93 protein-coding genes and 5 pseudogenes (2 of these 98 cut by a window edge) are annotated in these 115,343 nt (G+C 65.6%); 68 read left to right on the top strand and 30 right to left on the bottom strand.

Annotated elements, in window-relative coordinates:
* The 4 genes from EZH22_RS10785 to EZH22_RS10770 form a co-directional block, all read left to right on the top strand.
* On the top strand, window positions 1-6,988 hold the 3' portion of the coding sequence (locus tag EZH22_RS10785; RefSeq protein ID WP_203195626.1) for a hypothetical protein. Its footprint begins 134 nt before the window's first position; only the last 6,988 of its 7,122 coding nucleotides appear in the window; its start codon lies off the left edge, out of view; it ends in the stop codon at window positions 6,986-6,988.
* Between the two features lie 95 nt (window positions 6,989-7,083).
* Window positions 7,084-8,889, top strand: a complete 1,806-nt coding sequence (locus EZH22_RS10780) for a calcium-binding protein (RefSeq protein ID WP_203195625.1) — start codon at window positions 7,084-7,086, stop codon at window positions 8,887-8,889.
* An 81-nt stretch (window positions 8,890-8,970) separates the two neighbouring features.
* Window positions 8,971-9,414 (top strand): hypothetical protein, encoded by a 444-nt coding sequence (locus EZH22_RS10775; RefSeq protein ID WP_203195624.1) that lies wholly within the window; start codon window positions 8,971-8,973, stop codon window positions 9,412-9,414.
* A gap of 112 nt (window positions 9,415-9,526) precedes the next feature.
* Entirely contained in the window at window positions 9,527-10,078 is a 552-nt protein-coding gene (locus EZH22_RS10770; RefSeq protein ID WP_203195623.1) for a recombinase family protein, read from the top strand.
* Window positions 10,079-10,171: 93 nt separating this feature from the next.
* Here EZH22_RS10770 and EZH22_RS10765 read toward each other — a convergent pair whose 3' ends face one another.
* Both EZH22_RS10765 and EZH22_RS10760 read right to left on the bottom strand, forming a co-directional pair.
* Window positions 10,172-12,250 carry an ATP-dependent helicase gene (locus EZH22_RS10765; protein ID WP_203195622.1) on the bottom strand — a complete coding sequence of 693 codons (2,079 nt, stop codon included), beginning with the start codon at window positions 12,248-12,250 and terminating at the stop codon, window positions 10,172-10,174.
* A gap of 493 nt (window positions 12,251-12,743) precedes the next feature.
* Window positions 12,744-13,736 (bottom strand): hypothetical protein, encoded by a 993-nt coding sequence (locus EZH22_RS10760; protein ID WP_203195621.1) that lies wholly within the window; start codon window positions 13,734-13,736, stop codon window positions 12,744-12,746.
* Between the two features lie 102 nt (window positions 13,737-13,838).
* On the opposite strand from EZH22_RS10760, the gene tnpA reads away from it, so the two are divergent.
* The 3 genes from tnpA (at window position 13,839) to tnpC (ending at window position 16,292) form a co-directional block, all read left to right on the top strand.
* Window positions 13,839-14,222, top strand: coding sequence for an IS66-like element accessory protein TnpA (gene tnpA / locus EZH22_RS10755; protein ID WP_132036247.1), 384 nt, complete (start codon window positions 13,839-13,841; stop codon window positions 14,220-14,222).
* Between the two features lie 56 nt (window positions 14,223-14,278).
* Window positions 14,279-14,560 carry an IS66 family insertion sequence element accessory protein TnpB gene (gene tnpB, locus EZH22_RS10750; RefSeq protein ID WP_408647643.1) on the top strand — a complete coding sequence of 94 codons (282 nt, stop codon included), beginning with the start codon at window positions 14,279-14,281 and terminating at the stop codon, window positions 14,558-14,560.
* A gap of 76 nt (window positions 14,561-14,636) precedes the next feature.
* Complete coding sequence (gene tnpC, locus EZH22_RS10745; RefSeq protein ID WP_203192850.1) at window positions 14,637-16,292, top strand: IS66 family transposase; 1,656 nt, start codon at window positions 14,637-14,639, stop codon at window positions 16,290-16,292.
* Between the two features lie 3,707 nt (window positions 16,293-19,999).
* On the opposite strand, the gene EZH22_RS10740 is transcribed toward tnpC, so the two are convergent.
* The 3 genes from EZH22_RS10740 to EZH22_RS10730 form a co-directional block, all read right to left on the bottom strand.
* Window positions 20,000-20,800, bottom strand: a complete 801-nt coding sequence (locus tag EZH22_RS10740) for a hypothetical protein (RefSeq protein ID WP_203195620.1) — start codon at window positions 20,798-20,800, stop codon at window positions 20,000-20,002.
* A gap of 341 nt (window positions 20,801-21,141) precedes the next feature.
* Complete coding sequence (locus tag EZH22_RS10735; protein ID WP_203195619.1) at window positions 21,142-21,846, bottom strand: hypothetical protein; 705 nt, start codon at window positions 21,844-21,846, stop codon at window positions 21,142-21,144.
* Window positions 21,847-22,137: 291 nt separating this feature from the next.
* Window positions 22,138-22,770: a tyrosine-type recombinase/integrase gene (locus EZH22_RS10730; protein WP_203195618.1), complete on the bottom strand. Its 633-nt coding sequence runs from the start codon at window positions 22,768-22,770 to the stop codon at window positions 22,138-22,140.
* A gap of 232 nt (window positions 22,771-23,002) precedes the next feature.
* Here EZH22_RS10730 and EZH22_RS10725 point away from each other — a divergent pair, with 232 nt between their 5' ends.
* The 5 genes from EZH22_RS10725 to EZH22_RS10705 all read left to right on the top strand — a co-directional run bounded on the left by EZH22_RS10725 (window position 23,003) and on the right by EZH22_RS10705 (window position 31,308).
* Window positions 23,003-23,527, top strand: coding sequence for a hypothetical protein (locus tag EZH22_RS10725; protein WP_203195617.1), 525 nt, complete (start codon window positions 23,003-23,005; stop codon window positions 23,525-23,527).
* A 3-nt stretch (window positions 23,528-23,530) separates the two neighbouring features.
* On the top strand, window positions 23,531-24,400 hold the full coding sequence (locus EZH22_RS10720) for a hypothetical protein (protein WP_203195616.1): 870 nt from the start codon (window positions 23,531-23,533) through the stop codon (window positions 24,398-24,400).
* Between the two features lie 520 nt (window positions 24,401-24,920).
* Entirely contained in the window at window positions 24,921-27,503 is a 2,583-nt protein-coding gene (locus EZH22_RS10715; protein ID WP_203195615.1) for an ABC-three component system protein, read from the top strand.
* Between the two features lie 2 nt (window positions 27,504-27,505).
* A complete protein-coding gene (locus EZH22_RS10710) occupies window positions 27,506-28,210 on the top strand; it encodes an ABC-three component system middle component 1 (protein WP_203195614.1) in 705 nt (234 codons plus the stop codon).
* Complete coding sequence (locus EZH22_RS10705; RefSeq protein WP_203195613.1) at window positions 28,207-31,308, top strand: AAA family ATPase; 3,102 nt, start codon at window positions 28,207-28,209, stop codon at window positions 31,306-31,308. The genes EZH22_RS10710 and EZH22_RS10705 overlap by 4 nt, the downstream gene beginning before the upstream one ends.
* Window positions 31,309-32,125: 817 nt before the next feature.
* On the opposite strand, the gene EZH22_RS10700 is transcribed toward EZH22_RS10705, so the two are convergent.
* Window positions 32,126-33,853, bottom strand: coding sequence for an O-linked N-acetylglucosamine transferase, SPINDLY family protein (locus EZH22_RS10700; RefSeq protein WP_203195612.1), 1,728 nt, complete (start codon window positions 33,851-33,853; stop codon window positions 32,126-32,128).
* A 172-nt stretch (window positions 33,854-34,025) separates the two neighbouring features.
* On the opposite strand from EZH22_RS10700, the gene EZH22_RS10695 reads away from it, so the two are divergent.
* A complete protein-coding gene (locus tag EZH22_RS10695; RefSeq protein WP_203195611.1) occupies window positions 34,026-34,397 on the top strand; it encodes a helix-turn-helix domain-containing protein in 372 nt (123 codons plus the stop codon).
* 583 nt (window positions 34,398-34,980) lie between these two features.
* Here EZH22_RS10695 and EZH22_RS10690 read toward each other — a convergent pair.
* A complete protein-coding gene (locus tag EZH22_RS10690) occupies window positions 34,981-35,307 on the bottom strand; it encodes a cupin domain-containing protein (protein WP_203195610.1) in 327 nt (108 codons plus the stop codon).
* The gene (locus EZH22_RS10685) at window positions 35,289-35,672 is read right to left on the bottom strand and encodes a helix-turn-helix domain-containing protein (protein WP_203195609.1); all 384 of its coding nucleotides are present in this window, start codon (window positions 35,670-35,672) and stop codon (window positions 35,289-35,291) included. The genes EZH22_RS10690 and EZH22_RS10685 overlap by 19 nt, the downstream gene beginning before the upstream one ends.
* 186 nt (window positions 35,673-35,858) lie before the next feature.
* Here EZH22_RS10685 and EZH22_RS10680 point away from each other — a divergent pair, with 186 nt between their 5' ends.
* The 9 genes from EZH22_RS10680 to EZH22_RS10640 all read left to right on the top strand — a co-directional run bounded on the left by EZH22_RS10680 (window position 35,859) and on the right by EZH22_RS10640 (window position 46,632).
* Complete coding sequence (locus EZH22_RS10680; protein ID WP_203195608.1) at window positions 35,859-36,977, top strand: mandelate racemase/muconate lactonizing enzyme family protein; 1,119 nt, start codon at window positions 35,859-35,861, stop codon at window positions 36,975-36,977.
* Window positions 36,978-37,045: 68 nt separating this feature from the next.
* Window positions 37,046-38,068, top strand: a complete 1,023-nt coding sequence (locus EZH22_RS10675; protein WP_203195607.1) for a TRAP transporter substrate-binding protein — start codon at window positions 37,046-37,048, stop codon at window positions 38,066-38,068.
* The gene (locus EZH22_RS10670) at window positions 38,065-38,595 is read left to right on the top strand and encodes a TRAP transporter small permease subunit (RefSeq protein WP_203195606.1); all 531 of its coding nucleotides are present in this window, start codon (window positions 38,065-38,067) and stop codon (window positions 38,593-38,595) included. Before EZH22_RS10675 ends, EZH22_RS10670 begins: the two co-directional genes overlap by 4 nt.
* A 30-nt stretch (window positions 38,596-38,625) precedes the next feature.
* Window positions 38,626-39,936: a TRAP transporter large permease gene (locus tag EZH22_RS10665; protein ID WP_203195605.1), complete on the top strand. Its 1,311-nt coding sequence runs from the start codon at window positions 38,626-38,628 to the stop codon at window positions 39,934-39,936.
* Between the two features lie 31 nt (window positions 39,937-39,967).
* Complete coding sequence (locus EZH22_RS10660; RefSeq protein WP_203195604.1) at window positions 39,968-40,954, top strand: hydantoinase/oxoprolinase N-terminal domain-containing protein; 987 nt, start codon at window positions 39,968-39,970, stop codon at window positions 40,952-40,954.
* A gap of 8 nt (window positions 40,955-40,962) precedes the next feature.
* Window positions 40,963-42,036, top strand: coding sequence for a hydantoinase/oxoprolinase family protein (locus tag EZH22_RS10655; RefSeq protein WP_203195603.1), 1,074 nt, complete (start codon window positions 40,963-40,965; stop codon window positions 42,034-42,036).
* A gap of 7 nt (window positions 42,037-42,043) precedes the next feature.
* Window positions 42,044-43,774: a hydantoinase B/oxoprolinase family protein gene (locus EZH22_RS10650; RefSeq protein ID WP_203195602.1), complete on the top strand. Its 1,731-nt coding sequence runs from the start codon at window positions 42,044-42,046 to the stop codon at window positions 43,772-43,774.
* A gap of 17 nt (window positions 43,775-43,791) precedes the next feature.
* Window positions 43,792-45,270 carry a gamma-glutamyltransferase gene (locus tag EZH22_RS10645; protein ID WP_203195601.1) on the top strand — a complete coding sequence of 493 codons (1,479 nt, stop codon included), beginning with the start codon at window positions 43,792-43,794 and terminating at the stop codon, window positions 45,268-45,270.
* A gap of 492 nt (window positions 45,271-45,762) precedes the next feature.
* Entirely contained in the window at window positions 45,763-46,632 is an 870-nt protein-coding gene (locus tag EZH22_RS10640; RefSeq protein WP_203195600.1) for a MurR/RpiR family transcriptional regulator, read from the top strand.
* Between the two features lie 20 nt (window positions 46,633-46,652).
* On the opposite strand, the gene EZH22_RS10635 is transcribed toward EZH22_RS10640, so the two are convergent.
* On the bottom strand, window positions 46,653-47,426 hold the full coding sequence (locus EZH22_RS10635) for an HAD-IIA family hydrolase (protein ID WP_203195599.1): 774 nt from the start codon (window positions 47,424-47,426) through the stop codon (window positions 46,653-46,655).
* A 202-nt stretch (window positions 47,427-47,628) separates the two neighbouring features.
* Here EZH22_RS10635 and EZH22_RS10630 point away from each other — a divergent pair, with 202 nt between their 5' ends.
* From EZH22_RS10630 to EZH22_RS10610, 5 genes are all read left to right on the top strand, one after another.
* On the top strand, window positions 47,629-48,489 hold the full coding sequence (locus EZH22_RS10630; RefSeq protein ID WP_203195598.1) for a phosphate/phosphite/phosphonate ABC transporter substrate-binding protein: 861 nt from the start codon (window positions 47,629-47,631) through the stop codon (window positions 48,487-48,489).
* 146 nt (window positions 48,490-48,635) lie between these two features.
* Window positions 48,636-49,388: a phosphonate ABC transporter, permease protein PhnE gene (phnE, locus tag EZH22_RS10625; RefSeq protein ID WP_203195597.1), complete on the top strand. Its 753-nt coding sequence runs from the start codon at window positions 48,636-48,638 to the stop codon at window positions 49,386-49,388.
* Window positions 49,385-50,182 carry a phosphonate ABC transporter ATP-binding protein gene (phnC, locus tag EZH22_RS10620; RefSeq protein WP_231711420.1) on the top strand — a complete coding sequence of 266 codons (798 nt, stop codon included), beginning with the start codon at window positions 49,385-49,387 and terminating at the stop codon, window positions 50,180-50,182. The genes phnE and phnC overlap by 4 nt, the downstream gene beginning before the upstream one ends.
* Before the next feature lie 18 nt (window positions 50,183-50,200).
* On the top strand, window positions 50,201-50,986 hold the full coding sequence (locus tag EZH22_RS10615) for a phosphodiesterase (RefSeq protein ID WP_203195596.1): 786 nt from the start codon (window positions 50,201-50,203) through the stop codon (window positions 50,984-50,986).
* Between the two features lie 138 nt (window positions 50,987-51,124).
* Complete coding sequence (locus EZH22_RS10610) at window positions 51,125-52,759, top strand: Na/Pi cotransporter family protein (RefSeq protein WP_203195595.1); 1,635 nt, start codon at window positions 51,125-51,127, stop codon at window positions 52,757-52,759.
* Between the two features lie 113 nt (window positions 52,760-52,872).
* Here EZH22_RS10610 and EZH22_RS10605 read toward each other — a convergent pair whose 3' ends face one another.
* The 3 genes and pseudogenes from EZH22_RS10605 to EZH22_RS10595 form a co-directional block, all read right to left on the bottom strand.
* Window positions 52,873-54,285 (bottom strand): MBL fold metallo-hydrolase, encoded by a 1,413-nt coding sequence (locus tag EZH22_RS10605; protein WP_203195594.1) that lies wholly within the window; start codon window positions 54,283-54,285, stop codon window positions 52,873-52,875.
* On the bottom strand, window positions 54,282-57,719 hold the full coding sequence (locus tag EZH22_RS10600) for a S8 family serine peptidase (protein ID WP_203195593.1): 3,438 nt from the start codon (window positions 57,717-57,719) through the stop codon (window positions 54,282-54,284). Before EZH22_RS10600 ends, EZH22_RS10605 begins: the two co-directional genes overlap by 4 nt.
* Before the next feature lie 458 nt (window positions 57,720-58,177).
* Window positions 58,178-58,722, bottom strand: a pseudogene (locus EZH22_RS10595) (glutathione peroxidase).
* Window positions 58,723-58,920: 198 nt separating this feature from the next.
* Here EZH22_RS10595 and EZH22_RS10590 point away from each other — a divergent pair.
* From EZH22_RS10590 to EZH22_RS10575, 4 genes are all read left to right on the top strand, one after another.
* Entirely contained in the window at window positions 58,921-60,108 is a 1,188-nt protein-coding gene (locus EZH22_RS10590; RefSeq protein WP_203195591.1) for an efflux RND transporter periplasmic adaptor subunit, read from the top strand.
* Between the two features lie 9 nt (window positions 60,109-60,117).
* Window positions 60,118-63,306 carry an efflux RND transporter permease subunit gene (locus EZH22_RS10585; protein ID WP_203195590.1) on the top strand — a complete coding sequence of 1,063 codons (3,189 nt, stop codon included), beginning with the start codon at window positions 60,118-60,120 and terminating at the stop codon, window positions 63,304-63,306.
* A 185-nt stretch (window positions 63,307-63,491) separates the two neighbouring features.
* Entirely contained in the window at window positions 63,492-63,671 is a 180-nt protein-coding gene (locus EZH22_RS10580; protein ID WP_203195589.1) for a TetR family transcriptional regulator, read from the top strand.
* Window positions 63,671-64,093 carry a hypothetical protein gene (locus EZH22_RS10575; protein WP_203195588.1) on the top strand — a complete coding sequence of 141 codons (423 nt, stop codon included), beginning with the start codon at window positions 63,671-63,673 and terminating at the stop codon, window positions 64,091-64,093. The genes EZH22_RS10580 and EZH22_RS10575 overlap by 1 nt, the downstream gene beginning before the upstream one ends.
* Window positions 64,094-64,145: 52 nt before the next feature.
* Here the strand turns inward: EZH22_RS10575 and EZH22_RS10570 are convergent, their stop codons facing one another.
* Window positions 64,146-64,661: an acyl-CoA dehydrogenase family protein gene (locus EZH22_RS10570; protein ID WP_203195587.1), complete on the bottom strand. Its 516-nt coding sequence runs from the start codon at window positions 64,659-64,661 to the stop codon at window positions 64,146-64,148.
* A 35-nt stretch (window positions 64,662-64,696) separates the two neighbouring features.
* Between EZH22_RS10570 and EZH22_RS32855 the strand changes: the two are divergent.
* Window positions 64,697-64,855: pseudogene (locus tag EZH22_RS32855) on the top strand (hypothetical protein); the annotation flags it as partial.
* Window positions 64,856-64,999: 144 nt separating this feature from the next.
* Here the strand turns inward: EZH22_RS32855 and EZH22_RS10560 are convergent.
* Window positions 65,000-65,164, bottom strand: a pseudogene (locus tag EZH22_RS10560) (transposase); the annotation flags it as partial.
* A 451-nt stretch (window positions 65,165-65,615) separates the two neighbouring features.
* Between EZH22_RS10560 and EZH22_RS10555 the strand changes: the two are divergent.
* The 6 genes and pseudogenes from EZH22_RS10555 to EZH22_RS32845 all read left to right on the top strand — a co-directional run.
* Window positions 65,616-66,284: a Crp/Fnr family transcriptional regulator gene (locus tag EZH22_RS10555; RefSeq protein WP_203195585.1), complete on the top strand. Its 669-nt coding sequence runs from the start codon at window positions 65,616-65,618 to the stop codon at window positions 66,282-66,284.
* Between the two features lie 412 nt (window positions 66,285-66,696).
* The gene (locus tag EZH22_RS10550) at window positions 66,697-67,866 is read left to right on the top strand and encodes a thiolase domain-containing protein (protein ID WP_203195584.1); all 1,170 of its coding nucleotides are present in this window, start codon (window positions 66,697-66,699) and stop codon (window positions 67,864-67,866) included.
* A 25-nt stretch (window positions 67,867-67,891) separates the two neighbouring features.
* Window positions 67,892-68,299: a Zn-ribbon domain-containing OB-fold protein gene (locus tag EZH22_RS32850; protein WP_203195583.1), complete on the top strand. Its 408-nt coding sequence runs from the start codon at window positions 67,892-67,894 to the stop codon at window positions 68,297-68,299.
* Between the two features lie 68 nt (window positions 68,300-68,367).
* On the top strand, window positions 68,368-69,336 hold the full coding sequence (locus EZH22_RS10540; RefSeq protein ID WP_203195582.1) for a Bug family tripartite tricarboxylate transporter substrate binding protein: 969 nt from the start codon (window positions 68,368-68,370) through the stop codon (window positions 69,334-69,336).
* A gap of 149 nt (window positions 69,337-69,485) precedes the next feature.
* Complete coding sequence (locus tag EZH22_RS10535; protein WP_203195581.1) at window positions 69,486-71,024, top strand: AMP-binding protein; 1,539 nt, start codon at window positions 69,486-69,488, stop codon at window positions 71,022-71,024.
* A gap of 513 nt (window positions 71,025-71,537) precedes the next feature.
* Window positions 71,538-71,648 (top strand): annotated as a pseudogene (locus EZH22_RS32845) (thiol reductase thioredoxin); the annotation flags it as partial.
* A gap of 149 nt (window positions 71,649-71,797) precedes the next feature.
* Here the strand turns inward: EZH22_RS32845 and EZH22_RS10530 are convergent.
* Window positions 71,798-72,745, bottom strand: coding sequence for an aldo/keto reductase (locus EZH22_RS10530; protein WP_203195580.1), 948 nt, complete (start codon window positions 72,743-72,745; stop codon window positions 71,798-71,800).
* Window positions 72,746-72,970: 225 nt separating this feature from the next.
* Here EZH22_RS10530 and EZH22_RS10525 point away from each other — a divergent pair, with 225 nt between their 5' ends.
* From EZH22_RS10525 to EZH22_RS10460, 15 genes are all read left to right on the top strand, one after another.
* On the top strand, window positions 72,971-73,816 hold the full coding sequence (locus EZH22_RS10525; RefSeq protein WP_203195579.1) for a helix-turn-helix domain-containing protein: 846 nt from the start codon (window positions 72,971-72,973) through the stop codon (window positions 73,814-73,816).
* A gap of 125 nt (window positions 73,817-73,941) precedes the next feature.
* Complete coding sequence (locus tag EZH22_RS10520) at window positions 73,942-76,890, top strand: xanthine dehydrogenase family protein molybdopterin-binding subunit (protein WP_203195578.1); 2,949 nt, start codon at window positions 73,942-73,944, stop codon at window positions 76,888-76,890.
* Window positions 76,887-77,714, top strand: coding sequence for an FAD binding domain-containing protein (locus EZH22_RS10515; RefSeq protein ID WP_203195577.1), 828 nt, complete (start codon window positions 76,887-76,889; stop codon window positions 77,712-77,714). The genes EZH22_RS10520 and EZH22_RS10515 overlap by 4 nt, the downstream gene beginning before the upstream one ends.
* Window positions 77,702-78,211: a (2Fe-2S)-binding protein gene (locus EZH22_RS10510; RefSeq protein WP_203195576.1), complete on the top strand. Its 510-nt coding sequence runs from the start codon at window positions 77,702-77,704 to the stop codon at window positions 78,209-78,211. The genes EZH22_RS10515 and EZH22_RS10510 overlap by 13 nt, the downstream gene beginning before the upstream one ends.
* Window positions 78,204-79,766, top strand: a complete 1,563-nt coding sequence (locus tag EZH22_RS10505) for an AMP-binding protein (protein WP_203195575.1) — start codon at window positions 78,204-78,206, stop codon at window positions 79,764-79,766. The genes EZH22_RS10510 and EZH22_RS10505 overlap by 8 nt, the downstream gene beginning before the upstream one ends.
* Window positions 79,763-80,566 carry an enoyl-CoA hydratase/isomerase family protein gene (locus tag EZH22_RS10500; protein WP_203195574.1) on the top strand — a complete coding sequence of 268 codons (804 nt, stop codon included), beginning with the start codon at window positions 79,763-79,765 and terminating at the stop codon, window positions 80,564-80,566. Before EZH22_RS10505 ends, EZH22_RS10500 begins: the two co-directional genes overlap by 4 nt.
* A gap of 91 nt (window positions 80,567-80,657) precedes the next feature.
* On the top strand, window positions 80,658-81,842 hold the full coding sequence (locus tag EZH22_RS10495) for an ABC transporter substrate-binding protein (RefSeq protein ID WP_231711419.1): 1,185 nt from the start codon (window positions 80,658-80,660) through the stop codon (window positions 81,840-81,842).
* A gap of 65 nt (window positions 81,843-81,907) precedes the next feature.
* Window positions 81,908-82,798: a branched-chain amino acid ABC transporter permease gene (locus EZH22_RS10490; protein ID WP_203195573.1), complete on the top strand. Its 891-nt coding sequence runs from the start codon at window positions 81,908-81,910 to the stop codon at window positions 82,796-82,798.
* Complete coding sequence (locus EZH22_RS10485) at window positions 82,791-83,531, top strand: branched-chain amino acid ABC transporter permease (RefSeq protein WP_231711418.1); 741 nt, start codon at window positions 82,791-82,793, stop codon at window positions 83,529-83,531. The genes EZH22_RS10490 and EZH22_RS10485 overlap by 8 nt, the downstream gene beginning before the upstream one ends.
* Window positions 83,501-83,839 (top strand): ABC transporter permease, encoded by a 339-nt coding sequence (locus tag EZH22_RS31725; protein ID WP_231711417.1) that lies wholly within the window; start codon window positions 83,501-83,503, stop codon window positions 83,837-83,839. Before EZH22_RS10485 ends, EZH22_RS31725 begins: the two co-directional genes overlap by 31 nt.
* Complete coding sequence (locus EZH22_RS10480) at window positions 83,836-84,579, top strand: ABC transporter ATP-binding protein (protein ID WP_203195572.1); 744 nt, start codon at window positions 83,836-83,838, stop codon at window positions 84,577-84,579. Before EZH22_RS31725 ends, EZH22_RS10480 begins: the two co-directional genes overlap by 4 nt.
* Before the next feature lies 1 nt (window position 84,580).
* Window positions 84,581-85,288: an ABC transporter ATP-binding protein gene (locus EZH22_RS10475; protein WP_203195571.1), complete on the top strand. Its 708-nt coding sequence runs from the start codon at window positions 84,581-84,583 to the stop codon at window positions 85,286-85,288.
* 66 nt (window positions 85,289-85,354) lie between these two features.
* On the top strand, window positions 85,355-85,801 hold the full coding sequence (locus EZH22_RS10470) for a PadR family transcriptional regulator (protein ID WP_203195570.1): 447 nt from the start codon (window positions 85,355-85,357) through the stop codon (window positions 85,799-85,801).
* A gap of 62 nt (window positions 85,802-85,863) precedes the next feature.
* Complete coding sequence (locus EZH22_RS10465; RefSeq protein ID WP_203195569.1) at window positions 85,864-86,154, top strand: hypothetical protein; 291 nt, start codon at window positions 85,864-85,866, stop codon at window positions 86,152-86,154.
* Entirely contained in the window at window positions 86,151-87,434 is a 1,284-nt protein-coding gene (locus EZH22_RS10460) for an MFS transporter (RefSeq protein WP_203195568.1), read from the top strand. The genes EZH22_RS10465 and EZH22_RS10460 overlap by 4 nt, the downstream gene beginning before the upstream one ends.
* A gap of 560 nt (window positions 87,435-87,994) precedes the next feature.
* Here EZH22_RS10460 and pcaQ read toward each other — a convergent pair.
* Window positions 87,995-88,918: a pca operon transcription factor PcaQ gene (gene pcaQ, locus EZH22_RS10455; RefSeq protein ID WP_231711416.1), complete on the bottom strand. Its 924-nt coding sequence runs from the start codon at window positions 88,916-88,918 to the stop codon at window positions 87,995-87,997.
* A gap of 219 nt (window positions 88,919-89,137) precedes the next feature.
* On the opposite strand from pcaQ, the gene pcaC reads away from it, so the two are divergent.
* From pcaC to EZH22_RS10415, 8 genes are all read left to right on the top strand, one after another.
* On the top strand, window positions 89,138-89,518 hold the full coding sequence (gene pcaC, locus EZH22_RS10450) for a 4-carboxymuconolactone decarboxylase (protein WP_203196490.1): 381 nt from the start codon (window positions 89,138-89,140) through the stop codon (window positions 89,516-89,518).
* Entirely contained in the window at window positions 89,511-90,236 is a 726-nt protein-coding gene (pcaH, locus tag EZH22_RS10445; RefSeq protein ID WP_231711415.1) for a protocatechuate 3,4-dioxygenase subunit beta, read from the top strand. Before pcaC ends, pcaH begins: the two co-directional genes overlap by 8 nt.
* Window positions 90,236-90,826 carry a protocatechuate 3,4-dioxygenase subunit alpha gene (gene pcaG / locus EZH22_RS10440; RefSeq protein WP_203195566.1) on the top strand — a complete coding sequence of 197 codons (591 nt, stop codon included), beginning with the start codon at window positions 90,236-90,238 and terminating at the stop codon, window positions 90,824-90,826. The genes pcaH and pcaG overlap by 1 nt, the downstream gene beginning before the upstream one ends.
* A gap of 245 nt (window positions 90,827-91,071) precedes the next feature.
* Window positions 91,072-91,947: a branched-chain amino acid ABC transporter permease gene (locus tag EZH22_RS10435; protein ID WP_203195565.1), complete on the top strand. Its 876-nt coding sequence runs from the start codon at window positions 91,072-91,074 to the stop codon at window positions 91,945-91,947.
* Complete coding sequence (locus EZH22_RS10430) at window positions 91,944-92,894, top strand: branched-chain amino acid ABC transporter permease (protein WP_203195564.1); 951 nt, start codon at window positions 91,944-91,946, stop codon at window positions 92,892-92,894. The genes EZH22_RS10435 and EZH22_RS10430 overlap by 4 nt, the downstream gene beginning before the upstream one ends.
* On the top strand, window positions 92,891-93,628 hold the full coding sequence (locus EZH22_RS10425; protein WP_203195563.1) for an ABC transporter ATP-binding protein: 738 nt from the start codon (window positions 92,891-92,893) through the stop codon (window positions 93,626-93,628). The genes EZH22_RS10430 and EZH22_RS10425 overlap by 4 nt, the downstream gene beginning before the upstream one ends.
* The gene (locus EZH22_RS10420) at window positions 93,621-94,325 is read left to right on the top strand and encodes an ABC transporter ATP-binding protein (RefSeq protein ID WP_203196489.1); all 705 of its coding nucleotides are present in this window, start codon (window positions 93,621-93,623) and stop codon (window positions 94,323-94,325) included. The genes EZH22_RS10425 and EZH22_RS10420 overlap by 8 nt, the downstream gene beginning before the upstream one ends.
* 26 nt (window positions 94,326-94,351) lie before the next feature.
* Window positions 94,352-95,548, top strand: coding sequence for an ABC transporter substrate-binding protein (locus EZH22_RS10415; RefSeq protein WP_203195562.1), 1,197 nt, complete (start codon window positions 94,352-94,354; stop codon window positions 95,546-95,548).
* 98 nt (window positions 95,549-95,646) lie between these two features.
* Here EZH22_RS10415 and EZH22_RS10410 read toward each other — a convergent pair whose 3' ends face one another.
* The 9 genes and pseudogenes from EZH22_RS10410 to EZH22_RS32385 form a co-directional block, all read right to left on the bottom strand.
* The gene (locus EZH22_RS10410; RefSeq protein ID WP_203195561.1) at window positions 95,647-96,600 is read right to left on the bottom strand and encodes a PDR/VanB family oxidoreductase; all 954 of its coding nucleotides are present in this window, start codon (window positions 96,598-96,600) and stop codon (window positions 95,647-95,649) included.
* 49 nt (window positions 96,601-96,649) lie between these two features.
* Entirely contained in the window at window positions 96,650-97,867 is a 1,218-nt protein-coding gene (locus tag EZH22_RS10405; protein ID WP_203195560.1) for a CaiB/BaiF CoA transferase family protein, read from the bottom strand.
* A gap of 2 nt (window positions 97,868-97,869) precedes the next feature.
* Window positions 97,870-99,111, bottom strand: a complete 1,242-nt coding sequence (locus EZH22_RS10400; protein WP_203195559.1) for a CaiB/BaiF CoA transferase family protein — start codon at window positions 99,109-99,111, stop codon at window positions 97,870-97,872.
* Window positions 99,108-100,430: a Rieske 2Fe-2S domain-containing protein gene (locus EZH22_RS10395; RefSeq protein WP_203195558.1), complete on the bottom strand. Its 1,323-nt coding sequence runs from the start codon at window positions 100,428-100,430 to the stop codon at window positions 99,108-99,110. Before EZH22_RS10395 ends, EZH22_RS10400 begins: the two co-directional genes overlap by 4 nt.
* A gap of 45 nt (window positions 100,431-100,475) precedes the next feature.
* Window positions 100,476-100,805, bottom strand: a complete 330-nt coding sequence (locus tag EZH22_RS10390) for a hypothetical protein (protein WP_203195557.1) — start codon at window positions 100,803-100,805, stop codon at window positions 100,476-100,478.
* Window positions 100,802-101,941, bottom strand: coding sequence for a thiolase family protein (locus tag EZH22_RS10385; protein ID WP_203195556.1), 1,140 nt, complete (start codon window positions 101,939-101,941; stop codon window positions 100,802-100,804). The genes EZH22_RS10390 and EZH22_RS10385 overlap by 4 nt, the downstream gene beginning before the upstream one ends.
* Window positions 101,931-102,233 (bottom strand): hypothetical protein, encoded by a 303-nt coding sequence (locus EZH22_RS31720; protein ID WP_231711414.1) that lies wholly within the window; start codon window positions 102,231-102,233, stop codon window positions 101,931-101,933. Before EZH22_RS31720 ends, EZH22_RS10385 begins: the two co-directional genes overlap by 11 nt.
* A gap of 53 nt (window positions 102,234-102,286) precedes the next feature.
* A pseudogene (locus tag EZH22_RS32840) lies at window positions 102,287-102,397 on the bottom strand (Zn-ribbon domain-containing OB-fold protein); the annotation flags it as partial.
* A 210-nt stretch (window positions 102,398-102,607) separates the two neighbouring features.
* Window positions 102,608-103,510 (bottom strand): FadR/GntR family transcriptional regulator, encoded by a 903-nt coding sequence (locus EZH22_RS32385; RefSeq protein ID WP_203195553.1) that lies wholly within the window; start codon window positions 103,508-103,510, stop codon window positions 102,608-102,610.
* 58 nt (window positions 103,511-103,568) lie between these two features.
* Here EZH22_RS32385 and EZH22_RS10365 point away from each other — a divergent pair, with 58 nt between their 5' ends.
* Window positions 103,569-104,309 carry a FadR/GntR family transcriptional regulator gene (locus tag EZH22_RS10365; protein ID WP_203195552.1) on the top strand — a complete coding sequence of 247 codons (741 nt, stop codon included), beginning with the start codon at window positions 103,569-103,571 and terminating at the stop codon, window positions 104,307-104,309.
* 9 nt (window positions 104,310-104,318) lie between these two features.
* Here EZH22_RS10365 and EZH22_RS10360 read toward each other — a convergent pair whose 3' ends face one another.
* Window positions 104,319-105,464: a CaiB/BaiF CoA transferase family protein gene (locus tag EZH22_RS10360; protein WP_231711413.1), complete on the bottom strand. Its 1,146-nt coding sequence runs from the start codon at window positions 105,462-105,464 to the stop codon at window positions 104,319-104,321.
* Between the two features lie 252 nt (window positions 105,465-105,716).
* Between EZH22_RS10360 and EZH22_RS10355 the strand changes: the two genes are divergently transcribed.
* Together EZH22_RS10355 and EZH22_RS10350 are read left to right on the top strand one after the other, a co-directional pair.
* Complete coding sequence (locus EZH22_RS10355) at window positions 105,717-106,832, top strand: acyl-CoA dehydrogenase family protein (protein WP_231711412.1); 1,116 nt, start codon at window positions 105,717-105,719, stop codon at window positions 106,830-106,832.
* 117 nt (window positions 106,833-106,949) lie between these two features.
* Entirely contained in the window at window positions 106,950-107,981 is a 1,032-nt protein-coding gene (locus EZH22_RS10350; protein ID WP_203195549.1) for a CaiB/BaiF CoA transferase family protein, read from the top strand.
* A 233-nt stretch (window positions 107,982-108,214) separates the two neighbouring features.
* On the opposite strand, the gene EZH22_RS10345 is transcribed toward EZH22_RS10350, so the two are convergent.
* The 4 genes from EZH22_RS10345 to EZH22_RS10330 form a co-directional block, all read right to left on the bottom strand.
* The gene (locus tag EZH22_RS10345; protein WP_203195548.1) at window positions 108,215-109,105 is read right to left on the bottom strand and encodes a FadR/GntR family transcriptional regulator; all 891 of its coding nucleotides are present in this window, start codon (window positions 109,103-109,105) and stop codon (window positions 108,215-108,217) included.
* Between the two features lie 99 nt (window positions 109,106-109,204).
* Window positions 109,205-109,969, bottom strand: coding sequence for an SDR family NAD(P)-dependent oxidoreductase (locus EZH22_RS10340; protein WP_203195547.1), 765 nt, complete (start codon window positions 109,967-109,969; stop codon window positions 109,205-109,207).
* 20 nt (window positions 109,970-109,989) lie between these two features.
* A complete protein-coding gene (locus tag EZH22_RS10335) occupies window positions 109,990-110,400 on the bottom strand; it encodes a Zn-ribbon domain-containing OB-fold protein (protein WP_203195546.1) in 411 nt (136 codons plus the stop codon).
* Between the two features lie 2 nt (window positions 110,401-110,402).
* Complete coding sequence (locus EZH22_RS10330; RefSeq protein WP_203195545.1) at window positions 110,403-111,563, bottom strand: thiolase domain-containing protein; 1,161 nt, start codon at window positions 111,561-111,563, stop codon at window positions 110,403-110,405.
* Between the two features lie 105 nt (window positions 111,564-111,668).
* Here EZH22_RS10330 and EZH22_RS10325 point away from each other — a divergent pair, with 105 nt between their 5' ends.
* The 4 genes in view from EZH22_RS10325 to EZH22_RS10310 are tightly spaced (at most 31 nt apart) and all read left to right on the top strand, a layout consistent with a single transcriptional unit that may run on beyond the window.
* On the top strand, window positions 111,669-113,207 hold the full coding sequence (locus EZH22_RS10325; protein WP_203195544.1) for an acyl-CoA synthetase: 1,539 nt from the start codon (window positions 111,669-111,671) through the stop codon (window positions 113,205-113,207).
* A gap of 31 nt (window positions 113,208-113,238) precedes the next feature.
* On the top strand, window positions 113,239-114,105 hold the full coding sequence (locus EZH22_RS10320; protein WP_203195543.1) for a MaoC family dehydratase: 867 nt from the start codon (window positions 113,239-113,241) through the stop codon (window positions 114,103-114,105).
* Window positions 114,102-115,292: an acyl-CoA dehydrogenase family protein gene (locus EZH22_RS10315; protein ID WP_203195542.1), complete on the top strand. Its 1,191-nt coding sequence runs from the start codon at window positions 114,102-114,104 to the stop codon at window positions 115,290-115,292. Before EZH22_RS10320 ends, EZH22_RS10315 begins: the two co-directional genes overlap by 4 nt.
* A gap of 18 nt (window positions 115,293-115,310) precedes the next feature.
* Window positions 115,311-115,343, top strand: the 5' portion of a protein-coding gene (locus EZH22_RS10310) for an acyl-CoA dehydrogenase family protein (protein WP_203195541.1). 1,071 nt of this gene lie beyond the right edge of the window; only the first 33 of its 1,104 coding nucleotides appear in the window; it begins with the start codon at window positions 115,311-115,313; its stop codon lies off the right edge, out of view.

Below are 115,343 nucleotides of genomic sequence, written 5' to 3'. Positions count from 1 at the left end.
AAGTAATTTCTTTTCTGGAAATGGCATTTTACTTCCGAGCGACCGAACTGTTGCGGATGGCCTCAATCTCGCATTGCATTTAGGCAGCCACTATCAGAATCGCCAAACTCAAATTGAACTGGCGAACCGAATAGATATTAATGAAATTTTTACACACCAAACAAATTTGTACATGTCAATGGGAATGGATCTTTTCGAGGCAAAAACGCTTGCCGGAAATGACGTAAAGGGTTTGGCTCAGTCATATCAGGATTTTCTGCGATACGGTGTTTCTCCAAATTTTGATTCATTTGGACGTATAATGGATAAAAGCGGAAATCCAATATCTATACTTCAAGCTCAAGCTGGGGGGAGATTCACTCCTCTGTCGCCTCAAGATGCCATTCTTTCTCGTTGGGGCTTTTCTGGCAGCTTGGCCGACTACCATTCAGCTATCGATTTTGACGCGGCAGCCTCTGAGATTCGAGATAACGCGAAAAATGATTATAATTCAAATTTTATGACACAAATTGACAGTTCATTATCTGGATGGGCTGAACAATACCATGGTATTGATGGGGCGTTTTCGTATTCTGGCGCGATTGGCGGTGGATACTCCTCGGAAGTCCTTCCTACGAGCATTCTGATCACCCTACCTACGGGATTAGATTTTCCGCAGGAAAGCCTCCCGATCCAGGCCTTGGGAGGGTTTCGCGAAACGTACGACGAAGCACCGTCTCAGCCAACAATACTTAGCTCTGATTCTGCCGCAGATAGCTGGTCGATCAGCGCCGTATTGTCGAGTGTCTCTTGGCAGCAATGGGCCTTGATCGGTGTTGGCGCGGTCGCCGCTGTTGCGTTTGCACCTGAATTAGCTGTCGGAGCGGCTGCAATGGGCAGCGCAGCTCTGGAGTCCGGGGCGGTGACTGCTGTATTGGGAATGATCGGCGGCGCTGTGATTGGCGCAGAAGCTGCTAGCGCGCAAGATTCCACATACTCTGACGCCGATCAGTCCACCTCCTATATTTCGTCAGACAACATGAATTTCGGGATAAATGATATATATTATTATAATAACATAGATTATTCATCTGAATTATATTCATTTGAGTCATATTCTTCAAGTATATATATAAATTCAGACTATGTTTTCAGCTCAAATTCATATTATACATCGAATTATTATTATTCACAGAATAGTTATTCTGGATATAGTTACAACGGCTACTTTGATTCGTCTGTCGGCTACTATAGCGCCGGCGTTAGTTTCTCGTTCCCCGTCCTTCTCGACCTGAACGGCGACGGCATCAGCATCACCGAGCGCACCTCGTCCAACACCTACATGGACGCCAATGGCGACGGGACCGAGCACCGCACCGCCTGGGCGGGGGCCGGTGATGGCGTCCTCGTCTACGACTATACCGGCACCGGGGATGTCGATTCCCCGCGGGCGTTCCAGTTCACCTCCTGGGACCCGACCGCCACCAGCGACATGCAGGCGCTGGCGGACGTGTTCGACACCAACCACAACGGCAAGCTGGACTCGGGCGATGCCCAATGGGCGAGCTTCAAGGTGCTGGTCACCAACACCGACGGTACCACCACGCTCAAGACCCTCGCCCAGCTCGGCATCACCTCCATAAACTTGAAGCCCGACAACACCCAGGCTGTTCTTGCCGACGGATCCCAGATCCTCGGCTCCACCACCTTCACCAAGTCCGATGGGTCGACCGGCACCGCCGCCGACGTTATGCTGGCCTATGACAACGATGGCTACCTCGTCCAGCGCACCACCACCGTCAACGGCGACGGCTCCACTTCCATCGACGTGAAGGCCTACGATGCCGACGGAAGCCTCGCCAAGGAGACGGTGAGCACCACCAGCGCCAACGGCCTGACCCGCACCCTGAAGCAGGACCTGGACGGCGACGGCATCATCGACACGACCCAGACCCAGGCCATCGTCGTCAATGCCGACGGCAGCCGCACCACCACCGTTTCCGACACCAATGTGGTCGGCGCCCTGGTCGATCGCACGAGCACGGTCCGCAGCGCCGACGGCAAGACGATCACCATCACCTATGACCTCGACGGCAACGGCATCGCCGACCAGACCGAAAGCCGAGTGACCAACGCCAGCGGCACCACCGTCACCCTGACCGATCTCGCCCCCAACGGGACAGCCATTGACTCGGGCGTGGTGACGACTACGGCGGACGGACTGTCGAAAACGGTGAAGCAATACTTGGGCAGCAGCAGCGGCACGCTGGTCGCGACCCAGACCGATACTACAATCGTTCAGGCGAACGGCAGCCGGGTTGAGACGGTCCTCAATTATGCGGGACAAGACGCCGTCGCGGGGCAAGCCGCACCGCACACGCTTGTCAGTCGAGACATCGTCACGACCAGCGCCGACGGGCGCACCAAGACCACCGAGAGCGACCTCGACGGCAACGGATCCATTGACGTTACCCGTGCCACATACATGGTCGTCAACGCCAATGGCAGCTCCGCGACTTTCGACAACCTGACGGTCGGCGATGCCGCCCACACCGCCACCAATCCGGTCATCAGCTCCACTATCACCGACCTTAGTGCGGATGGTCTCGCGAAGATCGTCCAGACGGATACGGACGGCGATGGCATCTATGAGCTCTACAACACAGATACTACGACCTTGAATGCAGATGGTTCGACCGCGCGAACCGTCGTCATCAACGGAACGCAGATGTATTGGGCCCAAGAAATCTGGAGCGCGGACGGGCGCACGCGCACCATCTACACCGATGCAAACGGCGACGGCCATGTTGACAGCACCGAGACCATTGTCGTCAACGGCGGCGGCAGCAAGGTCGACACCCTCTCGGTGACCAACGCTGACGGGACGCTCGCGGGGCGTACGGTCACCACCACGAGCGCTGACGGCAAGACCTCGACCGTCACCACTTCGCTGCACGCCAACGGCGCCGTCGACCTCACCCAGACGACGGGCACCGTCACCAATGGCGACGGCAGCGTAACCACCACCTTCACAGAGACAAACGCCAACGGCTCGCTGCGGGACAAGACCGTGGTGACCACTCTCGCCGGCGGCCTGTCCACCACCACCCAATGGGACATCGACGGCAACGGCTCCTTCGATCGCAGCGAAACGGACGTTGCGGTGCTCGGAGGCGACGGCAGCCAGACGGAGACGGTGAGCGACTTCAATACCGACGGCACGCTCCGGGCCAAGGCGACGACGACGGTGAGCGCCAACCACCTCGTGACTACCGAGACCGACGACCTTAACGGCGATGGCCATGACGACCGGATTTCCAAGGTCGAGGTCCAGGCCGATGGCAAGACGGTGACCACTGTATCGAACTACAACTTCGATCAGCCGGCAGGTGTCCTTGGGTCCCTGAAGGACCAAACGGTCGTCAGCACTACCGCCGATGGACTCTCGACGACGACGAAATGGAACATCAACGGCGATGCACTTTTCGATGCCCAGAAAACCGACATCACGACGCTGAACGCAGACGGCAGCACAACGCGGACCATCACTGTCCTCGCCGGCGACGGCAACACGATCAAGGACCAGACCGTTGTCACCACCTCGGGCAACGGACGGACGACGAAGACGCAAGTGAACCGCGACGGCAATGGCTCCTTCGATGCGGTGGTCATGGATGTCACAGTCGTCAACTCTGACGGGTCAACGACCAAGACGGTTTCGAACTTCAACGGAGCCGGCACCATCCTGAAGGGCAAGAGTGCGCTCACCACCAGCGGCAACGGCCTTTCCATCACCACCCAGGTGGATGTGAACGGCGACGGGAACTATGACGCCAAGCGCTTTGATGTCACTGTCCACAACGCCGACGGCTCGACCAGCCGCACCATCAGCGATCTCAGCAGCAACGGGGCGCTCATCGCACAGGAGCTCACGACGACGAGCAACCATGGCAATGTCTCCATTCTCCGAGATATTGACGGCGATGGCCATACTGACCAAAGCATAGCGTCTCAGATCGCGCAGGACGGCAGCGCCGTCACGACGAGCGTCGACTACACCGTGAACGGCACCGTGAACGGCGTGCTGAAGGACAAGGACAAGGCGGTGACGACCACCTCCGCCAACGGACTCTCAAAGACCACGCAGTGGGACGCCAATGGCGACGGAACATTCGACGCCCAGCAGACCGACGTCACCGTGCTGGCCACAGACGGGAGCACGACGCGGACCGTCACCAACCTGGCCGGCGACGGAATCACGGTGAAAGACAGGACCGCGGTCACCACATCCGCCAGCGGTTTGTCGACCACCACGACGTGGGACACGAACGGGGACGGTACGACCGATCTCACCGAGACCGACGTCAAGGTGCTCGCGGCGGACGGCAGCCAGAGCGAGACCCTCAGCGACTTTACGGGCACCATCAGCGGCCCGCTGAAATCGAAGCGGACCACGACGGTGAGCGCAGACCAGCTCACCACCACGGTCACGGAGGACATCAACGGCGACGGTCATAATGACAAGAGCACGGTGATTGCCATCCAGGCCAACGGCAATGTCGTAACCACCTCCACGGATCTCAACGCCGACGGTTCGACGAAGGACAAGGCCGTGCTTACGAAGAGCGCGAGCGGCCTCTCCACCACCATCCAGTGGTACGCCGGCAGCAGCAGCACCGCCTACCAGACGCGATCGGACGTCACGGTCCTGAACACAAACGGCACGACGGTCGAGACCATTCAGAACACCAATGCAACACACACTGACACCACAACCATCACCACGACCGCGAACGGCCTCTCGAAGACGACGGCTTGGACCCTAGACGGCGCGAACAAGGGCTCGCAGACCGACGTGACGACGCTCAACGCCAACGGCTCGACGACCGAGGTCGTTTCCTATCTCGGCTCGGCCGGCGGCCTGAAGACGCGATACACCGAGACGGCAAGCGCCAACGGGCTCTCCGTGACCAAGTGGTGGGACACGGACGGCGACGGGACCAATGATCAGTCGGTCAGCGACGTCACAGTCGTCAATGCCGATGGCAGCCGCACCAAGACCATCAAGGCGAAGACCTTGAACGCCGCGCAAACGGCGTTCGTGGCCCTGTCCTCCTCGACCACCGTCACGAGCGCCTCGGGGCTCACCTCCACCACGTCGACGGACACCGATGGCGATGGCAAGACCGACCGCATACGGACGGTCTCGACGCTTCAGAATGCGGACGGCAGCAGCCAAGAGACGATGAGCAACACGACAGCGGCCGGCGGCCTCATCGATCGCCAGATCACCACCATCAGCGCCGACGGGCGCACGCAGTCCATCTCCCGCGATGCCGACGGCGACGGCCATGACGACCAGACCGTCGTTAACGTGAAGGGAATCGACGGCAGCTCCGTCTCCACCACTTCCGACTACAGCCGGACCGGCCTCTTGCTCGACCGGGCGACGCGGGCGGTGAGTGCCGACGGCCTCACCGTGACGGTGACCTGGGACCTCGACGGCAACGGCACCACGGATCGGACGCGTTCCGACGTGACCGTTGAGAACATCGACGGCAGCCGGACCGAGACCATCATCGACACCAATGTCGACGGTTCGGTACACCAGCAGGGTATCATGACCCTCAGCGCCGATGGGCGCACGACCACGCTGCAAAAAGACACCGACGGCGACAACTACTACGACCACGTCGAGGCGACGACAGTTTCCGCTGACGGCGGTTCCACGACGGTCGTCAGCAACAAGACGGCCACGGGGACGCCCATCGACTCCTCCACCATTACAACGAGCACCGACGGTCGCAGCCGGTCTACGGTCTCCGATACGGACGGCAACGGCACCAACGACTACACGGAAACGACACAGATTAATATTGACGGCAGCCAGGCGACCACGGGGCATCACCTCAACAGCAATGGAAGCAACAAGGACAAGATCGTCACCACGATCAGCGCCGACGGTCTGACCAAGACCGTTCAGCAGGATAGCGACCTCAACGGGAAGTATGAGGCCGTTGAAACGACAGTGATACATATCGACGGCAGCTCGACGACGACCCACACCGACTACAACGGCAACACGGTGACCGGCAGCTTCGTCATCGAGGTGAGCGCGAACGGCGAGTCCAAGACGACCACGGTCGACATCAATAATTCCGAGCGGACCTTTATCAATGGCGACGGTAACTCGGTCGCCCTGGATGACGGTGAAACCAACGCCTATGTCTTGGGCGAAACGAATCGGGTCTGGCTCGAAAACGGCAGCCTTACTGTTGCCTCAGGCGCCTCCGTCACGGTCTACGGATCCAACGACACCATTATAGCTGCGACCGATGCCAACGTGACCACGGTCGGAAGCAACGATCAGATCATCCGCACGCAGGCGAATGTATCCTATACGCGCGGACTGCTCGTACAAAATACTTATTCTGTAAAGATTTCGCAACCAGATCCTTACGGTTTTTCTTACATCACGTCGAGTGGGCAGCAGAATGTCTATTACGAAGCAGACAGTATACCTGCGAAAGCGCAAACCGTGGTGACCCTGCTTGGCAATAACGGAAATACCCGGACACCAGTACTCGCAGCGACCCACATTCTTCTTAATGGCTCCCAGAGCCAATACACGATCGGCGGCGCCAACCGCAATCATGTTGCAGTTGCAGTCAACAGCCCGGCAACGACCCAAATGCCATGGCTGCCGAGCCTCCAGCTCCTCAGCCAACCAAAAACCGATAGCCAGCCCGGCTACACCGTAACCGGATACATCGGCACCGATAGTGCTGTCGGAAATTGGGTAACCGCATTCGGAAGCACACCGGTGTATATCTCGGGCTCGCAGTCTGGACACGGCGTCGATTACCTTCAGGGCGGAGATGGAGCCGACGTGATCGATGGCGGCTTGGGCAACACGGATACCCTGTTGGGTGGCCTCGGTGACGACACGATCTTCTTTGACCAGAGCAGCTACGGCAGGGCCGGCGGCTTTACCGGGGGGATTATCTAGGGTTAGGGACCGTAGGCGGGGTACCCCAGGCCATCGATGGGGGCGCCGGCTACGACACCGGCATTCTTACCAACACGACAAACGCCACCATCAACATGGCAACCGGCAATCTGGAAGCTCTTATCGCCAACGCCGGCAACGACACCATCACCGGCAACTCGGCCGCCAACGGCTATATCGACGGCGGCGCAGGCAACGACACCATCACCGGGGGGGCGCTCGACGACATCCTCATCGGGGGCGACGGCGCCGACACCATCCACGGCGGCACCGGCGCTGACTACATCCAAGGCGGCAACGACGCCGACACACTGTACGGCGACGATGCGGCCGACACCCTCAAGGGCAATGACGGGGACGACATCCTCGTGGGTGGCACCGGCGCCGATATCCTCGATGGCGGCGCTGGGAGCGATACGGCCTCCTACACCACCGACAGCGCCGGCGTGACGGTCAACCTCCTGACCGGCGTTGCAACGGGAGGAGAAGCCGCCGGCGACCAGCTCAGCAACATCGAGGTGGTCGTCGGTGGGTCCGGGAACGACACCCTGACCGGCAATGCCAGCGCGAATACCCTCAACGGCGCCGCAGGCGCAGACACCCTCAACGGCGGCGACGGTGACGATGTGATCATCGGCGGCGCGGGTGCCGACACCATGGATGGCGGGGCCGGCATCGACACCCTGAGCTACGATGGCTCGACCACTGCCATAAAGGTGGCTCTGGGTGAGGCCGGCATCCAGGCAACGTCCACCGACACAGTCACCACCGCCGACGATTATGGGGACAAGTTCACGAACTTCGAGAACATCATCGGCGGCACCAAGGCCGACACCTTCACCGGCAACAGCCTCGACAACGTGCTGAGCGGCGGCGCCGGGGCAGACACCCTCAACGGCGGTGGCGGGAACGACACGATCATCGGTGGCGCGGGAGCCGACACCATGGATGGCGGCGCGGGCATCGACACCCTCAGCTACGAAGGCTCCACCACTGCGATCAAGGTGGCGCTGGGTGAAGCCGGGGTGCAGGCTACGTCCTCCAGCATCCTCTCCACGACCGACGACTATGGGGACAAGTTCGTCAACTTCGAGAACGTCATCGGGGGCACCAAGGCCGACACCATCACCGGCAATAGCCTCAATAACGTCCTCACCGGAGGTGCCGGCGCCGACACGATCTCGGGCGGGGTCGGCGATGATCTTATCATTGGCGGGGCCGATGGAGACACCATGGATGGCGGCGCCGGCATCGACACTCTCAGCTACGCGGCGTCGACACTAGCGGTCAGCATCACCCTCGGAGCCGCCGGTGCGCAAACCACAGCTTCAGGTGCCACCGGCAGCGATTCCGTCGGAGACAAGGTGAAGAACTTCGAGAATCTCGTCGGCAGCCAGGCTGATGATACACTGACGGGAAACACCTCAAACAACGTGCTCACCGGCGGCGGCGGCACCGACACGCTCACCGGAGGGGGCGGAACCGATACCTATATCTTCTCCGCTGCACAGCAGAGCGAAATCATCATCAACGGCCTGTCGTCGAACACGGGGCCTTCAGGCGAGCTCGACATCGCCGTCGACCATGACGACCTCTGGTTCATCCAGCAGGGCAACGACCTCGTCATCGACGTGCTCGGAACCTCGGAGCAAGTAACCATCAAGGACTGGTACAAAGACACGTCCACCACGAGCTGGGAGCAACTGTCGAAGATTGCTGCGCAGGACGGGCTACAGCTGACCTCGGCCCAGCAAGTGAACAGCCTGGTCCAGGCCATGGCCACGTTCTCGGACAACTACAACTCGGCCTACGGCTCTGCCTTCGATCCGACCGCGCCCGAAAGTGCCACCATCACCGACGCCGCAGTCATCGCCGCCCAGGGAAGCGCCTGGCACGCATAACCCTCGCCAAGCCCGGCGGCTCAACGGAGCCGCCGGGCTTGATCGGGACGATCCACGGCAGATCAAAGATTGAGACATAAAATGAGCACTACCGATACCTCATCCGCCCACGTGAAGACGCTCGAAGCCATCGTCAACGCAGAAGAGAAGCGCATCGCTAAGCTACTCGATGCGCTTCCCGAAAAGACTGAGGCGGCCTTGACCAGCGCCTGGGACAAGTTCCTTAGCACTATCGACGCGCACCTGCCGTCAGGCAATGCGTCGGAATTCGTCGATGGGGTAAAAGCGGTTGTCGGAGATCTCGTCACGCGGAAGTTCGACGACGCCCAAACTTCGCTCGACAGCCTGATCAAAACCGAGGCCGATCACGTCTCGGCACATCTTGGAAACCTGATACAGGCCATGGCGGAGTTCACGAGCACGAGCAATGGCGTTCTATCTTCGCTGCTTCAGACCGCGGAAGCGAGTGGATTGCTCAGCGCGCCTGCGCACCTTGCGGCGTCCATCGGGAATCGACACGATTAATCGCCTCGATCCAAAGACACTGCGACTCAAAAATCAAAACATTTGAGACGCGCGACGGCCTGCACAAAATCAATGACTTGCATGTCTCGAATTATAGTCTCATAATGCACGCATGATCATCGGCTATGCGCGCGTATCTACTGACGGACAGACGCTAGACAGCCAGATCGAGCACCTCAAGACCTCAGGCTGCAAGAAAGTCTTTGCTGAGACGGCCAGCGGCGCCAAGACCGACAGGCGCGAGTTGCGCCGCTGCATCGCCTCGCTCTCAGCCGGCGATGTGCTCGTTGTCGCGCGGCTCGATCGCCTCGCACGGTCCACGCGAGATCTGCTCAACGTGCTTGCCGAAGTCAGCGAACGGAAGGCGGCGTTTCGCTCCCTCTCGGATGCTTGGGCGGATACGACCACGCCGCACGGCCGTCTCATGCTGACGGTGCTCGGCGGCCTGGCTGAGTTCGAGCGCGAACTGATCAAGACCCGCACAGGCGAAGGACGCATTCGCGCCAAGGCGCGAGGAGTCAAGTTCGGCCGCAAGAGCGTGCTGACGGCCGATCAGCGAGCTTATGTTGCCAAACTTCGTGCCGAAGGCGAAAGCGTGCGGCACATCGCCAGGGTCATGGGTGTCAGCACGGCCACCATCGGGCGCATTGCGCCCACTCCCTAGGATTGGCTTGGGCGCACCAGGAGGACACTTCAGCGGTTCACCCGATGCGAAATACATCCCATGCCCTGCACAGGAATGCGGGGTCTTCCGCCGCTACTGCCACATGCTTCGCAGACGCGCGCCCACATCGATCCTGACATTCCGGACGGCGCCGGTCCTGACATCCTCGGGACCGGCCTTTGGCCACGACACATGATCAAAGTGCGGAAGAACGGACTTCGGGATGAAGCGCGTTCGCGCGGCATAGACGTGCCGGTCCCCTTTGACAGGCTGGCCGTGGACGAAAAAGCGCTGCGGTGTGACGAGATGCAGGGCATCCCTCGCCCGGGTCATGGCCACATAGAGCAGGCGTCGCTCTTCCTCCAGTTCCTCGGTCTGGCCTGCACCGAGATCGCTTGGAATGCAGCCATCGACCACGTTCATGACGAAGACGGACTTCCACTCCTGCCCCTTCGCCGAATGGATGGTGGAGAGGATGAGATAGTCCTCATCCAACAGCGGCACACCCGCCTGATCGCTTGTGGCATCCGGCGGATCGAGCGTCAGCTCCGTCAGAAACCTCTCGCGTGAGCCATATCCCGCCGCGATCTGCTCCAGTTGCGTCAGATCCGCCGCCCGCAGGCCGGCATCCTCGTGGATGCGCTCAAGATGCGGCTCGTACCAGAGCCGCGCCAGTTCGATCTGCGCGGGCCAGGTCGCCTGGGAAATCCCCTGAAGCATCGCGACCAGCTGGCTCCACGCATCGCCCACCTTTGCGGGGGCCTGCACGTCCGACAGCGCGGCAATAGGATCCGGCAGATCAGCAACCCGATCCAGTATCTTCTGCGCAGAGGCCGGGCCGAGGCCGGGCAGCAGTTGCAGGAGGCGGAAGCCGGCGATGCGGTCGCGGCCGTTCTGGGCAAAGCGCAGGACCGCCAGCAGATCCTTCACATGAGCCGCATCGAGGAACTTCAGCCCGCCGAATTTCACGAACGGAATGTTGCGACGGGTGAGCTCCACCTCCAGCGGCCCGGCGTGACTGGAGGTCCGGAACAGCACCGCCTGCTGCTTCAGGGCAGTGCCCACTTCCCGGTTTTCCAGAACGCGGTCGGCGATGAAGCGTGCCTGCTCCATCTCGTCGCGCACGCTCACCAGTTCCGGCTTCTCGGCGGAAGCGCGATCTGTCCAGAGGTTCTTGGTGAAACGCTCGCTGGCAAGACCGATGACGGCATTTGCGGCTTCGAGAATCGGCTGGCAGGAGCGATAGTTTCGCTCCAGCGTGACCACCTCTGCGCGCGGGCGGAAATGGTCCGGAAAGTCCAGGATGTTGCGCACCGTCGCCGCACGGAAGGCATAGATGGACTGGGCGTCGTCGCCGACCACCGTAAGCCCGTAGCCATCCGGCTTGAGGCCGAGCAAGACGGACGCCTGCAGGCTGTTCGTGTCCTGATACTCGTCCACCATCACATGGTCGAAGCGTGCGCCCATGTCCCGTGCGATCGCTGGCTCGGTGACGAGCTGCGCCCAATAAAGCAGAAGATCATCGTAATCGAGCACGTTCTGCGCCTGCTTGGCCTCGACATAGGCGCCGAAGAGCTGCTTCAGCTCGTCATGCCAGCCGACGCACCACGGAAAGGCCCGGGCCAGAACTTCCGCCAGAGGCCGGGTGGAATTCACAGCGCGGGAATAAATGGCAAGGCAGGTGCCCTTGGCGGGAAAACGGGACTGGGTCTTGGAAAATCCGAGCTCGTGCCGGACCAGGCTCATGAGATCGGCGGCATCCACCCGATCGTGGATCGTGAAGGCGGGATCGATCCCCATCTGCTCGGCATAATCGCGCAGCAACCGGGCGCCGATGCCGTGGAACGTGCCCGCCCAGGTCAGGGCATTCGTCAGACCCCGGTCAGCCAGCACCTTGTTGCAGATGCGCTCCACGCGCTTCGTCATCTCGGTGGCGGCGCGCCGGGAGAATGTCATCAGCAGGATGCGGCCCGGATCGGCGCCGCCCACGATCAAGTGGGCAACCCGGTGGGCAAGGGTGTTGGTCTTGCCCGACCCCGCACCGGCGATGATAAGAAGGGGCGGTCCGGGCCGCCCCGCGCCCTCGGCCACGCCGTGTTCGACCGCGCGCCTCTGCTCGGCATTGAGACCGTCGAGATACGCCGCCGCTGCCCCCACCGATCCCAATCCCATGGCTCAAGGTAGGCGATCAGATTCGCAGATTCTCGATTTGTTCGCAATGCGGGCGTGCCCATCGGCCGTAGTGCGAACCTGAACAGTGCGGCCTACCAGCGCCAGGAGCCGAAGTTCGCTGCTGCGACTACGAACGACCGTTTTGGGGCCGGGAGCGGACTGGCCGGTTTTGGCTGCCGCTATGCAGATAGCCGCCGTTCTGCATGCGACCCCTTTGCGGACGTTGGCCAGGTCTCCTCTCGGGGAAAGAAGTGTGCGATCAGCGCCACAAGTTAGGTGCCGTAGCGCTCAGGCGCTGCCCTCCAAAAACGCACTGTGACACTGGCGGCTCCTAAGGGGCTTCGATAGGCATTACCCAAAATCTAGGGAAGAAGGCGTCCAGGAATCTAGGGGCGGTTCACGCCAACATCTTCGTAGGCCATAACTGGCCACCCTGCTACGTCGCGCTCGGTTACGTTACGGGAATCGAATTCGTGCAGCAGCAGGAAGCAGATCAAGAGCCGCTGACCTTGCCCCACGGACCAACACCCTCAACGATGTCATGATCAAGGAACTTCTTGTCGCGCTTCTCAAGGCGCTTTTCCATCGCGCGTTTCAGATTTTGCCAATTCAGCTGCACGTGCGCGCGCTTGAGCTCCGAGAATTCGTCTCGGTCATTCTGCGTATCCATGTCGTCGTTCATCCAGGCCGAGGCCCTTGCATCCGCAGATCGCAAAAACAAAACCCACGCCGCATAAGCCGTCGCTGGGTCCTGCGCGGCCAGATAGGCTCGCCACCAGTGACGCGCACAGGCTTCACGCCAGCGCAGGCGAGCGGACTTTCGCCGAAGGTCGGCGGTGTCTGAGGGGATTTGGCCATCGGGCCATGCTTCGACGATCGGAAGCGCATCCGTGGCGCTGAGCCCGTGCAACAGGACACCGCGTCTTTGCCGCCATATCAACGGGGACGCGCTGTCTTCTGCAGCCACGGCCGAGACCCATGTTGCTTGGCCGTTACACAAAGCGGCTGTCACCACATCGAACAGATGCCGATCTGTGTGACAGAGCGGTAGGCTGATGAGTTCCTGACGCAGCAGAAGCAGAGGTTCTGAATCAGGAACGCGAAACACCATATGCAGCAGTTCGTCGATGCCGGCCGCGCCAATGTAGCGTGTCGACACCGCTACGCGAAGAGATCGCCATAGTGCGGCGCCTCGCGCAGCGTCGTGATTGAGCAGAGCTTCACACAGCGCAAGGAAGGCGGTCTCGGCGAGACGAACCCGCCGCTTAAAATCGGCAGTGATCTCCTCCGATCCCTCAAGCCAACGATCCAGTATGTCCGGGGCATGGCGGACCACCGACATCATATCAGGGGCATCAATATTCGTTAGATAGAGGCTTGCTCCGGAGCGGCGCGCTTCCTCGATACGAGCCTTTGCTGTCTCGATTGCACGTTCCTGGGCTTTCGCCCTCGCATCCGCATCGAGCGCTCCGCGCAACGAGGCCACGGAATCGCTCCGTTCTTCAGCACTGGGCTTTGGCCGGAAGGAAAGTACGCCTACGGTCTAAACCGCCTTTCGAACTGACCGGCGCGGTAAGAGACTGCGCGTATGGACGTCCATAAGCACAGTGCCTTCGAGCGTTTGGAGATCGTGGAGACGGGTCGTCGTCGCCGTTGGAGCGAAGACGAGAAGCTCCGGATCGTGATGGAGAGCCAGTCGGCACCGCGTCTGGTGTCGGCGACGGCGCGGCGTCACGGGATTTCGCGCTCCCAGTTGGGGACGTGGCTGCGCAGCTTTCGCACCGAGCAGCCTGCCACAAAGCCGGAGCCGGCCTTCGTTCCGGTTCTGATGGCCCCTGGGGCTATGTCCGACCCCTTTGCGGCCGCCGATGACACGGCGATCGTAGTGGACCTGCCGGGTGGCAGTCGGCTGCGGATTGCCGCCTCGACGCCGCCGGCGCTGGCGGCTGCGGTCCTGAGGGCGCTGCGATGATCCCGTCGCGGGCGCGGGTCTGGATCGCGATGGGTCACACCGACATGAGGCGGGGCATGCAGGGTCTGTCGCTCCTCGTCCAGGAGGGGTTGAAGCGCGATCCGAACGGTGGCGATCTCTTCGTCTTTCGGGGCCGCAGCGGATCGCTGGTGAAGATCCTCTGGCATGACGGGGTTGGGCTGTCGCTTTACGCCAAGAGGCTGGAGCGCGGACGCTTCGTCTGGCCCTCGGCCAAGGACGGCGTCGTGGCTCTGACCCACACGGATCTCGCCTGCCTGCTCGACGGGATCGACTGGAGGAACCCGCAGAGGACGTGGCGTCCGGAAGCGGTGGGATAGCGCACAAAAGTCTTTGCATTGCAGGGCTTGCGTGACAGAATCTGTCTGTCGCGAACGAGACTTTCGAGCGCTGTGCATGGCCGATCTGCCGGAAGACATCACCGCCCTGAAGGCCGCGCTGGCGGCATCGGAACGGCGTGCCGACTTGGCCGAGATCGAGCGGGACGAGGCTCTCGCGGATGCGGCCAATGCGAAGGCGAAGGCCTCCGGCATCGAAGCCCTCGTCGCCCATCTGACGCTGCGGATCGAGAAGCTGAAGCGCGAGCTCTACGGCACGCGCTCCGAGCGCACGGCCCGACTTCTCGATCAGTTGGAGATGCAGCTTGAGGACGCCGAGGCGGCTCTGAGCGAAGACGAACTCGCCGCAGAGCATGCCGCGGTGAAGACGACGACGGTGGCCTCCTTCGAGCGCCGTCGCCGCGGCGGCCGCAAGCCGTTCCCCGAGCATCTGCCGCGCGAGCGCGTCGTGGTACCCGGTCCCTCCGCATGCTCCTGCTGCGGCTCGGATCGCCTGCGCAAGCTTGGCGAGGACGTCACTGAGACGCTGGAGGCGATCCCCCGCCGGTGGAAGGTGATCCAGACGGTACGCGAGAAGTTCACCTGCCGGGACTGCGAACGGATCAGCCAGGCGCCGGCACCGTTCCACCCGACCCCGCGAGGGTTCCTCGGCCCCAACCTCCTGGCGATGATCCTGTTCGACAAGTTCGGACAACACCAGCCGCTGAACCGGCAGTCGGAGCGCTATGCCCGTGAGGGGATCGAGCTGTCGCTGTCGACGCTGGCCGACCAGGTAGGCGCCTGCGCTCATGTCCTTCAGCCGCTGCACGACCTCATTGCCGCCCACGTCCTCGCCGCCGAGCGCCTGCATGGCGACGATACGACGGTGCCGATCCTGGCCAAGGGGAAGACCGTGACGGGCCGGATCTGGACCTATGTGCGCGACGATCGTCCCTTCGACGGCCAGGGCCCGCCGGCGGCCCTATACTATGCCTCCCCGGACCGCACGGCCGAGCAACCCCAAGAGCATCTGGCGGGATGGACTGGCATTCTCCAGGCCGATGCCTACTCGGGCTATGGTCGCCTCTATGCTGAGGATCGAAGTCCCAGACCGCTCATCCAGGCGCTTTGCTGGAGCCATGCCAAACGGAAGTTCTTCGAGCTCGCCGACATCGCGAAGAATGCCCGGCGCGGAAAGAACGCGGCGTCGATCTCGCCGATGGCGCTGGAGGCGGTCAAGCGCATCGATGCACTGTTCGCAATCGAGCGCGAGGCGAACGGTCTGCATGCCGCCGAGCGTCTGGCGATCCGCCGCGAACGCTCCCTGCCGCTCCTCGCCGACTTCGAGAACTGGATGCGCACCGAACGGGCGCGCCTGTCGCGCCACGCCGACGTCGCCAAGGCGATGGACTACATGCTGACCAAGTGGGACGCCTTTGCCCGCTTCACGACCGACGGGCGCATCTGCCTGTCGAACAACGCTGCGGAGCGAGCCCTGCGCGGCATCGCCCTTGGCCGCCGCTCGTGGACCTTCGCCGGTTCGAAGCGCGGCGCCGATCGCTGTGCCTTCATGCTGACGATGATCGCCACCGCCAAGCTCAATGATGTCGATCCGCAGGCCTGGCTCGCCGACGTCCTCGCCCGCATTGCCGACATGCCCCAAAGCCGGCTGCCTGAACTCCTGCCATGGAATTGGGCCGCGGCACCCCATCAGGATCAAGCCGTAGCTGCCTGACTGCGGCCTACGCCGGATGCGTACGAAGGAAATCACGAAAGGCGTGAACCGCTTTTCTGCGCGGTCCACTGTGAGGGCCGACCCAGGGTCCGGTTCGGTGATTTTTTCGCCAGCCAGGATTTGGCCAAGGAGTTCGGCAGCAAGGCGCACCTCGCTTGGGTCCTCGCCGCGAACACGCGCCGCTTCGAGCAATAGCCAAGGCGCCAGTCGCGGCGCCAGCTGATCGAACGGCAAAGCCGTTTCAGATCGGATGAGCGCTTCGCTGCCGTAATGATTGACCCACATGTGGGCCGATGGCTTCCACTCCCAGGCCTGTGCGGCGAGCATCTGCCCGAAACGCACTGCGTCGGTCAATGTCAGCATGCGGAACAGAACGCCGTGTAGATCATGATCGTCTTGGCCAACCAGATCCAAGAGCCATGACCAGGCGCTCTCGTTAAAATCAATCGGATGGACCGACAGAAGAACGACGAGGTCGCGTCTCTGCTTCACGGTCCCGCCGCCGTGGCGATCGATGAGAGCGTCAACGTCCTCTTTCGACGGCGGTCGCATGACTGCTGCAAGATCGGCGGGGATGAATGTCAGATCAGCGGCGATCAAGGTCTCGAGCTGACTTCGAGCGTCGGCTAAAGACTGCAACTCGATCTTGAGCAACTGGTTTGCGGCAAACGCTTCCTGATTTTTGTCCGGATCATGCGTGCTAACGCGCAGAGTTTGCGCCGACGATGCTTCTGCCGCGCCGGCCAGAATGAAGGCGTCGGTTGCATGAATAGCGCTCCAATAACGCGATTCAGATGGGCATGACGCCAGGCTTTCGAATTTGCGACGGTGCAGCTCGGCCAGAGCATCAGGTGCGCACCGAGCGAGCGCCGGCTCAAGCTCCTCAAACTGGTATTCTTGGTGCGTATACCCCATCTGCCGATGAAGCGTCGTGATATCGAAGTTGGCCGCCGCGGCGCGCAGTTCCTCAACGAACTCCGGTGGCGGCTCAAAGGTCGGATCAAGCCACAATTCGCTGGTTCGCTGCAGGCGACTGTGCAGGTTTCGCTCCTGGTCTATAAGAGACATCGTGGCGTGACGGCGTTCGAGCGCGAAGATGCTGCGGCTTGGATTCGCGAGATAGTCCGTTTCATAGGAAACGTGCCGATCGATGCCGGGATCGATGGCTGTGGCCCTCGCCTCATCTACTTCGTGCCCGCTCAACCAGAGGAGGAGCGCCGCTGCGCGCGCCGGAAGTTCCGGATGAATTCCGGGCTCTGCGGTCCGCGCACCTATCTCGGCGGACAATGATCGCAGTCCCGAGGCGGTCGGTTCAGGATCAACCTCATTCAGATAGCATAGCCATTTCAAGCCTCGCCAGGCATCTGCGTGCCCGCGAACGGCACAGCAAACCGCGATTGCCTCAAAGCAAGGTAACGTCGCGGCGAGCGGGAAACCTTCAAGTATTGAAGGCGCTGCCGCCTGCAATCGACCATCGTCGTGATCCACCAACTGGAGCGGGACGCCGAGCACGGTGCATGGCCCGGACGTGTCGACTCCGATCCGCCGGATGTAACGCTCCGCGCGCCGGCTTTCGAACTCCGCGTTCGCATCCGGCCTGCTGTCAACCTCGCGAGACACGGTCGAGAACCAGGAACGAACCCGTGCCACGATTGTCGATAATGTCGGGCCTTCGAGGCGCGGGATGGCGCGCAGGGCATTGACGGCCCAAAGCCGGGCGGAGTTTTGCGCATACGCGCTCGACTGCTCGACGGCATCGAGCAGCGCATCGGGGATAGAGGGCGCTAGACTGGCGAGCTCCAGCCGATGGCTGTCGGTGACATTCTGGGTCTGCAACCATGCCGTGACCAGCACGCCTCCAACAGGCGTTGCCGATGGCGCTCCCCGTTCAACAAGGATCGACACGGCCGCGCGAAGAATCTCTGCGCGCTGATCGAGACCGGAAATCGGGTCCAGCCACTGTGCGACATTCGACTCAAGCTCGGCAAACGTCGCGTCGCTGATGGCATCGAGATGCGCCAATAATCCTGCCCCAAGCGCGTGCGCAACCACGGTTGGGCTCAGCTGCACGCGCCCCGCTGGTCCGGATAACGCGAACCGTCCGTCGATGATGTCGCTGAGACGTGCATAGACCTCACGCTCGGAGAGGTCGGGCCGGCTGGTTGTTTCGCCAAGGCTCTTGAGCGAGAACTCCTGAATTCCGCTTCGATAGCGATTAGCGATTTCAGCGAGCCATGCCCGCCATTCGTCTTCGCTGAAGGATTTACCGGCGCGCTCGCCGAAACTATCCCGGCCATATTCCCACAGCAGGCGATGTATTGTGACCTGCCCTGCCTCCACCATACGATCGCGAAAGCGGATCACGAGTTTGAACAGGCGCGGCGTGCGTGCAAGCTCCACAAGGTCGGGATGCAGATCGGCCTGCGTGAGGCCTTCGAAGGCGAGCATTTGGTCGAGCTCGCCGCCGGCAGAGGCATCATAGACATCGACGATGGCCGTCACTGCGGGAACGACGAGCCCACGAAGACCGGACAGCCTATCGTTGAAGTGATATTGGCGGGTGCTCACCATGACGCGCACCCGCCCCTCGAAGGTCGAGCTTTGCATGACCTTGAGGAGCTGCAGCCAGGGGATCGAAGGTTCCTGATTCAGACCATCGAGCAGGATCGTGAGAACCGGCCCCTCCTCCTTGGGCCGCCTGAGCAGATAATCGAGCCGACAAAGCCAGTGCTCGGGATCACGAATGCCGGTCAGATCACAGATGCGCTCAGACAAGAACCGCTTGAGGGCTGCTTCCGAGACCCCAGTCAAACCGGCAAGCGCGGAAGATGGAACTATCAGCACGATCGGCTGCTCGGCCATGCTTGCTATCAGCCAGCCGAGTGCAGCCCAGGTTTTGCCGACACCGTCCCAACCGATGATGGCGACGGGAGCATCATTGCGCGCAGCGCCGCGCCACCAATCATCCAGCGCGCTATGGACGGCGTGCCGCCGTACTTTCTTCGGTTGTGCTCCTCCTGCCGCATCCTGGCCCAATGCCGCATTTGATGTTCGCTGTGACGTCCAGATCTCCTCAAGTTTGCGATGCGATTGCGATCGCAAACTCTCGAAGCCGAGGCACCAGACCTGTAAATTTCGACGCAGCGCACCTATCGCGTCTCCCGCCGCGGGTTGGAGCGCACGCGCCTCATCCGCTGCCGCCTTCGAGAATTCGGCCTCGACGCGATCGGGATCCGACGCGCACAGCGCGGCGAGTGGCGCCAGCTCGTGATCCTTCCAGTCGATGATGAGGACGGGAACACCGAGCCGTTCGCCTTTCTGGACGAGATCTTGCACGAGTTGTTCCGGCACGCTGCGGGTCGCGATCAATATCCACGCCTCCAGCGCCTCGTCCCGTGCCAGCGCATGATCGATTTCGCCAAGCAGCTCTCGGTCGCTCAGCCGGGTATCGTCGCTGTATTTCTTGCACTCCAACCGGAGCCGGCGCCCCTGCTGCCCGGCACTCCCCGCATCACCTCCATGTTGAAATCCCGACTTCGCCACGGCTATCGAAATGCCCAGTAGCCGTCCCAAAAGCGCGGCTGCGAGGTCTTCAAGCTTGCGCGCGCTCGTTTCCGCCTGCAGCGCGGACTTCAACCTCACCTGATAGGACAGCTCCATGGAGGTCAGCGGCATTCCGGCGTATCTCTCTCGCTTGCTATGCCGCGCTATGCAGCAGCTTTGGACTCGCGATCGTCTTGCACCCGATCAAAGGCGTTGCGGATTGCAAGCGAGAGATTGACCCGCACCAGGGTCACAGCGTCCATGCGTCCACTGATATATTCCTGTTCGAGGCGCCGCATTTTTCCTGCCGACTTCGGATCGATCTTAAAATCGAGGCTGTCGACCTCCTGGTGGATCGGGACAATCTGCGCGGAGGCGCCCCGGCCCACGATCCGATAGTCGGGATTTGCAGGCAGTCCCTCGCGCGAAACCGGCGAAAAGATCTTGATTTTCTCGAGCCCGAGGGTCGTCGTCAGCACAAAGGCATGGTCCGCAATCTCGATGATGCAATCGCCCCGAATGGCGATCCCCCGCCTGTAGACCTCCGATCGATTACGCAGCAGATGGTGCAGCCAATAATCCTGTTCGAAATCGATCGTGAGATCTTTCGGTATTTCACCCCAGGGCAGGCCCTTGTTGGGATTCATCTCGCCACGAACGAAAGCGTTCAGGTTGGACGGCAATCTGCCGTAGCTTGCGCCGTAATCACACGCAAAGGCCGCCGCCAGTCGGGCCGAGACCAACAGTTCAAATCCGGCCAGATGCAAGGCCCCGATCAGCGCGGCGTGCGCCAGGCCTGCGCTGTCATAGGTGCGATGACCGGCCTTCCCCAACCCATCGTTGGATGGCCCGGGCGCCAGGTTCTGGTCAGCCAGCAAAGCGAAATTGCGCGCGGTAAGGTCGCCCGCAATGGCGACCTCCCTTGATGTGAAGACATCGGCGGCAGAACGTCCCGGACGCGCCATGACTAGAAACTCCCAGAAAGTGAAAGTTAATAACTGCCATTGATTGTAAGTTTCGTCAACCGAGAACCCCTACCGCTCGATCAGCGTGATGGCCGCGCGGCTTCCCCTGGGCCGGGAAGCCGCGCGGCCGGTCTTCGTTACCGCCATACAGATAGCCGCCGTTCTGCTGCCGACCCCATTTCAGTCGTGCGCTCCCGAAAATCCTTTATCCCGATCCTGTCACTGGGCGAATGCTGCTCGTAGTGGGTTCCAGGCCAGAAAAGCACGCCTTTCTATAGTTCCGGCCGCCCTGGTGCTTTCATGACTTGCGGTCCTAGTCGGCGGCTTCATTGTGTCCAAGGCTAACTCGAGAGGATGGCCCTGTCTGGCCAAACCGGAAGCGCTTCTTTTGAAGGATGGCGAACATTTGCGCGGCCCCACTTGCGGAGATCCTTCTCCGCTGCTTCGTAGACGCTTCGGCGCTTTTTAGTGCGCCAGGCGTTTGGCCGAGCAGGGAAGTAAGTGCCAGCGCCATGCTTTTCCCAAAAAAGCGGATCTTTATATGCTCTATTGGCCAAGTCAAAGCACATGACCAAGTCAGATCTTTTCCCATCCCACTTACAGTAATGATAATGCCTCAGCGGCGGGTCGTGCTGTTCTGCAATTATTTTGTCGCGATCACCTTGGATATCCAGCACCATAAACGCTAGAGCACTTTGTGTAGGTGGCACCCAAGGCACTACCCTGAAGTGCTCCAGATACCCTCCGTGGATCGCTGTCACATCAAACAGCACCTCAACGTGAATGGCCGGTCCTGCGCGGATGCTTCCTTGCGCTAACAAATCGCGCAAAGTGGGGGAGTTAATTGCACTCAAGATGCCACCGCGATCACGCAATGATGAGATCGCAAAATCGTCAGGATCACGATGCTTTTTCGCGTTATTCCTGAGTAGACGGCTTAAGAGGGCGACAGTTGCCATATTCTCGTTTTGGATTTGAGATTCGCGCAGATAGTTTATGGGAAGCTCGGGAGTTTTTGCCCCGGCATCCAGTTCTCCATTGGTCATCCCTGTCGCAACCTTGTAAACGATGAGCGCGCTGGCAGCACGTCGGTGCCTCATATAATGGTAATTCGCTGTAGTCGAATGTGGCCACCGATATTTTCAACGCGTCAACAGTGGGACAAGGCGGTGCATAAGGGAAGAGCCCGCATCGCCTCGCCAATCGGGCGGCGTCTGCAGTTCGCTATCGGCTGAAACTAGGCGGACCGTCTGGAAACCACTCCAAGACCGACAGGCAGGCAACATATCCTGCGCGTCAAAGCGGCCATCCGCGCCTCCGCGGATGGCCGCCCAGCTTCAGATTTCCGCCCGCTCTGCCAGCAGCAGAGCGTCCTCCACGTCGACACCAAGATATCGGACCGTGTTCTCAATCTTGGAGTGATCGAGCAAGATCTGGATGGCGCGGATGTTGCCCGTCGCCTTATAGATCATGGACGCCTTCGTGCGACGGAGCGAGTGAGTGCCATATTCCTCTTGGCGTAGGCCGACCGCGGTGCCCCACTCGTCGACCAGGCGAGCATACTGCCTTGTGCTCATGTGGTGCGCGTGATCGATGCGGCTCGGAAAGGCATAATCCTCAACGGTGCCGCTGCGCCGTTCCAGCCAGGCCAGCAGGCTCGCTCGTACGTCGCTGGTGATCTCGAACTGGACCGGCCGCCCCGTCTTCTGCTGCACGACAATCGCGCGCGTCCTGATCTCCGGGCCGGCGACCACGTCACGAATCTTGATCTTGACCAGGTCGCAGCCGCGCAGCTTGCTGTCGATGGCCAGAACGAACAGCGCCCGGTCACGAATGCGTCTTTCGCGATCAAGGAAAAATCGAATTGCCCAGATCTGTTTCTGGGTGAGCGGACGCTTGGTGCCGACATGCTTTCCGGCATTCCAAACTGCACGCTCGCGGCTGGCATCGTCAAATTGAGAATGGCCCATGTGAGTTCTCCTTGGCCTTGATTGGCCTATGGAGAAACGTCGTGGGCCCCAAGCGCGCAGGGGCCGCTAACGGTCTGTCGGCTTTTGGCGCTGATGCGGAAATAGCAGATGTCGAACGATTGGCAGGCTCGAAGTCGTTGATACCGATGGGCAGTCAACTCGACTTAGCTGCCGAATGAAGATTATTTGAAAGCGCGAAAGTTCAGACAACCGAGGTCGCTGGGGAACGTCGATGACGGAAAGCGAAGAAGACGCGCCGATGGCCATCGATCTTGAAGTGATCGCCTATCATGAGGCCGGACATGCTGTCATGGCGATCATCTGCCGGTTCATCGTCACCGAAATCGTGGTCCGCGACTCAGAGCATGGACACGGGCACGTCGCGTGGCAGATCCCGGACAATCCGACAGCCGACGACTTTCAGCTCGCGGCACTCGTCACCGCGTCGGGGCTGGCGGCCGACGCGCTCCTCTACAAGATCAAACCAAGGCCCGGCACCGAGTTTTCTGGGCATTTCAACGATCAGCTGCAAGTCAATGAGTTCATTCGAAATTCCGGCCGCCCCGGGAATTTTAACGGCTATTTGACGCTAGCGATGAAGATCCTGGGCGATAACTGGTCGTTCGTCGAGCACGTCGCTCAATGCTCGATCCAGTTTAACCAGTTCCGTGCGACCGCACTGGACCCCGGTAGCTTCCCGGTCCTGCCAGCGGACTGGAAGCGTATGTTAGATTTTCTGACCGTCGACGGAGAGTAGCCAATGGCGCTGCTTGAATACCAGCCTCGCCAGCCCCTTTATCATTTTACCAGCCTCGCTGGCTTCGAAGGCATCTTGAAATCGAAGGAGCTCTGGTTCAGCGACCTGACGCAGATGAACGACCCTCGGGAGTTGGAACTAGGATTCGAACACTTCATTGAAGCGCTCAAGGCGGTACGCCATAACGAATACGAAGGCCATCGCGGCTTCTTCCTGTCGATCTTGGCCGGCAGGCTGACGGCATTGCGACACAGCCACCAAGCGTTCTGCTGTTGCTTTTCTCTGGTCGGGGACGACCTCCCATTGTGGAGCGAGTACACGGGATACGTCGGGCTATCGGTAGGGTTCAAGCCGACCGCGATCAATGACATACAAGCCCGGTTGCAGCAGGCAAACTACCTCTCTGACAACGCACCAGAAGCGTTCCGGTCGAAGGTTCTCAAGATTGCGGCTACTCACGATCCCGAGGGGTGCGTCGCGAATGAGCAGTTCTGGACGCAGGCCTCCGTGGACGCTTTTACCGCCATCACTGCGCTCAAGCATCACACCTGGGCCTATGAACGCGAGATCCGCATGATACACTTGCAGACCAACGACGAGCCGGATCCGGCGGACGGCGCCCTGGTGTCCGATGACGGCGAGGTCAATGAGTGGATCACCCCGTCAACCCGCACCGGGGCCGGTGGCGAGGTGAGTTACCTACCGTTCCGGTTCGGCCGGTACCGGGACGGCGACGACAAGCATCGTCGCGCGATCGCGCGGGTAATCATCGGTCCGAAGTGCACACTTTCGATAGATGACGTCGCCGCAATGCTGGCTACAAACGGCTATAACGGCGTCGAGATCGTTCGTTCCGAGTGCCGCATCCGGTAGTCCGTCACGACTGCAGCAACCTGATCGTTCTATAAAAGTCGTTCTCCGCGGCTTGGTATGGAATGCCAGCACCAACTCGTCGGCGTCGGACTGATAGATCGCGAACCGAAAACTCGGTAGCAGCCATCTCAGCCGCTTCGAAGAGCCTGATCTTCGGTTCGCGGGCGGTTCAGCCCTCAGCGTAGACAGAATCTGCCGAAACAGACGCCGCTTTTGGGGGCAGTTTCTCCTCTGGAAGCTATCAGGAGATGGCAGCGGTAAGCCGTCTTTCGTTCGGTAAGCCGTCAAGACCCGAAAGACCCAGAACACAGCGCTGCTTCACAATCCCAACTTCAGACGGTGCGGCGACGCGTACTTTCTGCTGAGACTTCTTATCGCCTATGCGCAGTTCGGCTGCGCCGAACTGCCGGTGCACCAGCATTTAGCGGCCCTGGACGCGCGAGCTGACCAGGTCGCAGCCGGCCGGGCCGGCCACGAACAGTGGCAGCATTTCGTCCTGCGCGATTCCCCCGGAAACTCGATGAACACCTATCGGCCGGCCGCAAGCTTCGCTATAAGAAATGGTTGCCAGCCTATGGGGAGGTCTACGCTGCAACCCTTTGACATCATTGAAGGCGCGCAGTCTCCGGTCCATCCCAAGGTGTTTGTCATTGGCGCCTTCGACAGCCGGATCACCTTCTATTCGCAGCAGGTGCGCGCCCTCGCGCTCGTTCACGCGCTTCAAAACCAAGGATTTCTGCGCGACGGGATGCGCATCGGCGTTGTCGGCGGCGGCGCGGCCGGACTGACGGCCGCCGCCGCGGTGGCTCTGATCTCGGACGCGACCGTCGATCTGTACGAGCGCGCCGACGAAGTTCTTCCCTTGCAGCGCGCCACGCAGAGGCGGCGGCTTGACCCCCATATCTATGGTTGGCCCGATGTCGGGAGCGACGATCCGACCGCGGATTTGCCGTTGCTCGATTGGACCGCTGGTTCGGCGCAGGATGTGCGGCGTGACGTCAAGCAGGAATTCGAAGCGGTCGTCGAAGCCGTTGCGCCACGGCTGCGGGTCAACCTGCGCCATGGAGTGACCGCCGCGCGCGTTGCCGGAGCTGCGCTGCAACTCGACTTCCGCCGCGACCCGCGACCTGGCGAGGCGCCGGCGGCGGACGCCCAAGTTCCCGGCCAGGCGACCTTCGACCTGCTCTTGCTGGCGTTTGGCTTCGGCCTGGAGTCGGCGCAACAGGTCAGTGGGGTGCCGACGGCGAGCTATTGGAGCGACGCCGGCGTCCCGGTCGCGGAATTCGAAGGTCGGGCCACACCTCGCTTTCTGATCAGCGGCAACGGCGACGGGGGTCTGATCGACCTCGTAGCGGCCGCAAGCGCCCACTTCGATCACGCCGGCATGATCCGGGAAATCGTGCGGCAGCCGAACATCCAGGTGATCTTCGAGCGGCTCGAGGCGATCGATGCGCGGGCGCGCGCGGCCTTCGTCCTGGGCGACGGCTTCGATTTCCTGGGCGTTTATGAGGGCGAGATCCTCGCCGACCTGCAGGCGATGGGTCTCGTCGACCTGGTCGCGAGCAGGCTCCGCCCCGGCGTCCGGCTGACCTTGCAGACGTTGAGGCCGGAAGCGTTCTCGATCGAGACGGCGACGCTCAATCGGGTCGCCGCCTATCTCATCATCTGGGCTTGCCAGGCCGGGGGGCAGACGGAATTCATGCATCTGCACGGCGACGATCTGGCGCCTGTGGCTGCACCCGCCGCGCCGCCCTACGCGGCCCCTTTGTGGTTCACCTGCTCCGATCAGACGTTCGGCGTAGACGCCGCGATCGTTCGGCGCGGGCCGGGCCGGTCGGCGGCCCGGCAGCCCTTTTCGGATGTATTGGGGGATTTCGACGCGGCCCATAAGGGTTGGCTCCGCCTTCACGGCGACGGCACCATTGTGCCGGAACTGTCCGGCACCGCGCGGGACGTCTTTACCGCCGCTGCGCGAGGGATCGGCCTGCCGCCGGCTGCGCACGTGCAACGCTCCTTGATCGCTCGGCAGCCAAAGCTCGTCCGCGTGCAGCCCGCGGGCGCCAACCTGCGCTGGTCGGGCGATCTCGCGCCAGATGCGATCGGCGCGATTTGGGACACGGGCGCCAACGCCGCGGATATTTATGTCCCGGCTGTCCCAGCTGAGCTCGGGCCGGTCGCGGCAGCGCTCGTGCGCCTCGCCCTCCACGCCAGTCACGCGACGCTGGTCGCGGATGTGGGCGACTGGCGAGGGTTTGCCGACGCGCTCACCAGCGCCTCAGCGCACGCCGAGCATCTCACGCCGCTGACGATCCAGGCAGCCGCAATGGGCGGAGCGGCCCGAAATCCGCAGAACAGCGGGGACGTGGCGCTCGCCCAGACGCTGCACCGGGCGTTGGATCGCTGGATGCTGGACGCCATTCACCGCGCCCTGAGCGCATACATTGTTGCGGCCCGGGATCAGGGAAACTTGGTCGGCTTTCGCGCCGCGGCCGATCTGCGCGCCCGAATGGGCCAGCTCTGGGACGGCTGGCGGGCCAAGTTCCATGCGGAGCCGGCACTGCTCGATCGCTTCCTGCGCCTTCTGGTCTGCGCCGAGGATGATGACGACCGCATCGACGAAGCGCGCGTCGTCGTCGGCCCACGAAAGCTGTTGATGGTGGTCCGGGCTACCGCTGCGGCGCTCGCGGTGGCGGCGGCCTGGCAGGACACAGCGCCGCGAGGCGAGCGCCCGGGCAATCTCCTGCGCCCGATGGCGGCCGGGAACCCCTGGCATGGCCACGCCTGCGCTGCCGAACTTATCCGGCGAGAGCCAATGGCAATCGCTGCTGCCAGCTTTATCTGGCGAACGCATTTCGTCGTGCTCTCGCAGTTGAGCACGCCGCTGATCATTGAAACGCGAGCCGCAGCGGGATTGGCCGATGTTGATGTTGGCCAACCGAGCCTTGCGGAGATGGATGGGGCTCAGCGCATCATTCTGACACTCGATGCCGAATTCCGCTCAGCGGCTGAGAGCAGCTTGCCAGCCCTCACCGCGCTGCTAGCCTCGGTCGAGGCCGACCACTTTATGCGATTGCGAGCTGCGGTGGAGGAGGAGGACGCCTGAGCATGGATCCCCAGACACCCAGCCCGGCTGAGACGACGCTTAGCGATCTGCATGCGCGATTGGTGGCGGCTGCACAGACCCTTGGCTTGCCGGCAGCGGAGGCTCCGCACCTGACGAGCAACGTGTTCCTGGGCGGCGAAGGCAGCGAAGCAGCGCGGCTCAAGGTCGGCGACCTTCCGCATCCGACCCGAGCGCTGCAGCTCGGGCGTTATAATGTTCTCCTAACGATGTTGCCGGAACAGCCCAGCCTGGAGGCGGTTAATGAAGCGCTGCGGCGTTTCCGTAACCAGTGCGTCGTCGCCCGTTCGTATCTTTCCACATACGAAGCCCTCGACCTGCAGGGCATCCTAGTTGGGCCTCGGGGCAGCGAGCCCATGGACGACTGGCGACCGCTCGCCCTTCTGCTGGAGCGGGACGATCGTGTGGCGCGCAAGTTCGTATGGCTGCGTCCGGCCAACCAGGCCGCGGACGACGCGAGCTTCGCCGATCTGATCAAGCGAACCTTCCTTGCGCGACCGTGGGTCAACGACGCGACCTTCACGATGGCGGCGCTCGACAATCTCAACCGTGCCGCTGCGATGTGGGACACATCGGTGCCGCGCGACACAGTGGACGAATGGGTGAAGCTCAGCCTTGCGCCGCGCGAGGATGCCGACACGCTCGTCCAAGGCCTCGTCGACACCTGGGCGCGGAGGGGGCAGTCGTGAGCGATCTGTTTCTGAGATCGGTGCGCTTCACGGACTTCCGGACGTTTGGGAAGTTCGAGGCCGAGCTGGCGCCCGCGCCCGGATTGACGCTGCTGGTGGGCACCAACGGTTTGGGGAAGAGCAGCTTCTTCGATGCGCTCGAGTGGGGCCTGACGGGAGAGGTCAGGCGGTTCAAGAGCTACATGGGCGCCGCCAACCAGGGCAAGTATCTGACCCGCCGTGGCGCGGCCACTGGGACCCACGAGGTCCATCTCGGCTTCAGCGACGACACGGCCATTTCGCGAGCTCCGGGCGTCGACCTGACATCCGCTGCGGTCATCGAACTCCTGAAGCGAGAGGTGTGGACTGCTCAGATCCAGGACATCGGCACCTATCTGGCGTTCACCCACTTCCTCGGCCAGGCTGCCCAGCAGCGGTTCACCAGCCGCGACTCGGCCGAACAGTGGGAATCCCTGAAGGGACCAAGCGGCATCGACCGTCTTGACGAAGTGCGGCGCGGCCTGCGTGGACGGGCGACCGAAATGGCGTTCAACCGTCGCGTCAAGCGCGAGAACGAGGCGATCGAAGAAATTAACAGGCAGCTGACCGAATGGCGCGGTTGGCGGGTGCGCCTAAATCGTCTGAGGGAGTCGGCCGACGCCTCGGGGGCGCTGCCGGCGCCCGAATTCGACAAACGCCTCGACGAATTGACCGCCGCGGTCGCCAAATTAGACCCGACCTTGGCGGTCCGGCCCGATGTGACCCAGAGCGACCGGCTCGCCAGCCTCAAGGCGGCGCTCGACGCCCTGCGGCAAGACACGGTGCCGCGTCGCGCCGTCATGGACGCCCTGGCGGACGTTCCCGAGCGATATTCCGCCCATGCGGAGGCGGCCAATCCGGAGGCGGAGCCCCTCGTCTCCGCTGGCAAGGCAAAGGCTCAGGCGGAAGACGCCCTCACCGAGGCGGAGGCGGCGGCCAGCGAAGCGCGCGAACTCGGATCGACCGCAGCGGCGACGGTCGCAGACCGGGATGCAGACCTCCGTGCTCTGGAGACGGCGCGCGCCGACATCGAGCTAGCGGCGCGCGCGGAGGCCGATGCGGTTCGGCTTGAGGACGAGCGGCAAAGCCTCGACACCGAACTGACCCGACTACAGGCGGAGCTTCAGGCCTTGGACGTCGAGCTGACCGCGATCCGGCAACGCGCGGCCGCCCTGGCAGGATTGGAAGCCGCCGCTAAGGCGGCTGCCGCTATTGCAACCTTGGCCCGCCAGCTTCCCAGCCTCCGCGACCAAGCCGCGGCCAGCGCGGACGCCCGCGCCGAAGCCGACCGCAACGCCGAGGGAGCGCGCGCGAACCTGACGACGCTAACGGTGGATCGGGATCGCCTGGCGCCGGAATTGGAGAGTGCGCGATCCGCCCTTACATCGGCGCGGGAGCGGGCCTCGGTCGTGGCCGCGGCGGTAGCCCAGATCGCCAGCCATCTGCACGACGACGACGTCGAATGCCCGGTCTGCCGCTCTGCCTTCGAACCTGGCGGATTGCGCCTGGTCGCGCAGGAGGCCTCGCGTGCGCAAGACGCCCTGCTGGCGGCAGCAGAGGCGCGGCACGCCGGATTGGCGCAGCAACTTGAGGACGCCAACCAAGGCATCGTCTCGGCGGAGGCGGTCCTACGGGTGGCGGAAGAGGCGCGTACGCGCGCTGAAGCCGATTCATTGGCGGTGGCGGCGTTGGAGGCGCGGATTCGCGCGGCGCTGCCGGACTCGGGGGATTTGATCGCCGGCGCAGCCCATGCGGAGCAGCGCACCACAGCGAGCTTGGCGGGCGGCCGTGCTGTCGCCGCCGACGACGCGGCGCGACAAGCGACCGCGGTGGCGCGGCGGGACGATCTTCGCCGGGACATTCCATTGCTCAGCCAGCGGGTGGCGGCCCACCGTGATCAGATCGCCGCGCGACGCGCCGCCGCGCGAAGCGCCGGCGAGCGTCTCAGCGCGGCGGGCTATTCGGGCGTAGGTTTCGAGGAAATCGACCGACGCCTTGTCGCGGCTCGCGTTGCCCAGGCCACGGCGGAGACAGCCCACCTGCAGGCGGAGACCAAGGCGCGCGAGGCGGCCGAGGCGGAGGCGCTGACGCGAACGCGCCGGGACGCCGCGCAGGATGCGCTTCGCCGTCTGGTCGCTGCGCGAGAAGCAGCGGCGCAGACGCTGAACGCACTTGCGATCCGCTGGCAGCGGGCGGGTCTCCCTGATGCCCCGAACGCCACGGCCCTCGAATCCGCGCTATCGGCGCTCGCGGAGACAATGCGCGACATAGACCGCCTCGAAGGCGAGCGCGCGTTGCTCGTCGCGGCCTATGAGGTGACCGTGCGCGATCAAGAGATCGAGACGCTGGTTGCGGACATGGAGAAACTCGGCGGGCCGGGTACGGCAGACGCGCCCGGTGGTCATGAAACATCGTTGGGAAGTCAGTTGAAGGCAGCGCAAGACGCCCTCACCCTGACACAATCGACGCACACCGCGGTGACGGCGTTCGCCGACAAGCTACGCGACGAAGCCACCAGCTTCTCTACGAAATTCCTGACGCCGCTTAACGGCCTCATCGACGACTTCAACGAGGCGCTGCTGAGCACGCCGGGCGAGTCCGTCCGCCTCAACGCCGCCTACCACAAGGATCGCACCCAATTCGACATGGGCCTGCACTATCGGGATCCGCTGGACGATGCGATCTACGACACGGGCCTGCCGCCGCAAGTCGTCCTAAGCGAAGGCCAGTTGGCGGCGAATGGGTTCAGCATCCTCTGCGCCGCGAGCACGGCATACCCCTGGTCGCGGTGGCGCGCCCTGCTTCTGGACGATCCGTTGCAGCACAACGACATCATTCACGCGGCCGCCTTCGTTGATCTCATGCGAAACTTGGTGGAGCTGCAAAACTATCAGCTCATCATGTCGAGCCATGATCGGGGGGAAGCGGAGTTCATCCGTCGCAAGTTCGATGCGGCCGGTCTTCCCTGTTCTGTGATTGCGCTCACAGCCCCTTCGAAATCCGGCGTGCGCTACCTACCGCCCCATCATAATAGCGCGGCCCGAGATGTTTTGGCGGATTCTCTTGCACGCTCCGCCTAGCCATGAAATGCCGGCGAACAAATCGACGAACTGTGACGCACGACTTCGCCCAGAGGATTTTGGCTTTTGACGAGGCGGAGGCGGCCTATCGCGGGAGCGTAGAGCCCGCGGCCGTCTAAGAGGCCCGCCATCCCCAGCTTTTGGCCGATTGCGCCGACTTAGAAACCGGCCTAAACGCATTTTCAAGTCGGTGCGATTTCTAGCAGAGCCAGCAAGTCACCAAATTTTCGGAGAGAAAATTGCGCGCCCGGAAAGATTCTAACAGCCGACCGTCAGATTCGTAGTCTGGTGGCCGCCACGTTGACGCTTCGTCCGACATAAGGAAGTCGGCAGACAATCTGTGGGGAAGTTAACCAGCAGTATTGGATAGCGAAAGCGGGCGGTGACCGAAGGCAATTCAAACTATGGAGCCGCTCCGAAGCGGACAGGCCGATATCCACCATCAGCGTTGATTCGAGCCATATGAACCAGTGTCAGCTATCGGGATTGGCATCAGAGCGACTGAATGACCGATATGGGGGCGCAGAGCGGACGTCGCTGAAAGGGCAGTCGAGGGACAGGTATGGGTCAACTCCGGCGGTGCTGCGTTCGGGCTGGGATCGATCGAACAGACCGGATGGCCCCCCGCTCGGCGCCCGCACGCCAATCCACTCGGCCGGCATCAGCTGCGCGTGCACAGAGCGGCCACTGGCGGCCATGACGAGCATGAGCGCGCCAACGGCGGCCGTTCGCATCTTTCGGCCTCTGGCGCGTTCTGAGCGGCCGCAAACGGCATGCCTCTCGCGCCGTACTCGCGCGCCGTAATGAGGGTAGGTCGTCAGGCCCGCGGGAGGGGCTCCACCGCGAAGGCCTCGGGCGGCAGGCCGGCCCTGAAGCGCTGCGCCATGATCTCGTAGGCGCGCTCCATGTGCCGGGTGTAGCGGCCGATGTCGTAGAGGGGCGAATGCGGCAGGGCCCGTTGCAGCCGCGCGCGCACGGCGGCGAGGGCTGCGCGATCGCGGGCAAGGCCGATGGCCTTGGCCTCGAAGGCGGTCACGTCGGTGGTGACGAGGTCGGCCAGGTCCACCTGCCGCAGCAGGCTGCCCGCAACCCGCGAGGCGAACGCGGCGCCCGAGCGGGTCACCACCGGCACGCCGCGCCGCAGGGCGTCGCTGCAAGTCGTGTGGGCCGTATAGGGGAAGGTGTCGAGGAAGAGGTCCGCGAGCCCCACACGGGCCAGGTGCGCCTGCGGCGCGACGATGGGCGCGAACACCAGGCGGGAGGGATCAAGCCCGCGGGCCGCGGCCTCGCGTTGGAGGTTCTCCCGGCGGCCGGCGAGCCCCTCCAGGATCCACAGCACCGAGCCGGGCACGGCGGACACGATCCGCGCGAAGGCGGAAAAGGTGTCGGGATCAAGCTTCTCCGGGACGTTGAAACAACAGAAGACGAAGGCCTCCGGCGGCAGGCCGCAGGCGGCTCGGTCGGCCGCCGCGCTCACCGGCAGGCCGGGATCGTTGGGCTGGTAGCACTCCGGCAACTGCACGATCTTCTCGCTGAAGCAGCCGGCCAGGGAAAAGGGCAGCACCACCGGATCACCGATGATGTAGTCGAAGAAAGGCGCGCCGCTGGTGCCGGGATAGCCCAGGTAGTTCACCTGCACCGGCGCCGGCCGGTTGGCGAAGGTCCGCATCCGCTCGCCGCGACTATGTCCCATGAGGTCGACGAAGATGTCGATGCCGAGGGCGGACACCTCCTCGGCGATAGCCTCACAAGAGGCCTTCTCGCGGTCGAGGAAGCGGTCCACCGCGCCCACGATGCCCGCGCGCTGGGGCGAGCCGTCGTCCGGACCGATGGAAATGGCGGTGACCTCGAAGCGCGTGCGGTCGTGCCGGGCGAAGAGCTGGGTGATGAGGTGGGTGGTGGCATGGGTGCGGAAGTCGGCCGACAGGTAGGCGAGGCGGATCGGTCCGGTGGCCATGCGCCTTGCCGTATGATCAAAATCCCGCTTGGGAACCGCCGGTCGATCGGCCGCGACGAAGCGCCGGGCCGCGGCGAACTGAAGGCCCGGATCATCCACATGGAGCATCAGGAACGGCATGACGGGCGCGCTCTCCCCGACGGCCCCCCGCCGGGCGTTCGCCCAGAGCGCCGCATGGCCGCGCCAGTCCCACCGCTCCCGGAAGGCCGGGATGAGCACATTGGCGGCCAACGGCAGATGGGGGTCGCGGACGAACGCCTCCGTCATCGCCGTCACGGCCTGCGCCTGGTCGCCGAGGGCGCCATAAGCCAAGGCCAGATTGTACCAGGCCTTGGCATCGTCAGGCCGGCGCTCCAGAGCCCTGAGATAGAGCGCGATGGCCTCGCGCTCACGGCCTTGCCGCGCACGCACGATGCCCAGCAGTTGGAGCACGTCGGCATTGTCCGGCGTCGCTTGGAGGATCTTCCGATAGGCCCGGGCGGCTTGCGGGTATTGGGCGCGCAGTTGGTGCTGGTAAGCGTCGTAGAGCAGCGTCGCGAGGTGGGCGGGCAAAGGCGCGGCCGTGCCCTTCGGCGGAGCGGGCGGCATCTTCAGCCGCGGCGCACCGATCGCATAGCGGGGGCCGGCGGTGGAGTTTTGGCGGAGCGCACGAGATAGCAGCGGACGGCAGTTTTCATGGCGCTTGTGTCCATATTGGATAATTATTAAACTACATTTTGTTCGTAGACGGCACAAGGGGTGTCATGAACATTTTGTTCTCATGGATCTCTTTGCAGCCAATCTTCGAGCCCGTGCCGCGGCGCTCCATCTGTCCAACGCCGAAGCCGCCCGCCGGGCCGGCCTGAACGAGCGTCGCTACTTCCATTATGTGAGCGGGGCGAGGGAGCCGGACTTGGCGACGCTGGTGAAGATATCGAAGGCGCTGGGCACGACGCCGGATGCGCTGCTCGGCGTGAAGCGCGAGCCTGAAGACCTGCCCGAGCCGACGGAGCGCTCGAAGCTGATCGACCGCATGGTGTCGGCCGTGAACAATTTGGACGACTACGAGCTGGCCATCGCGGTTCAGCAGGTCGAAGTCATCCTGCGCCTGCAGGGCGAGAAGGCGGCTGCGGCGAAAGCTGAAAAAGGGTAGGGGAGGGGGGCTTTAGGCCCCTTGCGTTCTCGTGCGCGCGAAAGCAAATTTTCGCAAGATTATTTCAAAAGAGGCATCGAACCCCTTCTGCAACCTGTCGTGTAGGCATATTCGTAGGCGTCGATATTATCCACACTAAAATTTACGAAATAATATCAATACGATAGTGAATTAATTTGAGTCCTCTCCTGGCACCATCCCTTTCCCAAACATATGAAAACATTGATGTTTTCGCGCATCCTTTCCCGCCGGAGACGGTGGGATGGGACAAGAGGGAAAGATTTGTTCGCCGTTTGGCAGGCACCGTCAGGTGCATGGGGGCGCCGGTGAGGCGCTTGTGGTTGGCCTTCTGATGTATACGGCCGCCTGCTTCGGGCTTTCCCACCCATAGATCGCCATTAGCTGATGCTCCGTCGCGCCGTTCTCGGCGGCGATAGTGGCGCCGACCTTGCGCCGCGTGGGAGCGGCGGGCCTTGCTGAAGGCCCCGGCCCGGTTCCGCGCCCGACCAGACCACTCATCCAGGGCACTCACCTCGCATCGACGTCCAACATCAGCGCGGCACCCTTCGCGGGATGCGTGGACCTATGCGCGCGCAGCCCCTTTCCGGCGGGAGGCCGGCGTCTTGGCGGCGGCGGAGATGGGGCGGGCCGATGCATTCATGAAGGCGGAGACGTGGCGCTTTCCCTGCTCCGGGTCGTAGGACACCGAGAGAACGCGCGCGTCTTCCTGTGTCACCGACACGTAGAGGTGGGCCATCGAGCTGTCGAAATAGGCGCTTTCTCCCGCCTCCAGCCGGAACGGCGCGTAGAACTCCGTGTGCACCTCGATCGCCCCGGACAGCACGTAGACGAACTCCTCGCCGTTGTGCTGGCTCCAATGGTCGAATTCCTCTACGGAGCGCGCGCGCACCAGCATCTCCAGCGGCACCATTCCCTTGCGGGACAGTTCCGTCGCATGCGCCCGATAGTCATACTGCCCGCTGGTGAAATGCGCGCCTTCGCCGCCCCGTGTGGTCGTCTTCCGGCCGAGAACCTGCGGCTGATCCTGCGGGCCCCCGGCGCCACCAGATCCTCGATCGGCAGGCCGAGGCCGTCGCAGATGCGCTTGATAATGTCGAACGACGGCGAGACGAGGCCATTCTCTATCTTGGAGAGGGCAGAGGCGGAAACGCCTGTCATCTGTCCCACCGCCGTCAGCGTCAGCTTCCGGGCCTTGCGCGTCCGCTTGAGGTGCGGACCGATTTGCTCGTGGCCGTCGCCATATTCCTGCGTCACCAAACTTCTCCCGCTGCCCCGGCGCCAGAACCGCCAGTGCAAGCCTCGCGATCGGCCGCGACGAGCTTATATTTTCCGCATTTTGCTTAAAAGGCATGCGTGAGAAAAAATCCTGCAATTTTTCCTTGCGGAAAATTATTTCCTGACTTTTCCTGTAGGCCACAAGCGAGAGCGGAAGAGCCCGTCATGAAGATTACCGGTGTCGAAGCCATTCCGTTCAAACTTCCGGTCCGCCGCGAATTCCGTTGGAACGGCCTGCACAAGGGGCTTGGGCATTTCGTGCTGGTGCGCGTCACCACCGATGTCGGCGTCGTGGGCCATGGCGAGGCGGTGCCGCTGCCGGATTGGGGCGGCGATTTCGGCCGGCGCGCCGGCGAGACGCGGGAAACGGTCTGCACCATTGTGGAGGCCCAGCTCGCCCCCGTGCTCCTGGGCCGCGACCCGTGCAACATCGCCGAGGCGGCGGCGGCGATGGAGCGCGTGGTGGTCGGACATACCTACGCCAAATGCGCGGTGGAAATGGCGCTGCACGACATCTGGGGCAAGATGGTGGGCCAACCCGTGTACCGGCTGCTCGGCGGGCAGGTGCGCGACACGGTCCAGGTGGCCCACATGGTCGGCCTGATGCCGCACGATGACGCCATGGCAGAAGCCCAGGGCGCAGTGGCGGACGGCATCCGGGCCCTGCAGATCAAGGGCGGCGAGGATGCCGAGCGAGACATCGCCCTGGTGCGTGCGTTGCGCGCATGCCTCGGGCCGGATGTGATGCTGCGGCTCGACGCGAACCAGGGCTACGCCACTTCCAAGACCGCTCTCGCGGTCCTTTCGCGCTTTGCCGTCGGGGAACTCTCCTATGTGGAGCAGCCGGCCCGCGGTCTCGCCCACATGGCGGCGGTGACGCGGGGCACGCCGATCCCGGTGGTGGCCGACGAGAGCTGCTGGACGCCCCGGGACGCGCTCGACCTCGTGCAGGCTGGCGCAGCCGACTGCATCTCCATCTATCTTGCAAAGGCCGGAGGACTGCGCGCCGCCGCGGCCGTGGCCGCCATCGCCGAGGCGGCGGGCCTGCCGTGCGATGTGAACGGCTCCATCGAGTCCGGGGTCGGCAACGCGGCAAATGTGCATTTCGCGCTGTCGTGTCCCGCCGTCACGCTACCGGCCGTGATCCCTGTCTCGGCCCCCGCGGGCAAGCATCCATGCCAGGTCGGCGGGGCATATTTCGAGGACGACATCATCGTCGAGGCATTTCCCTACAAGGCGGGGGGATTCGCCCGCCGGAGGGGCCCGGCCTCGGCATCACCATAGACGAGCACAAGCTCGCGACCTTCCGGCAATAGCGCCCGCTTCCGGGGCGAACCAGAAAGGGGACTGACATGTTGGTCGAGACATTGCCCGGCGCGCGCCGCGGCCAAACGCTGGCGGCGGCGCTGTGTGCCTTCGCCCTCGGAACGCTGCCGGCGGCAGCGCAGACGGTGAAGTGGGACATGTCCATGGAGGACCGCGCCAACTCGCTGCCCGGCGAAGGCGCCATCGCGTTCGCCGAGGACGTCGCCAAGGCCACCAACGGGCAGGTGGTCATCACCGTCCACCACGGCGGCGCGCTCGGCTTCAAGAACAAGGACCACCTCAACGCCGTGCGCGACGGCGTGCTGCCGCTGGCCCAGAGCCTCGCCGGCGCCTTCTCGGGCCAGGAACCCGTTTTCCTGCTGTCCTCGCTCCCCTTCGTCGCCCGCAATCTCGACGAGGCCAAGCTGCTCTACGACGTGGCGCGCCCGGCCTACGAGGAGGCTCTGGCACGGAACGGGCAGAAGCTGCTGTATTCCTCTCCGTTCCCGCCCACGGGCATCTGGGCCAAGAAGCCGCTGCGCACCGTTGATGACCTGAAGGGCCTGAAGATCCGCACCTATGACGTGAACGGCACGATCACGTTCAAGAACCTCGGCGCGGCGCCGCTGCAGGTCAGCTTCAGCGACGTGGTGCCCCAGCTCGGCACCGGCAACCTCGCCGCCGTGCTGACCTCCGCCGATGGCGGGCGGTCCCTGAAGCTCTGGGAATTCACCCCCGTCTTCAACGACCTCGGCTACGCCTTCCCTCTCAACATCACGGCCGTGAACGCCGATGCGTTCGGCAAGCTCTCGCCGGCCCAGCAAAAGGCGGTGATGGACGCAGGTTCCGCCGCCGAGGCCCGGGACTGGACTGCCGTGCGCACCTGGGAAGCGAAGAATTACGACGTTCTGCGCGAGAACAAGACCGAGATCGTCAAAGACGCGCCGCCCGCCTTCCTTGACGCGCTCGCCAAGGCACGCGAGCCGGCCATCAAGGACTGGCTGGACAAGACCCGCGCCAACGGCAAGTCGATCCTCGACACCTTCGCGCAGAAGGTCGGTCATCAATGAAGTCCGCAGCCCGCATGCTTGACCGGATGGCCGGGCTGCTCGGCACCGTGGCGATGGCGGCGGCAGCCGTGATACTGGCCATCGCCACGGGCCACATCCTGCTGGAGATATTCCTGCGCAACGTCTTCGCCACCTCCACCTACGCCGTGGACGAGGTGGTGGGATACGGGGTCGGCTCCATGACGGTGCTCGCCATGGCGGGCACCTTGCGGCGGGGCGAGATGATCCGGGTGCAACTGGTGCTCGCGCGTCTCTCGCCGTCGGCCCGCCGCGTTGCAGAAATCATGTGCGCGCTGGTGACGCTGCTCCCGGTGTTCCTGCTGACGCGGACCTTCGTTCTGTCGACCATGCGCAGCTTCAGGGAGCACACGGTCAGCACGGGGCTGCTGGAAGTCCCGCTCTGGATACCGGAAGCGATCTTCGCATTCGGTCTCGGCCTTCTTGCCTTGCAACTCGCGGCCTACGCGCTGCGGCTCGCCGTCGATCCCGACGCGCCGATCGCCGTGGCGGACGTCGCGACCGAATAATCCCGCTGGCAGAAGCCAGGGAGTAACCTCATGGGCGCATATAGCCTCAGCCTCTCCGTGTCCCTGCTGGTCTTCGCCTTTCTCGGAGCCGGTGTCTGGATCTTCGCCGGGGTGCTGCTTGTCAGCGTAAGCAGTCTCCTGATCCTTCTCGATTTCCCCATCGACCGCATCGCGGTGCTGGCCAAGACCGCGATGTTCCGCAGTTCCACCGGCTGGGAGCTGTCGGCCCTGCCGCTGTTCATATGGATGGGCGAGATCGTCTTCCGCACGGATGTGGCGGAGCGCCTCTTCCGGGGACTTTCGCCGCTCGCCAACTGCGTGCCGGGACGCCTGCTGCACACCAACGTGTCCGGCTGCACGCTGTTCGGCGCCGTGTGCGGATCGAGCGCGGCCACCGCCGCGACAGTGGGCAAGATCACCACCAAGGCGCTCGCGCAACGCGGCTACGACGTCGATCTCACCATCGGGTCGCTCGCGGCCGCCGGCAGCCTTGGCCTGCTCATTCCGCCGTCCATCGTGATGATCGTCTATGGCGTCATCGCCGAGGTCTCCATCGCGAAGCTGTTCATCGCCGGCTTCGTTCCCGGCTTCATCATCGCGGGCGTTTTCTCCTGTTTCATCGCGGTGCGGTGCTGGCTGAAGCCAAGCCTCTCCCCCGCGGAGGAGATCAGCCTCGGCGTCGGCGAAGCGGCGCGGGCGATGCTCGGGCTATGGCCTGTCCTTCTGCTCATCATCGTCGTCATGGGGTCCATCTATACGGGCATCGCAACCCCCACGGAGGCAGCGGCTGTTGGCGTCGGCGCGACCTTCGCCATCGCGGCCCTGACCCGGCAGTTGTCCTGGGGGCTGGCACAGGAGTCGGCGCTGGCGGCGGTCCGCAGTTCCTGCATGATCCTGTCCATCATGATCTCGGCGTCGCTGCTCTCCACGACGCTGGCGTATCTGCACATCCCCAACGACCTCGCCCACGTGGTTCAGCAGAGCGGGCTGGGGCCGTACCAGCTCATCATCGCCATCGGCGTGCTCTACCTCGTGCTCGGATGCTTCCTGGACGGCGTATCCATCACCGTGATGACCATGCCGGTGGTTCTGCCGCTGATTACCGCGGCGGGCTTCGATCCCTTATGGTTCGGCGTGTTCCTGGTCATCATGGTGGAGCTGGGGCAGATCACCCCGCCGGTGGGATTCAACCTGTTCGTGTTGCAGGGGCTCACCGGCCAACCCCTGTCCCGGGTGGCGAAGGCTTCGGCTCCGTTCGGCATTCTCATGCTGGCTTGCCTCGCGGTGCTGACCATCTGGCCCGGCATCGTCATGTGGCTGCCGAACCTGCTGCAGCCGTGACGCAACCAACCTCCCCTTTGCAGAGCATTCCATGACCGGCTTTCGACTGGCCGCCGATATCGGCGGAACCTTCACCGACGTCGCGCTGCTGTCGGAGGCGGGGGCCCTCGCCACCGCCAAGGTGCCGTCGACGCCACAGGATTACGCGCTCGGCATCCTCGACGGCTGCCGTCAGATCCTGGAGCGCGCCGCTCTCCCACCCGCCGCAATCGTGGAGTTCCTGCACGCTTCCACGGTGGCGACGAATGCCATCCTCGAAGGCAAGGGCGCGCGCACCGCGCTGGTGACCACCGAGGGCTTCCGGGACGTGCTGGAGCTGCGGCGCATCCGGGTGCCCCGCCTGTATGAGCCGCTCTATCGCAAGCCGGAGCCGCTTGTTCCGCGGCGCCACCGCTTCGAGGTCCGGGAGCGCGTCGCCGCCGATGGCAGCGTGGTGACGCCGCTCGACGAGGGGGCATTCGAAGCCATCGCGGAGGCCATGATTGCTGCGGACATCGAGGCCGTTTGCGTCTGCTTCCTGAACTCCTTCGCCAATCCGGCGCACGAGCGGCGGGCCGGTGAACTGCTGCGCGCCTTGCTGCCGGGACGCTTCCTGACCCTGTCGGTGGACGTCCTGCCCGAGGTGCGGGAATACGAACGCACCAGCACCACCGTCATCAACGCCTATGTGGGGCCGACGGTGGAGGCCTATCTCGGCTCGCTGACGCAGCAGCTCCAGGCCGCCGGCATTGCTGCGCCACTGCGCATGATGCAATCGAGCGGCGGTCTGCTGGACATCGCCTCGGTCATCGCCAAGCCCGCCCAGGTGGTGGAAAGCGGTCCGGCGGCGGGGGTGATCGGGGCCGCCCGGCTGGGCGCGCTGTCCGGATATGACGACATCATAACGCTCGACATGGGCGGCACCACCGCCAAGGCGGCGGTGATCGAGAAGGGGCGGCACATCTCCACCGACGAGTATGAGGTGGGCGGGGCATCTCGCTTTCGAGCCGCCTCGTCAAGGGCGGCGGCTATGCCCTGAAGCTGCCGGTGATCGATGTGTCCGAAGTGGGAGCAGGCGGCGGGTCGCTGATCTGGCGCGACGGCGCGGGCCACCTGAAGGTCGGCCCGCACAGCGCCGGAGCCCGGCCCGGGCCGGCCTGCTACGGCCGTGGCGGCACGGCGCCGACCGTCACCGACGCCAACGTGGTTCTGGGCTATCTGAGCCCGGAAGCCATTGCCGGAGGCACGGTACCCATCGATGCCGATGCCGCCCGTCGCGCCCTCGCCTCGGTGTCCGATGGCCGCGACCTCGAAGATCTGGCCTACGGTGTGGTGCAGCTTGCGGCGACCACCATGATGCGAGCGGTCAAGGCGGTGACGACGTTTCGCGGCCGCGATCCACGCGACTTCACCCTGTTCGCCTTCGGCGGGGGCGGCGGCCTCTATGCCGCCGACCTCGCCCGCGCGCTCGGCATCCGGCGCGTGGTGGTGCCGCCCGCCGCCGGCGTGTTCAGCGCCGTCGGGCTGCTGTTCGCGGACCTGGAACTCGCGCTCTCGCGCGGGTTCCTCTGCCGCCTCGCGGCGGCCCCCGCCGCGGAGGTGACGGACATGTTCGAGGAACTGGAGGCGGCGGCGGTCGCGGAACTGAAGGTCGAGCGTCGACGCGTGGAGATGGAACGGCGGATCGATGTGCGCTACGCCGGGCAGGCCTTCGAGCTTTCCGTCGCGGTGACGCAGAAGTCCGGCGCGCCGGACTTCGCCGAGGTTGGGCGACGCTTCGATGCCGAGCATGAAGCCACGTATGGCCACCGTCTGCCTCCGGAGCATCCGAAGGAAATCGTCGCCTTGCGCCTTGCTGCCCGCGTGCCGCCCGAGCGTCCGCCGACGCTCGACGCCGAAAAGCTGCTGGCCGCCGCGCGCCGCGCGCCGGAAAGCCGCCGCCAGGTCTATTTCGGTGGGCTTGGCCGGCACGATACGGCGGTGATCGGACGCGCCGATCTATCCGCGGAACCGCGCCAGGGGCCGCTGGTGATCGAGGAATACGAGGGCACGTCCGTCGTGCCGCCGGATTGCACCGCTCGCCTCGACGGGTACGGCAATGTGGTCATCGAGATCGGATGAGGCCGCCATGAACGAGAGCATCGACTCCCTTCTCCTTGAAATCATCCGCAACGGCTTCAGCACCGTGGCGGATGAGATGGCGCTCATTCTGATGCGCTCTGCCCATTCCATGATCGTGCGCGACTCGATGGACTATTCGACGGCGATCTGCGACGCCGAGGGCCGGATCGTCGGTCAGGGGTTGACGACGCCCATGCATCTCGGCAGCTTTTACGACGCCATGCGCCATCTGATCGGCCAGTTCGAGGGGCGGATCCGGGAAGGCGACCTGTATATCGCGAACGATCCCTATCTGGCCTCCGGCCAGCATCTGCCGGATATCTACATCATTGCCCCCATCTTCCATGACGGCGCGCTGGAGGGCTTTGCCACCACCATCGCCCATCATGCCGACGTGGGCGGGATCGTTGCGGGCAGCAATTCCATCGGCGCCACCGAGATCTTCCAGGAGGGCCTGCGCCTTCCGTTCCTGAAGCTCTGGGACGGCGGCGTCGAGAACACCGCCATCCTGGAGATCGTCAGCGCGAATGTCCGGGTGCCGGACAAGGTGATCGGCGACCTGAAGGCGCAGATCGCCGCTTGCCGCGCCGGGATGCGCGGCTACGGCGAACTGTTCGCGCGCTACGGCTCCGCCACCATGCGGCACTATATCGAGGCGCTGCACGATCATGCGGAGGCGATAGCGCGACTGCAGATCGCGCAGATGCCGGACGGGGTCTATCGCTTCGAGGACAGGATCGACGGCCTCGGGGAGCATCCCACGCCCATCGTGCTCAAGGTGACGGTCACCATTTCCGGCAGCGACGTGACCACGGACTGGACCGGCACGGCCGAGCAGGTGAAGGGCGGCATCAATGCGCCGCTCTCCTTTCTCAAGTCGAACGTATATGCGGCGCTGCGCTCGGTCATGAGCGAGGACGTGCCCAACTGCCACGGCTTCACCCGCGCCATACATGTCATCGCGCCGGCGGGCACGTTGGTCAATGCTGTCCATCCCGCGCCGTGCGGCGCGCGCGGCATCACCGGATATCGCATCGCCGACTGCCTGTTCGGCGCACTGGCCCAGGTGGTGCCGGAACGGGTGACGGCGGACGGGGCGGGCGGGTCCACCCTGCCCACCATCGCCGGATGGCGCGGCAGCGAGCCTTTTGTGTTCTCGGAATGCGTCATGGGCACATGGGGCGCAACGGCAGCCCATGACGGCCAGTCGGGCGTACCGCACATGTGCTCCAACCAGTCCAATGTGCCCATCGAGATGATCGAGGCCGAATATCCCATTCGCATCGAGCGTTATGGCTACGTGCCCGACACGGCCGGCTCCGGCCGCCTGCGCGGCGGCCTCGGCCTCGTGCGTGAATATCGCGCGCTGTCCGATGACCTCTCCCTTTCGGTCCGGGCGGACAAGCAGGATTTCCCGCCCCACGGCCTGGCGGGCGGCGGAGAAGGGGCGCCCTGCCGGAGTGTGCTGTACTCCAACGGCACCGTGCGGGCGCTGCCCATGCTGTTCACGGCACCGGTTCCGCTGGATAAGGGCGACCTGTTCCGCCACGTCATGGCAGGCGGCGGCGGCTTCGGCCCGGCGTTCGAGCGGGAGCCCGCGGCAGTGCTCGCCGATGTGCTCGACGGGCTGGTGACGCCGGCGGGTGCGCGGCGCGATTACGGGGTTGTCATCGCCGGCGCCCCGCCTGCCGTCGATATGGCCGCGACCGTTGCCCTGCGGTCGGCGCCCGCCGCGTGATCGCACAGGAACCCGCCATGACCGTCCTGCTTCCGGATTCCTATTCCTCCCGCATCCGTCCGGCACTCAGGGGCACGACGGCGGCGGTCTCCGCGGCCCATCCGCTGGCCACCTCGGCGGCTCAGGAGGTGCTGGCGCAGCGCGGCAACGCAGCGGATGCGGCCATTGCCGCCCAGGCCGTCATCGCGGTTCTGATGCCCGAGGCCGCCGGGCTCGGCGGCGACGGCTTCTTTCTGGTGCGCGCACCGGACGGCCGCGTGACGGCGGTGAACGCCGCCGGCGCGTCATCGGCCTCCTTTTCAGGTCAGGTCGCCGACGACGGCAGCGCCGTGACCGTACCCGGGCTCGTCATGGGATGGACGGAGCTGGCGCGCCGCTTTGGCCGACTTCCTCTCGGGCGGTCGCTGGTCCCGGCCATGCGCCTTGCCGCCACCGGCGTGCCCGTCCGGCCAGAGACCGCACGGGCGGTGGCGGCGCAGAAAGCGCGCCTCGCCCGCGGCGGGGCGGAACATTGGCCCTTCTTCGATGCGCAGGCGGACACGCTTCTGCTTCAGCCGGTCCTTGCGGAGACACTCCGGGCGATCGGAGAGCACGGCGCCGCCTGGTTCTATGAGGGACTTCCTGCCGACGCCATGAGCGCCGCCGTGCAGGCCAGAGGGGGCACGCTCCATGCCCGGGACATCGCGGCTCATAAGAGCGTGGTGGCGCAGCCGCTATCCCTGGAATGGAACGGCGTGCGCATTCACGTTCAGCCGCCCATGTCCCAGGGCGTGCTGCTGCTGATGGCCTTAAACGCCTATGCCGGGCTCGCGCCCCCGGCCCGAGCGAGACAGCACGCGCTGATCGAGCTGACCCAGGCCTCGTTCGCGTTTCGCGATCGGGCCGCGCAGGGAATGGCCCTGCTGGCCGAGCCGCTGTCCGTCGATCTCGCGCGCGCCAGCCTGCGCGGCGGGCCCCGCAGCTACCTTCACACCGCGGGTGTCGCCACCGCCGACGCCGAGGGCATGGTGGTGTCGTCGCTTGTCTCGGTCTTCGACGACTTCGGCTCGGCCATCTACGTTCCGGAGGGTGGTTTCGTGCTGAACAACCGCGCGGCCGGCTTTACCGAAGGGCCGAACGCGGCGCGGCCGGATGCGATTCCGGTCCACACGCTCGCCCCGATCCTGGTGGAGAGCGGCAATGCCTGTTTCGGCCTCGCGACCCCTGGGGCTGACGGTCAGGTACAGACGCTGCTGCAAATCCTCACCGGCCTGTTCGAGGACGGCCTCGACCTGCCCGCCGCCCTCGATCGCATGCGCTGGCGGAGCGAGGACGGGCGCCTTCTGGTGGAGGGCGATCATGTCGCCGCGGCGGATCTGGAGAGGCTCGGCCACAAGGTCATCCGGACACCTGCGGGAGACACACGTTTCGGGGCGGTCGTGTGCGCGGGGTTATCACAGGCCTTCCCCTTCGCTGTCGCCGACTGGCGGCGCGATACCTGGAGCGCCGCGCTGTAGAAGACGCGGCCGACAAGGCAAGGCGGGCTCACCCGCTTCGGGGACCGTGCGCGGAGTAAGCGAACCTGGCCGGCTCCCCGCGCACGGTTGAATGCTGGCCTCCCGCGCACGCGAGGCGTTGCAGATCAGCCGGGCTTTTCGGCACGGAGCATGGAAAGCGGACGTCCGGGCGGACCACCTTGGGTCGAGGCCGCCGGCGCGCGCCTTTCACCGAGGCGAGAGAGGGACCGGGCTCGCCTCCAGGGCGCAGCGTCAACCGGGACGGCGCCCGCGGGCCGGGCCGATGACGGGGGCGGACGGAACGCAAAACGCCGCCACCGGGGGCCACACCCCTCCTGCACCGTGCGACGGCGGGCATTGCGGCTCCGACGCACATAAATCAGGCAGAAGCGGCCTCCGAACTGCTTCCCAAACGCGCCCGGTGAAAGTAGACGGCAGGTGCGGGGCTGACCAACTCTGCATTACCGCCGGCCGTCGCTATGGATTGTTCGCATGTCCCTGCTTGAATTTCCTCTCGCTCGCCTGAAGGCCATGTTGGAGGAGTTTCCACCGACCGCCCGACGGATCGCGACCTTCATGGTCGAGAAGCCCAGTCGCGTCCTTGAGATGTCGGCGAGCGAGATCGCGGCGGCGGTGCAGGCCAGCGAGGGCTCGGTGATCGGCCTCTGCCAGCAGATCGGCGCCCGGGGATTTGCCGAACTGAAGATCGCCGTCGCCCAGGAAATCGCGATCTCACGCGCGCTCCTGCATGAGGCGATCACGCCAGGGGACAGCACCTCCGATGTGGTGGCGAAGTTTACCGCCAGCCATGCGGTGGCCCTGGAAGACACTGCCAAGGTTCTGGATACGGCGGAGATTGACCGGGCGGCGACGTACCTCGCGGCGGCCGAGCGCATCGAATTCTACGGCATCGGCACATCCGCGCCCATTGCCGAGGATGCGGCCTATCGCTTTCTGAGGCTCGGCCTTTCGACCAAGGCGGTCACCGACTCGCACGGCCAGGCCGTCAGCGCCGCATTCACCGGCCCGCGTGTGGCGACGGTGACGATCTCGCATTCGGGCCGCACGCACGAGACCCTCGAAGCCACCCGCCTCGCGAAGGAGGCAGGCGCTCATACCATCTGCATCACCAACTACGGCAAATCACCGCTCCAGCAGCACTGCGACGTGGTGCTGTACACGGCCGCGCAGGAAACGAAGTATCGCATGGAGGCGCTTTCGAGCCGGATCGCGGAATTGTTCGTGATCGACGTGCTCTATGCACGCCTCGCGCTCGCGCGCTGGGAAACCTCCCTTGCCGCGATCCAGAAATCGTATGACGTGCTCGCCACCAAGCGAACGCGCCCCTCGGCGGAGAAATAGGTGCCGCGCCTCTGGCGGGCTCATGCGACGAGCGCGCGAAGCGGGAGTTCTTCGCTCAGGAGAATATGGGGAATGCCCAGCCGGCTTGCCCCCGCGCCGTCGGTGGTGGGATTGTCTCCCACCATGACCACCTGATCGGGAGCGAGGCCGAGACGCGCCAGCGCCGCGTGGAAAAGCTCAGGCTGCGGCTTGCCGAAGACATAGGTCGGCTCGTGTCCCGACGCCGCGGCGATGGCAGCGGCGAGCGCCCCGGTCTCGGGGACGAGACGCCCGGCGGCGCCGGGGTGGCGCAAATCCGGGTTGGCCACGATGAAGGCCGCGCCGGAGCGAACCGCGTTGGCCGCTCGCGTCAGCATCTCGTAGTCGAACGCGGTCGTCCGGGCGACAAGGACGACATCGGGCGCATCGTCGGTGACGGTCAGGCACAGGGTGCGCGCCAGGGCGACCATCTTGTCGCTCGCGAGCATCATCGCGCGCGCGCGCGGCCAACGCGATGCGGTGATGCGCACGGTTTCCACGCCCGCCAGCACAATGCGCCTGGAGGCGACCTCAAGCCCCGATCGCGCCAGCCGCTCCGACAGCGCCTCCTCGGTCTCCGAGGAATTGTTCGACAAGATCATGGCGCGATCACCGAAGGCGGACAGGATGTCCCGGGCACCGTCAATCACTTCGTCGGTTCGGATGAGGGTGCCATCCAGGTCGAAAAGCACCGCGCGCGCGGCATGTAGCGTGGCGCGCGCGCTCGCGACATCCGCAAGCCGGCCGCGCGCGGCGGTTGAAATCAGGTTCTGCATCGGCACCTCGTATCTGGTCGGCTCAATAGCAGGACCCGGAAATTGATTAAAGCTCAATTCACCGGCAAAATCACTGAACAATGCATACTCTTTGAGCTTGTCTCACCGCAATCTGAATGTCACTGAATATTGATAAATCCACGCTGCTCCAGACGCTGGCGGCAACCCATACGATGTCGTCTGCTCACGAAGGAAGTGACCCATGATTCACCGCCGATCAGTACTCCTCGGTGCCGCGGGAGCCGTTTTCGCACCGGCGATCCTGCGCGCCCAGACGCGCAAGACCATCAAGGTCGCCCTCGCGCCGTCCCAGCCGACACAGGCGGAGACGCGGAAGGTGTGGGAGCCGCTGTATCGCATGGTGTGCGATCGCATCGGCGCCGACCTGCACCTGACGGTGGCCAATGACTGGGCCGGCGTGTCGGTGGCGATCGGCAGCGAGCAGGCGGACCTCGCCCAGCTCGGGCCCTGGGGCTATGTGCTGGCGCGCAACAGCTCGGGCACGCGCGTCATCAATGTGATGCTGGTCGAGGGCAAGCCGACCTATCACGGGCTCATCGTTGCGCGTCCCGATCTGAAGCTCGAAAAATTCCCGGAGGACGCCAAGGGCATGTCCATGCAGATGCTGGACACCGGCTCGACCACCGGATGGATGGTGCCGACCCATTACTTCCGCTCCCTCGGCATCGAGCCGAAGACATTCTTCGGCAAATATGCCGAAGGCGCATCAGCCGCCGCCGCGGAGATGGCCACCATCAATGGTCAGGTCGATCTCGCCACCGGATGGGATATTCACCGCAACACCATGATCAAGAACGGGCTGATGAAGCCCGATTCCAACAAGATCGTGTGGCAGTCCGTTCCCCTGCCCAACGAGCCTATCGTCGTGCGCAAGAGCATGGACGAGGAGACGGCGCTCCAGCTCCAGGCGGCGTTCAACAGCCTCACGGCGGAGGAGTTGCGCATATTGCCCTATCCGTACACCGGCTATCGCTCGACCACCCATGAACCTTACGAGATCCTCGAGAAGATGGGCCGCGACCTCGGTGTTCTGAGAAGCTGAGGTGGAATTGTAGTTGGAGCGGGATGTTCCGCTCCAACTACAGGCATGGCTAGATTGGATATCCCATGTGGCAACTTGAACGAACCCCGCCCATTCGTGGCGATGCGGGACTGTATATCGAACCACGCATTTCCCTGACCTCGCCCGTGGCTCTGCTGCGCTTTGCGCTGGCGGCGGTGATTGTCGTTCTCTTCGGCATCTGCCTGAAACTCGCCGAGGTCGACCCCGCGGCGCTTGTGGCCGGGCTACCCAGACTGGCCACATGGGCCGCGAAATCCTGGCCACCCTACCTCAACGACCTCGATGTCTACTGGTATCGAGCCGCCGAAACCGTCGCCATCGCGACGGTTGCGACGGTCTTCGCCACCGTGTTCGCCTTCCCACTCTCCATCTTCATCGCGCGCAACATCACGCCGTCGCCGATCCTGTCGGTGCCGGTGCGGATGCTCGTGAACTGCTTCCGCGGCGTGGACACGATCGTGTTCGCCCTGCTCTTCGTCGCGGCGGTCGGGCTTGGGCCATTCGCCGGCGTGCTCGGCATGATCGTGCATTCGCTCGGCGTGATCGCCAAGCTGAACAGCGAGGTCATCGAGACCATGCCAAAGGCGCCGCTGGAGGCCGCGGCCATGACGGGGGCGAACCGCACCAAGATCGTCTCCTATGCACTGCTCCCATCGGTCTTGCCGAACCTCACGTCGGTCTCGCTCTACGTCTGGGAGGCAAACGTGCGCACCTCGACGATCCTCGGCATCGTCGGCGCCGGCGGCATCGGCATCGAGATCAAGGCCGCCATCGATCTGCTCGACTTCCCGAAGCTGCTCACCGTCACGATCATCATGCTCATCATGGTCACAATCATCGATCAGTTCAGCGCCTGGCTGCGTCGGAGGCTGGCATGACCGTGATGCCCCTTCTGAAAGCGATGAAAGCCGAGAGCACCCCGGCGACGCGGCCTGTCCTGCGGCTCAGCGGCGTGACCAAGGCCTTCAATTCCGTCATCGCGCTGGATAATGTCAGCTTCTCGATCAACCCCGGCGAGGTCGTCGCTCTGCTCGGCCCGAGCGGTGCGGGCAAGTCGACCATCTTCCGCTGCATCTCGCGTCTGGCGGAGGTGGATGCCGGCCATGTCACGGTGCTTGGCCAGGACGTGGGGAGCCTGGATCGGCGCGCGTTGCGGGAGCAGCGGCGCGCCATCGGGCTGATCTTCCAGCAGTTCAACCTGATCCCCCGCCTGACCGCGCTCGACAACACGCTGTCCGGGCGCCTCGGACATGTGTCGACCTGGCGCGTGCTTCTGCGGCAGTTCTCCATGGCCGATCGCCAGATCGCGCTGGCGGCGCTGGACCGCGTCGGCCTGCTCGACAAGGCTTATCAGCGGGCCGATTCGCTCTCGGGCGGTCAGCAGCAGCGTGTTGCGATTGCGCGCGTCCTGACCCAGCAAAGCCGCCTTGTTCTCGCCGATGAGCCGGTGGCGAGCCTTGACCCGGCTTCTGCCTCCAACGTGCTGAGGGTTCTTCACGAGATTGCCCGTGAGCGCGGCATCGGCGTGCTGTGCAGCCTGCATCAGACCGACCTCGCCCTGCATTATGCCGACCGCATCGTCGCCATGCGCAAGGGCAAGCTCGTTCTCGATGACAGGACCGAGAATATCAGCGCCGAGCAGATCAACGGCATTTACGGTGAACCGGCGTAGCGAAATGAATGTCGCATGTTGATCGCCCAGCTGTCCGACCTGCATTTCTCGCTCACACCGCTGTTCGGCGGCCGTGTCGATACGGCGCATATGGCGCGGCGCGCGATCGATGCGGTCCTGCGCCTGGAACCATCGCCCGATGCGGTGATCATCACCGGCGACCTCACGGAGCATGGCCTGCCGGAAGAGTATGCGGCGCTTGAGCGCGAGCTCGCCCGGTTGCCCATGCCGCTCTACGCCGTTCCCGGCAACCATGACAGGCGGGACGCGTTCCGGCAGGTCTGGTCTCGCCGGCAGTCGCTGCCGGAAGCCGGGCCCCTGCATGTCGCCGCCGACCTGGGCGGCGTGCGCTTGATTGGCCTCGACACCCTCGTCGAGGATCAGCCCCACGGACGGCTCGACCCGGAGGGCTTGGGCTTTCTCGCCCAGGCCCTCGACGCCGGCACCGGCGACTGCGCCCTGCTTTTCATGCATCACCCGCCGCTGGATTGCGGCATTGCGAAGATGGACAGCATTCGTCTCCAGCAAGGCGCGGCGGAGCTGGAACGAATGCTGCTCGATCATCCCGAGGTGGAGCGTGTTCTGTGTGGTCACGTGCACCGGAACATCCAGGCGCGCTTCGCCAACACCATATGCAATATCGCCCCCTCGGTGGCGCACCAGATCGTTCCAGATTTCAACCGCACGGACGTGATCCGCGCGCTGTTGGATCCCCCTGCATTTCTGCTGCACCGCGTGAAGCGCGGGCATGCCATCTCTCACCTGATCTACGTCGATCCCTCGACGGCGGTGGCTTCTGAATGAAACGACGAGGTGCCAGGGCGTATCCGCCGCCCGCAACGGCGCGCCGCACATACCCCCATTCTCCGCGCGCCTGCGTGCCATCCGCGCAAAGAGAAACTCACGGTGAGTGAAGCACTGTAACCGTCGAGGCAGGATAACGTGAACAGTCTTGTCATTGATCTTGCCGGCGCCGTCTGCCTTCTTCTCTGGGGCCTGCGCACGGTGCGCAGGGGCGTGAGCGATGCCTTCGGCCCGAGGCTCAAGCATTGGATCGCAGCCGGCACGCGCAATCGCGGCATCGCCTTCGGTGTGGGCCTGATCACGACCATCGCCCTGCAAAGCAGCACGACGACGGCCCTGATGACGGCGTCGTTTGCCGAACGCATGCTGATCAGCATCGCCATGGCCCAGGCCGTCATGCTCGGCGCCAACGTGGGCACGGGGCTGGCGGCGTGGCTCTTCGTGCTCGGCGCGCCATGGCTGGCACCTGCCACGGTGATGACCGGCTTCGTCGTGTTCACCGTCGGCCGCAGCACGCGAGCGGTCGCGACCGGCCGCGCCATCCTCGGGCTCGGCCTTGTGCTGCTCGCGCTGCACATGCTGGCCCAGGCCACCGCGCCGATGCGTGGTTCTCCGGCTTTTCAGATGCTTCTGACAACGCTGGCCGACGCCCCCCTGCTGATGATGCTCACCGGCGCCGGGCTGGCGGCGCTTACGTCCTCCAGCCTCGCGATCGTCCTGCTGGTGGCATCGCTGAACCTTGGCGGCGTGCTGGCGCCCGCGCCCTCGATCGCGATCGTGCTCGGCGCCAATCTCGGCGGGGCGGTCGGCCCGGTGATTGCGACGCTGGGGGACGGGCCACTGTCGAGAAGGGTTCCGCTCGGCAATCTGGGCGTGCGGGCGATCGGCTGCTGTGCCGTGCTTCCCTTCGCCGATCACGTCGCTCAGGGGCTGCTTGCCGTCGGAGTTGGCGCGGCGGCGCTCGCCGTCGACGCCCACATCCTGTTCAACCTGCTGCTGGCAGGGATATTTCTGCCGCTCATCGGGCCTCTGGCCTCCGCCATGGGCCGGCTCCTTCCGGAGCCTCCTGTGAAGGAGGACGGGCCGCGCTATCTTGATGCTTCGACGCTGGACACGCCCGGTGTCGCGCTTGCCTGCGCCGCCCGGGAGACCCTGCGCATCGGCGACCGGATCATCTCCATGCTGGATTGCAGCCTCGAAGCCTTGCGGACCGACGACATTCAGCGCTGCGCCCGCCTGTCCAGCCTCGAAGACGAGGTCGACAAGCTGCAATCTGCCGTCAAGCTCTTCCTGGCCGAACTGGATCGACGCCCCCTGAGCGATGAGCAGACGCGCCGATCATCCGAAATCATGGCCTACGCGATCAATCTCGAACATATCGGTGACATTCTGGAAAAGAGTGTGCGCGAACTCGCCGAAAAGAAAATCAAGTATCAGCTCAGCTTCTCGCCGGCCGGGCTCGCCGAGATCAGCGCCTTCTACGTCAGCACCATCGAGAACCTGCAATTGGCGCAGAGCCTTTTTCTGTCGCGCGAACCCAGTCTCGCCCGCCGCCTGTTCGAGCTGAAGGTCGACGTGCGGCGCATGGAGGAGCGGTCGATGGAAAGCCACTTCGCGCGCCTGCGCGAAAAGCAGCCCGAAAGCATGCAGACGAGCGCCCTGCATCTCGACCTGCTGCGCGACCTGAAGCGCATCAACGCGCATATCGCATCCATCGCCAGTCCCATCCTCAAGCGGTCGGGCGACCTTCTGGACAGCAGATTGGTCGGGTGACGGTGAGGTTGCCCCTGGCCGCCTTCTCCGATCGTAGGCTTTCGCCTTCCACCCCGGGCCTCCGGCCCCGGTGGGCGCAGGCAGCCTCGGCCGAGGTTCATCGACCGCGCAGGTCACCCCAAGGTCAGATCGACATATTTTCCATGCTGGACCCGGATCGCGCGCAATGCCCCGCCGAGCGTGATGGGCACGGAAAGGCTCGCATCATGGATCCAGTCCGCGTCGGACTGGATGAAGCGGCCCGATGTGATCTCGCGCAGCCGGGCTGAGGTTTTCGGCGCCGGAAAGTCCTTCCAGCCCACCTTGCCGGCGAGGGACTCGTCCGTCGGGCTGAAGGCGACCAAGGCTGAATGGTCCATCATTTCCAATGCCGCCGCGCGCGTCGCGTTGCGGCTGCCATGGTGGCCCACTTTGTAGAACACGGTGCGCCGCAGCAGGTCGTCGGCGGTTTGCGCGGGCCGCCCGCTCGTTGCCGGGAAGGTCACTTGCGACCAGCTCAGCCAATTGCCCACCTGCGCATCGGCGGCGAACAGCAGCACGCGCCCGGTTTCGACGATTTCGAGGGCCAGCACGAGGCTGGTGTTGTTGGTGCGGGCGTCGAGCTGAAGCGCGAGGTCCACGGAACTCACGAGCCAGTCCGTGTCGATGCGGCGCCAGGCCTGGTCCCGCTCGGCTGCGCCCGTCGCCTCCGGCCCGAAGTAATGGCTCCAGAAGAAAGCCGCCGTCGCCGCGTCCTCGGGCCATTTTCCGCGCGCCAGGTCGGCGAGGGGCAGGCCCATGGTGCCATCGAAGGGGGCGGAGGGGTCGTCGTCGATGCGCAGGGTCGCCGCATTGAGGTCGAAGGCATTGGCCAGCGGCGCCGCGGAAGCCGATCGTCCGCCGAGGGCGTAGGTTTCCGACAGGATGTCCTCGATGCCCAGCAGCCGGGGGTCCCGCGGCGGACCGAGCACATAGACACGCACCGCCGGCACGCTGTCGAGCGGCGCGAGGGTGCCCGGCTCCAGGTGGCGCACGACCGGCGCGAGGCGGCGCAGCCGCTCGCGTGCATCACGCACCTTCTCGCCCTTGGCGCCGAAGACGAAGCCGAGCAGCGCGTCGATGCCTTTCGCCGTTTCCTCAAGTTCCTCCACGCCGGCCATCCGGAACGAGGCGGCGGCCAGCGCGGATGCGGCATCGGCCTTGTATTTGTCCAGCTTGCGCGCATCCGGATCCGCGGAATTCTCCGCCCAGCTGAACCATACCTCGCCGACCGTGAGGCTGGCGAACGCCTCCGCCGCCTGGATGAAGCCGGAGAGGTGGTCCCAGTGCTCGTGCGTGCCGACGATGACGTCGATATGCCCGCCTGTCCGCTCGGCAATGTCGGCGACGATCTCGCGGATCTTGTCGGCGCCGCCGCGCGCGGCGCTGTGGATGCCGCAATCGATGAGCATCCAGAAGGCGGATCCATCGGCCCTGGGCAGGGACAGCAGCATGCAATCGCCCAGCCCATGGCAATAGCAACGGATGTCCACGCTCACCCCGGTCATGACCCGTTCCTCGATGCATGCAGGATGGCGAAAGGCTCGCTCGCGGCGAAGTCGTCCTTGCCGAAATACATGGCGCGCAACGCGCCATCACCCTCGCCCCGCCGGTAGGCACGCTCGCGGGCGAGGCGGGTGGGGCTGGTGATGGCCTTGAGGATCACATAGCGGATGCGCGGGGCGCCTTCGCCCAATAGGTCGATGATCAGCGTTGCGCCGCCGAGGAACCAGAAGTCCTTCCCCGCTCGCGCCGAGGCCGCCTCCATCAGCGTCTCCGGCCGCCGCTGCCGGACAACCACCATGAGCTGGGCCACCAGCTCGCCATCCTCGCGCACGCGCTTGGCGACGCGTACATTGTCCACCATGAAGGTGGTGCCGCTCTGGTAGCCCTTCGCGTCGAGCGCGCTGAAATAGGCCAGCCCCTGCTGAAGGCCGAGTTCCGCATAGGCTTCTGGCGTGGTCAGCCCCTCCAGAAGCGCCTCCCGCAGCTTCTGGCGGTTCGCCTCGCTGGTGTCGAAGATCTCCTCGCGGCTCAGGTGGGCGGTGAGATCGAGATCGAGCGCCGCAATCGCCGGCTCCAGCCATGCCGGCGATGGGCCCTCCCAGGAATGCCAGCGCAAGGTCTCCACCGACACCGTGCGCAGGTTGCGGGGCAGGATCTGGAAGGTGCGGAAGGCTTCGAGGAAGGCCACGCGGTAGCCGTGGGTGTCCTCGGGTACTTCCTCCATGTCCGCAGTGATGAGCGCCTGCAGGTATTCGCCGAAGGTGATGTCGACCGGCGGGCAATAGTCGATGGCGCGGATGCACATGCGCAGCACATGCTGCGCCGCCTTGCAGGTCTCCTCGGCGAGGCGGGCGCCGAGGTCGGGGTGGATGGCGCCGTCCGGCAGCCTCCCGCTTCCTCCGGTCGCCAGCCGGATGAGATCGGCCGTGCGGCGCTCCACGATGGCGAGGAAGGCCCGGTAGACCGCCGACACCAGCAGGGAGCCGCGCTCATGGGGCGTGAGCGTGGTCTCGTAGCTGAGTTCCACATCCGGCTGCGTGTAGCGCCGCAGCGGGCCGGAGCGTCCGGTCCCCTCCCCGAACTGGCGGGCCAGGCCACCCAGGAAGCGCGCCGCCGACAGGTCCCCCCGGGCACGGGCGATCTCCCGCTTCACCAGATCGCGGTAGGTGAACTGCTGGAACAGGGCGACGATGTCCGCGAACGCCTCGTGAAAGGCCCGCACATCCGGGTTGGAAGCCTCGCGCAGGCTGCGCGCCTGGCCGTCGAGCAGGGCATGGGTGGTTTCGTGGGCGACGATGTCGGCCGACAGGCAGCTGAACACCATGGTGCCCGGCGGCGTCAGATCCGATACGTGCGAGTTCGCGGGGAAATAGCCGAACAGCAGAGCGGTGTGCGCGGGGCTGTAATAGGCATTGTCCTGCCTCAGCGCGTGCGGATAGACGCGCAGCCGCCTCACGAATGTGTTGCGCGCACCCGTCCGCCCCGTCCAGCGCGGTGCCCACAGGGCCTTGCGGCCGAGCGCCGCCTCGAAATGCTCGATGGTGCGCATCGCCACCGCATAGACCATCTGCTGGTGGAAAGCGGGGCTGCCTTCCGAGGGCGGCGCGCCGTCCTGGAGGAGCAGGTTGGGATTGTTGAGGTCCACCGGCGGATAGGCGCGATTTGAGGCCGGATCGATGTCCACCACTTCCAGATATTCGCCGACCGGCCCGGGGGCGAGGTTCGGTTCATTACGCACGTCCACGGTCGCGATCTGGTCTTCGTAGGAATTGAGCGAACCACCGAGGCTCGGGTCCAGCGCGAAGATCCGCAGGCGGCGGCGGGCCGGCGGCTTGACCGGATTCGGCGTGGCCTCCTGCGCCGTGGAGGGCGCGAGGGCGCGCGGCGGCGGGATGCGCTGGCCGCGGCCGGAAAGGTTGGCTGCGATGGCGGCCTTCAAAGGCCGCGACGCAAGGGGGGAAGCTTCCGCCGCCTCGAGGAAGCGCCGGCGCTTGGGCGCGGTCACCTGGTCGACATCAGGATCGTCCATGGCGGCCGCCACCGCCGGATCGCGCTGGGCAAGCTGCATGAGTTCCAGCCCCAGCAGCCGGTCGGCTGCGGCAGCGTTGGCAAGGGTGAAGCCGAGCCCCTCGCCCGTGAGCAGCTTCAGCCAGGCAAAGCCGGCGCTGGCCGGCGCCTCCGGCGTCAGCGCCCCCGCCGGAAGAGGAGCCTGCTGCAGCAGGGCCTCGGCCTGCAGCGCGCCCCAGCCGAGCTTGCTATCCGGCCTGGTCCGGCCGCCGAAGGCAGCGCTGGCGAACAGGGCCCGGCGCGTCGCCTCCCCGCGCATCCAGGGCTCGGGCAACCGGCTCAGGGCCTGCGCATGATGGGCCAGCCACAACGCCGCCGCGGCGGCGATCTGCGGTGTGGCCGAGGACGTGCCTTGACCGTCCTCGTCGATCACGTTCGGACAGCCGATCTCCGGCCAGGGAATGTTCGGCGTGAAGCCGGACAAGGCGGTGAGCATCTTGCTCGCCGGCCCGTAGCATCCCTCCATGGTGCCGGGCTCGAGGCCCGAATAGGACTTGAAGTTCGCCATCACGCCGCAGGCGGCGACGACGCGGCGCATGCGGGCGGGATAGACGATGGAACGCACCGGGAAGCCATTGAAATTGTTGCCCGCGGCCGCCACCATCACGAGGCCGCCCGCGTAGCATTTGTTGACCGCATCGGCGAGGATGGCCGAGGCGAGGCCGCCCATGCTCAGCGTCAGCACCTGGGCGCCCCGGGCCAGCGCATAGTCGAAGCCCTGCGCCATGGTGCCGGTCCGGAACCGCACGACGGAGTCCGCGATGCGGATGGGCAGGACGCGCGCCCCCGGCGCGCCGCCAATGGTGGGCCCCGCCAGAATGCCGATGGTGCCGGTGCCGTGACCGTAATTGGTCAGGGAGCTCGGGGGAGCGAGATCCGTGGCACTGTCGGGATCTGGGTCGCCGGACACGAAGCTGTGCTCCGCGGCGTCGAGATATTTGGGCTTGAAGCGGTGGCCCGGGTCGTAGCCGGTATCCACATGGGCGATGAGCACCTGGCGCAGCGCCGCCGCGCTGACCTTGCCGCGCGCCAGACCAAGGCCGCTGAACTCGGCGTCCAGATGCCACCGGTCGTGCGGTCCCACCGTCTTGCCGCCCGAGCCGTCCTGTGGTTCCGCAACGCATTGCGCATTTCCGGCGATGCTCGGCCATTGCTGCTCGAAATCCGGCTCCGCCGCGAGAACGTCTCCGCCGCCCGCCGCGAAGCCCGAACCCATCATGGCATGCGCCTGCTCCCAGGGATCGTCTGCCGCGCTGACCCGCACCCATTGCGCCGGCGGGGCCTCGGCCAACCCCATGAGTCCATCCCCCGCGGCGATTTCGAGAAGCACCTCCCCGCCCTCGATGAGCCGCCGCGCCGCGACTGACATGCCGGCGTCCGCGTTGCCGCGCAGCTTGAGGAGCAAGGCGGCAGGCGCCGGTGGAGCAATATGTCGATCACTTGCCACCTGATGCCCCAATGCCAAGCTGCGATGCCTGCACGCGATAGTTGCGCAGGCCTCTTGAGCATGCAAGCCAATCCTGACGTGCACTCGTTCGGCGCGACGCTCGAGCCCATCCACCGGAGCAACGGGCATTCGCAGGGCATCCGGGTGGACCAGGGCTCCGACGGAGTGTCCGAACGCCCACTGGTTCATGAGGCTTGGCGCAGGTCCCGCCACGGGGTTCGCGCGCACCGCGCGATCGGCAGCATGCCCCCGATCGCGCTCATGAACGGCGCGCCAGCACGTCCGCCGGCATCATCCATGGCCCCGGAATTCTCCAGCTGCCACCGACCCCAATGCGGGGCCCACCTCAAGTCGGAGCGAAGCTTACGGGACGGCGGAGCTCAATCCGCCAGCGCATCGTCCAGCACCTTGATCAAACGCGGATCGTCGGCGGTGACATCGGGGAAAAGCGGGCGATGACCTTGCCGTCGCGGCCGATGACGAACTTCTCGAAATTCCACAGCACGTCCGTGTCGGAGGCCGGCTTGACTCCATAGCCGGAGAGGCGCGCCCGCATCGTCTCGGCCCCCTCGGCGTGGGGGCAGGCCGCGACCAGGGCATCGTAAAGGGGATGGCGATCTTCGCCGGCCACCGAAATCTTCTGGAACAAGGGGAACGTGACTCCGTAATTGGTGCTGCAGAAGGTCGAGATCTCCGCCTCCGTTCCCGGCTCCTGAGCGCCGAAATTATTGGCCGGAAACCCGAGGATCTCGAGCCCCTGCGCCTGCTTCTGCGCATAGAGCTTCTGCAGGCCCTCATACTGGGGCGTGAGGCCGCATTTCGAGGCGACATTGACGATGAGGAGGACCTTGCCCCCGTGGTCGGCGAGGCGCGCCGGCGTGCCGTCGATGCGGGTCAGCGGAATGTCAGAGAGGGATGCGGGCACGAGAAGCTCCTGTCGGTTGGACGCGAGGGTATCAAGTTGCTGTCGGGTCCGCATCCCTCGGGCCCATTGCGGCCGGCGGCGCGGTTGTCGACCTCTTTACATACAAAACGTATTGTATGTATAAGCGGCCCAAGATGGAGATCGCGGCTGTCTCGTCCACCCCGCGCGATGGCTGGCACCGTGTTCCGGCATGAACGGATGCATATCGTGAAGCTCACCAAGACGTTGACGGGATTTATGATTCTGGCGTCCACCGCAGGCTGGCCGGCGTGGGCGGACAGCCCTCCGCAGATGCCCCCGAGCCCCGTCGGGGTGGTCACGGTGCAGCCGGAGGTGATCCCGATCACCAATGAATTGCCGGGCCGCATCGCCCCCACCCGGATTGCCGAGGTACTCCCCCGCGTTTCCGGCATCCTCCTGGAGCGGGTATTCGAGCAGGGCAGCGTGGTGAAACGCGGCGACGTGCTCTATCGCATCGACCCGGCCCCCTTCCAGGTACAGGTCGACAGCGCGGCGGCCACCCTGCAACGGGCCAAGGCCACGCAATTGCAGGCCCGCCAGCAGTCCGACCGGCAGGACCAGTTGCGCGAGCGCGGCGTGGCCAGCGCGCAGCAGCAGGAAAACGCGGTCGCCGCCCTGGCGCAGTCCAATGCCGACGTGGCCGCAGCCGAGGCGGGCCTCGCCGCGGCGCAGCTCAACCTGAAATATGCCGAGATCACCGCCCCCATCGCCGGGCGCATCGGGCGGGCCACCATCACCGAGGGTGCGCTGGTGGGACAGTCCTCCGGCAGCCTGGCAACGATCCAGCAGCTTGATCCCGTCTACGCCGACTTCACCCAGTCGGCGAGCGATCTCATCCAGCTTCGGCGTGCCCTCAAGCAGGGCCGGCTCCAGGAGGCCGGGCCGGACGAGACGAAGGTCCACCTGATCCTCGACGACGGCACGCGCTATCCCCTCGCCGGCCGCCTGCTCTTCTCCGAGGCCATGGTGGATGCGACGACGGGCCAGATTACGCTGCGCGGCGAATTCCCCAACCCCGACGGGGATCTGCTTCCCGGCCTCTATGTCCGCGTGGCGATCGAGCAGGGCCTGCAGAAGGACGCGCTCGCGGTGCCGCAGCAGGCGGTGCAGCGCGACACGGCCGGCCGGGCGCAGCTCTATGTCGTCAAGCCGGACGACACCCTGGAACTGCGCAGCGTCACCACCGGCCGCACCTACGGCGACCGCTGGGTGATCGAGGCCGGCCTGAAAGCGGGCGAGCGCGTCGTCGTGGACGGTTTCCAGAAGGTGATGCCCGGCGCCAGGGTCGCCCCTCAGGACTGGCGTCGGCCCGACGCACCGCCCTCCTTATCCGGGGGGCCCGCCGATCCTTCGAGCGGAAAGTAGGACACGCTGATGCCGAGCTTTTTCATCGACCGGCCGGTCTTCGCCTGGGTGGTGGCGATCGCCATCATGCTGGCGGGCGTCATCGCGCTGCCGCTGCTGCCCATCTCCCAATATCCCAATGTCGCGCCGCCGCAGATCACGGTGTCGACCGTCTATCCGGGCGCGTCCCCGGAGGCGATCTACCAGAGCGTGACCCGGCTCATCGAGGAAGAGCTGAACGGCGCCAAGGGTATGCTCTATTTCGAATCCACCTCCGACACCTCGGGCCGGGTCGAGATCAACGTCACCTTCGCCCCGGGCACCGAGTCCCAGCAAGCCGCGGTGGACGTGCAGAACCGCATCCGGCGGGTGGAATCGCGCCTGCCGCAATCGGTCATCCAGCAGGGCGTGCAGGTGGAGGAGGCGGGCGCCGGCTTCCTGATGGTGGCCGCCCTTACCTCCACCGACGGCGCCGTGGACGCAGTGGGCCTCGGCGACTATGCCAGCCGAAACGTGCTCAGCGAGATCCGGCGCATTCCGGGCGTCGGCCGCGCGCAATTGTTCTCCACCGAGCGCTCCATGCGCATCTGGATCGACCCCGACAAGATGGTGGGGCTGAACCTCACCACCGCCGACATCACGAATGCCATCGCCGCCCAGAACGCCCAGGTGGCTGCGGGGCGGATCGGCGCGCAGCCCAACCCGATCACCCAGCAGATCTCCGCCACGGTGCTCGTCAAGGGCCAGCTCACCTCGCCGGAGGAGTTCGCCGCCATCGTCCTGCGGGCCAACCCGGACGGCTCCTCGGTGCGGCTGCGCGACGTGGCGCGGGTCGAGGTGGGTGGGCAGGACTATAATTTCTCCACCCGCCTCAATGGCAAGCCTGCAGCCGCCATCGGCGTCCAACTCACCCCCACCGGCAACGCGCTGGCGACCTCCCGGGCGGTGCGGGCGCGCATGGACGAACTCGCCCGCTTCTTCCCGCCCGGGATCGCCTACAGCGTGCCCTACGACACCACGCCGTTCGTCGAAATCTCCATCGAGAAGGTGATGCACACGCTGCTGGAGGCGGTCGCCCTGGTCTTCGTGGTGATGTTCCTCTTCCTGCAGAACATCCGCTACACCCTCATCCCGACCATCGTCGTGCCGGTGGCGCTGCTCGGCACCTGTGCCGTCATGCTGGCGCTGGGCTTCTCCATCAACGTGCTCACCATGTTCGGCATGGTGCTGGCCATCGGCATTCTCGTGGACGACGCCATCGTGGTGGTGGAGAACGTGGAGCGCATCATGGCCGAGGAGGGCCTGCCGCCGAAGGAGGCCACCCGCAAGGCGATGGGACAGATCACCGGCGCGGTGATCGGCATCACGCTGGTGCTGACCGCCGTGTTCGTGCCCATGGCCTTCTTCCCCGGCGCGGTGGGCGTCATCTATCGCCAGTTCAGCCTGACCATGGTGGCCTCCATCCTGTTCTCCGCGCTGCTGGCGCTCTCTCTCACGCCGGCGCTGTGCGCCACCTTCCTCAAGCCCATCGCCAAGGGCCACCACGTCGTCCGCAAGGGCTTCTTCGGCTGGTTCAATCGGGTCTTCGACCGCACCTCCCACGCCTATAGCGGCGCGGTCGGCGGCCTTCTGAAGCGGGCGGGACGGGTCATGCTGGTCTATCTCGTCCTCGTCGCGGCGCTCGGCTACATGTTCGTGCGGCTGCCCTCGGCGTTCCTGCCGAACGAGGACCAGGGCTTCGTTCTGGTCAACATCCAGGCCCCCGCCGAGGCCAGCGCCAACCGCACCCTCGAGGTGATCGAGAAGATGGAGCAGACGTTCGCCGGCGAAGCGGCCGTGGACCGCATCGTCGCCATCAGCGGCTACAGCTTCAACGGCATCGGCGACAACGCGGCCCTGGCCTTCGTGACGTTGAAGGACTGGAGCGAGCGCGACGCGGACACTTCAGCAGCGGCCATCTCGCTGCGGGCCACCATGGCGCTGTCCTCGGTCCGCGACGCCATCGTCTTCGCCCTGTCGCCGCCGCCCATCCAGGGACTCGGCAATTCCAACGGCTTCTCCTTCCGCCTGCAAGACCGCGGCGGGCTGGGCCCGGAGGCGCTGCGCAAGGCCCAGGCGCAGTTTCTCGCGGAGGCGGCGGCGAGCCCGATCCTCACCGGCGTGTATGTGGAGGGCATGCCGGACGCAGCCCAGCTCGATCTGATCATCGATCGCGAGAAGGCCAACACGTTCGGGGTGGCATTCTCCGACATCAACACCACCATCACCACGGCGCTCGGCTCCGCCTACATCAACGACTTCCCCAATGCCGGCCGCATGCAGCGCGTGACGGTTCAGGCGGGCGGCGGACAGCGCATGCAGGCGGGCGACCTCCTGAAGCTGAACGTGCGCAACACCCATGGCGGCATGGTCCCGCTGTCGGCCTTCGCCCGGATCGAATGGACGCGCGGCTCGTCCCAGGCGGTGGGCTACAATGGCTATCCTGCCGTGCGCGTCAGCGGGCAGGCCAAGCCCGGCTATTCATCGGGCGACGCCATCACGGAAGTGGAGCGCATCGCCAACACCCTGCCGGCCGGCTTCGGCTATGAATGGAGCGGCCAGTCGCTGCAGGAGATCCAGTCCGGCTCCCAGGTGCCGCTGCTGCTGACGCTGTCCTGCATCCTCGTGTTCCTCTGCCTCGCAGCCCTCTACGAGAGCTGGGCGATCCCGATCTCGGTGATGCTGGTGATTCCCTTGGGCGTCATCGGCTCGGTGGTCGCGGTGATGCTGCGTGACATGCCCAACGACGTTTATTTCAAGGTCGGGCTCATCACCATCATCGGGCTGTCGGCGAAGAACGCCATCCTCATCATCGAGTTCGCCAAGGACCTGCGGGCGCAGGGCAAGCCGCTGGTCGCGGCAGCCGTCGAGGCGGCGCACCTGCGCTTCCGGCCCATCATCATGACCTCGCTGGCCTTCACCCTCGGCGTGCTGCCGCTCGCCGTCGCCGCGGGTGCGAGCGCCGCGAGCCAGCAGGCCATCGGCACCGGCGTGATGGGCGGCATGATCTCCGCCACCGTGCTCGCGGTGTTCTTTGTGCCGGTCTTCTTCGTGTTCGCGATGGGGCTGCGCGACCGGCTCCGCGGCGGGCGCGCGACCGGGGACGGCGCCGTCTCCGCCCATGGCACCGTCCCCACCGAGGCCGGTGCCCCCAAGGCGAGCCCGGCGCCGGTTCCGTGAGCGGCCGCAGGGGACGGCGGGCGTGGCTCCGGGCGGGCCTGGCTCAGGCGGGCCTGGCTCAGGGTGGGCCTGGACGCCGCGAGCCGGGCCTGCAAAACATGCGGTGACACGCGGATGAGATCGGGCCGTTGATGCGCAAGCGCACTGGGATGCGGAAAACAAAGGCCGGAGCCGAAGAAACCCGGATGAAGCTGCTGGAGACAGCAGAACACCTCTTCTTCGAGCATGGGGCGGCCGCCGTCACCTTCGACAAGATCGCGCTGAGCGCCGGGATGACCCGGGGCGCGCTCTACTGGCATTTCGCCAACAAGGCGGACCTGCTGCGCGCGCTGCTCGACCTCGCCCCCTGCCCGCCGAGGAGGTGATGGAGCGCGCCCTCGAGGAGCGGCATGACGATCCGCTGACCCTGCTGCAGCAGGTGGTGATCGAATGCCTCGGCATCATCGCCAACGATCCGCGCCGCCAGCGGATCTACACCATCCTGTACCGTTGCGACTATCGAGGCGAGTTCCTGAGCGTGCTCGAGCGGGAGCGCGAGACCAATCTGCGCGAATACAGGCAGCTCGTCGCGCTGTTCGAACTCGCGCAGGAAAAAGCGCTCCTCAGCCCGCGCTGGACGGCTCAGGCGGCGGCGAAGACCCTCTACTGGCTGCTCGGCGGCATCCTGTCGGACTGGCTGAAGGATCGCAGCACCTTCGACCTCGTCAGCAACACGCAGGAGGTCCTGGAAAACCTCTTTCGCAGCTTCCGCGCCGCCCCCCCGGCTGACATGCCGCGCGCACCGTGACGATCGCGCGGGCGCAGGCCGCTCGCGAGAGGGGGACAGCATCGCCCGTCATTCACCGGCGTGCGCCCCGCCGGCCAGAATGAGGGCGCTCGCGGGCCACACCGGGCATCTCCTGCTCGAAGAGGGCGCCGAGATCCTTCACCAGCGCCGCCTGCAACACCGGATTCCGGCCCTCCTGGAGCATGCCCGCCACCGATCGCGACAGGCGGCGGAGTACCACGAGATGAGCCATCAGGCGCCCCAGGGCCGCAGCCGCGTGCTCCGATGGGGAAGGCCCGAGCACGCGGACCAGCTCGCGCATGAGGACGAAGGATGACAGAAACCGCTCCGGACCGCTGCGCTCGAAAGCCAGCTCGCTGACCACCTGGTTCCAACCATCGCCGAGCTGACCCAGAAGGGCGGAGCCGGGCAGGAAGACATCCTCGAAGGCCACCTCGTTGAAATGGTGCTCTCCCGCCAAGTCCAGGATCGGCCGGATGGTGATGCCGGGGGTCTTCAAATCCATCAGGAACCGGCTCGCCCCGCCGCGCCGTTCCTCCCGGCCGCCGGTGCGGCAGAACAAGATCATGACGGCCGCCCTACGAACCTTTTACCCCGCAGACGATTACCGACTGCCAACGGCTCGAGCACGACCTGGAGGACGCAGCGAAACGTGGCTACGTCCTCGCGCGCGACAAGCATTTCATCGGCCTTACCGCGATCGCAGCCAACATCCCCACATGGAACAACGGACAAGTTGGCTGCCTGGTCGTGACCGGACATTCGCGGGACATGGACGCGGACAGGATCGCCACCATCGGCGAGGAGCTGGTCCGTGTTGCCAAGCTGATGCCGTACGAACTCGGGAGCCTGCGCGCGGTCGCGCATACGCTCGAAAAATAGGGGCCGCAGCTTCAATCAAGAAGGTCGATTGGCCCCGGACACCCCCATGAAGCCGAACCAGGCTTTCCATTTGTATATGCTGGCGTCGCTCGCCCCGTGCTTGTGGCACAGGTCCGCGACCGGCACGCCGACCTCCCGCTCCTTCAGGATTCGATGATCTTCCGTCGCGAAAAAACGGCTACGCTTCATGTCCTGGACCTCAGGCGGACAAGAACGAACTTCGCAATGGATTAGAGCGTTTTCGAGCGAAGTGGCCTCCGGTTCGCGGAAGAAAACGCAAGGCTCCTGCGGCCGATCAAGGGGCGCCGACGACGACCGATTTGGCCCAAGCGCCCTCCGGCCACCACCAATGAACGCGGTCACCGCCTTGACCGAAAGTCGATGTCCATTAAGGATATGTGGGAACTGCCGTTAATAGAAGTTGTTGGACAACGGCGCTCCTGTGAGCGCTGCTCTCAAGAGCCGGACAGAGGCCCGAAACCATTGCGTTTCGATTCAGGTAAACAATGGGAGGAGACAACCCGTGTCAGCACCGCAACATAGGGGTCCCTGCCTTGCCCACAACGCGCGGCAAGACCACGTTGGCTGCACAAACGCGGCTACAGATCAAGGAATTAGCGCAGCCCCAATCTGGAGTACGGTGCTGAGTGGATTGAATGAAAATGAACTGAGAAGAATTTTGCAAACTCAGACGCGACGCCATTACCATCGCGGCGCATTGATCTATCATGAGAATGACCCGACTCCTCGCCACATCTCCATCATCGAACGCGGGCGCGTGCGCAGCTATATCGCCAGCCAAAACGGCAAAGAATTCACTCACCGAATCAACGCACCCGGATCCATATTAGGTTTATTTTCATTTTTTGCCGCCTCTCCCGTGTTTATGTCAATGGAGTGCCTGGACGATGTTGATGTATATCAAATAAGTAGCGAAAATCTTATGATGCTTATGGAAGATATTCCACGTCTATCATTGAACGTGACCCGCACGATCTCAAAGCTTTACATCGAAAGCGTGTCGCGCAGCAGCCAGGCATTCAAGCCAGCGACTATTCGGCTAGGTAGATTGCTGAGCGGCCTGTTGACTAGCCATCCGAACGATGCTCCGTCTGGCTCCGGCGATGTACGCGGATTAACCCAACAACACCTGACAACCCTTGCAGGGATTTCGCGCACCTGGGTCGCCATCACTCTGGCTCAGTTTGAAGCGGATGGCATGATCCGTCGCAGCCGTGGCCTGATCAAGGTTCCAGACAAGGCAGCCTTCGCTGCCTATATTACTCAGTTGGAAGCGCAGATCGGGTGAGCCAAACGTGGGTGACAGATCGCTCTAAAGACGAGTCCTGGGGAAGTGCCTGTTGAACCGGATCCGGGCGCAAGTCTCACAAGCGGCGCACGCCGAGCCGACCGGGCCTGGGCCAGGTCGTTGAGCTGCCAAAGCAGGCCGCCGCTCGCCGCCTGCAATGGCAAACACCATGATTGGGGGCTTGTCATCGACCCAGATATTCAGTGGGCGCCCCGAATTCGGGCGCTCATCGATTTTAATGTCGATGTCATGCGACAAGAGCCGCGTAGCCGCGCCGGCACCGGCGTCAGCCACGGCGTCGCGCCACGCGAGAGCCGGACCGAGCAACTGTGTTAAGTAGTTGGCAGACGGCTGGTCGACCGCCGCGCATACTCGGCGTCAAATCCCAATCCAAGGGCCGCCAGACCTTAACATGAGCACTCAGAAACACGCCCACGTCGCAGGGATTTTTGAACACCCTACCCGCTTCGCACCGGACAAATCCGTTCCCCAACTGCATGCGGAATGTGCCGTCGGAGCGCTACGTGATGCCGGACTGAGCCTGTCGGACGTCGACGGCTATTTCTGCGCCGGAGATGCACCCGGCGGAGGGCCGCTATGGATGGCGGACTATCTCAATTTGAAGGTGAGATGGCTCGACGGCACTGAAGCCGGCGGATGTTCGTATCTGGCGCACATCCAGCACGCCGCAGTGGCGATCGCTGCGGGCCGGTGCTCGATCGCGCTCATCACCCTGGCGGGCAAACCGCGCAGCAGCGGGATGGCGACCGGCACGATGCCCCAGACTGCCGGTTCGGATCGGCCCGAAGCTCCCTGGACGTCGACTTACAGGTGGAGCATCGCCGGGATATATGGCATGTGCGCCCAACGCCATATGCACCAATACGGCACCACGCTCGAACAGATGGCCTGGGTCAAGGTCTCCGCGTCACACCACGCGCAATATAATACGCGCGCTTTATTGCGTAAACTTTTGACCATCGACGACGTGATGGATTCTCCCGTAATCTCGGATCCGATCCGACGACTGGATTGCTGCGTGATTACCGATGGGGGCGGCGCACTGGTGTTGACCACACCCGAAATCGCGCGAAGCCTCTCGCGTCCATTCGTTCGCGTGATCGGTGCAGGGCAGACCATTTACACGAATGATGGCGGTTACTGTGATTTGACCCGCACGGGCGCCGAACGCTCCGGTGCGGCCGCTTTTCGCGAAGCAGGCATCATGCCGTCCGATATCGATTACGCCTCGATCTACGACAATTTCACGATCGCAGTGATTATGCAGCTGGAAGACCTTGGCTTCTGCGAGAAAGGGCGAGGCGGTGCGTTCGTTGCGGATGGAAACCTGATTTCAGGTGTCGGCAAGCTGCCGTGGAACACCGATGGAGGCGGCCTGTGCAACAACCACCCTATGAACCGAGGCGGAATCACCAAGGCGATCGAAGCGGTGCGTCAATTGCGCGGCGAGGCGCATCCGGCAGTTCAGGTCAAAAACTGTCGTCTGGCATTGGCCTCCGGTCCCGGCTTGGTGACTGGCGGCGGCCACGCGCACGCCAGCGTGATTTTTGAACGAAATTGAATGGTAATTCGGAAAGCTCACACGGATGAATCCAGATAAATCAACTCTGACATTTGAACAGGACCCTTTGGCTATCGCTTATCCCGAAAGCCGTGAGTTCTGGGTAGCGGCTGAGATGGGTAATCTATTGCTGAAGACCTGCGACGAATGCGGGCGTGCACATTGGTACCCCCGCACGCTATGCCCCCTTTGCGGCAGCGAACGTACACAATGGAAGGTCGGCAGCGGCACAGGCACCATCTACGCTTTCAGTCGTTCGCGACGAATGGATCCACCATGCACACTCGCCTACGTGACCCTCAGTGAAGGTCCCATGCTGATGACCCACATCGTGGATGCACGGGCGGAAGATCTTAAGATTGGACAAGCAGTCAGCGTCCAGTTCCGGCCCACTGCCGAAGGGAGGGCGATGCCGTTCTTTTCGACCGTGTAAAAGTCTATAATAATTTATTCGACCTTTGACACTCCAATCCGTCAATCAAAATATATACGGGAAACGCCATGAAAATAACATCGTACATGGGGATTATGGTATTCGCCGCACTGTCTATTCTCGCCGCAGCGCCAGCGAGAGCTGATTTCCCGACCAGGCCAATCCGCCTGGTCGTGGTTTACGGCCCGGGAGGCGCCAATGACATCATCGCCCGGATGATCGGAGCGAAGATGGCCGAAATACTCGGTCAGCCTGTGGTCATAGAAAACAAGCCAGGCGCCAACGGGATGATCGGCGCGCAACATGTCGCCAAGAGCGCTCCCGACGGCTACACACTGCTGGTCGGAGGGGCCCCGCTGACGGTCGTAAAGGCACTTTTCAAAGCGCCGCTTATTGACGCGACAAAGGATTTCGCGCCGATCGGCAAGATGGTGGACATTCCAATCATGCTCGTGGCCAGTAAGGACCTCCCGATTGACACGTTTCCGCAGCTCCTGAAGGAATCCAAGGCTGAACCGGATCGGTTCAGCATGGCGGTGACATCTCCGGTCTATGGCCTCGATCTTGAACGGCTGAATGCCGAAACTGGAATGGCAATCCGCCGCGTGGATTACCGCGGCATCAGCGAAGCGATCACCGACGTGTCTCAAGGTCGGGTGGACCTGCTGTTGGACACCATCGGCGGCCAGATGCCCTATGTAAAGGCTCAAAGAACCAAGATCCTGGCTGTGCTGTCCGAGAGCCGTCAGCCCAACCTTCCGGATGTTCCCACGATGCAGGAGCTGGGCTTTAAAGGCTTCATCGATACTCCTTTCATCGGCTTGCTGGCTCCCGCCGGCACACCGGCCAATATAATTGCAAAACTGAGCAGTACCATGACACAAGCCGTCGAGAGCGACGAAGTCAAGCAGAAGCTGGCGGCGATGGAGGGTTTCGTGCCCGCTCCCAGCGGGGCGGCCGATTTCGGTGCATACTTGGAGGCCGGGATCGAACGCAACAACGAGATCGCGCGGCGGGCAAATATTCAGAAACAGTAATTTTCGACATAAGTTGCAGCTCCGCACTAAAAATTCGAAATCTTCACTTATATACAAAAATGTAACTCAACTCACCATCGCAGGTTGCGCCATATGGTCTATTGTCCAATCCAACGCCAACCTGTTTATAGAATATAAGGGGCGGATATATGGTCGGAAGTTTGTATGATTCGGGCGGAATCGGGCATTTGATCATTGATGCGACCTTGCGATTTTCGTCCAGAGTCGCATTTCGAGATGGAGGCCGGGATACAACATATTCCGAGTTTGAAGCCTTGTTATCACGCGCGTGTGCGACCTTCACGCATCTGGGGCTTCAACCCGGGGACTCCATTGTCCAGCTCGTCCAAAACAACGTGTCGGGATTCGCGCTGATCGCGGCATCATATATTTATGGTCTAAGATCCGTAACATTGCAGCCTCTTTCCGGGATAGAAGACAAGCTACATATTATTTTGGAGACGGACTGCCGTCTGTTTGTTTGCGACAGCGCGTACGCGCAGATGTCCGAGGCGCTGAGGAAAGGAGCGCCTCATATTCAGCACTGGCGTTGTCATATCCCCCATGCGGACTGGAAGTGCTTCTGGCAGGAGACTCTTGACCGTGACCCCCAGCCGCTTCGATGTGAGGTCGGCTCGGAAGACGTGATACGGATCGCGTATACAGGTGGCACGACTGGGCGCCCTAAAGGGATCGAACTCACATCTCGATCGATGCTCGCGTGTGCGATGCAGATCATGTGCGGCTGGAGCTGGCCCGAAAGCCCAAAATATCTTTGCTCCATGCCGATGACACATGGGGCGGGAGCGCTTATTATTCCAACATTGTGCAAGGGCGGCTGCGTAGTATTTCGTCAAAAATTCGACGCCCATGATTTTGTCGCTACACTTCGTGCGGAGGCGTGTAACGTTACATGGCTTGTGCCGACAGCAATCTATAAATTGCTCGACAACCCTGACCACCAGCGCGAGGACTGGGCCAACATGCACGCCCTCGTCTATAGCGGCGCCCCGATGGCACATCCCCGAATCAAGCAGGCATTTCGGGAATTTGGCCCTTGTCTGGTTCAGATGTATGGGCAGACTGAGGCGCCATCCGCAGTTCTCACGTTGACTCAATATGATCATCAACTTGAAGACGAGGAGATTTTGGGTTCGGCAGGCCGTCCCTTTCCAGGAGTGCGCGTCACGTTGCTTGGAGACACTGGCGCACCTGTCCCCCCGGGCCAGATTGGCGAGATATGCGTTCGCGGTCCCATTGTCATGAATGGCTATCTCGGCCAACCGGAGGCAACCCAAACGGCATTGTCCGGAGACTGGCTGCACACCGGCGACCTGGCAATGGAGACCAGCCGTGGGTATCTGGTAATTGTTGATAGAAAAAAGGACATGATAATTACAGGAGGTTTTAATGTGTACCCTAAAGAAGTCGAGGACGCACTTTCTCAGCATCCGGCCGTAACCGCAGTCGCTGTGGTGGGCGAACCGGACCCTCTGTGGGGAGAGATCGTGGTTGCTTATGCTGAGTTACGCCCCGGCGCAGATGTGCCCGGCGAGAGCGAGCTGATAGAGTTCGTGAAGCAGAGAAAAAGCTCCATCAATTGCCCCAAGAAGGTCAGATTTATAGAAGCCATGCCCTTGACGAATTTTGGCAAGATTGACAAGAAGGCCCTCCGAAAGGCCGACTGACTCATCACGCGTTTGAACCCCGGTTTTGAAGGTGCTGCCCTTTCCGCGGGATGGAGGGGTGTGCCACGGACCCGGTCCTAACGGGCGCGCCACGACGACAGTGGCGCTCCGTCGAACAGGACTTAAACAAGAGAGCCAGACGGCGTTGACGCCAGCGCTACCCAACTCGCGCGCGAGGCGGCCCACCGGCAGACTCGTATTCCAAGCCTGGAACTGCACCGCTCCGCGCCACACGTGGAGAAATGCGTACGCCGGACTGTTGAAAATTTGCCATGGACCGCACGTTGCATCCAATGATCTCTCGCTCGATGCGATGTAGCGTTCTGAGGTGAAGCCGCACGTGAAGCCTTCACCTGCAGCTGGATCTGCGCGAAATCCATCAGCTCGATGGCGCCTGCCCCCGTGCGAGGTCTTCCGGCGAAAGCTTGCCGGCCGGGCAGGTTTCCGCGAACCATAGCGCGATCGACCTGAAAGCCGTAAACGCGCGGCGAGCCGTGCAAGAGCTTCGTTTTGGTGTTCGAGGCGCTGGGCGTCGAGGTCGAGCCCCATGTGCGCTTCGCCAAGTTGGATACCGACGCAGAGCGGGAACGCGCCGAGTATTTCCGCATTAGCTCCATTCCTACGCCGAACTTCATCCATGCTCAGCATGAGGTGGCCCGCATTTCCGGCGCGATAGACAAGAACATCACGCTTCACGCCAACGCCACGAGCTCCCCCGAACGCCGGCCGCCATCATGGATCACGGCCGGGATTGGCGACAGGCGCCGCCGGCTTCAGATGCTGGCGCGGTCGAGGCGGCTCAGGGCCGCCGCATCGAGGGTGAGGCCGGGCGCCGCCATGATGTCGTCGAGTTGGGCGAGGCTGGTGGCGCTGACGATGGGCGCGGTGACGGCGGGCTGGGCGATGAGCCAGGCGAGGGCTACCTGCGGCAACGTCGCGCCGAGACGCGCGGCGATCTTGTCCATCTCGGCGAGCAGATCGAGGCCGCGCGGATCGAGATAATGCGCCACGGTGCCCGCCCGCGCCTTGCCGTCGAGGTCTTCCGGCCTGCGATATTTGCCGGTGAGGAAGCCCGCCGCGAGGGCGTAGTAGGGGATGACGCCGATCTGCTCCCTCAGGCAGAGCTGCTGCAGCTCGCCCTCGAACAAGGCGCGGTTGGCGAGATTGTAATGCGGCTGCAGCACGCTGAAGCGCGGATGGCCCTTCGCCTCGCTCGCCGCGAGGGCCTCGGCGAGGCGTGGCGCCGTATAGTTGGAGGCGCCCACCGCGCGCACCTTTCCGGCCTCCACGAGGCGGGCAAATGCCTCCATGGTTTCTTCCAGCGGCACGGTGCCGTCGTCGATGTGCGCCTGGTAGAGGTCGATGGTGTCAGTGCCCAGGTTGCGCAGCGACGCCTCCGCCGCGGCGACGATGTGGGCCTTGGAGAGGCCCTGGCCCGCCGCCTTCATGTTCATGCCCACCTTGGTGGCGATGTGGACCGCATCGCGCCGTCCGCCGCGCTTCAGCCAGGCGCCGATGACGCGCTCGGATTCCCCACCGGTATGTCCGGGCACCCAGATGGAATAGACGTCGGCGGTGTCGATCAGCGAGAAGCCGCGCCCCACGAAGGCGTCGATGATGGACAGGGAGGTCGCTTCGTCCACAGTCCAGCCGAAGACGTTGCCACCGAGGGCCAGGGGGGCGATGCTGATGCCGGACGTGCCGAGCGCGCGCTTGTCCACGCGGATATCCTCGAAAGTCGGAGCGCCGGGCGCGCCACCGTGAGGCGGCACCATAGCGGCCGGCGGCGGCGGATGGAATGCGCCTGCGGGCACCGGGGCCCCTGCGGCGTGCCGGGCGATCGGGGCAACCGGCGGGGTCGAGGGCAGCTTGCCAATCCGCATCCCGCTCTTCTAGCATGGGCTGGTTCCAGGGAGGTGGCCGCGAGGCCGGGCGGACAACCCACGATGTCGGACGCGTTGCGCATAGCCCATGGCGCATTCGGACGGGTGGCGCTCCTCGACATGGACCGCAGCCTGGTGCGCCATGCCCATCCCCATTGCCATGTCCTGCTGAAGGTGGGCGGCGACGACACCCAGTTCCTGGTCGGCGACCGGGTGGCCCCGCTCACCGATGAATGCGCCGTCCTGGTCAATGCCTGGGAGCCGCACGCCTACGTGCACAATCCGGCGCGGCAGAACGCCCTCATCCTGGCGCTCTACATCGAGCCCGACTGGCTGGTCTCGTTCCGGCCCAACTGGTCGGCGAGCGGGCGCTCCGGCTTCTTCGAGCATTCCGCCGGCGCCATCAGCCAGCGGATCCGCTGCGTCGCCCTCGACCTCGCGAGCGAGATGGTGCACGCGCCGGGGGCGGGCAACCGGCAGGAGGATCTGCTCTCCGACCTCATGGTCGCGGTCATCGAGCGCTTCACGCCATGGCGCACCATCGGCTCCTCCCTGCGCGAGATGGCCCGCTCCAACGCCGTCGACTGGCGGGTGCGCCGCGCCATCGCGCTGATGCGGCAGAACCCCACCGCTCCCCTCGGCATCGAGCGGCTGTGCCGCGAAGCCGGCATGTCGCGCTCCCACTTCTTCCGCGTGTTCGAGGAATCCACCGGGGTGACGCCCCATGTCTTCCTCAACGTGCTGAAAGTGGAGATGGCGGTCGGCGCGGTCATAGACAGTGACGATTCCTTCGCCGCCATCGGCGAGCGCCTCGGCTTCGGCGCGCCGAGCCATTTCACCCGCTTCTTCCGCGACCATTGCAGCGTCTCGCCCCGCGAATTCCGCATGGTGGCCCGCCTCGGACGCTGAGCGCCATCCCGCTTAATGGGACTTTTTGGTCATTGATGGGACCTATCACCATCGTCGTTCCCAGCCGCATCTGATCACATCCCGCCCCAAGGCGCCGACGAGCGCGCCACGGGGAGGACGAGCGTTTGCGCGCTGATCGCATCGCCTGGACAGGCCAGTCATTGCCACGCGTCGAGGATGCGGCGCTCCTGACGGGGCGTGGGCGCTTCATCGACGATCTCGGGGTGCGGCCCGGCACCCTGGAGGCGGCGATCCTGCGCGCGCCGCACGCCCATGCCGACATCCTCTCCGTCGACGTCACCGCCGCCAGCCGCCTGCCCGGCGTGGTGGCGGTGATCACCGGCGCGGACGTGGCTGCCCTCACCACGCCGATGGTCGCCGGACTGAAGGTAAAGGTGGAGAACTGGCCGATCGCCGTGGATCGGGTGCGCTATGTGGGCGAGCCGGTGGCGATCATCGTCGCCGAGGACCGCTACCGGGCCGAGGACGCGCTCGACGCCATCGCGGTGGACTATCGCCCGCTCGCCTGTGTCATCGACCCGGTCGACAGCCTGGACCCGCAGGCGCCGGCGCTCCATCCCGCGACCGGCGGCAATGTCGTCAGTGACCGCCGCTTCGCCTACGGCGATCCGCAAGGCGCCTTCGCCGCGGCGGACCACGGGTTCGAGATCACCATTCGCTATCCGCGCAATACCGGTGCGCCGATGGAGACCTTCGGCATCGTCGCCGAATACGACCCCCACGAAGGGGTTTATGACATCCTCGCCAATTTCCAGGGCCCGTTCTCCATCCACACCGTGCTCGCCCGCGCGCTGAAGGTGCCGGGCAACAAGCTGCGCATGCGCATGCCGCCCGATTCCGGCGGCAGCTTCGGCGTCAAGCAAGGGGTCGCGCCCTACGCGCTTCTGGTGGCGGTCGCCGCCCGCATCGCCGGCCGTCCGGTGAAGTGGATCGAGGACCGGCTGGAGCATCTCGTCGGCGCGGTGGCGGCCACCAACCGCGTCACCACCCTCAGGGCGGCGGTGACGGCCGAGGGGCGGATCACCGCCCTCGACTACGACCAGGTGGAGGATTGCGGCGCCTATCCGCGCGCGCCGGAGCCGGCGACCCTCTACCGCATGCACGGCAACATGACCGGCGCATACGCCATCTCGAACGTCGCCATCCGCAACCGGGTCGTGCTCACGAACAAGGCGCCCACCGGCCTCGTGCGCGGGTTCGGCGGCCCGCAGGTGTATTTCGCCCTGGAGCGGCTGGTCCAGCGCATCGCCGTGGGGCTCGGCCTCGATCCGGTGGAGGTGATCCGCCGCAATCTCATCCCCGCCGGCGCCTTTCCCTACCGCACCGCCACCGGCGCCCTCTATGATTCCGGCGACTACGGCGCGGCGGTGGAGCGCGCCGTCGGCGACCGCCGGCTCGCGGACCTGCGCGCGCGCCAGGAAGAGGCCCGCCGCACCGGCCGCTGCTACGGCATCGGCTTCGCCGCGGTGGTCGAGCCCTCGGTCTCCAACATGGGCTACATCACCACCGTCCTCTCCGCCGAGGAGCGGGCGAAGGCCGGGCCGAAGAACGGCGCCCAGGCGAGCGCCACCGTCTCTATCGATCCCATGGGCTCGGTCAGCGTCACCGCCTCCTCCAGCCCCCAGGGCCAGGGTCACCGCACCGTCCTCGCGCAGGTGGTTGCCGACGTGTTCGGCTTGCCACCGCAGGAGATCCGGGTCGTCTGCGAGCTCGATACCGGCAAGGATGCGTGGTCCATCGCCTCGGGCAATTATTCCAGCCGCTTCGCCGCTGCCGTGGCCGGCGCCGCCCATCTCGCCGCCGGCCGGCTGAAGGATCGCCTCGCCCAAGTGGCCGCCGCCCAGTTCCAGGCGCGGGCAGAGGACATCGTGTTCGCTGGCGGCAAGATCGCGGTGAAGGGCGAAAACGGCGCCTCCGCTCCGTTCGGCCGCATCGCCGGGCTCAGCCACTGGTCGCCGGCGCTGCTGCCAGACGGGGTCGAGCAGACCATCCGCGAGACCGCCTTCTGGACCCCGCCGGAGCTGACGGCGCCGGACGGGGCGGACCATGTCAATTCCTCCCTCTGCCACGGCTTCATCTTCGATATGTGCGGCGTGGAGGTGGACCAGGTCAGCGGCCATGTGCGCATCGATCACTACCTCACCATGCACGATTGCGGGCGGGTGCTGCATCCCGCCATGGTGGAGGGGCAGATCAGGGGCGGTTTCGCCCAAGCCCTCGGCGCCACCTTCCTGGAAGAGCTGGCCTATGCCGGGGACGGCGCCTTCCTGACGGGCACCTTCGCCGACTATCTGCTGCCCACCGCCACCGAAGTGCCGGACATCGAGGTCCTGCATCTGGAGACCCCCTCCCCCTTCACGCCGCTCGGCGCCAAGGGCGTGGGCGAGGGCAATTGCATGTCGACGCCGGTCTGCATCGCCAATGCGGTGGCCGATGCGCTCGGCGTCGCCGACATCGCCTTGCCGCTCACGCCGGCGCGGGTCGCGGCCCTCGCGGCAGGCGAGGAGCCGGCGCCACCCGCCGGCATCGCCCGCCGCGAAGCCCGGCCCGGCGACCGCACATTGCGCGGCGAGGGGTCCGCCGTCGTCGCCGCCCCGCGGGCGCAGGTGTGGGCGACCCTGCTCGACGCCGACGCCCTCGCCTCCCTCATCCCCGGCTGCCACGGCGTGAGGCAGCTCTCGCCCACCCATTTCACCGCCGAGGTCACCCTCGGCATCGGCCCGGTGAAGGGCCGCTACACGGCCGACATGAAGCTCTCGGATCTCGACGCGCCCTCCGCCGCCACCCTCTCCGGCGCGGTCACCGGCGCGCTCGGCTCCGGCGGCGGCTCCGGCCGTGTCACCCTTGCGGACGCCGATGGTGGCACCCGCGTCGCCTATGTCTACGAGGTGTCGGTGGGCGGCAAGGTGGCGTCCATCGGCGGGCGGCTGCTCGACGGGGCGGCACGCGTCATCATCGGCCAGTTCTTCGCCGCCCTCGCCCGCCGCGCCGCGCCGGCGCCTCCCGGCCTGCTGGCGCGGCTGCGCGCCTTTCTGGCGGGAGCGCGCCCATGAAGCCAGCTGCCTTCGACTATGTCCGCGCGGAGAGCCTGGAAGAGGCGCTCGCCGCCCTCGCCGAGCACGGCGCCGAGGCGCGGGTGATCGCCGGCGGCCAGTCGCTGCTGCCCATGCTCAACATGCGCCTCGCCCGCCCGCAGGTGCTGGTGGACATCATGCGCCTCGGCGCCCTCCGCCCGCTCAGGCGGCAGGATGACGCCGTCGTCGTCCCCGCCGGGGTGCGGCAGGCGGAACTGCTCGCCTGGCCGGAGCTGGCGGCCCTGCTGCCGCTGCTCGCCGCCGCCTTGCCCCATCTCGGCCACTACCAGACCCGCAGCCGCGGCACCGTCTGCGGCTCGGCCGCCCACGCCGATCCGAGCGCCGAGATCCCCCTGTGCCTGGTGGCCCTCGGCGGCGAGATCCACCTGCGCAGCCGCCGCAGGGCGCGGCGCGTCGCGGCGGGCGATTTCTTCACCGGCATGATGGCCACCGACAAGGGCGACGACGAGATGATCGAGGCCGTCTCGTTCCCCGTGGCGCCGCCCGGCAGCGGCTTCGCGTTCCGTGAATTCTCCCGCCGGCACGGCGACTTCGCCATCGTCGGCTGCGCCGCCCGCGTCGCCGCCGACCGGGTGGAGCTCACCGTGTGCGGCGTCGCCGATCGTCCCGAGCGGCGCTCCTGGCCGGCCTTGTCCGGCAGCGCCCTCGACGATGCGCTCAACGCCTTTGCCTGGGAGCTGGAGGCGCGGGAGGACCTGCATGCCAGCGCCCGCCTGCGGCGCGACCTGGTGCGCAGCCTCGGCCGCGCCGTCATCGCGGAGGCCTCCGCATGCCTCGTCTGAGCGCCGACGCGCAGCACCTCGTCCGCTTCACGCTCAACGGCGCGCCGGCGAGCCTGCGGGCGGAACCACGCCTGCTCGCCACCGACGCCCTGCGCCACCGCATCGGCGCCACCGGCACCCATGTGGGCTGCGAGCACGGCGTGTGCGGCGCCTGCACCATCCACATCGACGGCGTGCCGGCGCGGGCCTGCCTCACCCTGGCGGTGCAGCTCGACGGGCGCGACGTGCGCACGGTGGAGGGCCTCGCGCCGGCCGCCGACCGCCTCGGCGTGCTGCAGGAGGCGTTCCGCCGCCACCACGCGCTGCACTGCGGCTTCTGCACCGCCGGCATCCTGATGTCGGTGGACGCCTTCCTGAAGGCGGTGCCCGACCCGGACGAGCGGCAGGTTCGGGAAGTGGTCGGCGGCCATCTGTGCCGCTGCACCGGCTACACGGCCATCGTCGCCGCCGTGATCGAGGCGGCGGCCTTGCTGAGAGGGGACGGCCCGCATGTTTGATCTCGGCACCAGCTTCCTCGCCAGCGTCGCGCGCGATCCCGACGCGCTGGCGGTGGTCGACGGCGACGTCCGGCTCACCTACGCCCAATGGGTCGAGCGGATCGCGGTGGTGGCGGCCGGGCTCGGCGCGCTCGGCCTGAGGCGCGGCGACCACCTCGTGACCGTGCTGCAGAACCGCTGGGAGGCGGCGACGCTGCACTGGGCCTGCCAGTTCGCCGGCATCGTCATGACGCCCATGAACTGGCGCGCCACCGCCGACGAGATCGGCTACGTCCTGGACAATGCCGAGGCGCGGGCGCTCGCCTTCGAGGCGGTGGCGGCGCCCGCGGTGGCGGACTGCCCGCAGGCGCGCGCTTTGCCGCGGATCGGCATCGACGCCCCGGCGCCGATCGCCTTCGCCGAGCTCGCGGCCGGCACCGCGACCGCCACGCCGGCGGCGTCCGCGGACGACTGGTCGCTCATGCTCTACACCTCCGGCACCACCGCGAAGCCGAAGGGCGTGCCGCGCCGCCAGCGGGCCGAGCGCATGGCCGCCCTCGCCCATGTGGCGCAGAATCTCTACGGCCGCGGCGAGGTAACCCTCGGCGTGATGCCGCTCTACCACACCATGGGTGTGCGCTCGCTGCTCGCCATGTCGCTCATCGGCGGCACCTTCGTCTGCCTGCCGCGCTTCGACGTCGTCCAGGCGCTGGAGCTGATCGCGCGCGAGCGCATCACCAACCTCTATCTGGTGCCGACGCTCTACCACGACCTCGTGCACCACGCGCGCTTCGCCGCCACCGACACCACGAGCGTGCGCAAGCTCGGCTTCGCCGGCGCGCCGATGACCGACGGCCTGCTGAAGGCGCTGACCGCCGCCTTCCGGCCCGAGCTGTTCGTCAACCACTACGGCTCGTCGGAGATCTACACCTTCACCGTCAACCAGAAGGCGGCGGAGAAGCCCGGCTCCGCCGGCAAGGCGGGGCTCAACCAGATGATCCGGGTGACGAAGCTCGGCGCGGCATCGCCGGACGAGATCGCCGCCCCCGGCGAGGAGGGCGAGATCATCGCCCTCGCCGCCTCGGACGAGGCCTTCGAGGGCTATTGGCGCCGGCCCGACGCCAACGCCAAGTCGCTGCGCGCCGGCTGGTACTTCACCGGCGACACCGGCTGTTTCGACGCCGACGGCGACCTCCACGTCACCGGGCGCGTGGACGACATGATCATCACCGGCGGCGAGAATGTCTCGCCGGTGGAGATCGAGAGCTGCCTGTCCATGCACCCGGCGGTGGCCGAGGTGGCCGTCGTCGGCCTTCCGGACCCCCGCTGGGGCAAGATCGTGGTCGCCTTCGTGCAGCGCCGCGCCCCGGTGACGGGGGAGGAGCTGGATGCCCATTGCCGCAGCTCCGGCCTCGCCAACTTCAAGCGGCCGCGCCGCTACGAATTCGTCGCCGCCATTCCCAAATCGCCCGTCGGCAAGCTGCTGCGCCGCCAGCTGGTGGCCGGAGAATACGAACCCGAGCGCTCCGGCGTGAGCGCCGCCCGACCCCTCCCCCAGACAGGACCCTGCGCATGAACGCCTATGTTCCGCCCCCTGCACTGCCGACCGACCTCGACGGCTTCCGCATCGAGATCGACCCCGCCCGGGAGCGGGCGGACATCATCCTCGACCGCCCGCCCATGAACACCATCTCCATGCCCCAGCGCGAGCAGCTGAGGCAGACCTTCGAGGCGTTGGACGGGAACGAGGCGGTTCGCGTCATCGTGCTGCGCGCGGTGGGCGAGCACTTCTCCTCGGGCGGCTTCATCAAGGGCTTCCTGGAGGCCTCCCCCGAACACGTCTCGAAGCTCGCCTGGAACATCGCGGCCCCGGCGCGCTGCGCGAAGCCGGTGATCGTCGCCAACCGCGGCTACACCTTCGGCGTCGGCTTCGAGATCTCGCTCGCCTGCGACTTCCGCATCGTCTCGGAGACCTGCCGCTACGCCCTGCCCGAGCAGAAGCTCGGCCAGATCCCCGGCTCCGGCGGCTCGGCGCGGCTGCAGAAGATCGTCGGCATCACCCGCACCAAGGACATCGTGATGCGCTCCAAGCGCATTTCCGGCCGCCAGGCCCTCGACTGGGGCCTCGCCACCGAATGCGTCCCCGACGCCGAGCTCGAGGCGGCCACCGACCGCCTCGTGGACGAGCTGCGGGCCTTCTCGCCCATCGCCCAGCGCACGGCCAAGAAGCTGCTCAACGACACCGAGGACGCCTCGCTGTCCATCGCCATCGAGCTGGAGGGCCACTGCTACAGCCGCCTGCGCCAGTCCGACGACTTCCGCGAAGGCGTGCTCGCCTTCCACGAGAAGCGCGAACCGAAGTTCCGCGGCAGCTGATCGCCCGGAGACGGACGGGCGCCGGCCGCGCGCCGGCCTCGGCCAAGATGCGACGAATCAACATCAACAATAGATCACAAGGGGAAACGCCATGATGAAGATGAGCTACAAGGCGGCACTGCTCGGCGCCCTCGCCGCCACCGCCCTTTCCGGCGGGGCCCTCGCCCAGCAGCCGGCGCCGATCAAGGTCGGCGTGGTCACGCCGCTCTCCGGCACCTACACCCCCATCGGCCAGCAGGTGCGCTGGGGTCTGGAGCTCGCCGCCAAGGAGATCAACGCGGCGGGCGGCATCGCCGGGCGCCCGGTCGCGCTGGTGTTCGAGGACGAGGAGGCGAACCCGTCGGTCGCGGTGCAGAAGGCGGAGAAACTGTTCCAGGTGGAGAATGTGGACTTCCTCACCGGCACGGTGAATTCGGGCTCCACCCTCGCCGTCGCCCAGCTCGCCGAGCGTAACAAGAAACTGGCGGCCACCACCGTCTCCTTCGCCGATTCCATTACCGCCGACAAGTGCTCGCCCAACATGTTCCGGGTGAATGCCCGCGCCGGCCAGCAGTCCTTGGCGCTCGCCGCCTGGCTGGCCAAGGACAAGCCCAAAGCGAAGGTGTTCTATCTCGGCCCCGACTACGAGATGGGCCGCTCCACCGTCGCCGCCTTCAAGGCGAGCGCGGAGCAGACCGGGGCGCAGACCACCGGCGAGGTGTTCGCGCCGCTGGATTCGAAGGACTACACCCAGTATTTCGGCCAGATCCGCGCCGCCCGCCCGCAGGTGATCTACACTTCGGTGGCCGGCAACGACACGGTGCGCCTTCTGACCCAGCTGCAGGACTTCGGCCTGCTCGGCACCGTCTCGGTGGTGGGCGCCTCCGGCACCGTGACCTCGCAGAACATCAGCGCCATCGGCGGGGCGGCCGAGGGGTTTGCCACCGGCGTCGGCTACTCGCCGCAGATCGACAGCCCGGAAAACAAGACCTTCGTCGCCGCCTTCCGCGGCGCCTACAAGGCCGACCCCGACCTCTACGGCGCCGACAGCTACGGCCTGCTGTTCGCCTACAAGGCGGCGGTGGAGAAGGCGGGCGGCACCGATACCGACAAGGTGCGCGCCGCCCTCGAAGGCCTGACCTGGAACACCCCGCAGGGCGAAAAGACCATCCGCGCCGGCGACCACCAGGCCATGCAGCCGATGTACGTGGTGCGCATCGACAAGGGCAAGTTCGACATCGTCGACAAGGTGGCCGCCGACGCCGCCATCGGCCCGGACACCTGCACCCGCTTCTGACATCGGCTCCGGCGCCGCGGCCGGTCGGCCGCGGCGCCGTGCACAATCACCGGAGACGCACGGGGATGACCGCCCTCGACTATCTGCAATTCGTGCTCGCGCCCCAGGTGGTGAACGGGCTGGCCCTGGGTGTCGCCGTGGTCCTGGTCGCGCTCGGGCTCACCATCATCTTCGGGCTGCTCGACGTCATCAACATGAGCCATGGTGAATTCTACGCCGTGGGCGCCTATGCCGGCCTCGCGCTGGGTGCCGCGCATATCAACTTCTGGTTCCTGCTGGTGCTTGTTCCGGTGCTGATGCTGCCCCTCGGCATGCTCACCGAGCGCCTGTTGATCCGTCCGGTGTTCCACAGCCGCGACCGGCACGTCACCACCCTGCTGGTGACCTTCGGCCTCGCCTTGATCGCCGAGGACCTGCTGAAGCTCGCCTTCGGCCCCAACACCCAGCGCCCGGCGACCCCGATCCCCGGCGCCAGCGAGCTCTGCGGCATCATCCTGCCCAACTACCGGCTGTTCCTGATCGGCATCGGCGCGGCGATCGTCGCCGCCGTCGCCTTCGTGGTCTACCGCACCCGGCTCGGTGCCATGGTGCGCGCCGCCGCCTATGACCGCCACATGGCCGCCTCCCTCGGCGTGCCGGTGTCGCTGGTCTATTCCGGCACCTTTGCTTTCGGCGTGGCACTCGCGGGCCTGGCCGGCGTGCTGCTGGCGCCGGTCTACTCGGTGTTTCCCACCATGGGCCGCGACTTCATCCTGCTCGCCTTCACGGTGGTGATCGTCGGCGGCATGGGCTCGATCTGGGGCGCGGTGGTGGCCGGGCTGCTGCTCACCCAGGTCCAGGCGCTGGCGAGCCTCGTGATCTCCCCGGTCTGGACCGACCCGATCGTGTTCGGGACCATGGTCGCCTTCCTGGTGTTCCGCCCCCAGGGCCTGTTCGGAAAGCTCGGCCATGCATGACCGCCTCACCTTGTCCATGCGGGCGAGCCATGTGCTCGCCCTCCTTCTGGTGGCGGGCGCGCTGGGCGCCGCGGCCATCGGCGCCGCCGTGGGCGACACCTTCTACCTGCGGCTCGCCACCGAGGCTCTGATCTTCGCCGGGCTCGCTCTTTCGGTTGATCTTCTGCTCGGCTACTCGGGCGCGCTGTCGCTGGGCCAGGCGCTCTATTTCGGCATCGGCGCCTATACTTCGGCGCTGGTGCTGATGCACGTGCCCTCGTTCTGGCTCGCCATGGCCACGGCGGGAGCCGCGAGCCTGGCAGCGGCGCTCGTCGGCGGGCTGATCGCGAACCGGGTGCGGGGGGTCTATTTCGCGCTCATCACCTTCGGCATGGCCCAGGTCTGCGCCAAGGTGGTCTACAACACCCGCGAGCTCGGCGCTTCCGACGGGATGATCGGCATCCCGGTGATCGACATCGGCCTTGGCCCGTTCTCGGTATCGGCGGGAAGCCCGGCGGGCTTCTTCCTGGTGGTGCTCGCGGTGATCATGCTGCTCTACGCCGCCAGCGCCTACCTCCTGGACACACCGTTCGGCCGGGTGCTGACGGCGATCAAGGCCAACGAGAAGCGCGTGCCCTTCCTCGGCTATTCGGTGTGGCGTGCCCGCATGGTCTGCTATCTCGCCGCCGGCCTCGTCGCCGGCCTGTCGGGGCGCTCTATCCCATGCTGCGCGGCTTCGTCTCCCCCGAGCTGATGTTCTTCATGACCTCCGGCAACGCGGTGATCTCGGTGATCCTCGGTGGGGTCGGCACTCTGGTCGGGGCGCTGTACGGCAGCATCTTCCTCGTCGTGATGAAGTCGGTGGTGGGCAGCTGGACCGAGCACCACCTCATCGTCATCGGCCTGCTGTTCATGGCCGGCGTGCTGTTCCTGCCGAAGGGCGTCGTCGGCTTCGTCCGCCCCCGCATCCAGCATCTGATCGCCCGCCCCCGGCGGCCGGAGGCCGGGCGGCCCCCCGGCGCCGAGCCCAGCGGCCTCAAGACGGAGGAGGTCAAGCCATGAGCCGGCCCGTCCTCGAAGTGCGCGACATCTGCATCGCCTTCGGCGGCCTGCGGGCGGTCGACGGGGTCAGCTTCAGCGCCGCGCGGCATGCCATCACCACGGTGATCGGCCCCAACGGCGCGGGCAAGTCCACCCTGTTCAACATGATCTCCGGCGCGCTGAGGCCCCTCGAAGGCCAGGTCTTGATCGACGGGGTCGAGATGACGGGCGCGGCGCCGGAGCGGGTGAAGGCGGCAGGCCTGTCGCGCTCGTTCCAGATCACCAACCTGTTCTTCGAGCTCACCGTGGCCGAGAACCTGCGGCTCGCCGCCCAGGTTCTGGAGCCCGCGGCACGCGCCTTGCTGCCGATCCGCCGCTCGACCCGCGCCCGCGCCAAGACCGAGGAGATGCTGGAGCGCTTCCAGCTCGCCCACCGCCGCGACGAGCTCGCCGGCAACCTCTCCCACGGCGACCAGCGGCGGCTGGAGATCGCGGTGTGCCTCGCCTCGGAGCCGAAGATCCTGCTGCTCGACGAACCCACCCAGGGCATGAGCCACCAGGACACCGCGGACACCGCCAGCCTGGTGCGCGCGCTCACCGCCGATGTCAGCGTGCTGCTGATCGAGCACGACATCGGCCTCGTCATGGAACTCTCCGACCACGTGGTGGTGATGCACCAGGGCCGCAAGCTTGCCGAGGGGCCGCCCGCGCTGGTGCGGGCCGACCCCGAGGTGCAGGCCGCCTATTTCGGACACGCCTGACATGCTGACCATTTCCGGGCTCCATTCCCACTACGGCCTCAGCCACATCATCCAGGGCATCGACCTTCAGGCCGAACCCGGCGAGGTGATCGGCATCTTCGGCCGCAACGGCGTCGGCAAGACCACCCTGCTGAAGACCATTGCCGGCTGGGTGAAGCCGACCGAAGGCACCATCCGCCTCGGCACGGTGGCCCTCCAGGGGCTGGAGCCGAACCGCATCACCCGCGTCGGCGTCGGCCTGGTGCCGGAGGACCGGCGGATCTTTCCCGGCCTCACGGTGGAAGAGAACCTCGCCCTCGGCCTGATGCAGGTGCGCGGTCGCTCGCCGCGGGCGGAACGGGAGGTGATCGACCGGATCTATGATCGCTTTCCGCGGCTGAAGGAGCGCCGCCGCCAGCTCGGCACCACCTTGTCCGGCGGCGAACAGCAGATGCTCGCCATGGCCCGGGTTCTCGTTGGCGCGCCGCGATTGGTGCTCGTGGACGAACCCAGCGAGGGCCTCGCGCCCATGATCGTCGCCGAGGTGTTCGCCATCGTGCGCGAGCTGCGCGACAGCGGCGCCATCGTCCTGCTGGTGGAGCAGAACGTGCATGAGGCGCTGGCGGTGACCGACCGCTTCGTGGTGATCGAGCGCGGCCGCGTCGTGCTCACCGGCGACGGCGAGAATGCGCAGGACCGCGCCCGCCTGCTCTCGGCCCTCGCCGTGTAGCGCCGACCGCCTCGCGACCATACCTTGATGATTGACATATCGATGATCGATGCATAGCATTCCCGCATGCCCCGAACCGCTCCGCCCGTTCCGCCTTCGCCCGCTCCTGTGCCGAAGCCGGGGCCGGATTTCCTGAGCCGGGCCTATTGGAACGGCACCATCAAGATGAGCCTGTCCAAGTTCTTCATCCTGTGCGTGCTGCACCAGCGGCCCATGCACGGATACGACGTGGCACGGGCGGTGGAGGCCACCACCAACGGCTGTTGCTCCCCCACCGAGGGCACCATCTATCCGGTGCTGCGGGAGTTCGAGGAAGGCGGCTACGTCACCGCGGCAAGCGAGGTCGTCTCGGGCCGCGAGCGCAAGGTCTACACCCTCACCGACAAGGGACGCGCCGCCTTCAAGGTGGCGGTGGAGGCGTGGATGGATGTGACCCGTTGCCTGGTCGACGCCGAGAAGATGATCGCCGGTGCGCCGGGCGGGGACGGGAGCACCGGGGGATGCTGCGCCTGAGCGCGCGTCATTTGCCCTCAAGCATCGCTCGTCAATGGATCGACCATCGGAGTCTTCCCATCATGATCGCATCGCGATCCGTCGCAATCATCGGGGCCGGCCCGGTGGGGCTTGCCGCCGCGGCGCATCTTCTGGCCCGCGGCCTTACGCCCCTCGGCTTCGAGCGCGGAGCCGGCATCTGCAGCGCCGCGCCGGTGACCACAGGAGGATCCGGCTGCTGCGGGGGGCTTGCGCCTCGGGACGCGGATGCCAGCTGCGCGGGCGACGCCCGGGCCGAGGCGGAAGGCCATGACGGCTGCGAGGCCGCCGCCCCGCACGCCGAGACGTCCTCCTGCCGCGGGACCGCCGCGTGACCGGTGGCCCGAGCGGTGAGCGCGCGCAGCCGACGCCCGCGCGCCCGCTTTCCGGCCGCAGCCTGTTCATCACCGGCCTCGGCATCGGCCAGATCTGCTCCTGGGGTTCGCTCTATTACAGCTTTCCCCTGATGGCCGAGGCCATGGGGCGCGATCTCGGCTGGTCCAAGCCGGACCTGTTCGGCGCCGCCACCCTCGGCCTCGCCCTCGGGGGCATCGCCGCCTTTCCCGTGGGCGCCGCTGTCGACAGAGGTCACGGCAGGTGGGTGATGGCGGCCGGGGCGGGCCTTGCCGGCCTTATCCTCCTCATCTGGTCGCAGGTGCAGCAGCTGTGGCTGTTCTATCTCCTGATGGCCGCCCTCGGCATCCTCCAGGCAGCAACCCTCTATGAACCGGCGTTCGCGGTCGTGGCGCGCCGGACCGGAGCGGCCGGCGCCCGGGCCGGCATTACCGCGCTCACCTTGTGGGGCGGCTTCGCCTCCACCGTGTTCATTCCACTGATCCAGATCCTGCTGGATATGGTGGGCTGGCGTGACGCGCTGGTGGCGCTCGGCGCCGTGAACCTCGTGGTTTGCGCGCCGCTCTATGCCACGGTGATCCGGCCGGCGGCCGACCACGTGGCCGCGCCGGCCCACGGGCCAGCGCTGTCGGAAGCCGTCACCTTGCGACAGATCACCTTGCGACAGACCATGGGGCGCGTCGTCCGGCGTCCCACCTTCTGGGCCCTGGCGGTTGCGTTCACCGCCTATGCCGCCACCTTCTCCGCCTTTACCTTTCACCTCTATCCCCTGCTGCTGGAGCGCGGCTTCACGACCGGGAGCGTAGCGCTCGCCATGGCCATCATCGGCCCCACCCAGGTGGCGGGGCGGATCGCCGTCTCGGTGTTCGCACCGCGCGCTCCGGTGCGGCTCATCGGCAGCTGTGCCGTGCTGGCCTTTCCGATCGCCATCCTCGCCCTGGCGTGGCTGCCGCCCAGCTTCGCCCTGGTGGCGGCCATCGTGGCGCTCTACGGCAGCGCCAACGGCATCATGACCATCGTGCGCGGGCTCGCCGTGCCGGAAATGCTGACCCGGCAGGCCTATGGCGCCGTGAACGGCGCGCTGGCGGCGCCCGCGATGCTCGCGCGGGCTTTGGCGCCAGCCGGTGCCGCACTTCTCTGGGCGCAATCCCAGTCCTACGGCGCCGTCCTGTCCGCCATGGTCGCGGGAGGCGTCCTGCTGGCGGCAGCCTTCTGGGCCGCGGCGCTGCTATCGCGCCGCGACGATGATCGAGCCCCTTGAGTTGGCTTTCCCATCCCTGATTTGAATGAATTGACCCTTCCCGCCTTTGATTGAACCGCGGCCCAAGGCGGATCGCCGGACGTGCAGCGCGGTCGCGGCTTGCCACGGGCCCGGTGTCGGGGGGCAATTATCCCCTCCCCGCAGGTCGCGAAGCTCGGAAAACGCAGAGCGGCTGATCGACATCACAATGATGCCACCACCTGACTGGAGCGTGCGATCAACCCACTCTTTGCATTCTCGCCAAGAAGTTAATCTTCAGCAATTTGAATAAACCGGAAAATTTATTTCCAAATTATATTACCGGCCGCCGCCAGATTCCACGATGGGATCGCAATAGTCTCCGGGTCGCCCCTGCTGGGATCTGGAACGGTTGCAGCATGGTTCGCCCCGCCTGGACGTATTTCTCCGGTTCGTTTGCGAAGATCTCCTGGCAGCCGTCCGAGCAGAGGCGACAAAACCGTAAAGCTGCATTGCAATATACGCGTGCGGCAGGCCACGCCTTCGAGCTTGGTGCTCAGTCCCGCGGCCTGCCCCTCCGTCAGGGTGATGATTGGCTTTGGTCAAAGACCACGCGCGGTTTCGCGGATGGCGCCAACCAGGATCTGACCGGCAGGCGAAAGGGGAACGCCGGCGCGGGTGGTGAGACCCACCGGCCCGCCGGAAATTGTTGTGGTCACCGGCACGCGCACCAGATTTCCTTCAGTCAGATCGCCGGCGACGACGCCGTGGGAGATGATCCACACCGCATCGCTGGCGCGCGTGAAGGCCCGGCCGAAGGAGGGATCCACGGTCTCGATGGCATCATCGACGCGGGCTATGCCTTCCAGGATGAAGAGCCTGTCGATTTCGGGACGAATGATCGAGCCCTTCGACGGCACGAGCAAAGTGTATCGCGCGATTTCGGCCATTCCAACGGACTGACCGATGGCCAACGGGTGCCCGGGCCGCGTCACGAACACGATGGGCTCGGAATAAAGATGCTCGAAGGCGAGACCGAGCATGGCCTGCGGCTCGGCGAGCCGGCCCACCACCAGATCAAGCCGGCTCTGCTTCAGCTGATCGAGCAGCCAGCCGTTCGGTCCAGCATCGATGGTGACGGCGGCGGCAAGACCCAGGGCTTTCGCCCGCAACATTGCCTGAGGCATGATGCGGGCCGCGACCGTCGGCAGGGCCCCGATCGAGAAGGCGCCGCCCGCGGGACCGCCGGCGTTCCGCAACGTGTCAATTCCGCGCTGCAATTCCGCATATGCCGTGCCGGCATGAGCACGGAAGGCCTCCCCCTGTTGTGTGAGCGCGGCACCGCCGCGCCCGCGTTCAAACAAGCAGACGCCAAGAATCTCCTCCAGCTCCGCGATGGCACGCGACACCGCAGGCTGGGTAAGATGCAGCGATACGCCCGCCCGGCCGAAGCCCGCGCGGGCAGCCACTTCCAAGAAGCAAGCGATGTGGCGAAGCTTGATGCGCCCGTCAATCATCCGCACCATCCATATCAACTCTGCATGTTAAAATGCGAAAATATCATTTTCCATGACGAAAACAGAATGAAATATTGGATGGACCATTGCTGCTAGCGGCCGGTGGGCCTGCGGGTCCCTCGCCGGCTTTCGATCCTTGCGGTGTCAGTTCCATCTCCCTTTCTTCGCCACATCGAGGAACCCGCCGTGCCTTCCCTCTCCGACCGCTCCTTGCTCTGGACCACCGGAATGGCGACGCGCCGCGCGGTGCTTGGGGAGGCCCATGTGGACGCGGCGGAGACGGGCACCACCGCCCTGGACGAGGGCTTCCAGACTTTCATCACCGAGGGAGCCTGGGGTTCGGTGTGGGCCCGGCCGAACCTGACAAGGCGCGAGCGCTCCATGATCACCATCGCCCTCCTCGCCGCCCTTGGCCATGACGAGGAGGTGGCCATGCACGTGCGCGCCACCCGCAACACCGGCGCCAGCGCCGAGGATGTGGCCGAGGCCCTCATGCACGTGGCCGTTTATGCCGGCGTGCCGGCGGCGAACCGCGCCTACAAGATCGCCAAGACCGTCTATGCCGAAGCCCGGGACGATACCAAACAACAGGGAGGAAACCATGATTGAGACGGGGGATTTCATCCGCCGCGACCGCAACCGGCATCCGCCCGCCTTCACCCCGGGCTACAAGACCAGCGTCCTTCGCTCGCCCCGCTGCGCCCTCGTGTCCCTGGAGCAGGGCATCGGCGAGAGAAGCGGGCCCGTCTTCCCCCGCTCCGGCCTCGACCCGCTGGACAACGACCTCATCCGCAACTTCTCCCATGGCGGCGAAGCCATCGGCGAGCGCATCGTGGTGCACGGGCGGGTGCTGGACGAGACCGGCCGGCCCGTGCCCAACACCCTCATCGAGGTGTGGCAGGCCAATGCCGGCGGCCGCTACCGCCACAAGAACGACAGCTATCTCGCCCCCCTCGACGACAATTTCGGCGGCACCGGCCGCTGCATGACCGATCCGGAAGGCCGCTACTTCTTCCGCACCATCCGCCCCGGCCCCTATCCCTGGCGCAACCATGGCTCCGACTGGCGCCCGGCGCACATCCACTTCTCGCTCTTCGGCGAAGCCTTCGTGCAGCGGCTGATCTCGCAATTCTACTTCGAGGGCGACCCGCTCATTCCTTTGTGCCCCATCGTGAACACCCTGCCGGACAAGGCGGCCATCGAAGCGCTCGTCGCGAGGCTCGACATGGGCCAGCAGATGCCGTTCGACGCCCTGGCCTTTCGCTTCGACATCGTGCTGCGCGGACGCCGGCAGACGTTCTTCGAGAACAAGAGGGAGGGGATGTGATGCCGGTCGCCTATCTGAAGGAGACGCCGTCCCAGACCGGCGGTCCCTACGTGCATATCGGAACCGTGCCGGCGGTGGCCGGGCTTCCCGTCCGCACCCAGGAGGACCTCTCCGTCATCGCCCCGGGCGGTGTCCCGGGCGAGCGCATCCGCATCGAAGGCATGGTCTGGGACGGCTCGGGCCAGCCGGTGAAGGACGCCCTGATCGAGCTGTGGCAGGCGGACGCCGAAGGCCGCCACGACAATCCCGGCTTCCTCGGCTTCGGCCGCGCGGCCGCGGATTTCGCCACCGGCCTGTGGTCGTTCGAGACCATCAGGCCAGGGGTGCTGCCCTGGCGCGACGGCCGGCCGCAGGCGCCCCACGTCTCGCTTCTGATTTTCGCCCGCGGCATCAACATCCACCTGCACACCCGCATGTACTTCTCCGACGAGGCCGAGGCGAACGCCGCGGATCCCGTGCTGAAGGCCATCGAGCAGGCCGGGCGCCGCGAAACCCTGGTGGCCCGGCGCAGCGAGGCGGAGGGGGCCGTGATCTATCGCCACGACATCCGCCTCCAGGGCGAGAATGAGACCGTGTTCTTCGACATGTGAGCTGGCTCGTCCCGAAGGCCTGCGTGTCGGAAAGGCGTGTTGCCCGCCCCCGCGTCAACGGGGCGCCGCGATCCGTCCCCCGGCGACGACGGGCCGGGGCGAGAGGGCCGTTGCCGGTTCATTCCTCAGCAGAGGCACCAAGGCCGCAGTCCGCCGCCTGAGCGGTGTCGTCGCGGCCGACAACGAGAATACGGGGAGGACACAGTGAGTTCCTTGGAGACACTGCACGCGCGCGGGAGGCCGTGATGGACCTGCTGCCGCTCCTGCCGCAGGCCTTCGCAGACGGAATGCTGCGCGGGGCCGTATATGCCATCGTCGCGGTCGGATTGACGCTCACCTTCGGGGTCCTCCGGATCGTCAACTTCGCGCACGGCGACTTTCTCGCCGTTGGCCTATACGTGACGTATCTGGGCGCCAAGCTGCTCGGCTTCGACCCGTATCTGTCGCTGGTGCTGGCCCTGCCGATCGTGACCCTGGCGGCCGCCTTCACCTACAGGAGCCTGGTCGCTCCCATTCTCGACGCTCCCGAGCACAACCAGATCGTCGTCACCCTCGGCCTGTCGCTCATCCTCCAGAACCTGATGCTCGCGATCTTCTCCGCCGACGTGCACACCATTCCCTCGACGGTTGCCTCCGGCGTATTCGCGTTCGACGCGGTGTTCGTCCAGACCGCAGCGGTGATCGCCGGCGGCGTCTCCATCATCGTCTGCCTTGGGCTCTACTGGTTCCTGCACCGCACCGAAACCGGCCGGCAGATCCGCGCCGCCGCGCAGGACCGCGATGCGGCGCGCATGTGCGGCGTCAAGGTGGACCGCATGTACATGCTGGCCTTCTGCATTGGCGTTGGCTCCCTCGGTCTCGTCGCTCCGCTGATCGCGCCGTTCAGCTACATCACCCCCACGGTCGGAGCGAGCTTCACGCTGACCTCCTTCATTGTCGTCGTGCTCGGCAGCATGGGCAACTTCCTCGGTGCCCTTCTCGGTGGCTTCATCGTCGGCGTGGTCGAGGCGGTGGGCGGCCTCCTGACTGGCGGCTCCATCAATTTCATCATTACCTACGCCATCTTCATCCTGTTTCTTCTGTTCAAACCCGAAGGTCTGCTCGGGGGGCGCCGCCTATGAAACAGGGTTTCGGCTTCTTCGCGGTGCTGGCAGTGACGGCGGTGCTGGCACCGATGCTGCCGGTCTATGGGCAGCACGTCCTCATCCTCGTCGCGCTCTACGGGTCCATCGCCCTCGCCTGGAACCTCCTGGGCGGCATGGCGGGGCAGATGTCCCTCGGCCACGCCCTGTTCGTGGGCGCGGGCGCCTATGTCTCCACCGCGCTCTACCTGCGGCTCGGCGTCAACCCGTGGATCGGACTGCTATGCGCCGTGGCCTCCGGCGGCGCCCTCGCAGCAGGGCTCGGATACGTGGTCTTCCGCCGCCGCCTGTCCGGGGTCTATTTCGCCTTGGTGACGCTGGCCGTGGCGGAGATGGCACTGCATGTGGTGAGCAACATCCCGGCCCTTGGCGGGGCGAACGGCCTCTCGATTCCCGCCCGGCCGGGCTTTGCCTCTCTCCAGTTCGCCTCGAAGCTCGGCTTCTGCTACGCCGCCCTCGGTGTTCTCGCCATCGTCGGCGCGGTGATCCTGGCTGTTCACCGATCGCGGCTCGGCTATGTCTTCCTGTCGATCCGCGAAAACGAGCGCGCGGCGGCCGCGCTCGGCATCGACGTGGTGTGGGGCAAGGTGGTGGCGGCGGCCATCAGCGGTGCTCTTGCGGCTCTGGTCGGGCCGATCTACGCCAATTACGTCCTGTTCATCGATCCGGAATCGGTGCTCGGCGTGCCGGTGTCCATCGACGCCCTGGTGTTCGCCTTCGTCGGCGGCCTCGGCACCTTGTTCGGCCCGCTCCTCGGTGCCGCGGTGCTGGTTCCGGCCACGGAAGCCCTGCGCGGGATGCTCGGCGGACGCTTGGTTGGCGTGCACCTGATCGCCTATGGCGCGATCCTCATCCTGGTGATGCGCCTTGCCCCGCAGGGGCTCTGGGGCCTCATCACCGACGCCTTTGCCCGGAGGTCCAAATGACCCGGCCGCTGCTTCAAGTCCGCGAGGTGTCCCGCTGGTTCGGCGGCCTGCGCGCGGTCGACAATGTCTCGTTCGACCTGCATGAGGGCGAGATCCTCGGCCTGATCGGTCCGAACGGCGCCGGCAAGACCACCATGTTCGAGACCATCTCCGGCTTTCACCGCCCGACTGCGGGAACCATCACCTTCGACGGCAGGGACATCACCGGCCAGCCACCGCATCGTCTCGCGCGGATGGGCATCGGCCGGACCTTCCAGATCGTCCAGCCGTTCCGCGACGTGTCCGTGCTCGAGAACGTAGTCGCCGGCGTGGTCGGGCCCAACAAGCCGGTGTCCGATGCGCGCGGTCAGGCCCGCGCGGTGCTGGAGCGGGTCAAGCTCGACCACCGCGCCTCGATCCTCGCCCGCAATCTCGCCCTTCCCGAGAAGAAGCGCCTTGAGGTCGCGCGCGCGCTCGCCACCCGTCCGCGCGTGCTGCTGCTCGACGAGGTCATGGCCGGCCTGACCCCGGCCGAAATCGACGAGATCATGGAGATCCTCGCCGGCCTCAGGCGGGAGGGAATCGCGCTTCTCATCGTCGAGCATGTCATGCGGGCGATCATGTCGCTTTCGGATCGCATCGTCGTCATGGCGAGCGGCCGCAAGATCGCCGAGGGCGTGCCGGCGGTGGTGGCCGCCAACGACAAGGTCATCGAGGCCTATTTGGGCAGGAGAAACACCCATGCCCCTGCTTGAAGTCGAAGGCCTGTTTGCCGGGTATGGCGATGTTCCGGTGCTGCGGGATGTGGCCCTCGCCATCGAGGCGGGCAGCATCACCGCCCTGATCGGAGCGAACGGCGCCGGCAAGACCACGCTGTTGCGCGTGATCTCCGGGATCATCCGGGCCGAGCGCGGCACGACGCGCTATGACGGCCGGGACATCACGCGGCTGCCGGCGGAGGAGATCGTCGCCGCCGGGCTGGTGCAGGTGCCCGAAGGCCGCCGCCTGTTTCCGACCATGACCGTCCACGAAAACCTGCTCGTGGGCTCGTCCTCTCCAGCCGGCCGGGCGAAGCGTGCGGAAAACCTCGCGCTCGTGTTCGAGCTGTTCCCCAAGCTGCGCGAGCGGCAGTCCCAGCTCGCCGGCACGCTGTCCGGCGGCGAGCAGCAGATGGTGGCCATCGCCAGGGCGCTGATGGCATCGCCGCGCCTGCTGCTGCTCGACGAGACCAGCCTCGGCCTCGCCCCCCTGGTCGTCGACGAGATCTTCCAGGCGGTTCGCCTGCTCGCGGCGCAGGGCATGACCATCCTGGTGGTGGAGCAGAACACGGCGCTGGCTCTGGACGTGGCGCATCATGGCTACGTGCTGGAACACGGTCATTTCGCCCTCGACGGACCTGCCGGCGACCTGGCGCGGAACCCAAGGGTCAAGCAGGCCTATCTCGGAATTTAGGCCACAAAGGCGGGAAGGGAACGACCATGAAACGACTGAGCGCCATTCTATTCGGAGCGGCACTGACCATCGCCGCCGCCGGCGTCCATGCCGAAACGGTCAAGGTCGGTGCGGTCTACGCCCTCACCGGGGCCGGCGCCGTGGGCGGCGGCGATGGCATGCGCGGGACCGAGCTCGCCATCGAGCAGATCAATGCCGCCGGCGGACTGAAGAACCACGGCGGCATCCAGGTCGAGCTCGTCAAGGGCGACACGCAGAGCAAGCCGATCAACGCTGTGGGCGAAACCGAACGGCTCATCAATGAGGGCAAGGTCGTCCTCGTCATGGGCGCGGCAACCTCGAACGAGACGCTGCCGCTGTCGCAGGTGGCGGAGAAATACGGCGTGCCGCACATCAATACGATCCCGCAGAACGAAGCCATGACCAATGGCAAGCTGAAATGGACCTGGTCGGCGACGGTGATCGACAGCGATTACGTGGACGGGATCATGAACGCGCTGGAGATGATCCATCAGACCAAGCCGGAACTGACCCGGGTCGCCGTCCTCGTGCCGGACAACGAATACGGCATCGAGATGGGCCGGCTGCTGAAGGCCGAGCTGGCCAAGCGCAAGGACCTCACGCTCACCGCCTTCATCGAGTATGGCGCCGCTGCCCAGGAGCTCCTGCAGCCGGCTCTGAAGCTGAAGGCGTCGCGGCCTGACGTGGTGATCCAGGTGGGCTATTTCCGCGCCGGCGTGCTGGCCTCCAAGGCCTATGAGCAATTCGACTTCCATCCCGTGGTGATCGGCACCGGCGGCATGTCGGGCGATCCCAAGCTGCGGGCGGAACTGGGCAAGCTGGTGGACGGCCAGTTCGCGGTCACCCCGTTTGCCGGTGACCTGCCGGCGGCCATTGCGGTGAGCCAAGCGTTCGAGAAGAAGTTCAACCAGCCCCTGACGCTGAATTCGGCCCTCGGCTATTTCGGCACCCTGGTGGCGCTCAGGGCACTGGACGAGGCGAAGGGGTTCACGTCCGAGGACATCGCGGCATCCCTGCGCCAGCTCAAGATCGACAAGAGCCAGATGATCGTCGCCTCCGATTATGTCGCCTTCGATGAGAATGGCCGCAACAAGGGCCGGGACACGGTTGTCACGCAGTTCCAGGGCGACGCCCTGGTGACGGTCTGGCCGCCGGAGAAGGCGCGGGCGAAGCCCGAAATCAAGAAGTTCAACACAAATTGAAAGAGTTAAATCGGACCAACATTGGATCATACAATGCCATTCACCGGGCGCCCAACGGGTGGAAACCCCTTCCACCTTGGCGGCTGAAGAACACCGGCTTAAAGATCCAGAACCAGCCTGGCGGTCCTGGAGCCGGAGCAGCACACCATCATGCTGGCGTTCCCGGCCTTCTCGTCGTCGGTGAGAAACGAGTCACGGTGGTCCGGCGTGCCTTCGAGGACATGGGTTTCACATGTGCCACAGACGCCGTTCGAGCAGGCGAACGGCACGTTGACTTTCTCGTGGACGAGGATTTCGAGGATGGTCTTGCCCGGCGGGATGAAAAGCGACCTGCCCTGACGCGCGAGAACCACCTCGAACCCGCCCTCCCGCGCGACCTCGTCCTGCGCCGAAAAATATTCGACATGAACAAAGCGGCTGTTCACCTTTGACGTCGCCGCCTTGAACGCGTTCATCATGGGGATCGGCCCGCAACAGTAGAAGTGCGAGTCGGCCGGCGCGCTCTTCACCACCTGCGCGAGATCGAGGAACCCGCCCGCCTCGTCGTCGAAGTGGGCGACGACAGTGCCTCCGGCACCGTGAAGGGCCGTGAGGTCGACCAGGAGCGCCGCCGAAGACCTGTTGCGCGCGGCGAGGTGGAAGGTCCAGCTCGCGCCGATCTTCGTGAGGCGCCGCGCCATGCACAGGAGCGGCGTAACCCCGATCCCCCCGCCGATCAGGACGGTGTGCTCCGCCGTCTCGTCGAGGCGGAAATTGTTCTTTGGACGGGAGATGGCAACCAGGTCGCCCACGCGGAGCCTATCGTGCACAAAGGCCGATCCACCACGGCTGTCGGGGGCGCGATGAACGGCGATGGCATAGCGCGCGCCATCGGGCAACGCGTGCAGGGAATAGCTCCGCCGCAGCGTTCCGCCGAGCTCCAGGTCGATGTGCGCGCCCGGCCCATAATCGGGGAAACGCTCCCCCGGCTCCGCAGGGACCAACTCCAGCGACAGCACGGTGGGGCTCTCATAGCGCATCTGGCTGACGCGCGCTTTCAGGTCCAAAGTCATGTGCGAATTCCGCCACTTGCGAAGAGATCGAAGGTCCGCGGCATCGCGGTCAGTCGAGCAATCCGCATGCGCGGAAGGCGTCGATATCCTCCCGCGTGAAGCCGAGTATCCCGGTCAGCACGTCCTCGGTGTGCTCGCCGAGCAGGGGCGAGGCGCTGCGCAGCTCCGACGGAGTGCGCGAGAAGCGGTAGGCGGGCCCGTTATACTTGAGTGTCCCCATCTCGGCGTGGTGCAGGGGCCAGAAATGCTTGCGCTGGGCGAGCACCTCGTCTTCCAGCAGGTCGCAGCTCTTCAGGGCGACGCCCGCCGGCACGCCGGCCTGCCGCAGCCGCGCCATCAGCTCGAACGCATCCCAGCCGGCAGTGCGCTTCGCCATCTCGGCGTCGAGGGCGCAGAATGCCCCGTCCGGTCCCACCGGGCCGTAGGTGTGCCGGACCGCTTCAAGCGCGGCGCGATCACCCAGAACCTCGCACAGCGCGTCCCACTGGGCCGTTGTCCCGGCCTCGATGACGATCCAGCGCTCATCGCCCCGGCAGGGATAGACCCCGTGGACGATGACCCCCTCCTTGTAGTTGCCGCTGCGGCTCGGCTCCCGCCCGCTGATCTGCTGGTAAAGCAATTCCGGCTGGAGCAGCTTCACCGTGGTTTCGATCTGCGACAGCTCGATCTGCTGGCCCTCGCCCGTCTTCTCGCGATGGATGAGGGCCGCGGCGAGGGCGGCCATTCCGGCCCGCGGCGACACCGAGTCCGAATAGGCGCCCTTCGGCATGGCCGGATCCCGGTCAGGCCAGCCGGTCATGGTGTGGATGCCCGCCAGCGCCTGCCCCTGCGCGCCATAGCCCGGATGCCGGGCCCAAGGGCCGTCCGCGCCGTAGAGCGAGGAGCTCAGAGCGATGACACCCGGGTTCAGCTTGCGCAGGCTCTCGTAGTCGAAGCCCCATTGAGCCATGACGCCCGGGCGGAAGCTGTCCGCCACCACGTCCGCCCATTCCACGAGCCGGTGGATAATTTCCGCCCGCCGCTCGTGGCCGAGATTGACCGCGATGCTGAGCTTCGAACTGTGGAAATCGGCGAAGAAGCCGCTGCGGTTGATCCCCGGCCTGTCGCCGGTGAACGGGCCGCCGAGGCGAATGCTGTCCGGATGCTGGAAGCTCTCCACCTTGATCACCGTCGCACCATTGTCGGACAGTTGCTTGGTGATGATCGGCCCGGCCGCCGCCCAGGTGAAATCGGCCACCTTCAGGCCGTCGAAGATTCCCTTGCCCATCCTCAGTCCACCTTCTCGTGCAAGGCCTCGACGGCGAGCAGCGTCCGCGTATCCCCGCCCGCCAGCGGCGGCGGCGACAGGGGCGACAGCGGCGTGCGCGACAGACGAACCCAGCGCGCGGGATATTCGAGGGAAAGGCCGCTTTGCGGATCGTCGCAGCGCTCGAACAGGCCGCGGGCGCGGAACTGCGCATTTCCCAGGATCTCGCCGACCGAGGAGATCGGCGCGAGCAGAATGCGGCTGGCCACGGCCCGCGTCATCAGCTCCTCCTTGGTCTTGCTGGAGATGAAGCGGCTGATGACCTCGGTGACCGCGTCGTAGTTCGCCTGCGAGATCTCGAATTGCCCGTCGCCATTCCAGTCGAAGGCGGTGAGGATCGGATCTCCCGCGCCCTCGGCCGTCATCCACGCGAGCAGCGCCTGGTAGGATTTCTCCCGCGCCGCGCCGCCGCCACCCCCGACCGGGCCAAAGAAGATGTGCCCGTCCCGGCAGGGCCAGACACAGCGGGTGTAGAAGCGGTTGGCGCGCTCCCTGCGGATGGCGCCGCCACGCATCTCGATCAGCTCGAGGATCTGCCAGGCCATGGTGGTGTTCAGCAGGGTCCAGACCACGCATTCCTGGATCGAGATATCCACGCGCTGGCCCTCGCCGGTGCGCAGCGCGTGGTAGTAGGCCATCAGGGCCGCGGCGGCGGCTTCCGCTCCACCCTGCAGCACCCCGACCGGAAGTCCGATGCGCACCGGCGGCCTGTCGATGTCGCCATTGAGGAACAGGTGTCCGCCCAGGGCCTGGAGCACGCTGTCGGTGGCCGGGAAGTCCTCGTAGGGACCGCCGCGGCCGAACGGGAGGATCTCGGTCCAGATCACCTGGGGGTTCGCCTTCTCGGCGAGCGGGGCAAGGATATCGCAGGCCGAGATCGGCAGCCGCTCGAAATCGCTGACGATGATGTCGGCGGAGGCGGCGAGACGCGCGAACTGTTCCAGTCCCTCGGGACTGTCTAGATCAACGCAGACGCTCTTCTTGCCGGTGTTGAAGGCGAGCCAGGCGCAGCTGACCTGTCCACCGCCGGGGAGCTCGGCGAGCGGCGCCAGGCCACGCGCCGCCTCCCCGCCCGGCGGTTCGATCTTGATGACCTCGGCACCCAGGTCGGCGAGCACGCTCCCCGCCACGGCGGCGGCAAGGTGCGCGATTTCAAGCACCCGCACGCCGTTCAAGGCCCCGTTCTGTAATGGCTGGGAGCTCATAGGGCGTATCCGAAGTCCTTGCCGAGCTCCGCCTTCATGTGAGCGGCGCCCACATCGCTCCAGACGGCTTCCTTTGCGAGCGTCAGCGAAACCGCCCGCACCATGTAGAGGTCCGGGTCCGCGAGACGCTCGGGCCTCGTCCCCTGGTCGCGCAATGCAGATGCGTGCTCCAGCAGCACGCGGCGGGTCATGGCGATGCCGGTGTCGCTGGTGCACAGGTTCTCTTTGGTGCGGTCGTAGATCGCCTGCTCGCCGGACTGGCAGGCGCCATCCTGCACCCACAGGCCCGGAAGCCCCGAGAAATAGGTCGCGCGCTGCGAGGCGTAGTTGAACTGGTAGGAATTGTCGCGATTGTACTTGGTCCAGTAGTGCGAATAGGGTGTCGTCACCGGCAGCTGGACATAGGCCTCGCGGCTGGCATGCCCGGTCTCGCGCCCCTCGTGTCCGTTCACGAACAAGGCGCGGGTGCGCTCGTACATGGGCATGTGGGGAACGTAGGAGAACATGATGCAGAGCGTGTGCTCGTCGTCGATGGGCACCCAGGCATGTCCGCTCAGCTCCGAATATTTGGCCTGTGGTGGCACCATGGAATAGAACGGCATCACGAACTGGTTGACGCGCCAGTATAGGTTCTCCTCGTCCAGCACACGGCGCGAGGCGATGCTCATGCCGAAGTCCTGGCGGATGCATTCGAAGGTCGGGCGCAGGTCGCGCTTGGCGATCCACTGGTTGATGGAGCCGCCGTCGTCGATGCGCCCGTGCAGGATCGGCGCATGCGCCGAATCGATCTCACCCTCAAGCGCCTGCAGCCAGTTGCATTCCTGCACGCGCATGGAGATGACCACATTGTCCTGCGGCACCAGGTTCCATTCGAGGTTCGGAAGCGGCGGCCGCGCAGCCTCGTCGTCGGGACCCATATAGGTCCAGAGCATTCCGTTGCGCTCCGCAACCGGATAGGCCTTGATCTTGACCCGCTCCTTCAGGCGGCTGCGGACCGGCTCCGCCGGCATGTCCTCCACCGTCCCGTCGGCGGAGAATTTCCAGCCGTGGTAGACGCAGCGCAGGCCGCAATCCTCGTTGCGCGCGAACACCATGGGCGCGCCGCGGTGCGGGCACTGGTGGTCGACGAGCCCGACCTTGCCGTCCGTGCCGCGAAAGGCGACCAGATCTTCGCCCAGCAGGCGCACGCGCTGCGGCTGGCCGTCCGCATCGAGGTCCCGGGAGGGCATGAAGGGGATCCAGTAGAGCCGCATGAGACTGCCCATGGGCGTTCCGGGGCCGACCCGGACGAGGGTTTCGTTGTCGTCGTGTGAAAGCATCGGAGCCTCCCTTCATTCAGTTTCCCGGGCGTTGCCGGGACGGTTTCACTGACCTTCCGCGAGGCGGTCGGCATCGACGTCGAGGATGGGACCCACGAGGTCCCAGACGCCGAGGGCGCGGGCCTGCCATTCGGGATCGGTGTTCATCAGCGGCGGCCTTGGCACGGGCGGCTTTTCACCCGCCTTCAGGAGCCGGACGATCTCCTTGACGCGAAAGACTTCGAGCTCGCGCAGCCCGCTCTCCACGTCCTGGGTCTCGACGTGAAAGGCGGACAGTTCCGGATAGCCGAGGCGCCGGGTCCATTCCCCGTCCGCCCGCTCCACGGGGGCCGCCTCGATCACATACGGAATGGCCAGATAGTCGCGGACTTTCACCCCGGTCGCCCTCCCTGGAAACGCGGTTCGGAGCAGAGCATGACGAAGGAGGAGCCGTCGTACGGTCCGTTCTGCACGAGGCAGGTTTCGGCGGTGCGGAGCTGGCGCGCGCCGGCCTTGCCCGCGACCTGCAGGTAGGCCTCGCGCAGGTGGCCGATGCCGTGCAGCCGTCCTTCGCCGAGGCTGCCGCCGAAGGTGTTCAGCGGCAGCCGCCCATCCCTGTCGGCATGTCCGTCGCGAATGAATTTCCAAGCCGGACCGGACGTGCAGAAGCCGAACCCGTCCAGCCATTCGTAGACCATCGAGGAAAAGCCGTCATAGAGCTGGCAGCAGGCGACGTCGGCAACACCGAGGCCGGACGACGTGAACACCGCCTCCGGATTCTGGAAGCCGCTCCAGCCGGCGACGTAGGCCGGCGATGCCGTGTCCGGGAGGTCCTCCCCGCGGCACATCACGAAGGCCGCCGCGCCGCAGACCGGCATGTCGCAATCATAGAGGCCGTGCGGGGTCGCGATCGGTGCTCCGGCGAGATAATCGTCCAGCGAGAGGAACTTTCCGGCCCAGACCGCATGGGGGTTCAGCACCGCGTGGCGCCGCGCGAGGGCGACCACGGCATAAAGGTCCTCCCGTGTTGCACCGGTCTCGGCCATGTATCTGCGCGCCCGGGCGGCGAACCGCGCCCCGGCGGTGGAGTAGCCGTATGGCTTGACAAACTGGTCGTCGCCATAGGCCACCGGAGCTGAGGAGGTGGCGTAGCTCGGCCCCTCCAGGTTGAACAGCGCGCGCACGCCCAGCACATAGCGGCAACTGCCGGCGAGCAGCGCCTGTGCGCCCATGGCCGCCATGTCGGTGGCGTAGCCGCGGTACAGGTCCGCCCAGAAGGCGAGGCCGGACAGCCCGAAGGCACGCACGATGGTCTTGCAGGAGATTTCGTCGGCGCCCTCGGCGTGAACCGCGCCCGCATGGGTCGCCCAGGGCGCGCCCACATAGCCGTCTATGTCCTCGCGGGTCAGCCCGGCGTCGGTCAGCGCCTCCAAAATCGCGTCCACCGCCAGCGAGGTGATGCTCCTCTGAGAGCGCCGCACGATCTGCGAACTGCCAAACCCGGCGATGGCGATCGCGCCTCTAGCGGTCATGGCCCGCCCGCTCGCCCGCAAGGGATGCGTCAGGGGTGCCGGACGTCTCCGGAAGCAGTCGGGCGACCGGGTAGGTCCAGCCGTTGGCATCCGCGGCGAAGCCGATCACGATCGGGGCGCCGGGCACGAGACCCTCCGTTCCGTTCGCCTCCATCAGCATTGCCAGCGCCAGCGATCGGCTTTCGCCGGGTTCGATCTCGGCGACCAGGACGGGCTTGGGGAGCCGGAATAGGGGGCGACGTGCAACTCGGTCCACGAGCGCAGATAGCCCCGGCCGGAGCAGTCCTTCCACGCCACGCGGCTCGACAGACAATGCGGACACCGCGCGGCGGGAGGAAAGAAGGTGGTCCCGCAGAGCCCGCAGTGCGGCAAGCAGAGCACGCCGCGCGCGGTGCCGTCCCAGAACGGAGCGGTTTCAGCGGTGACCCCCGGCTCGGGACGCGCAGACGCAGCCATTGAAATTCGTTCTCCTCCCGACCTCGGATTAAAATGGACTGACCATTGAATTATTGTCAACGGGAAATCGGGAGACACCAGTGACGTCCGGATCGACGACGCGCCCGCCGCCGGAAGGCGGGGCCGGGCGCGTCGAGGCGCGGCGAACAGTCACGGCGCCTTAAGCTGCGCGCTCAGGTCGGGTCGGAAAGCCGAGGGCGGGGCGCCGGGTCAGTCCGGGGCGCGGGCCTCGAACCGGGACACCAGGTAGCGGTGCAGCCGGTTCATGTGCTCGACCATTTCCCGCGTCGCCGCCTTCGCGTCGCGGTCTCGCAAATGCGCAAGGAATTTCTCCCGCGAGGCGGCGACATCCCAGGTCCGGTCGGGCCCGATCTGCTGGATGTAATAGCTCAGCGGCTCGGTGAAGGCGCTCATCATGGTCCGCATCGCCGTGTTGCGGGTCGCCGCCGCGAGCAGGCCGTAGAACTCCACGTTCAGCGCGGTCCGCTCATCCGGATCGAGCGAGGCATCGACGGTCCGCGTGCGCGCGATATTCGCCTCCAGCGCAGCGAAGTCGGCCTCCGTCGCCCGCAGGCAGGCGAGGCGGATGATTTCCGCCTGCAGGCAGACCCTGGCTTCGGTGAAGTCTTCCAGCGATATGCCGCCGAGGAGAAGCAGGTCCTCCATGGTGCGCGCGATCGGCGCCGGATTGCCGGTCTGAACCACCGCTCCGCCATTGGAACCCTTGAGAAGCTGGACCACGCCGCCGATTTCGAGGGTCCGCAAGGCTTCCCGCACCGTCGCCCGGCTGACGCAGAACTGCTGCGCCAATTCCCGCTCGGCCGGCAGCCTGTCCCCCGCCGAAAGCGCACCCGCCTGAATTTCCTTGCGGATCTGAATGCATATCTCTTCGAATGCGCGCTTCGTCCGGATGGGGGTGAACGCCGCCCTGGAGGTGGAGAGATTGCTCATCTTGATCGGCCCGGCCAGTGCGGGAGCGGAATTGAATGGTCTATTTATTAGTTCATTGTAGCGCGAGCCGCCCACCGGCGCCAGACGTCGCGCGGATGGCGGACGGCGCCGGGCGGGCGTTGGGAGACGAGCCGCCCGCATGAGCTCCGGGAGGCCGAGCATTGACTTCCGGCACCACCGGGCAACCTGTGTAGAGATCGAAATCGCCAGGAGGTGTTACGTGTCGGCGAAGAGTAGCGCGCCTGTCGAGATCGACTTCGACAAGATCCAGACCCACCGGACCTTCGAGGTCGTCTGCGAGAAGGTCCGCGAGAAGCTCGCCAGCGGACACCTCAAGCCCGGCGACAAGCTGCCCGCCGAGCGCAAGATGGCCGAGCAGCTCGGTGTCAGCCGGTCGGCGGTGCGCGAGGCCCTGCGCAGCCTGGAGATCGTCGGCCTGCTGCGGCTGCAGAAGGGCGTGAAGGGCGGCGCCTTCATCGTGGCCGCGACATCCGAGAACCTCACCCAGGTGCTGCGGGATCTCGTCTGCCTCGACGCCATCTCGCTACAGGACCTCTCCGAGGCGCGGGCGCTCCTGCTCGACATGGTGGTCCGGCTTGCGGCGGAGCGGGCGACGCCGGAAGATATCGCGGCGCTGGAGGCGAACATTGAGCGCACCCGCCAGGTGATCGCCGCCGGGCGGGGCGAAGAGCGGCTGAAATGTGCCTTCGAATTCTATCACCAGCTCGCCGCCAGCACGCAGAACCGCGCCGTCGTCTATCTGGTGGATTCCCAGACCTCGGTGGTGCAGGCCTACATGCACCTGCGGACATGGAACATGCCCGCCGACGAGCTGCTGCGCTCCCGCGACCGCCTGATCAGGCACATCAGTGATGGAAACGCGGACCTCGCGGCCCGGGAGCTGCGGCGACACCTTCAGAAGGTCAGCCATCTGCTGTGGACACAGGCCGCCGACGGCTGAAGTTGCGGCTCAGCCGAACGCGCCGCCCGCGCGGGCCGCGGCCACCTGCTCCCGGTCGAGGCCGAGAAGGTCGCGCAGCACCGTGTCGCGATGTTCGTCCAGTTCCGCCACCCGGCCTCGCACGTGAGCCTCCATCGTCGAGAATTTGAACGGCGGATTGGTGACCATAAAGGGGCCGGAGGCATCATGAACGGTTTCGAACCGCCCGGCGGCGACGCTTCCGGGATCGTCCATTACCTCGCGCAAGGTGCGATAGCGCGCGCAGGGGACGCCAGCGGCGGTCAGGGCCGCCTCCACCTCCGCGGCTGGGCGTACGCGGGTCCAGTCCTCGATGCGGCCCATGAAGGCGGCCCAGTTGGCCTCCCGCTCGGCCACCGTCCGGTATCCTTCGGTGCTGCCCCAGGCGGGATGGCCCAGCACCGCCAACAAGGCGAGGTAGTTCTTCTGACTCGTGGGCGCGATCACGATGAAGCCATCGCTGGCGCGCAGGGGCCCATAGGTGTGGCGGGGGCGGCCGACGGGAAACTGCGCATCCTGGCATTCGTACATGAGCAAGGACAGGATGCTGTCCAGCAGGGCGACGTCGACCTTCTGGCCCTGCCCGGTGCGCGCGCGCTCCAGCAGCGCGGTCTGGATCGCGCCGAAGGCATAGGCTCCCGCCAACACGTCGGCGATGAAGATGGCCGTGTTGGGCGGGCGTTCGGCCGCAGGCTGATGGTTCATGAAGGCGAGGTCGAAGCCGCTGGTCGCATGCACGATCGGGGCGTAGGCCGCCTTGCCGCTGTCGGCATTTCCGTGGCCGAAGCCGGAGATCGAGCAATAGACCAGCCGCGGATTTTGCTCGGCGAGGCGCGAATAGCCGAGGCCGAGCTTGTCCATGACGCCGGGACGGAAATTTTCCACAATCACGTCGCAGCGCAGCGCCAGTTCGCGTGCGATCTCGACGCCCGGGGCAGCCTTCAGGTCGAGGACGATGCTCTGCTTGCCGCAGTTCAGGTGGCCGTAATAGGCGCTCCGCCCGTCCCGCAGGGGCGGGCGGACGCGGATGCTGTCGCCGCCCGGCGCTTCGACCTTGATGACCGATGCGCCGATGTCGGCGAGAAGGCGGGTGCAATAGGGGCCGGCCATGACCGCCGTGAAATCCAGCACCCTCACCGGCCCGCTCCCCTGCCCCGCAGACGGCGAAATCCACCCGCCCTCCATGACCGCACCCCCTCTGATTTAATGGTCATACCATTTGAAATGACTATCTCATCAGCGCCTTGCACTGTCCACTGTCCGGGACGAGCAGCGGCATGACGCCCGGATTGTCATTGACATACAATGGTAGGACCATTTAGCGTCCGCCTCGCTCAAGAACGGGAGGCAGCCATGTACGCGCCATTCGATGAATCCGAAGAGATGTCGATGTTCCGTGACACCGTTCGCCGGTTCGCCGAGAACGAGGTGGCACCGGTGGCCGACAAGATCGACAGGGAAGATAAGATTCCTGAAACGCTCGTCGCGCGCATGGGTGAGCTGGGCCTCTTGCAGATCGCGGTGCCCGAGGAATTCGGCGGCCCCGGCGGCAACATCGAAATGACCTGCATCGCCAAGGAGGAAGTGGCGCGCCATTCGGCGGCCGCATCCCATTATGTGGGCGCCACCTCCATCGCCATGGCGCTGCCCATCGCCGCATTCGGCACCCCGGCGCAGAAGGCGCGATACCTGCCGGAAGTCGCCACTGGAAAGGTCGTCTCGGCCATCGCCCTCACCGAACCGCAGACCGGGTCCGACGTGTCGGGGATCAAGACCACCGCCCGACGCGACGGCGACGATTACATCATCAGGGGTCAGAAGATCTACATCACCAAGGCCGCGAAGGCGAACTACATCCTGACCTTCGCCCGCACCAGCGAGGACCCCTACAAGGGGATCAGCAGCTTCATCGTGCCGACCACCACGCCCGGCATCGAGATCGCCAAGGGCGCGGAAAAGCTCGGCTTGCGCGGCATCGACAACAACACGGTCTTCTACGACGACGTGCGCGTGCCGGCGGAGAACATGCTCGGCGAGGAGGGGCGCGGCTTTCTCAACGCCATGACCGTGCTCAATTTCAACCGGCCGACGGTGGGCGCCGCGGCGGTCGGCGTCGCTCAGGGCGCGCTCGATGCCGCCATCGCCTATGCCAAGGAGCGCATTCAGTTCGGTCGTCCCATCGCCGATTTCCAGGCGATCCAGCACCTCTTGGCAGAGATGGCTCTGCAGATCCAGGCGGCGCGCGGGCTCGTGCGCGATGCGGCGCGTGTCTCGGACGCCAGGGGCGACATGAAGAAGATCGCCACCATGTCGTCCATGGCCAAGACGTTCGCGTCCGACGTCTGCATGAAGGTTACCATCGATGCCGTTCAGGTGTTCGGCGGCGCCGGATTCTTCAAGGATCATCCCGTCGAGCGCATGATGCGGGATGCGAAAATCTTCCAGATTTACGAAGGCACCAACCAGATCCAGCGCAACATCATCGCGAAGAACATCCTCGCCTGATGCCCGTGGATGTCGATGCGCTCCGCCCGTTCCGGGTCGGCGGCGCATCGCGGTGGTCGAACCGTGTCGCCGCGCGCGCCATGGGCTCCGGATGACGACGAGGGGGAGGCAGATCCCGTGGGACCGCTGGATGGATTGAAGGTGGTGGAATTTGCGGGCCTCGGCCCGGCGCCGTTCGCCGCGATGATGTTGTCGGACATGGGAGCGGAGGTGACCCGCATCACCCGCGCCGGCGACGCCGACCCGCATACCGGCCACGACACCTTCCTCGACCGCGGCCGGCAGACGCTCGCCCTCGATCTTGGAACCGCCGGGGGCCTGGAGCGCGCACGCGCGCAGATCCGGCGCAGCGACATCCTGATCGAGGGGTTCCGTCCCGGCGTCATGGAGAAACTGGGCCTCGGCCCGGAAGCGGCGCTGGCGCAGACCCCGCGGCTCGTCTATGGGCGGATGACCGGCTACGGCCGGCAGGGGCCCCTGGCGCAGAAGGCGGGTCACGACATCAACTTTCTGGCCATCTCCGGTATCCTCGGCCTTCTCGGTCCCCGGGATGCGCCGCCGCTGCCGCCGCTCAACCTCATCGCGGACTTCGGCGGAGGGGGCATGTACCTCGCCTTCGGCCTGATCTGCGCCGCGTTCGAGGCCACCCGCAGCGGGAAGGGACAAGTCGTGGACGCCGCCATGATTCACGGCGTCACCAATCTTGCGAGCTTCGTCCATGCGCAGATGGCACGGGGCCGGTGGGTCGCCGGGCGGGAGAGGAATTTCCTCGACGGTGGCGCGCCCTTCTACCGGACCTATGAGACGAAGGACGGACGATATGTCGCCATCGGACCGGTCGAGCCGAAGTTCTTCGCCGTTCTGCTCACCATCCTGGGCCTCGACGACAACTATCGTACCGTCCAGTTCGACAGGAGCCAGTGGCCGCGGATGCACCACGACTTCGCCACCGTGTTCAAGACCCGGACCCGCGACGAATGGGACGCAGCGTTCGCGGATGCGGATGCCTGCTACAGCCCCGTCCTGAGCCTCGATGAGGCCATCGCCCATCCGCAGATGCGCGGCACCACCCGTGTCGAGAAGGGCGTCGTCCAGCCCACGGCGGCGCCGTGCTTCAGCCGCACGCCGCCGCGGCTGGCGCCGGAATAGTCCGCGGCGGTCCGGCGCCTGCGGCAAGCATCATCTTCCGCCGATGGGTGGCCGGCAGCCGGGGGCACGGCAGGTCTCCACCACCCGGCCGGGCCCGGAGCCCCGGAACATGGGCCGCGATGGCCGGCACCGCGTGGCGGCCCTCCAACGCGGCAGGAAGGCCACGGGCATCTCCTCAGGTGGTAAGGCCGCCGGCTTCCCGACGTGAACCGGACACTACTCCGCTCGAAGCTCTAGGATGCCGGAGCGGTCGGGCGGCGCGCCGGGGCCTTTCGCGCGCGCGGCCGCGGCGGTTCCGCATGGCGCGCCTTCTGCGCCTGAAGCAGATGGGCGGTGAGGCTCACCAGATAGCTGTGCATGGTGGCACAGGCGCCGTCTGCATCCCGCTTCTGGATCTGCTCGATGAGGCGCTTGCGCGAGGGAATGATCGAATCGAGGGCCGGCGGGCCGGCGGCGACGACGAAACCGCGGATCACCGCCGCCATCGCCTCAAGGATCGCCGAGAGCACCGGATTGCCGGTGGCGTTGGCGAGCAGCGTGCTGAACTCGACCGCCTTGAGGGTACGCTCCTCGTACATCCCGGCCTTGGTCATCTCGATGGTTTCCGCGACGTTGCGCTTCAGCGCCGCGATATCGGCGGGCGTGGCGCGCTCGCACGCCGTCCGCACGACCACATCCATGATGAGGAGGCGCGCCTCCAGCAGGGTTTCCAGCGACGCGCGGCCGAAATCCAGCATGTCCTGGAAGGTGCGCGTGACCTGCGCGACGCCTGCTTCGGTGACGAATGCGCCCCCCTTGCTGCCCTTCTTCAAATCCACGATGCCGGCGATCTCGAGGCTACGCAGGGCTTCGCGCACCGCGGTGCGGCTCACCGCGAACAGCTCCGAAAGGTCCCGCTCCGGCGGCAGGCGATCACCGGCCTTCAGCTCTCCACTCACCAGCTTCTGGCGGATGGAATCGCAGATCTCCTCGAAGATCCGCCGCGTCTTGATCGGCTTGAAGCCGGATGCCGAAGGCCGCGGCCCGGCGCGCTCCACCGCCCTCGCCTTCTCGCTTGCCGCCGAAGCCGACGATGTTCGCCGCTTGGCCGCAGTCGGACCTTCCGTCCGGGGCCGCTCCACCATCGCCACTCCCTCCGACCTGGGCCGACTCAGCCTGCAAAAACCACGGGGACACTACCACCGCCGCCCCTGGCAAGGGTAACATGCCGGCCCGACGCGGGGTCATACCGAGATATGGAATCCACCGTCCACCGCAAGGTGCTGACCGGTGATATAGGACGCCGCGCCGGAAAGCAGGAAGCAGATCGGCTGCACCACGTCCTCGGGCTGCGCCCAATAGCCCATGGGAATGCGTGCCAGGATGCCGTCGCGGAATTTATCGCCGCGGATGGTCTGCGTCATCGGGGTCTCGACCACCCCGAAGCATACGGAATTGGCGCGGATCCCGAACTTTGCCCACTCCTTCGCGGCCGTCATGGTCATGCCCAGCAGACCGCTCTTGGCCGCCGCATAGTTGATCTGCCCGATGGCGCCCGCGCGCCCGGCATCGGAGGAGATGTTGACGATGGCGCCGGCGTGCGGCTCCCCGGCCTTGGCCCGTTCCAGCATGGTGCGCCCCACCGCCTGGGTCCACAGGAACGATCCCGTCAGATGAACCCGCAGCACGTCGTCCCATTGCGCGGAGGTCATCTTCTCGATCATCGCCGGCCGCGTGATACCCGCATTGTTGACGAGGCCGTGGATGGCGCCGAACCGCTCGCAGATGCGTGCCACCGCGCGCTCGACAAAAGCCGGGTCGCAGATGTCGCCTTGCAGCGTCATCAGGTTGTCGCCGGGTTCGTAGGTCGCCAGCGCGTCGCCATTGAGATCGATGGCCGCGGCATTGGCGCCGAGCACCCGGGCAAGTTCCACGGTGGCCCGGCCGATGCCCTGCCCGGCCCCGGTGACGACGACGGTGCGCCCCTCAAGCGAGACGATGTTCTTCATGGATCGAATCCTCCGGGATCTTATTGGCCGCCACCGGCTGGGGCAGAGGTGAACATGGGGGTGAACATGGGGGCGAGCGTGCCGTCGGCACCCGGGCGGATCACCAGCCGCACGGGTGTGTCGACGGCGAGCGCGAGCGGGTCACAGTCAACGATGGAAGTCATCATCCGCGGCCCTTCCGCGAGGGTGACATAGGCCAGCGCCGAGGCGGCGCCGGCGGCGCGCAGGATGCTCACGGCATAAATGGCCCCGCGGCCGGACGCCTCACGCCACTCGGTGCGGTCGGAGAAGCAGAACGGGCAGAGCGCCCGGGGATAGAAATGGCTCTCGCCACAAGCGGCACAGACCTTGATGAGCAGGCGGCCCTCGCGGAGCGCGGCGGCATAGGGCGCGGTTTCCGGATTGACAGGGGCCGGAACTGGCTTGGACATGATCACTCCCGCTCCATGATGAGGGTTGCGCTGCCATGGCGGGTCGCCAGCGAGCCGCCTGTGCCGTGGGCCAGCGCCAGGTCGCAGTTGGCAACCTGGACGGCCGGATGAGCCTCGCCCCGCAACTGCCGAACGGCCTCGATGACCTTGGTCATGCCCCCGCGGTTGCCGGGATGGTTGTTGCAGAGCCCGCCGCCATCCGTATTGAAGGGCAGGCGGCCGACGCCGGAAATGAGATTGCCGTCCGCCACGAACCGGCCACCCTCGCCCTTGGCGCAGAAGCCCAGGTCTTCCAGCGTGACCAGGACCGTGATGGTGAAGCTGTCATAGATGGAGGCATACTTGATGTCGGCCGGGCTCACTCCGGCTTCCGCGAAGGCGGCCGGCCCCGACCAGGCGGCCGCCGAATAGCTGAGATCGACGTGTCCACCGGCGGCGTGCTTGATGGCTTCGCCCGCCCCCCGGACCTTCACGAGGGGCCGATGGAGGGTTCGCGCGATCTCGGGACTCACGACCACGATTGCGCCGCCGCCGTCGCTGATGACGCAGCAGTCGAGGCGATGCAGCGGATCGGCCACCATCGGCGAGCTGAGGACATCGGCGACGGTGACGACGTTTCGCAGCATGGCGTTCGGGTTGTGCTGGGCGTGGTGGGAAGCGGCCACCTTGATCCAGGCCAGTTGCTCGGAGGTGGTGCCGAACTCGTGCATGTGGCGGTTGGCGACGAGGCCGTACATGCTGGCGACCATCGGCCCGTACGGCGCCTCGAAGGCGACATCAGGCGCGGCCGAGGGCGGCAGTTTCGCGCTGGTCATGCCGGACGCCCGCGGCCGGCCGGCAAGCGTGATCAATGCGACGCTGCACTTGCCCGCCGCGATCGCCTCTGCGGCGTGCCCCACCGCGAGGACGTAGGCGGATCCGCCGGTGTCGGTGGAATCCACGTGTCGCGGCTTCAGGTTGAGGTATTCCACCATGCTGAGCGGACCGAGGCCGGGCGCGTCACCAGCGCAGAAATAGCCGTCCACATCGTCCTTGGTCAGCCCGGCATCCACCAGCGCACCCCGCGCCACCTCGGCGTGGATCTGCGCCAGGGAGAGGCCGTCCGCCTTACGCGTGGGGTGCTCATAGATCCCGGCGATATAGGCTTGTCCCGCGATGCCCACCGTTCACCTCGCCGCCGTATTGCATTAATGGTCAGTCCATTCTAACATTGCCATGCATTTGTCAAGACGGCGTCATCGACCGTCGGTCAATCGGGGAAACGAAGGATGGCAGGCGAAAGAGCGCCCATTATCGCGGGCGACCGGACACGCTTCCGGGATGATCTTCTGGCCCGCGCACGACGCGCGGCGTCCGCCCTCGCCGCTGCGGGCGTGGGCGAGGGGGACACGGTCGCCGTGCTGCTGCGCAACGACTTTCCCTTCCTGGAGGCCACCCACGCGGCGAATGCCGTCGGCGCCTATACGGTGCCACTGAATTGGCATGCCAGGCCCGACGAGATCGCCTATATCCTGCGCGACTGCACGCCTCGCATCCTTGTCGTCCATTCCGACCTCTTGGCGCCGATCCGGCACGTGGTTCCCGCAGGCACGCAGGTCCTGGTGGTGCCCACCCCCGCCGACCTCGCCCGCGATTTTGCCATCGCTCCGTCCCTTGCGTCCCCGCACTCCGGGGACCTCATCTGGGACGAGTGGCTCGCCGCATTCCCCGAGAGCACCCTGCCGGCGAGCCCGCCGCGGGCGAGCTTCATCTACACGTCGGGCACCACGGGGCACCCTAAGGGGGTGCGGCGCCAGCCGTCCGATCCCGATCGCGCCGTGGCGATGAAGGAGCTGTTCCGCCTCGTCTACGGAGTCCGGGAGGGGATCCGAGGGTTCGTCGGCGGGCCGCTCTATCACGCTTCGCCCAACGCCTTCGCCCGTCAGTGCCTGACTATGGCCGACCTGCTGGTGTTGTCATCGCGGTTCGATGCCGAGGGCCTGCTCGCGGCGATCGAGCGCCACCGACTGACGACCCTGGTCATGGTGCCCACCATGTTCGTGAAGCTGCTCAAGCTCCCGGAGGCGGTCCGCCGGCGCTATGACGTGTCGTCGCTCGAATGGGTCGCCCATACCGGCGCGCCATGCCCGCCCGAGGTCAAGCGGGCGATGATCGCCTGGTGGGGCCCGGTCCTGGTGGAGACCTATGGCGGCACGGAAACCGGCGTCGTCACCGTGTGCACCTCCGCCGACTGGCTGGCGCGCCCCGGCACCGTGGGCCGCGCGGTGCCGGGCGCCACGATCCGGATCCTGAACGATCAGGGCCGCGCCCTGCCGGCCGGTGCCAGCGGGGAGATCTTCGCCCGGTCCTCGGCCTATGCGGACTTCACCTATCACCGTCGCGACGACGATCGCCGCGCGGTGGAAGCGGACGGCCTCATCACCTGTGGAGACGTCGGCTATCTCGACGCCGACGGCTATCTGTTCATCAACGACCGCAAGCGGGACATGATCATCTCGGGCGGCGTGAACATCTATCCGGCGGAGATCGAGGCCGTCCTGCATGGCTGCCCCGGCCTCAGGGACTGCGCCGTATTCGGCATCCCCGACGAGGAGTTCGGCGAGCAGGTCTACGCCGCCATCGAATGCGAACCCGACGCGCGGCTGACAGCCGACGAGGTCAGGGCCTTCGTGGCGGAGAGTCTCGCGAGTTTCAAGGTTCCCCGCACCGTCGAATTCTATCCCGCCCTGCCACGCGAGGAGAGCGGCAAGATCTTCAAGCGCCGCCTGCGCGATCCGTTCTGGGCGGGACGGGCTGCGGCCGTCTGAGCCCGCCGTCGAATCCAACAGGAGTCCCGACGTGCCGCTTGCCTATGACCACCTGATGTCGCTCACCCTGCGCGACAGGCCCTTCAGCTATTGCGAACGCGACACCATGCTGTACGGCCTCAGCATCGGCATGGGGCGCGATCCCCTCGACAAAGCTGAGCTGCCCTTCGTCTATGAGGGCGCCGGCTTGCGCGCGGTGCCCACCATGGCGGTGGTGCTCGCCTCCACCGGCATCATCCGGCAGACCGGGGTCGATTTCTCCAGGGTGCTGCACGGCGAGCAGCGGCTGACCCTCCACCGCCCGCTCCCGGCGTCCGGAGCCATCCTCGCCGATTCACGCGTCGTGGAGGCCTACGACAAGGGGCCGGAGCGTGGTGCTGTCCTGCTGCTGGAGACGCGTGCGCGCGACGCCGGAGACGGCGCCGACCTCTTCACCTTCGTCATGACCATCATGGCCCGGGGCGACGGCGGCTTTGGCGGGGCGAGCGGCGCCGGGCCCGATCCCCACCCCGTGCCCGATCGCGCGCCCGATCACGCCGTCGCGCTGGCGACGCGGCCCGACGCGGCCCTGCTCTACCGACTGAACGGCGACCGCAACCCGCTGCACGCGGACCCCGACATCGCCCGGCGCGCCGGCTTCGACCGGCCGGTGCTCCACGGCCTGTGCACCTATGGCATCGCCTGCCGGGCGGTGCTGAAGGCCGTGGCCGGCCATGACCCCGCCGCCATCCGCGCCTTCGACGCCCGCTTCTCGTCTCCGGTCTTTCCCGGCGACGAGATCGTAACCGACATCTGGCGCGACGGGCCTGTCGTCTCGTTCCGCTGCCGGGTGCCGGAGCGCGGCGCCGTCGTGCTCAACAACGGGCGCGGCCTTCTGGCCGAGGAGGCCTTCGCATGAATTTCGGCATCTCACGGGACGATCTCGCCTTCGCCTCCGAAGTCCGCGCCTTCATCGCCGGCGCGCTGCCCGAGGAGATCCGCACCAAGGTCAGGAGCGAGCTGCGCCTCACCCGTGCCGAGATGACCTCGTGGCAGAGACGGCTGTTCGACCAGGGCTGGGTCGCGCCAGCCTGGCCGCGGGACCATGGCGGGACGGGCTGGTCCCTGGCGCGCCAATATGTGTTTAAGCGTGAGCTGGGCCTGGGCTTCGCACCCGACTTGCCGGCGTTCGGACTGCAGATGATCGGGCCGGTGCTCTACACCTTTGCGTCGCAGGAGCAGAAGCAGCGCTACCTGCCCGGCATCCTCACCGGCGAGACATGGTGGTGCCAGGGCTTCTCGGAACCCAATGCCGGCTCCGACCTCGCCTCCCTGAAGACCCGGGCCACCCTGGACGGTAACCACTACGTGGTTTCGGGCCAGAAGATCTGGACCAGTCTCGCGCATCTGGCCGACATGATGTTCTGCCTGGTGCGCACCGAAAGCACCCCCAAGCCGCAGGCCGGTCTTTCACTGCTCTTGCTCGACATGCGCTCCCCCGGGGTGACGGTCCGGCCGATCATCACTCTCGACGGCCACCATCACCTCAACGAAGTGTTCCTCGATGCGGTGCGCGTGCCCCAGGAAAACCTCGTGGGCGAGCCCGGGCGAGGCTGGACCTATGCCAAGTTCCTCTTGGGCCACGAACGCATCGGGATCGCCAACATCCCGCGCCTCAGGCGCCGCTTCGCCGCCCTGCTGGAGCTGGGGGCGCAGCCGAACTGCCACGGCCGGGCCGCGCTCGCGGACCCAGCCTGGCGGCGGCGGATCGCCGACTACGAGATCGACCTGAAGGCGCTCGAAGCCACGGAGCTAGCCACCCTGCGCCGGGCCGAGGCGGGCGCGGCCGACGCCATGGCGGCCTCGGTGCTGAAGGTGGCCGGCACCGAGCTTCTGCAGCGGGCGGACACGCTATTGTGGGACCTGATGGGGGCCGAGGCCGCGGTGCTGCCCACCGATGCCGCGCGGCGCGAAAGTCCGCTCGCGGCGGTGCGGTACGGCGTCACCCCCGCCCTGCTGCATGGTCGTGCCGCCAGCATCTATGGCGGCAGCAACGAGATTCAACGCAACATCATGGCCGGGCACCTGTTCGGGCCGGCGACCTGAGGGGGATCGGTAACGGCGATGAGCGAAGAGCAAGCCCTGCTGGCAGAGAGC

The sequence above is a fragment of the Xanthobacter dioxanivorans genome (assembly GCF_016807805.1).
Classification (GTDB): domain Bacteria; phylum Pseudomonadota; class Alphaproteobacteria; order Rhizobiales; family Xanthobacteraceae; genus Xanthobacter; species Xanthobacter dioxanivorans.
Note: the sequence above shows the minus strand (reverse complement) of the source record. Positions and strands in the feature narration are given on the sequence as shown.

Excerpts from the sequence above, each read along its gene's own strand:
- EZH22_RS10780 (WP_203195625.1), top strand. The coding sequence starts at position 7,084 with ATGGCAACCGGCAATCTGGAAGCTCTTATCGCCAACGCCGGCAACGAC.
- EZH22_RS10775 (WP_203195624.1), top strand. The coding sequence starts at position 8,971 with ATGAGCACTACCGATACCTCATCCGCCCACGTGAAGACGCTCGAAGCC.
- EZH22_RS10770 (WP_203195623.1), top strand. The coding sequence starts at position 9,527 with ATGATCATCGGCTATGCGCGCGTATCTACTGACGGACAGACGCTAGAC.
- EZH22_RS10765 (WP_203195622.1), bottom strand. The coding sequence starts at position 12,250 with ATGGGATTGGGATCGGTGGGGGCAGCGGCGGCGTATCTCGACGGTCTC.
- tnpA (WP_132036247.1), top strand. The coding sequence starts at position 13,839 with ATGGACGTCCATAAGCACAGTGCCTTCGAGCGTTTGGAGATCGTGGAG.
- tnpB (WP_408647643.1), top strand. The coding sequence starts at position 14,279 with ATGCAGGGTCTGTCGCTCCTCGTCCAGGAGGGGTTGAAGCGCGATCCG.
- tnpC (WP_203192850.1), top strand. The coding sequence starts at position 14,637 with ATGGCCGATCTGCCGGAAGACATCACCGCCCTGAAGGCCGCGCTGGCG.
- EZH22_RS10740 (WP_203195620.1), bottom strand. The coding sequence starts at position 20,800 with ATGGCGCGTCCGGGACGTTCTGCCGCCGATGTCTTCACATCAAGGGAG.
- EZH22_RS10735 (WP_203195619.1), bottom strand. The coding sequence starts at position 21,846 with ATGACCAATGGAGAACTGGATGCCGGGGCAAAAACTCCCGAGCTTCCC.
- EZH22_RS10730 (WP_203195618.1), bottom strand. The coding sequence starts at position 22,770 with ATGGGCCATTCTCAATTTGACGATGCCAGCCGCGAGCGTGCAGTTTGG.
- EZH22_RS10725 (WP_203195617.1), top strand. The coding sequence starts at position 23,003 with ATGACGGAAAGCGAAGAAGACGCGCCGATGGCCATCGATCTTGAAGTG.
- EZH22_RS10720 (WP_203195616.1), top strand. The coding sequence starts at position 23,531 with ATGGCGCTGCTTGAATACCAGCCTCGCCAGCCCCTTTATCATTTTACC.
- EZH22_RS10715 (WP_203195615.1), top strand. The coding sequence starts at position 24,921 with ATGAACACCTATCGGCCGGCCGCAAGCTTCGCTATAAGAAATGGTTGC.
- EZH22_RS10710 (WP_203195614.1), top strand. The coding sequence starts at position 27,506 with ATGGATCCCCAGACACCCAGCCCGGCTGAGACGACGCTTAGCGATCTG.
- EZH22_RS10700 (WP_203195612.1), bottom strand. The coding sequence starts at position 33,853 with ATGCCGCCCGCTCCGCCGAAGGGCACGGCCGCGCCTTTGCCCGCCCAC.
- EZH22_RS10695 (WP_203195611.1), top strand. The coding sequence starts at position 34,026 with ATGGATCTCTTTGCAGCCAATCTTCGAGCCCGTGCCGCGGCGCTCCAT.
- EZH22_RS10680 (WP_203195608.1), top strand. The coding sequence starts at position 35,859 with ATGAAGATTACCGGTGTCGAAGCCATTCCGTTCAAACTTCCGGTCCGC.
- EZH22_RS10675 (WP_203195607.1), top strand. The coding sequence starts at position 37,046 with ATGTTGGTCGAGACATTGCCCGGCGCGCGCCGCGGCCAAACGCTGGCG.
- EZH22_RS10670 (WP_203195606.1), top strand. The coding sequence starts at position 38,065 with ATGAAGTCCGCAGCCCGCATGCTTGACCGGATGGCCGGGCTGCTCGGC.
- EZH22_RS10665 (WP_203195605.1), top strand. The coding sequence starts at position 38,626 with ATGGGCGCATATAGCCTCAGCCTCTCCGTGTCCCTGCTGGTCTTCGCC.
- EZH22_RS10660 (WP_203195604.1), top strand. The coding sequence starts at position 39,968 with ATGACCGGCTTTCGACTGGCCGCCGATATCGGCGGAACCTTCACCGAC.
- EZH22_RS10650 (WP_203195602.1), top strand. The coding sequence starts at position 42,044 with ATGAACGAGAGCATCGACTCCCTTCTCCTTGAAATCATCCGCAACGGC.
- EZH22_RS10645 (WP_203195601.1), top strand. The coding sequence starts at position 43,792 with ATGACCGTCCTGCTTCCGGATTCCTATTCCTCCCGCATCCGTCCGGCA.
- EZH22_RS10640 (WP_203195600.1), top strand. The coding sequence starts at position 45,763 with ATGTCCCTGCTTGAATTTCCTCTCGCTCGCCTGAAGGCCATGTTGGAG.
- EZH22_RS10635 (WP_203195599.1), bottom strand. The coding sequence starts at position 47,426 with ATGCAGAACCTGATTTCAACCGCCGCGCGCGGCCGGCTTGCGGATGTC.
- EZH22_RS10630 (WP_203195598.1), top strand. The coding sequence starts at position 47,629 with ATGATTCACCGCCGATCAGTACTCCTCGGTGCCGCGGGAGCCGTTTTC.
- phnC (WP_231711420.1), top strand. The coding sequence starts at position 49,385 with ATGACCGTGATGCCCCTTCTGAAAGCGATGAAAGCCGAGAGCACCCCG.
- EZH22_RS10605 (WP_203195594.1), bottom strand. The coding sequence starts at position 54,285 with ATGACCGGGGTGAGCGTGGACATCCGTTGCTATTGCCATGGGCTGGGC.
- EZH22_RS10600 (WP_203195593.1), bottom strand. The coding sequence starts at position 57,719 with ATGTCAGTCGCGGCGCGGCGGCTCATCGAGGGCGGGGAGGTGCTTCTC.
- EZH22_RS10590 (WP_203195591.1), top strand. The coding sequence starts at position 58,921 with ATGCATATCGTGAAGCTCACCAAGACGTTGACGGGATTTATGATTCTG.
- EZH22_RS10585 (WP_203195590.1), top strand. The coding sequence starts at position 60,118 with ATGCCGAGCTTTTTCATCGACCGGCCGGTCTTCGCCTGGGTGGTGGCG.
- EZH22_RS10580 (WP_203195589.1), top strand. The coding sequence starts at position 63,492 with ATGAAGCTGCTGGAGACAGCAGAACACCTCTTCTTCGAGCATGGGGCG.
- EZH22_RS10575 (WP_203195588.1), top strand. The coding sequence starts at position 63,671 with ATGGAGCGCGCCCTCGAGGAGCGGCATGACGATCCGCTGACCCTGCTG.
- EZH22_RS10570 (WP_203195587.1), bottom strand. The coding sequence starts at position 64,661 with ATGATCTTGTTCTGCCGCACCGGCGGCCGGGAGGAACGGCGCGGCGGG.
- EZH22_RS10550 (WP_203195584.1), top strand. The coding sequence starts at position 66,697 with ATGAGCACTCAGAAACACGCCCACGTCGCAGGGATTTTTGAACACCCT.
- EZH22_RS32850 (WP_203195583.1), top strand. The coding sequence starts at position 67,892 with ATGAATCCAGATAAATCAACTCTGACATTTGAACAGGACCCTTTGGCT.
- EZH22_RS10540 (WP_203195582.1), top strand. The coding sequence starts at position 68,368 with ATGAAAATAACATCGTACATGGGGATTATGGTATTCGCCGCACTGTCT.
- EZH22_RS10535 (WP_203195581.1), top strand. The coding sequence starts at position 69,486 with ATGGTCGGAAGTTTGTATGATTCGGGCGGAATCGGGCATTTGATCATT.
- EZH22_RS10525 (WP_203195579.1), top strand. The coding sequence starts at position 72,971 with ATGTCGGACGCGTTGCGCATAGCCCATGGCGCATTCGGACGGGTGGCG.
- EZH22_RS10515 (WP_203195577.1), top strand. The coding sequence starts at position 76,887 with ATGAAGCCAGCTGCCTTCGACTATGTCCGCGCGGAGAGCCTGGAAGAG.
- EZH22_RS10510 (WP_203195576.1), top strand. The coding sequence starts at position 77,702 with ATGCCTCGTCTGAGCGCCGACGCGCAGCACCTCGTCCGCTTCACGCTC.
- EZH22_RS10505 (WP_203195575.1), top strand. The coding sequence starts at position 78,204 with ATGTTTGATCTCGGCACCAGCTTCCTCGCCAGCGTCGCGCGCGATCCC.
- EZH22_RS10500 (WP_203195574.1), top strand. The coding sequence starts at position 79,763 with ATGAACGCCTATGTTCCGCCCCCTGCACTGCCGACCGACCTCGACGGC.
- EZH22_RS10495 (WP_231711419.1), top strand. The coding sequence starts at position 80,658 with ATGATGAAGATGAGCTACAAGGCGGCACTGCTCGGCGCCCTCGCCGCC.
- EZH22_RS10490 (WP_203195573.1), top strand. The coding sequence starts at position 81,908 with ATGACCGCCCTCGACTATCTGCAATTCGTGCTCGCGCCCCAGGTGGTG.
- EZH22_RS10485 (WP_231711418.1), top strand. The coding sequence starts at position 82,791 with ATGCATGACCGCCTCACCTTGTCCATGCGGGCGAGCCATGTGCTCGCC.
- EZH22_RS31725 (WP_231711417.1), top strand. The coding sequence starts at position 83,501 with ATGCTGCGCGGCTTCGTCTCCCCCGAGCTGATGTTCTTCATGACCTCC.
- EZH22_RS10480 (WP_203195572.1), top strand. The coding sequence starts at position 83,836 with ATGAGCCGGCCCGTCCTCGAAGTGCGCGACATCTGCATCGCCTTCGGC.
- EZH22_RS10475 (WP_203195571.1), top strand. The coding sequence starts at position 84,581 with ATGCTGACCATTTCCGGGCTCCATTCCCACTACGGCCTCAGCCACATC.
- EZH22_RS10470 (WP_203195570.1), top strand. The coding sequence starts at position 85,355 with ATGCCCCGAACCGCTCCGCCCGTTCCGCCTTCGCCCGCTCCTGTGCCG.
- EZH22_RS10465 (WP_203195569.1), top strand. The coding sequence starts at position 85,864 with ATGATCGCATCGCGATCCGTCGCAATCATCGGGGCCGGCCCGGTGGGG.
- pcaQ (WP_231711416.1), bottom strand. The coding sequence starts at position 88,918 with ATGGTGCGGATGATTGACGGGCGCATCAAGCTTCGCCACATCGCTTGC.
- pcaC (WP_203196490.1), top strand. The coding sequence starts at position 89,138 with ATGGCGACGCGCCGCGCGGTGCTTGGGGAGGCCCATGTGGACGCGGCG.
- pcaH (WP_231711415.1), top strand. The coding sequence starts at position 89,511 with ATGATTGAGACGGGGGATTTCATCCGCCGCGACCGCAACCGGCATCCG.
- pcaG (WP_203195566.1), top strand. The coding sequence starts at position 90,236 with ATGCCGGTCGCCTATCTGAAGGAGACGCCGTCCCAGACCGGCGGTCCC.
- EZH22_RS10435 (WP_203195565.1), top strand. The coding sequence starts at position 91,072 with ATGGACCTGCTGCCGCTCCTGCCGCAGGCCTTCGCAGACGGAATGCTG.
- EZH22_RS10430 (WP_203195564.1), top strand. The coding sequence starts at position 91,944 with ATGAAACAGGGTTTCGGCTTCTTCGCGGTGCTGGCAGTGACGGCGGTG.
- EZH22_RS10425 (WP_203195563.1), top strand. The coding sequence starts at position 92,891 with ATGACCCGGCCGCTGCTTCAAGTCCGCGAGGTGTCCCGCTGGTTCGGC.
- EZH22_RS10415 (WP_203195562.1), top strand. The coding sequence starts at position 94,352 with ATGAAACGACTGAGCGCCATTCTATTCGGAGCGGCACTGACCATCGCC.
- EZH22_RS10410 (WP_203195561.1), bottom strand. The coding sequence starts at position 96,600 with ATGACTTTGGACCTGAAAGCGCGCGTCAGCCAGATGCGCTATGAGAGC.
- EZH22_RS10405 (WP_203195560.1), bottom strand. The coding sequence starts at position 97,867 with ATGGGCAAGGGAATCTTCGACGGCCTGAAGGTGGCCGATTTCACCTGG.
- EZH22_RS10400 (WP_203195559.1), bottom strand. The coding sequence starts at position 99,111 with ATGAGCTCCCAGCCATTACAGAACGGGGCCTTGAACGGCGTGCGGGTG.
- EZH22_RS10395 (WP_203195558.1), bottom strand. The coding sequence starts at position 100,430 with ATGCTTTCACACGACGACAACGAAACCCTCGTCCGGGTCGGCCCCGGA.
- EZH22_RS10385 (WP_203195556.1), bottom strand. The coding sequence starts at position 101,941 with ATGACCGCTAGAGGCGCGATCGCCATCGCCGGGTTTGGCAGTTCGCAG.
- EZH22_RS32385 (WP_203195553.1), bottom strand. The coding sequence starts at position 103,510 with ATGCTCGGCCTCCCGGAGCTCATGCGGGCGGCTCGTCTCCCAACGCCC.
- EZH22_RS10355 (WP_231711412.1), top strand. The coding sequence starts at position 105,717 with ATGTTCCGTGACACCGTTCGCCGGTTCGCCGAGAACGAGGTGGCACCG.
- EZH22_RS10345 (WP_203195548.1), bottom strand. The coding sequence starts at position 109,105 with ATGGTGGAGCGGCCCCGGACGGAAGGTCCGACTGCGGCCAAGCGGCGA.
- EZH22_RS10340 (WP_203195547.1), bottom strand. The coding sequence starts at position 109,969 with ATGAAGAACATCGTCTCGCTTGAGGGGCGCACCGTCGTCGTCACCGGG.
- EZH22_RS10335 (WP_203195546.1), bottom strand. The coding sequence starts at position 110,400 with ATGTCCAAGCCAGTTCCGGCCCCTGTCAATCCGGAAACCGCGCCCTAT.
- EZH22_RS10325 (WP_203195544.1), top strand. The coding sequence starts at position 111,669 with ATGGCAGGCGAAAGAGCGCCCATTATCGCGGGCGACCGGACACGCTTC.
- EZH22_RS10315 (WP_203195542.1), top strand. The coding sequence starts at position 114,102 with ATGAATTTCGGCATCTCACGGGACGATCTCGCCTTCGCCTCCGAAGTC.